Below are 114,252 nucleotides of genomic sequence, written 5' to 3'. Positions count from 1 at the left end.
CCGCATAGGCATCCTGCCCCACCTGGCCGTCGAACGCGGCGACCGACGCGGTGTTCACGATCACGCCGCGCGCGCCGTCTTCCAGCGGCTCCAGCCGGGCGGCGCGGGCTGCCATCAGGCGCACCATGTTGTAGGTGCCCACCAGGTTGACGCGCACCGTGCGCTCGAAGTCGGCCAGTGGCGCGGGCGCGCCGTCGCGCTGGATCACCCGCTTGGCGCCGCCGATGCCGGCGATGTTCATCAGGATGCGCGCCTCGCCGTGGGCAGCGGCAGCGGCCCCGATGGCGGCGCTGGCCGAAGCCTCGTCGCCGATGTCGCACTGCAGCGCCAGCGCCTGCCCGCCCTGGGCGCGGATGTCGGCCGCCACGCGCTCTGCGCCGGCCAGGTGGATGTCCAGCAGCGCCACCCGGGCGCCGGCCGCGGCCAGCGCGCGGGCCACGGCTTCGCCCAGGCCCGAGCCCGCGCCGGTGACCAGGGCGGCCTGGTCGTCGAAGTTCGTCTTCATGTGCGTCGTCTCCTTGTGCGTTCTTTCGTTCGGTCGTTCGGTCGTTCGGTGGGGCGTGCGTTCGTGCGTTCGCTCGGCGAGCGGGTCAGGCGGCCTTGACCACCTTGGCGGCGCGGCCCTGCAGGAAATCCGCCAGCCGCTGCTTGGCGGCGTCGTCGCCCTGGGCGATGGCCGCCATGAGCGACTCGACGAACAGGCCGTCGGACTGGGCCATGTCGGCGATGCGCGGCAGTGCCTGCACGATGGCGTAGTTGGACAGCGGCGCGTTGGTGGCGATGCGCTGCGCCAGCGCCACGGCCTTGGCGAGCGATTCGCCCTCCGGCACCACGTACTGCGCCAGGCCACGCTCGCGGCCCTCCTCGGCGTCCAGCACGCGGCCGGTGAGCATCATGTCGCTCATGCAGGCCACGCCCACCAGGCGCGGAATGCGGGCCGAGCCGCCGCCGCCCACGAAGATGCCGCGCTGGCCTTCGGGCAGGCCGAAATAGGTGCTGCTGTCGGCCACGCGGATATGGGAGGCCGCGGCCAGCTCCAGCCCGCCGCCCACCACTGCGCCGTGCAGCGCCGTCACCACCGGCATGCGGTAGTACTGCAGCGCGTCCATCACGGCATGCCAGCCGCGCGAGTGGTGGATGCCCTCGGCCACGGTGCGCTCGGACAGGTCGGACAAGTCGAGCCCGGCGCAGAAGTGCTGCCCTTCGCCGCTGATGACCAGCGCCTGCGCCGAGGACGGCAGGTGGATGAGGGCGGTGTGCAGTTGCTGCATCAGCGCCTCGTTGATGGCGTTGCGCTTGGCGGGCCGGTTCAGCCGGATGTGCGCGACCGCGCCGCTGAAGGCGACCTGCAGTTCGCTTAACTGGGCGAGCAGGCCGTCGGCCGGGGTGAAATGGGGAAGGGTCATGGCGCGTGTCGGGTTCAGTGAAAGGGGGGAAGAAAGTGACGCGGTTCAGCGGGCGCCCAAGGCCGCCCGCAGGCCGCCCCATTGCGCGCGGAAGAGTCCGGCATCCATCGTGCGCAGCTCACGGATCAGCGGGCGGAAACCCATGTGCGCGAGCACGTCGCGCTCCAGGTCGATGCCCGGGGCGATCTCGGTCAGCTCCAAGCCTTCGGGGCGCAGGCGCAGCACGGCGCGTTCGGTGATGAAGCTCACCTCCTGCTGGCGCAGCGCGGCGTCGCGGCCGTTGAAGGTGAGTTGCTCGACCTGTTCGACGAACTTGCGCGAGCGGCCCTCCAGCACGATGGCCAGGCGCCCGTCCGCCACCTGCAGCTGCAGGCCGCCGGCCGTGAATGTGCCGCAGAACACCAGGCGCGGCGTGGATCGGGTGATGTTGATGAATCCGCCGCAGCCCACGGGCCGGCCGTTGAACTTGCTCACGTTTACGTTGCCGGCGGCATCGGTCTGCGCCAGGCCCAGGAAGCTGCAGGCCAGGCCGCCGCCGTCGTAGAAATCGAACTGGGACGACTGCTCGATGATGGATTCGGCGTTGTAGGCCAGGCCGAAGTCGCCGCCATAGGCCGGCACGCCGCCGTTGGCGCCGCACTCCACCGAGAGGCTCAGCAGGTGGGCCGCACCTTCCTCGGCGGCCACGGCCGGAATGCCGGCCGGAATGCCCACGCCCAGGTTGGTGAGGGCGCCGGGCTGCAGTTCCAGCGCGGCCCGGCGCGCGATCACCTTGCGCTCGTCCAGCGGCAGCGAGGGCACCGAATGCATGGGCAGGCGCACGTCGCCCGCCAGCGCGGGGTTGAACGCGGTGGTGATGGTCTGTAGGTGGTTGCGTGGGTCGGCCACCACCACGTAGTCCACCAGAAAGCCCGGCACCTTGACCGACTTGGGGTGCAGGCTGCCGGCCTGCACCACGGCCTCGACCTGGGCGATGACGATGCCGCCCGAGGCGCGCGCGGCCTGGGCGATGGAGAGCTGCTCCAGCAAGAGCCCTTCCTTGTCCAGGCTCAGGTTGCCGTTCTCGTCGGCATAGGTGGCGCGGATCAGCGCCACGTCGATGCGCGGGCAGGGGTAGTAGAGGCATTCCTTGCCGCCGAATTCGACCAGCTTCACCAGGTCTTCGCTGCAGGCGCGGTTGAGCTTGCCGCCTTCGATGCGCGGATCGACGAAGGTACCCAGGCCCACCTGGGTGAGCAGGCCCGGCGTGCGCGCCGCGATGTGCCGCGTCAGGTGCGAGAGCGAGCCCTGCGGGAAGTTGTAGGCCTCCACCTCGCCGGCATGCACCAGCCCCATCATGCGCGGCCCCGTCTGGCCGAAGTGGCCTGCCACCACACGCTTGACCATGCCCGGGTGCGCCAGGTGCGCCATGCCGCCGTCGCCCCCATTGCCGATGGCGCCGCAGGCCCAGGTGGTCAGCTGCCGGGGGTGGCCGGTAGCGAGGAAGTGGCGCTCCAGCCCCTGCAGCACGTCTTCGGCCAGGCCCGTCATGGCGATGCCGCCCAGGAAGATGGTGGCGCCGTCGCCGATGAGCGGGCCGACCTGGTCGGAGGTGATGACTTTCATGCTTCGATCTTTCTCTTCGGGGTCCAAAGGGCAGTCGCTGTCGGCTGGGGCCTTCGCACTGCCGCGTTCTCTTTCGTCCGATGGCCGCGGAGCAGGCCAAGCCAGCGGACGCCGTGGAACTGGCTTTGCCAGGCCACCGGCGGCGTCCCCCCCGGGGGGAAGGCGCCGCAGGCGACTCAGGGGGGATTCACAAGCCCGTGTTTTCGATCAGCAGGGCCATGCCCTGGCCGCCGCCCACGCAGGCGGAAACGACGGCCCAGCGGCCGCCGCGCCGGCGCAGCTCGTGCGCGGCGGTGAGGGTCAGGCGCAGGCCGGTGGCGGCCAGCGGGTGGCCCATGGCGATGGAGCCGCCGTTCACGTTCAGCCGGTCCATGTCCAGCTGCAGTTCGCGGGCGCAGGCCAGCACCTGGGCGCCCTGGGCTTCGTTGATCTCGACCAGGTCGATGTCCGACAGTTGCAGGCCGCAGCGGTCCAGCAGCGCGCGGATCGCCGGCGCCGGGCCAATGCCCATGATCTCGGGCGGCACGCCGGCGGCAGCCGCGCCGGCCAGCCGCGCCAGGGGCTGCAGGCCTTCGGCGCGCAGCCGCGTGCCGGAGGTGACCACGGCGGCCGCGCCGCCATCGACCAGCGCGGCGGAATTGCCGGCGGTCTGCACGCCGCCCCCATAGACCGGGCGCAGCGTGGCCAGCACGTCGACCGGGGAAGGGCGCACGTGGGTGTCGCGCGCCTGCACGCCGGCCTTGCGCGGCAGGCGAATGCCGCGGGCCTCGTAGCCCTCCAGCTCGAAGCGCGCGTCCTGCACCGGGGCGATCTCCCCATCGAACAGGCCAGCCGCCTGCGCGGCCACGGCGCGCTCGAACGAGCGGGCGGCATAGGCGTCCACCTCGGCGCGGGTGATGCCGTACTGGACGGCCAGGTTCTCGGCGGTCTGGATCATGGACACGCGGGCCGCCGGGTCGTCCAGCGCCTCCCACAAGAAGTCCTTGAACTCCACCGGCGCACCCAGGCGGAAGCCGCTGCGGTGGGTGTAGGCGCAGATGGGGTTGCGGCTCATCGATTCGGCGGCCACGGCCAGCACCGTGTCGGCATAGCCCAGCGCGATCTGGTCGGCCGCCTGGCGCAGCACTTCGAACCCGCTGCCGCAGATGCGCTGCACGCCGATGGCGGGCGCCTGCAGGGGCACGCCGGCATACAGGCCCACATGGCGCGGCAGCACGAAGGCGTCGAAGTCGGCCTGCGCCATGGATGCCACCACGGTGGAGCCCACCGTGTCCGCCGCGATGCCGCTGCGCGCGAGCGCGGCGCGCGCCGCATGGATGCCCAGGTCGGTCGGCGACACCAGGGCCAGCGGGCCGCAGTAGTCCACCCAGGGGGTGCGGGCGCCCGAGAGCAGCCAGGTGTCGTCGATGCGGCGCGAGAAGGGGGTGAAGGTCATGGGCGGGCCGTGCGCCAGCCGATGGCTTCGGCGGGCGAATTGATTTTTTAGATATCAGTTAGTCTAGCTAACGATATGGAAAAAACAACGCCGCCAGCGGATTCGCTTGCTGGGGTTTACCCGGTCAGGCGGGCCGCAGGAGTGCGACCGGGCGAGGCCGGTGCTGGTGTGCGGCTCGCCTGCCGCTGGGTGGGGGAGGCGAGGGCCGCGCCCCGCGCCCAGGCCGGAGTGCGGGAGCGACGACCGGCTCCTGCGCTGGAGGCCGGTCGCCTTTCAAGAGTCAAATCAGGGTATTGCGCCCGTGGATGCTGGGTTTGTAGCTATAGAAAATATAGCAATCACATGCCCAGGGAACGCAGCAGCGCGTCGGTGTCGCTGTCTCCTCCCGGGGCTGCGGCCGGGCGGGCGCCCGGCGCGGCGGCGGTCTGGCCCTGGGCGGCGATGAGCGCGTCCGGGTCGGGGGTGTCCTGCGGCTCGAAGTCGACGACCTTCACGAATTCGGTTCGGTCGATGGCCAGTTCCAGATAGAAGATGTGGTTGCTGGCGGTGTAGAAGGTCACCCGGCGTGCCTCCGGCTTGTCGAGGTTGGCGTCCACGCTCAGCACCACCTGCTGGTTCAGCACCAGCATCTTGGGCTGGTTCTGGGTGATGTGGGTCTGCAGCTCGCGGCGCACCTTGCCGGTGAAGTCGCCCACGACCTGGTTCATCAGCTCGCCCATCACGTTGGAGACTTCGTCCGAGGTGTAGGACGCCGCCAGATCGGCCTGCGACATGCCCATGCTCAGCAGGTAGCTCTGGTAGATCTCCATCGCCGCCTCTTTCGAGAAGTTGATGATGACCAGGCCGGAGAAGCCGCCGTCGAACAGCACGAAGCAGCCGATGTCGGGCTTCAGGCAGGTCTTGCTGATGCGCTGCACCATGCCCGAATAATGGAACGGCTTCTGCGTGGCGACGCTCAGCACGCGCGTGACGGAGTTGCACAGGCTGACCAGGATGTCTTCGGTGCCGTACACGACGGTGTCTTCGTTGGATTGCATGGGGTCGCAGCGTAGGTGGGGCAGGGGAACCAGGGAAGGAGGGCGGCGAACAAGCCGCCGGGCGCCCAACGCCAGTGCGCTCACCCGGCCATCCTGGGCCTGTCGGAGGGCACGTCTGCTACGTACCCTGGCTTCGACAGGCTCAGCCCGAACGGACTTCGACTCACTGGCTGGCATGGGCCGGGCGCCCGGTCGCGGGCAGCCTGCCGCAGTGTATCGCCGGGCGGCGCGCCCGGCACGCCCGCCGGCGCAGTTTCGGCGCGGCGGCGGCCAGGCAGGGGCGGCGCCGCGAGGCCTCCCGCAGCCCGGCGGCCCTGCGTTCTCAGTGCGGCGAGATGCGGCGTGCGTACACCGCCAGCACGATGCGTTCGGAATGCACCAGGTATTCGCCGAGCGTGGCGGCGGCCTCGGGCAGCTTGCCGGCCTCGAACAGCTCGACGATCTTCAGGTTCATGTCCACATACGGCGCGTGCAGGAACTCGGGGTCGTTGAGCAGGCCGAAGGCCAGGCGCAGTTCGGCCAGCAGGTGCGAGAACATGACATTCAGCCGCTCGCTGTCGGCCAGCTCCACCACGGCCATGTGGAACTCCATGTTGGCCGTGCCCACGCCCTGCCAGTCGCCCGCGTCGCGGCAGCGCAGCGCGGTGTCCACCGCCGCGCGCAGGTGTTTCTTCGCCGGGTGGCGCGGATAGGCCTGGGCCAGCGCCTGGCATTCGATCAGCCGGCGCACGCGGTAGATGTCGATGATCGAGGCGATGCTCGGCGCCGCCACCGACACGCCGCGGTTGGGCTCGTGCGTCAGCAGCCCCTCCTTGGTCAGCGTGCGGAACACCTCCCGCAGGGTGTTGCGCGAAATCTCCAGGCTCTCGGCCAGGGCTGCTTCGGACAGGCGCTGGCCGGGGGCGATTTCGCCGTTCACGATCTTGCGGCGGATCTGTTCGCTCACGCGGTCGGTCAGGGTCTGGGCAGGTGGTTCGGTCATGGAAGGCAGGGGCGAAGAGCGAAGGCGGCAGGGCGTGCCGGCCGGTGGGCCGCCCGCCCGCCGCGCCGAAAAGCCATGCAGGGGCGTGCGCTGGCTTTGCAGCTGTGGGTCAGGGCGTACCGCACGGGCAGCCAGTGTATCGGCGGGGCGACGGCGCCCGCCCGCCGGGCAGGGCATCCGCACAGGCTTGGTGCGCCGCGGGCACCCTCCCATGCGGGTATTCCCCATCAACGATCAATTATTTGTTGTTCAACAATCCACCGAGTTAGTCAGGCAATCAATTGGCTATTGATGAGCTGCTGGCCCGGGAATTGCTCGGTGCCTCAGGTCTCCCCCTTCAAGAAACGGACACGCACCATGTGGATCAAGGAAACCAGCAAGGAAGAGCGCAAGACGCTCTTCGCCGCCTTCGTGGGCTATGGCGTCGATGCGTTCGACTACATGATCTACACGTTCATGATCCCGACCTTCATCCTGGTCTGGGGCATGACCAAGGCCGAGGCGGGCTACATCGCCACCGGCGCGCTCATCAGCTCGGCCTTCGGCGGCTGGCTGGCCGGCATCCTGGCGGACCGCTACGGCCGCGTTCGCATCCTGCAGCTGACGGTGCTGTGGTTCAGCTTCTTCACCTTCCTGAGCGGCTTCACCCAGTCGCCCGAGCAGCTCTTCGTCACCCGCATGCTGCAGGGCATCGGCTTCGGCGGCGAATGGTCGGTGGGCTCGGTGCTGATCGCGGAGATGATCCGCGCCCGCCACCGGGGCAAGGCCGTGGGCCTGGTGCAGAGCAGCTGGGCGGTGGGCTGGGGCCTGTCGGCCATCGCCTTCTGGGCGGTGTATGCGCTCTTCGATCAGCAATACGCCTGGCGCGTGCTGTTCTGGCTGGGCGCGCTGCCTGCGCTCTTCATCCTCTACATCCGCCGCAACATCAGCGAGCCGGCCGTGTACCGCGAAACCAAGGCCGAACTCGCCCGCACCGGCCAGAGCGCCAGCTTCTGGCTGATCTTCAAGCCGGGCATTCTGCGCACCACGGTGTTCGCCAGCCTGCTGGCCACCGGCATGCAGGGCGCCTACTACGCCGTGACCACCTGGCTGCCCACCTATCTGAAGATGGAGCGCAATCTCTCGGTACTGGGCACCAGCGGCTACCTGATGGTACTGATCGTCGGCTCGTTCGCCGGCTACCTGACCAGCGCCTGGCTGTCCGACCGCCTGGGCCGGCGCCGCTGCTTCATCCTGTTCGCGGTCTGTGCCGGCGTGCTGGTCACCTGCTACACGCAGCTGCCCATCACCGACGCGGCCATGATGGTGCTGGGCTTCCCGCTGGGCTTTTTCCTCTCGGGCATCTTCTCGGGCATGGGTGCCTACCTGTCGGAGCTGTTTCCCAGCCACATCCGCGGATCGGGCCAGGGCTTCTGCTACAACTTCGGCCGCGCCGTGGGCTCGGTGTTTCCCGCCCTGATCGGCCACATGAGTGCCAGCATGTCGCTCGGCGTTGCCATCGGCTACATGGCGGCTGGCGCCTACCTGATCGTCATCGTCGCCTGCCTCATGCTTCCCGAAACCCAGGGGCGCGAGCTCACGGCCAGCGCGGGCGACTGACCGGCCCCTCCTGGTTCCCCTTCATCAGCACCTTTTTTTTCACATGCATATCGATCTGAACAGCGACCTGGGCGAAAGCCTGGGCGCATGGAGCATGGGTGACGACACCGCCATGCTCGGCATCGTCACCAGCGCCAACGTGGCCTGCGGCTTCCATGCGGGCGATGCGGCGGGCATTCTGGCCACGCTGCGCGCCGCCCAGGCGCGCGGCGTGGCGGTGGGCGCGCACGTCGCCTACCCCGACCTGGCCGGCTTCGGCCGCCGCAACATGGACGTGGCGAGCGCCGACCTGGTGGCCGACGTCATCTACCAGATCGGCGCGCTGCAGGGCCTGGCCAAGGCCGCGGGCACGCGCGTCACCTACGTCAAGCCGCACGGCGCGCTCTACAACACCATCGCGCACGACCAGCGCCAGGCGCGCGACGTGATCGCCGCCATCCGCGCCATCGACCCGTCGCTGGCGCTGGTGGTGCTGGCCGGCTCGCCGCTGGAAGGCTGGGCCGAAGAGGCCGGCCTGCGCGTGGTGGCCGAAGCCTTCGCCGACCGGGCCTACACGCCGCAGGGCACGCTGGTGTCGCGGCGCGAGCCCGGCGCCGTGCTGCACGACGCCGATGCGGTCGCGCGCCGCATGCTGCAGCTGGTGCGCGAAGGCACGGTGCAGGCCATCGACGGCAGCACCACCCGCGTGCGCGCCGACTCCATCTGCGTGCACGGCGACAGCCCCGGCGCCGTGGCCATGGCGCGTGCGGTGCGCGAGGCGCTGGAGCGCGAAGGCGTCACGCTGCGCGCCTTTGCCTGACAACGATGACGCCCAGCAAAGGCCGCAGATGACATCGCCCCTCGAAACCGCCCGCAAGGCTGCCATCCAGGCCGCGCGCGCAGCCCGCGCCCGTTATCGCGCCGGCCTGGTGGAGCCCACCGCCGGCCGCGCCCCGGGCATGACGCAGGCCAACATGATCGCCCTGCCGCGCGAATGGGCCTGGGACTTCCTGCTCTACGCCCAGCGCAATCCCAAGCCCTGCCCGGTGCTCGACGTCATCGAGGCCGGCCACCACGCCACCGTGCTGGCCGAAGGGGCCGATCTGCGCACCGACATTCCGCTCTACCGCGTCTGGCGCAACGGCCGGCTGGCCGAGGAAGTGGCCGACGCCACCGCCCTCTGGGCCGGGCATCCGGACTTGGTCACCTTCCTGATCGGCTGCAGCTTCACCTTCGAAACGCCCTTGCAGGAGGCCGGCATCGAGGTGCGCCACATCGCCCAGGGCTGCAACGTGCCCATGTACCGCACGCAGCGCCAGTGCCGCCCGGCCGGGCGCCTGCACGGCGAGCTGGTGGTGTCGATGCGCCCCATCCCGGCAGGCCGCGTGGCCGACGCGGTTTCCATCTCGGGCCGTTTTCCGTCGGTGCACGGCGCGCCGGTGCATGTGGGCGACCCGGCGGCGCTGGGCATCGCCGACCTGGCGCGGCCCGACTTCGGCGACCCGGTGGAGATCCGCCCCGGCGAGGTGCCCGTGTTCTGGGCCTGCGGCGTCACGCCCCAGGCGGCGGTGATGGCATCGAGCGTGCCCTTCGCCGTCACGCATGCGCCGGGCCATATGTTCATCACCGACGTGCCCGACAGCACGTACCACGTTTGATCTGACGGAGTCCCGATTGCGCTTCCTCCCCGTCAACCTGAATGCCCTGCTCGTCGAGCTGGACGACCTGGACCAGACGCTGGCGCTGCTGGCATCGCTGCGGCGCGACCCCATCGCCGGCATCGAGGAGCTGGTGCCCGCCGCGCGCACGCTGCTCGTGCAGTTCCGCCCGAGCGCGCAGCGTTTCGCCACGCTGGTCGAGGCCATCGCGCAGCGCGACGTGAGCGCGGCCGCCGAGCGCAGCGACACGCTGGTCGAGATCCCCGTGCAGTACGACGGCGAGGACCTGGCCGAGGTGGCGCAGCTGCTGGGCATCACGCCCGAAGAGGTCGTGCGCCGCCATACGGGCAGCGACTACACCGTGGCCTTCACCGGCTTCGCGCCCGGCTTCGGCTACCTCGTCGGGGGGCATCCCAGCCTGAACGTGCCCCGCCGCGCCACGCCGCGCACACGCATCCCGGCAGGCTCGGTGGCGCTGGCCGGCACCTTCAGCGGCGTCTACCCGCAGGCCAGCCCCGGCGGCTGGCAGATCATCGGCACCACGCCGTTGGCGATGTGGGACATCGACCGCGAACCGCCCGCGCTGCTGCAGCCGGGCTTTCGGGTGCGTTTCGTCGATGTTGCTACTAAAAACATAGCAATAGACCCAGGCAGATCAAGCGCCGGAGGCAGAAAAGGCTTGAATTTGCCGATGGCCCGGCCCCACCCGGAAGGCCCGGCGTTGCAGGTGTTGTCGCCCGGCCTGCAGACACTGTTCCAGGACCTGGGCCGCCCGGGCCAGGCGGGGCAGGGCGTGTCGGCCTCCGGCGCCATGGACCGGGCCGCCTGCCGCGCTGCCAACCGTCTGGCCGGCAATGCGGCGGGCGACGCCTGCCTGGAGACGGTGAACGGCGGCCTGCGCCTGCAAAGCCGTGGCGACACGGTGGTGGCCGTGACCGGTGCGGACGGCCCGCTCACCCTGACCAGTGCAGCGGGCCGCAGCTGGCCGGTGCCGCGCTGGCAGCCGCTCGCGCTGGCCGACGGCGACGTGCTGGCCTTGGGCGAGCCGGTGGCCGGCACGCGCAGCTACATCGCTGCGCGCGGCGGCTTTGCCGTGCAGCCGGTGCTGGGCAGCTGCGCCACCGACACCCTGGCCCGCGTCGGCCCGCCGGCGGTCGCGCCCGGCGACGTGGTGGCCGTGCGCCCGGCGCCGCGCGGCGCCGTCGTCGGCCCGGCCGAATCGCAGCCCGGCGACCTGCCCACCCTGCAGGCCGACGTGGTGCTGGACGTGGTGCCCGGCCCCCGCACCGACTGGTTCACGCCCGAGGCCGTGGACCTGCTGGCCCGCCAGCGCTGGCAGGTCACGCCGCAGTCCAACCGCGTCGGCATTCGCCTGGCGGGCGAGACGCCGCTGGCCCGTGCCGTCGCGGGCGAACTGCCCAGCGAGGGCACCGCCACCGGCGCCATCCAGGTGCCCCCCAGCGGGCAGCCGGTGCTGTTCCTGGCCGACCACCCGCTGACGGGCGGCTACCCCGTCATCGGCTGCGTCGCCCCGCATCACCTGGATCGCGCGGGACAGATTCCGGTGGGCGCATGGGTGCGCTTCCACCCCCTTCGAGCGTTTGAACCCGTCGAGGCGGCGTCATGAACAAGGCCCCGTCAGCCGGCCGCGGCGAAAACGTCTGCGAAGCGGGCGTTCCTGCACCGCGCCTCCCCATCGTCCGCCAGTGCCAGAGAGTTGATCCGATGAAGAAAATCCTGATAGCCAATCGCGGAGAGATCGCCGTCCGCATCGCCCGCGCCTGCGCCGACTACGGCGTCGGCTCCGTCGCCGTCTATGCCGACGCCGACATCGACGCCCTGCATGTGCGCATGGCCGACGAGGCCTGGGGCCTGGGCGGCGACCGGCCGGCCGACACCTACCTGCACATCGACAAGCTGCTGGATGCGGCCCGCAAGAGCGGTGCCGACGCCGTGCACCCCGGCTACGGCTTCCTGTCCGAGAACGCGGGCTTCGCGCGGGCGGTGATCGGCGCGGGCCTGACCTGGATCGGCCCGCCGCCCGAGGCCATCGAGCGCCTGGGCGACAAGGTCGAGGCGCGCCGGCTGGCGCTGCAGGTGGGGGCGCCGCTCGTGCAGGGCACGGCCGGCCCGGTGCAGGACGTCTCCGAGGTGCTCGCCTTCGCCGAGCAGCACGGCCTGCCGATCATCATCAAGGCGGCTTTCGGCGGCGGCGGGCGCGGCATGAAGATCGCGTGGCGCATGGACGAAGTGGAAGACCTCTACGCCTCCGCCGTGCGCGAGGCGACGGCCGCCTTCGGCCGCGGCGAGTGCTTCGTGGAACAGTTCCTGGACCGCCCCCGCCACATCGAGGCCCAGGTGCTCGCCGACGCGCACGGCAACGTGGTGGTGCTGGGCACGCGCGACTGCTCCCTGCAGCGCCGCAACCAGAAGCTGGTGGAAGAGGCGCCCGCGCCCTTCCTCACGCCCCAGCAGCGCGAGCGCATCCACACCGCCGCGCGCGACATCTGCGCCGCCGCCGGCTACACCAGCGCTGGCACCGTGGAATTCCTGCTCTCGGGCACGGGCGCGATCTCGTTCCTGGAAGTGAACACGCGCCTGCAGGTGGAGCACCCCGTCACCGAGCAGACGACCGGCATCGACCTCGTCGTGGAGCAGTTCCGCATCGCCGAGGGCCTGCCGCTGGGCATCACGCAGACGCCCGAGCCACTGGGCCACGCGATCGAGTTCCGCATCAACGCGGAAGACGTGGGCCGGGGTTTTCTGCCCACACCGGGCGGCGTGACCGAATTCGATCCGCCCTCGGGCCCCGGCGTGCGGCTGGACACCGGCGTGCAGGCCGGCTCCATCGTGCCGGGTACGTTCGATTCGCTCATGGCCAAGCTCATCGTGTCGGGTGCCACGCGCGAGCAGGCCATCGCCCGGGCGCGCCGCGCGCTGCGCGAGTTCCGCTTCGGCGGCGTGGCCTCGGTGCTGCCTTTCCACCGTGCGGTGATGGAGCATGACGACTTCACCAACGGCGAAACCCTGCGCGTGCACACCCGCTGGATCGAGACCGATTTCGCCGCGCCCCTGGCCGCCGCCGCGCGCGCCGAGCCGCCCGCGGATACCTCGCTCGTGCGCACGGCCATCGAGATCGACGGCCGCCGCGTGGCCCTGGGGCTGCCGGCGCTGCTGCTGCAGGGCCTGCAGGCCGGGCCGGGCGCGCAGCCTGCCGGCGCCCGCGCGCAGTCCGCTGATGCCGGGAGCGCGGCGCAGGAGGGCACGGTGCCCGCGCCCGTCGCCGGCACGGTGCAGGTCTGGAAGGTGGCGGAGGGCGACATCGTGGCCGAGGGCGACCTGGTCGCCGTCATGGAGGCGATGAAGATGGAAATGCAGGTGACGGCCCCGCGCGCCGGGCGCATCCAGGGGCTGGTTCCGGCAGGGAGTTACCAAGCTGCGGGAGCCTGCCTGGCGATCGTTGCCCTGACCTGAGGGGCGCCCGGCGCCCATTACCGTGGATGTACGGCAGACGGGGTTTCAGCCGCCGTTCGCCGTTCTTCCACCGCCTTCCGTTGGGCGCCGCCCCCAATGGCATCGGCGGCATCAGTCCAGCACGCCACCACCCAGGACGCGATACAGCGTGACCCGATTGTCCAGCGCGCTGAGCTGCACGGTGAGCAGCGTCTGCTGCGCGGTGTACAGCGTGCGCTGCGCATCGAGCGCATTGAGGAAGGTGTCCACACCGCTGGTGTAGCGGGCCTGGGCCAGCCGATGGCTGTCGGCCGCCGCATCGACCAGGGCTGCCTGCGCAGACAACTGCTCGGCCACGGTGCCGCGGCGCGCCAGCGCGTCGGCCACTTCGCGGAATGCCGTCTGCACCGCCAGTTCGTAGGTGGACACATACAGCGACTGCTGCGCCTGCGTATAGGCCAGGTTGGCCTGGTTGGCGCCGCCGTCGAAGATCGGCAGCGTGACGGCAGGCGCCAATGACCACACCGTCGCCGCACCGCCGCTGAACAGCGAAGCCATGGCGGTGCTGGCAACGCCGCCCGCAGCGGTCAGCGACAGCTTCGGGAAGAAAGCGGCCCGCGCCGCGCCGATGTTGGCGGTGGCCGATTTCAGCTGGTGCTCGGCCTGCAGCACATCCGGCCGTGACAGCAGCACATCGGACGACAGGCCCGTCGGCACGTCCGCCAGCGCCGCGCCGTCGGCCGCGGGCAGGGCGGTCGGCAGCAGGGCGTCGGCTACCGGCGAGCCGGCCAGCAGCTCCAGCGCATTGCGGTCCTGCGCGATGGCGGTGGTGGTGCTGGCCAGGTCGGCACGCGCCTGCTGGTAGACGGTTTCCGCCTGGCTCACATCCACCCTCGATGCAACCCCCGCATCCCGCCGCTTCTGCGTGAGGGCCATCGAGCGCTGGGCGCTCTCCAGCGTCTGCTGCGCCAGCGCGAGTTTGCTGCGGTCTGCGCCCAGTGCCAGCCAGGCGCTGGCGGTTTCGGCGATCAGGCTGATGCGGGCGGCGCGGCCGGCTTCCTCGGTGGCCAGGTAGGTTTCCAGCGCCGCGTCGGACAGGCTGCGGACCCGGCCGAACAGGTCGATCTCGTACGAGCTGACGCTGAGGTTGGCGCTGGTGGTCTGGGTCTGCACCGTGCCGCTGCCATTTTCGGTACCGGTACCGGTGCCGGTGGCGGCCACCGAGCGCGCGCGCGTTCCGCTGACGCCGGCATTGACCGTCGGCAGCAGTGCTGCGCGCTGCCCCCAGTACTGCGCGCGGGCCGACTCGATGTTGGCGACCGTCTTGCGCAAGTCACGGCTGTGGGCCAGCGCCTGTGCGATGACCTGGCGCAGGCGGTCGTCCCGCACGAACTGCTGCCACGGAATGTCGGCTGCGGCCGCCTTGGCCGCGTCCGCTTCCGCTGCGGCAGGCGCATAGGCTGCGCCGGTCGGCCAGGTGGCAGGCACCGGCGCGGCTGGCCGCTCATAGGTCGGCGCCATCGAGCTGCAGGCGCCGAGCAGCACGGCCAGCGAGGAGGCGATCAGGGGTCTTTTCATGGTTGTTCTGCCTCTTGACCTGGGTTGCCGGTCGCCGTGTGGCCCCTCGGCTTGCCGAACAGCTTGCGCACCAGCACGAAGAACAGGGGCACGAAAAAGATGGCCAGCACGGTGGCGGTGATGGTGCCGCCGACGATGCCTGTGCCGATGGAAATGCGGCTGTTGGCACCCGCGCCACTCGACAGCGCCAGCGGCATCACCCCGGCGACGAAGGCCAGTGACGTCATCAGGATGGGCCGCAGCCGCAGCCGTGCGCCTTCGACGGCCGAGGCCACCAGATCCTTGCCGCCCCGGTAGGCGGCATCGGCGAATTCCACGATCAGGATCGCGTTCTTGGCCGACAGCCCGATGGTGGTCAGCAGCGCCACCTGGAAGTACACGTCGTTCTCCAGCCCGCGCAGCGTGGCAGCCGCCACGGCGCCGATCACGCCGAGCGGGATCACCAGCAGCACCGACAGGGGCACCGACCAGCTTTCGTACAGCGCCGCCAGGCAGAGGAAAACCACCAGCACCGAGATGGCGTACAGCTTGGCGGTCTGGCCGCTGGCAAGCCGCTCCTGGTAGCTCAGGCCGCTCCAGGCGAAGGCGGTGCCGGCGGGCAGCGCCTTGGCCAGGGTTTCCATTTCGTCCATGGCCTTGCCGGAGCTCACGCCGTCTGCGGCCGAACCCTGCAATGTGTAGCTGGCCAGGCCGTTGTAGCGCGCCAGGCTTTCCGGACCATAGGTCCACCGGGTGGTGGCGAAGGCCGAGAACGGCGTCATGCGGTTCGAGTCGCCGCGCACCCGCCAGTCGTCGATGTCTTCGGGCCGCGAGCGGAACGGTGCGTCGGCCTGCATGTAGACCTTCTTCACCCGCGCCCGGTCGATGAAGTCGTTGACGTAGGTGCCGGCCCAGGCCGAGCTGAGCGTGGCGTTGATGTCGGCCAGCGACAGGCCGAAGGAAAACGCCTTGGCCTGGTCGACGTCGACCTTCAACTGCGGCGTGTCTTCCAGGGAGCCGCTGCGCACCGCGGTCAGCTGCTCGTCCTTGCCCGCGTTGGCCATCAACTGGTCGCGCAGGGTCTTGAGCGTGGCGCGGTCGGTGCCGGCCTTGGCCTGTAGCTGGAACTCGAAACCGCCGGACTGGCCCAGGCCCTGGATGGCCGGCGGGTTGAGCGCGAAGATCTGGGCGTCGCGCACCTTGGACAGGGCCGCGGTGGACCGTGCCGAGACGGCGTCGGCGCGGTTCTCGGCGCCCGGACGCTCCGACCAGTCCTTCAGGGCCACGAAAGCCATGCCCGAGTTCTGCCCGCTGCCGGCGAAGTTGAAGCCGGCGATGGTGAAGATGGCTTCGGTGTTGGCCTTTTCGTTGACGAGGAACTGGTTCTCCACCGCCTTGGCGACCTCCAGCGTGCGCGCCACCGAAGCGCCCACCGGCAGCGTGTACTGGACCATCGCCTCGCCCTGGTCTTCATTGGGCAAAAAGCCCGATGGCAGGCGCAGGAACAGCACCGCCAGTGCCGCCACGATCAGGCCGTAGAACAGCATCCAGCGCAGCGGCGTCTTCAGGATGCGGACGACCCGGCCTTCGTACCGGTGCAGCAGCCGGTCGAAGCTTCGGTTGAACCAGCCGGCCAGGCCGCGCTGGCCGGTGCCCTGCGCGTGCGGCCTGAGCAGCGTGGCGCACAGGGCCGGCGTCAGCGTCAGCGCGACGACGACCGACAGCGCCATCGAGGCCACGATGGTGATCGAGAACTGCCGGTAGATGACCCCGGTCGAGCCGGCGAAGAAGGCCATCGGCAGGAACACCGCCGACAGCACCGTGGCGATGCCGACCAGCGCGCCGGTGATTTCGCCCATCGACCGGATGGTGGCCTCGCGCGGCGACAGGTGTTCCTCCCGCATCAGGCGCTCGACGTTTTCCACCACCACGATGGCATCGTCCACCAGCAGGCCGATGGACAGCACCATGCCGAACATCGTCAGCGTATTGATGGAGTAGCCGAACAGGGACAGCACGCCGAACGTGCCGAGCAGCACGACCGGCACGGCGATCGCCGGGATCAGCGTGGCGCGCCAGTTCTGCAGGAAGACGAACATCACCAACACCACCAGCGCGATGGCTTCGAACAGGGTCTTGACCACTTCTTCGATGGAGATGCGGATGAACTGGGTGCTGTCCTTCGGGTAGGCGACCTGGTAGCCGTCCGGCATGCCGCGCTGGAGGTCGGAGATGACCGCCCTGACGCGGGTCGCGGTCGAGAGGGCGTTGGCGCCGGGTGCGAGTTGCACCGCCATGCCCGAGGCCGGGTGACCGTTCAGGCGGGTGACGTTGTCGTAACTTTCGCTGCCCAGCTCGACCCGGGCGACGTCGCGCAGCAGCACCGTCGCGCCGGCGGCGTTGTGCTTGACCACGACCTGCTCGAACTGCTCCGGCGTCTGCAGCTTGGATTGCGCGGTGACGGTGGCGTTGAGCTGCTGCGTGCCGGCCGTGGGCAGCCCGCCGATCCTGCCGGCCGACACCTGGGTGTTCTGTGCCGAGATGGCGGTCTGCACGTCGGAAGGCATCAGGCCGTACGCCGCCAGCTTGTTCGGGTCCAGCCAGATGCGCATGGCGTATTGCGAGCCGAAGACCTGCACGCCGCCCACGCCATCGACGCGCGCAATGGGATCCTGCAGGTTGCTGACCAGGTAGTCGGCGATGTCGGTGGCGCTGGCCTGGTCCTTGCTGTCGTAGAGCGCCGCGATCAGCAGGAAATCGCTCTGCGACTTGGTGACGGTGACACCCAGCGTCTGCACCGCCTGCGGCAGCCGGGTGAGCGCCTGCTGCACCTTGTTCTGCACCTGAACCTGGGCGGTGTCCGGGTTCGTGCCCTGCTGGAAGGTGACGCTGATGCTGGCGTTGCCCGCCGAACTGCTGGTCGAGGAGAAGTACAGCAGTCCGTCCAGCCCGGTGAGTTGCTGCTCCAGGATCTGGGTGACGCTGTTTTCCACCGTCTCGGCCGAGGCGCCGGTGTAGGTGGCCGATATCCGCACCGTCGGTGGTGCGACATCGGGGTACTGCGCCACGGGCAGCGAGAAGATGGACATCGCGCCGGCCAGCATGATGACGATGGCGATGACCCAGGCGAAGATGGGCCGGTTGACGAAGAAGCGGGCGAGCATGGATCAGCGCTCCTGGGCCGTCTTGGCTGGCGCCGTGGCGGCCACCGGGGCTTTGCTCGTGGTGACCTCCACCGGCTTGACCGTGTCGCCCGCTTTGACTTGCCGCTGCCCTCCACCACCAGGCGGTCGCCCGCAGACAGGCCGTCGCTGACCAGCCACTGGTCGCCGATGGAACGCTGGGTGGTCACCGCCACGCTGCGGACCTTGTCTCCGTCCCCCACGACCAGGGCCGTCGCCTGGCCCTTGGGGTCGCGGCTGATGCCCTGCTGCGGCGCCAGCAGGCCCTTCTGGTCGACGGCCTCGTCGAGCACGGCCCGCACGTACATGCCGGGCAGCAGGGTGCCGTCGGGGTTGGGAAACTCGGCCCGCAAGGTGACCGAGCCCGTCGCTTCGTCCACCGCCACTTCGCTGAACTTGAGTTTGCCGGTGCGCGCGTAGGACGAGCCGTCCTCCAGCTTCAGCTTGACCGCCGTGCTGCCCGGCAGGACGCCATCGGCCGACAGCAGCTGGCGCAGGCGCAGCAGCGAAGCGCTGGACTGGGTCAGATCGACATAGATCGGGTCCAGCGCGCGGATGGTGGCCAGCGCGTCGGTCTGGCTGGCGGTGACCAGCGCACCCGGCGTCACGCTGGACTTGCCGATGCGCCCGGAGATGGGAGCCCGGACCTGCGTGTATTCGAGGTTGATGCGGGCGCTGGCCAGCGCGGCCTTCTGCAGCGCGACGGCAGCCAGCGCCTGCTGGTAGGCGGCGCGGGCGTCGTCGGCGTCCTGGCGCGACACGCCCTCGATTTTCAGCAGGTCGGTGTAGCGCTCGTCCTTCAATCGTGCGGCCGACACCGCCGCCTGCGCATTGGCGAGCGATGCCGCCGCCTGGTCGGCCGCTGCCTGGTACGTGGCGGGATCAATGAGATACAGCACCTGGCCGGCGCGAACCAAGGCACCCTCTTCGAATTTGCGGGCCTTGACGATGCCCCCCACCTGCGGCCGCACGTCGCTCGACAGCGATGCGGCGGTGCGACCGGCCAGTTCCGTCGTCAGCGCGACCGGCTGCGTCTTGAGGGTGACCACGCCCACTTCGGCCGGGCCGCGCGCGGGCGGTGCGTCAGACTTGCTGCAGGCCGTGACCAGAAGGCCGGAGCAGGCAAGGGCCATCAGGAGACGGGAACCCCGCCGCGCATTGTTCTGTCTATGGTTCATACCAAGCTGTTTTTTGGGTGTGAACGTTCATTCTCATTTCTGTGAGAGCTACATACATTTCGCCAAGGTAAAGATCTTGAAAAAATCCGACCGCCGGACCACCGGCCAGCTGCCGGCAGCGCGGCCCACCAAAGCCGAGCGCGATGAATTGCGCCGCAACGAAATCGTGACCGCCGCGCGCGAGTGCGTCTTGCGGCGCGGGTTCCACGCCTCCAGCATGGCCGAGATCGCCGCGCGCGCGCAGATGAGCGTGGGGCAGGTCTACCGCTATTTCGCCAACAAGGAAGCCATCGTCCACGCCATCGTCGAACGGATCGTTTCGCAAAGACTGGAGTGGGTCGCCAGCACTGCGCGGCAGATCGACCGGCCCCGGATGCTGGCCCGCCGCCTTTTCTCCGACGAGCGCGCGGAAAAAGACGACCATGCGCTGCTGCTGGAAGTCACCGCGGAAGCCACCCGGAATCCGGCCGTGGCCGAGATCGTGCGTGCTGCCGACCGGAGACTGCACGCGCAGGGCGTGGAGGCCGTGCGGCAAGACCATCCGCACCTCAGTGATCGAGAGATCTCGGCCCGGGTGGAGTTCATGGCGGTCCTGGCGGAAGGCACGGCCTTTCGCAGGCTGACGGACCATCCTGCCGATCCGCAGTTGCTCGAAGCCATCTATAGCGAGGTCATCGGGCGCCTGCTGCCCGGTGACAGCGCATTACCGGGCCAGGTCACGCAAGACCGTGGCACGGCCGACAACGCCATGCTGGGGGTGCCGCAGGGTGGGAAGTCCAGGTAGTCCGCCCGTCGCGGTCGTCACGCTGCGGGCGGACTCGGGCAGCGGGATGGCAGGGGCACGGCGCTGGCTGTGAGGGGGCGCCGATGCGGCGAGGAGGCAAGGAGGCGGCGAGACCGCTCGCCCGTTGACGGAGGCCGCCGTTCAAGCCCCCGTCAAGCCTCCGACTAATTCATCTTTTTTGAATCGGTGGCTCAATTTCGTTGAAACTTGGCGCACGGCCTGGCCTCTAGACTGCCACGGCGCTCGCTGCCCGGCGGGCCGTTCCAGGCCCCCCTGTCTGCTTCCCCACGAAACCCATGTCTTCAGCCTTGCCCACTTCTGCCCCGGCGCGTTACAGCGCCACCGCCATCGCCCTGCACTGGGTGGTGGGACTCGCCATCGTGGCGGTGTTCTGCGTGGGCTGGTACATGACGGGGCTGCCGTTCTCGCCCCAGCGGCTGAAGCTCTACAACTGGCACAAGTGGGCCGGCGTCACCATCCTCACGCTGTCGGTGCTGCGCCTCGTCTGGCGCATCACGCACCGCCCGCCCGCGCTGCCGGCGGCGATCGAGCACGCCATGCCGCGCTGGCAGCAAGTGGCGCACCATGCCACCCATCATCTGCTCTACGCGCTCTTCTTCATCGTGCCGCTGGTGGGCTGGGCCTATAGCTCCGCGGCGGGCTTTCCCATCGTGTTCCTGGGCATCGTGCCGCTGCCGAGCTTCGTGCCCGTGAGCCCCGAACTGGCCGAGGCCATCAAGCCCTGGCACGAGATCACGGCCTACGCGCTGGCGGCGTTGGTGGTGCTACATGTGGCGGCTGCGCTCAAGCACCATGTCATCGACCGCGACGGCCTGCTCTCGCGCATGTTGCCGGGGCGGGGCTGAGCGCCTCGTTCCTCCCCCGCTTTTCCCTGTTTTCCCTTTCCCTTTTTTCCTGACGGAGTTTCTCCATGCGTGTTCTGACCACCTCCCTGGCCGGCCTGGCCTTCGCCTCCAGCGCATTGATGGCGGCAGCGCCCGCCTGGGCCCAGCAGGCCCTGGTGCCCGCGCAGAGCGAAATCCTCTTCGTGAGCAAGCAGATGGGCGTGCCGGTGGAAGGCCGCTTCAAGAAGTTCGACGCCCAGGTCGCCTTCGACCCGGCCAAGCCGGCCACCAGCAAGATCGCCTTCACGGTGGATACCGGCAGCGCCACGCTGGGCGTCAAGGAATCCGATGCCGAGCTGCCCAAGGCCGTCTGGTTCAACGTGCCGAAGTTTCCGCAGGCCACCTTCCAGTCCACCGCCATCAAGGCCACCGGCCCCGGCAAATACGACGTGGCCGGCAAGCTGAGCATCAAGGGCGCCACGCAGGACGTGACGGTGCCCGTGACCCTCACGCAGAGCGGCAACATCACCACCGCCACCGGTGCCTTCGGCATCAAGCGCCTGGCGTTCAAGATCGGCGAGAACGAATGGGCCGACACCTCGATGGTGGCCGACGACGTTCAGGTGAAGTTCAAGCTCGCGCTGACCGGCGTGGGCAAGCTCTGACACTGTTTTTCGCTTCTCCTTTTTTCTTCGTTCTTCCTTCAACCTGGAGCTATCGACATGCGCAAATCTCTTTTCGCCCTGGCCGCCGTGGCCGCCACCCTGGCTGCCGGCGCCGCGCGCGCCGAAACCGCCACCTACGCGGTGGAACCCACCCATACCTTCGCCACGTTCGAGATCAGCCACTTCGGCGCCGCCGTGAACCGCGGCCGTTTCGACAAGAAGGAAGGCACCGTGGAACTGGACAAGGCCGCCAAGACCGGCAAGGTGGACATCACCTTCCAGATCAATTCCATCAACACAGGCGTGGCTCCGTTCGACAAGCACCTGCAGAGCGCCGACATCTTCGACGCCGCGAAGTACCCCACGGCCAGGTTCGTGGGCGACAAGTTCGTCTTCGAGGGCGACAAGCTGGTGTCCGTCACGGGCGAGCTGACCATCAAGGGCAAGGCGCAACCGGCTACGTTCAAGGCCAACCAGTTCGCCTGCTACCAGAGCCCCATGCTCAAGCGTGAAGTCTGCGGCGGCGACTTCGAGACCACCATCGACCGCACCCAGTTCGGCGTGGACTACGGCGTGCAGTTCGGCATGCCGAAGAACGTGCGCATCGTGGCGCAGATCGAAGCCGTCAAGCAGTGATCGGCGGTTGAACCCGTGGGGCTGCCAGTTCGCTGGCGGCCGCGCGTGGAGGGCTGGCTGCGGGCGACCGGGCCGGCCCTTTTTCTTTGCGGTCAGGTCTGCGGACAGGCCAGAAAGGCCGGCAGCCGCTCCGCCGCTTCGGCGAAGGCCGCGATGCACGGATGCCCCTGCGCCTGCACCTGGCCCGGCAGGAGCAGCTGCGTGAAGCTCCAGGCCACGGCCGTGGCCACGCCGCCTTGCGTCAGGGCGGCCGTTTCGGGCGCCAGCGGGGCCTGCGCCAGCCCGGTCTCCAGCGCACCGAAGGCCGCGTGGAGCTGGCCCTGCACGCGGTCCAGCCACGGCTGGTGCTGCTTTTCGGCCGGCCGCAGATTGCGCTCATAGACGATCTGCACGGTCTTCTCGCACGCGGCCAGAGCCAGCCCGGCCAGACGCATGTCGCGGCGCAGTGCGGCGGGTTCGGGCGGCGCCAGCCGCCTGTCGCCCAGCGTGTCGGCCCACTGCAGGATCAGGCTCGAATCCATCAGCACCTCACCTGTTTCGCACACCAGCGTGGGCGCCTTGACCACCGGGTTGACGCGGCCAAAGGCTTCGAAGGTGCTGAACACCGACAGCGGCACGTGCTCGAACGGCAGGCCCAGCAGGTGCAGCGACACGCCAACGCGGCGCACATAGGGAGAATCAAACATTCCGATGAGTTGCATGGCGGACGGGGTCGATGGAGACAGAGGATGACAACGATAGCCCGCACCCGCCGCCGGCAGGAAGGGGCAGGCATCGGAAATGGCCGGCCTGTACCGATGACTCATCTGCCCACCGAGGAAGCGAAGCGATGGAACTGGACAAGAAAGACCGCCTGATCCTGCAGGCGCTGCAAGCCGATGCACGGCAGAGCCTGGCCGGGCTGGGCAAGCGCATCGGTCTGTCGCAACCTGCGATGAGCGAGCGGGTGCGCAAGCTGGAGGCGGCGGGCGTCATCGAGGGCTACGGCGCGCGGGTCAACCTGCGCGCCATCGGCGTGGGGCTGCAGGCGATCATCCGCATACAGACCACGCATGCGGGCATCGCGTCCTATGTGCAGATCTTCCAGCAGATGCCCGAGGTGTTGGAGGCCGATCGCGTGACCGGCGAGGACTGCTTCATCGTGCGCTGCGCCATCGCCCAGCCGGCGGATCTGGAGCGCGTGGTGGATGCATTGGCCGCGCACGGGGCGGTCACCACCTCGCTGGTGCTCTCCAGCCCGGTGCGCAAGGCGGTGACGGTACCGCTGTAGCCGCCACGCTGCCTCCTGCTGCATTCGTTCGATGCACGGGCGGCCGGGCGGGGCGGCGGCACTGCAGCCGGCAGAGATCTACAGTGCGCTCAGCACCTCATCCAGGCGCTCCACCAGCAGGTCTGCATGCTCGCGCTGGAACACCAGCGGGGGCCGGATCTTGAGCACGTTGCCGTCAGGGCCGGTCGCGCTCAGCAGTACCTGGCGCCGGCGCAGGCCGTTGACCACCCGGGCGGCCTGGGCCGTGGCCGGTGCGCGCGTGGTGCGATCGGCCAGCAGTTCCAGGCCCACGAACAGGCCGGCGCCGCGCGCCTCGCCGACGATGGCGTGGCGCTCGCCCAGCGCTGCGAGCCTTTCCCGCAGATAGGTGCCCACCTGCAGGGCGTTGGCCTGCAGGTCGTTCTGTTCGATCACGCCCAGCACGGCAGAGGCCGCTGCCATCGAGACGGGGTTGCCGCCGAAGGTGTTGAAGTAGCGGCTCGCCTGGCCGAAGGCCTTCATGACCTCCGGCCGCACCGCGAGGCCCGCGACCGGATGTCCGTTGCCCATGGGTTTGCCCATGGTGACGATGTCGGGCACCACGCCGTGCCGCAGAAACCCCCAGAAGGCCTCGCCCGTACGGCCGAAGCCAGGCTGCACCTCATCGGCGATGAACACGCCGCCGGCCGCGTGGATGGCATCCACGGCACCCTGCAGAAAGCCGGCCGGGCCCGTGAACACGCCGTCGCTGGAGAACACCGTGTCCACCAGCAGCGCGGCGGGTTTCAGGCCGTGGGCCTGCAGGTCGGCGATGGCCGCGCGCACGCCGTCGGCGAAGCGCTGTCCCGTCCCCGCGTCGCCGCCTTCGGGAGCATCGACCAGTCGCACATGGTCGCCGATGCGCACGTACTGTCCCAGCGAGGGCGAGGCGCAGGCCAGCGCCGAGGTCACGCCGTGGTAGGCGAAGCGCGTCACGATGAGGCCGGTGCCTCCGGTGTGGGCGGTGGCGATGCGCATCGCCAGGTCGTTGGCCTCGCTGCCGGTGCAGGTGAAGGTGGCGTGGCCGAGTTCGGGCGGCATGGTGGCCAGCAGCCGTTCTGCGTAGTCGAGGATGCCCTCGTGCAGGTAACGGGTGTGCGTGTTGAGCACCGAAGCCTGGCGCGCAATGGCTTCCACCACTTCGGGCCGCGCATGGCCCAGCGGCACGACGTTGTTGTAGGCATCCAGCCAAGGGGTGCCGGCGGCGTCGTAGAGCCACACGCCTTCGCCGCGCACGGGATGGAACGGCTCATCGTAGAACAGCCGGTAGGCCGGGCTCAGCAGGCGCGCGCGGCGTGCCAGCAGGCCGGCGGTGGAAGTGGTGTCAGGCATGGGTCGGCTCCTGGGTGCTGCGGGCGGCGTGTATGGCGTGCTGCACCTGTTCCGGGGTGAGGTCTGCGCAGGCGGCGAGGCGTGCCCACGAAATCGCGTTGTTGCGCAGGAGGTAGGGCGCGTTGTCCGGCTGTCTGGCGGCGCGCCAGCCGCTGATCGCCACCACCATCGCCAGGCGCGCCCGCACGAGGTCGAGCAGGGCGAAGGTTTCTGCTTCGGCCAGCGGCGAGACGGCGTGGTAGTCGGCCGCGAACCGCGCGATGGTGGCCAGCGCTTCGCCCGGGGCCTGGCTTTCCGCGTCGAGGTGGTACGAGGCCGCGACGGCGAGGTCGTCCACCAGCGGCGCGTGCACCATATCGCCGAAGTCCAGGATGCCGGCGACGCGGGAAGGCTCCGCCGGGTCGACGAGCAGGTTGTAGAGGTTGAAGTCGTTGTGGATCGGCTGGCGGCGCAGGCTGGCCAGCACCGGCTTCGTGCGCCGCGCGAATCCGTCGAGCGCGGCTTCGGCCAGGGCGCGGCGGGCCGGGTCGGCCACGTGCGCGAGCAGTGGGCGCACGCGGTCGGCGCGCTGGATGTCCCACGGCAGCTCGCGTGCGGCGGCGGGGTGATCCAGGCCGGCCAGGGCTCGGTCCAGCCGGGCCAGCATGCGGGCCACGCTGCTGCGCTGCGCCGAAGAGCGCGGTGCCTGCGGCATGGGCTGGCCTTCGAGATAGCTGAACACGCGGGCCACGCGCGTGCGGCCTTCGGCGTCCTCGATCTGCGCCGAGGGTGCGCCGTGCCGGTCGGGCAGCAGGCGCTGCACGGGCAGGCCGGGGTCGGTGCGGGCGATGTGCAGCAGGGCCTGTGTCTGGAAGTCCGCGACGATGGGGTCTTCGTCGGGGTGCGAGAGCTTGAGCATGCAGCGCGGGCCGCCGCCGTCCGGCTCCAGCAGGAAGTTGGCATCGCGTTCGCCCGTGAGCGGCTGGAGCCGGCCCTGCAGGCCATGCAGGCGCTGCAGCAGGGCGGCGGCCCAGTTGGTGTCGACGGGTGCGGGCGGTGCAGTGAGCACGGCTGCTTCGGGCAGGGCCGCGCGGATCGCTGTGTCCAGGTCGTGCATGTTCATGCCGCACCCTCGAATCCCGCCAGAGCGCTTTCCAGATTCGGCCCCAGGTCCTCGGACAGGTAGCCGCCTTCCTGCACCAGCACCGTGGGCAGGCCCAGCCGTGCGATCTCGCCCAGGATGCGGCCGAAGCCCGGCGTGCTGACGGCCAGCATCTGGTAGGGATCGTGTTCGTGCGCATCCAGGCCCAGCGCCACGACGAGCGCGCCGGGCGCATAGGCACGGACCGTGGCGGCGGCCGTGGCCAGCGCGGCCAGGAAGCCGTCGTCCCGGGTGCCCCGGGCCAGCGGCAGGTTCAGGTTGTAGCCCAGGCCTTCTCCTTCACCGACCTCGTGCGCATGGCCCGTGAAGAAGGGCGTGCAGAAGTGCGGGTCGGCATGCAGCGAGACGGTCAGCACGTCCCTGCGGCGCCAGAAGATGCCCTGCGTGCCGTTGCCGTGGTGCACGTCGATGTCGAGGATGGCCACCCGGTCGTGCCGCTGGCGCAGGTGCTGGGCGGCGATAGCGGCGTTGTTGAGGTAGGTGAAGCCGTTGGCACGATCGGCGTAGGCATGGTGGCCTGGTGGGCGGCACAGCGCATAGGCGGCATGCTCGCCCTCCAGCACGAGCTGGGCCGCGTGGGTGGCGACGTGCGCCGACCAGGTCGCGGCATGCCAGGTGTGCCGGCCGATGGAGCAGGCCATGTCGCCCATGTGGTAGCCGGCCTGGCCGACCAGGCTGTCGGGGTAGGTGAAGGGCTGGCCCGGGAACGGATGGACGTTGGGCAGGACCTCTTCGGATGCGCCTTCCAGCTGCTGCCAGCGTTCCCACGCGGTCTCCAGGAAGCGCAGGTACTGCGGCGTGTGGATCGCCGCGCGCGGGCCGGGGCCGAAGTCTTCGGGCGCCAGGATGTCATGGCCTTGCCGGCGCGCGGCCTGCAGCAGCAGCGTGCCGCGCTCGGGCTGCTCGTTGCTGCGCTTCATGCGACCGCGCACGATGAATTGCTGGGGATCGTGGCCGACGTGCTGGTCGCTGTAGATGACTTTCATGCAGGGCTTTCCGGGTCCGGTGAGGAGGATCTTTCTCAGGTCTTGAACAGGCTGGCTGCATGCGCCTTGGCGTCTTCCAGGTGAAAGCGCAGCGCGTGCTGCACGGCTTCCACGTCGCGCCGGGCCAGCGCGTGGGCGATGGGCCGGTGCGTCTCGGCCAGGGCCTTGAGGTCGCCGTAGCTGCCTTCGCTCAGGGCGAGGAACATGCGCACCTCGGTCTGCATGTTGTCGAACAGGCGGTGCAGATAGTGGTTGCCCGACAGCGCGCTGATCGCGAAGTGGAAGTCCAGGTCCAGCGCCACCCGCTCGGCCGAAGGCAGGACCTCGGCACGCGCGACCATGTCGTCCACCCGCGCATCGAGCCCGGCCAGCTCGGCATCGCTCGCATGCTGGCAGGCCAGCGCTGCGCCCAGCAGTTCGAGCTGGATGCGCACGTCGTACAGATCGCACACCTGCTTGGCCGAGACCGTGCGCACCGTGAAGCCGTGGCGGGGGCGCGAGACCAGCAGGCCCAGGCTTTCGAGCCGGCGCGCCGCCTCGCGCACGGGCGCGCGGCTCACGCCCATCTGGCGGGCGAGCTCGGCCTCGACGATGCGCTCGCCCGGCGCGATCCGGCCCGAGAGGATCGCGTCCTGCAGCTGGGTTTCGACCACGCCGACCAGGTCGGGCACCTGGATCGAGGAGAAGGCGGGTGCCGCGGCGCCGGAGGGGCTGATTCGGGTGCTCATGTCGTGTTTCCTGTCTTGCGTGTGCCCGGAATCATGCCGGACGGCGCCCGCGTGCGAGCGACACCCCGGCGATGGCGATCAGCGCCATGCCCAGCAGTGCCGGGGTGTCCGGCGGCCGCTCGAACCACAGCGTGCTGATCAAGACGGCCAGCAGCAATTGCACATAGTTGAGTGGCGCCAGCGTGGCCGCGCCCACGCGGCGGAACGCGGCCAGCAACAGCAGCTGAGCGCTGCCGCTGATCGCGCCGCCGGCCGCCAGCACGGCCGCCTCGGGCCAGGGCGGCAGCGCGGTGGAAGTGGTGAACAGCATCGGCAGGCTGGTGATCAGCAGGCAGGCCAGGGCCGTGTGCGCGAATTGCATGGGAGCGGGCACCAGGCCGGAGAGCTTGCGCGTGAGCACCTGGAACACGGCATAGCAGACGGCTGAGACGGCCATGAGCAGCGTGCCGGCAAGCGGCAGGCTGCCGCCGGGTCGCACGATGCACAGCATGCCCGCAAAGCCGAGCAGCACGGCTGTCCACTGCGTGCGGCCCACGCGTTCGCCGAGCAGCCAGGGTGAGAGCGCCACCATGATCAGCGGCGCCGTGAAATAGATGGCCGTGGCCTCCGCCAGCGGCATGGTGACCAGCGCCGCCATGAAGCAGGTGGCCACCACGGCCAGCGCCACGCTGCGCGCCGCCAGCAGCCGCTGGTGCGGCTGGCGCCAGATGCGCAGGTCGCCATGGCGCAGCAGGAGCGCGAAGGCCAGCAGGGCGATAGCGCTGTACCGCCCCAGGTTCACGACGGCCGGCGGGTAGTGCGCCACCATGTGCTTGGCGAACGCGTCGTAGGCCGCGAACAGCACCAGCGCGCAGAGGAACAGCGCGACGCCGGCGGCCGCGCTGTCTCCACGCGCGGCAGATGGCTGGGACGGGGCGGGCAGGGTGGTCATGCGCCGTGCCGTAGAGCGCACCAGGCCATCATGGCCGGAGCCCTTCGAGGAAAGCGTCGAGCGCCGCGCCGATTGCGCCCACCATGTAGCCGCCTTCCTGCACGACCACGGTAGGCAGGCCCAGCGCACGCACGCGCGCCCCGGCCAGGCGGAAGGCGTCCATGTCGAACTTCAGCACGCTGATCGGATCGTCCCGGTAGGTGTCGAAGCCCAGCGGCAGCACCAGGGCCTGGGGCGCGAAGCGCTCGATGGCGGCGGTGGCCGCGTCCAGGGCCTGCGCGAATTCGGCGTTGCCGCTGCCGTGCGCCAGCGGCAGGTTCAGGTTGCAGCCTTCGCCTTCTCCCGTGCCGCGCTCGTGCGCGTAGCCCGTGTACCAGGGGTAGTAGCTGGCGGGATCGGCGTGGGTGGAAATGGTGAGCACGTCGCCCCGTGCATAGAAGATCTGCTGCGTGCCGTCGCCGTGGTGCGCGTCGATGTCGAGCACGGCCACGCGTGCATGCGTCTGGCGCAGCGTGGCAGCGGCGATGGCGCTGTTGTTCACGTAGCAGAAGCCGGCCGCGCGCGCACGCTGCGCATGGTGCCCCGAAGGCCGGCACAGCGCATAGGCCACACCGCCCGCGTCGCGCACCGTCTCGGCTGCGGCCAGCGCCGCGTGGGCCGACCGCAGCACCGAGCGCCAGGTGTGCGGGCCGATCGGGCAGGACAGATCGCCCACGTACCAGCCTGTCTGCGCCAGCATGGCGGGCGAGGGGCAGGCGCCCTCGCGCGGGCCATGCGGCGACATGTTGGGCAGGACCTCGATGCCGGGCTGCAGGCCGAAGGACTCGATCTGCTGCCAGCGCTCGAACGCCGTCTCCAGATAGTCGAGGTAGTCGGGCGCGTGAACGAGTTCCAGCGCCTCGCGGCCGGCCTCGGGCGGCGCGGTGACGGTGATGCCGCGCGCGGCCAGCGTGCCCATCAGCGCCTCTGCGCGCGTGGGCAGATCGGCCGGCTTGCAGATGCGGCCCACGCGCATGTACTGCTGCGGGTCGTGCAGCAGTTGGTCGTCGGAGAAGAAGGCTTTCATGGCTGGACTTCCATTTCGGCGTCGAAGCGGTCCATCGCGCGCGTGAAGCGCGCGAACAGGTCGGCCATCTCTTCCGCGGTGATGATGAGCGGCGGGCACAGGCCGATGCTGTCGCCCATGGCGCGCACGATGAGGCCTTCTTCCAGCGCCAGCGCGGCGAAGCGGTAGCCGGCCTTGCGGTCGGCCGCGAACGGCGTGCGCGCGGCCTTGTCGGCCATCAGTTCGATGGCGCCGATCAGGCCCACGCCGCGCACGTTGCCGACCCAGGGCCGGCCCGCGAAGGAGCGGATGCCGGCCTGGAACGCCGGGGCCAGGTCCCGCACATGGTCGATCAACCTTTCGTCCTCGTACACCTGCAGCGTCTCCAGCGCGACGGCGCAGGCCACCGGGTGGCCCGAGTAGGTGTAGCCATGGCCGAAGCTGCCCAGCCTGCCGCTGTGTGCGGCGATGGCGCCGTGCACCTTGTCGTTCACCATCACGGCCGAGATCGGCACATAGCCCGAGGAGAGCGCCTTGGCGCAGCACAGGATGTCGGGCTGCAGGCCGAGGGTGGTGGATCCGAACATGTTGCCGGTGCGGCCGAAGCCGCAGATCACCTCGTCGGCGATCAGCAGCACGTCGTACTTGCGCAGCACTGCCTGCACCTTCTCGAAGTAGCCGGCCGGCGGCACCAGCACACCGCCGGCGCCCATCACCGGTTCGGCGATGAAGGCTGCCACGGTGTCTGGGCCTTCGGCCAGGATGCGCTCTTCGAGCTGGCGGGCCAGGCGGGTGGAGAAGTCCTGTTCGCATTCCCCATCGTGCGCGTAGCGGTAGTGGTGCGGGCAGTCCACGTGCAGAAAGCGCGCGGCCGGCGCGGTGGCGATGGGCAGGTCGAAGTCACGGTGGTTGCCGTCCAGCCCGCCCAGGCTGGCTGCGGCCACGGTCACGCCGTGGTAGGCGTTGCGCCGCGCGATGATCTTTTTCTTGGCCGGCTTGCCGATGGCGTTGTGGTAGTACCAGACCATCTTGACCGCGCTGTCGTTGGCCTCCGAACCCGAGTTGGCGAAGAACACGCGGGCCATGGGCACGGGTGCCAGCGCCAACAGCTTTTCGGCCAGGTCGGCCACGGCCACGTTGGTGCGCTGGTTGAACGTGTGGTAGTAGGGCAGGGTCTGCAGTGCCCTGGCGCCCGCGGCCGCCAGGCGCTGGTTGGAGAAGCCCAGCGAGGCGCACCACAGGCCGGACATGGCCTCGACGTAGCGCTTGCCCTGGTCGTCGACGACGTGGATGCCGTCGCCGCCCACGATCACGAGCGGCGGCGTCTGCGGCAGCGCGGCCAGGTTGGTGTAGGAGTGCAGGTGGGTGGCGACGTCTTTGGCGCCGGTGCTCATCGTGTCTTTGGCCATGGGGGCTCCTCGGTGGTTCGGACGCTCAGGCGATCGCGGAAAGCTGAGCCAGGTGGTCTTGCGTCAGCCGCGCGATGGTCTCGGGACCGGTGCGCGTGGCGATGTGCGGGGTGACGGTGATGCGCGGGTGGTGCCAGAAGGGGTGCGCGGCGGGCAGCGGCTCTTCGACGAAGGCGTCCAGTACGGCCGAGGCGATCTGCCCGCTCTCCAGCGCGGCGAGCAGGTCGTCCTGCACAAGGTGCGCGCCGCGCCCTGCGTTGACGAGGTGGGCGCCGCGCGGCAGCTGGGCGAACAGCCCGGCGTTCAGGATGCCGCGCGTGCCCTCGTTCAGCGGCAGCAGGCAGACCAGCGTGTCGCAACCCGCGAGGAACGCTTCGCGCCCCGCGTCGCCGTGGAAGACCTGCACCCCCTCGGGCAGCCCGCTTTTGGGGCTGCGGCTCCAGCCGCGCACCGCGTAGCCGATGGCCGCCAGGGCGCGTGCGGCCGACTGGCCCAGAACGCCCAGCCCGGCGATGCCCACGCGGTGGCGTCCCGGCGGCACCACGAGGGCTTCCTGCCAGGTGGCGCGGCGCTGGCTGTCCAGGTAGCCGGCCATGTGGCGCTGGCCATGGACCACGGCCCAGGCCACGTAGGCGTTCATGCCCGCCGCCATCTCGGCATCGACGATGCGGCAGATCGGCACGCCGGGCAGCTCCGGGTCGCGCGTGATGTGGTCGGTGCCCGCGCCCACCGACTGGATCAGCCGCAGCCGCGGCATGCGGGCGAGCAGGCCGAGCGGAGGCGACCAGCAGACCGCCACGTCTATGTCGGCGAGCGCATCGGGCGACTGCATCTCGGTGTCGAAGCGGTGCAGCGTGGCGTGCGGAAAGCGCTCGGAGAAGGCCGGGCACAGGTAGTCCATGGCAATCTGGTCGGAGACCAGGGCGATGTTCAGGCGCATGTCGTTCAGTCGCATGTGCGGGCCACCTCCGCTGCGGCCGACAGTCGGGGCTGCGCCTCGATCAGCGTGCGCGTGTAGGCATGCCGCGGATCGGCCAGCACCTTGGCCGTCTCGCCGTACTCGACGATCTCGCCGCGCTGCATCACGGCGAGGTGGTCGCACATCTCGCCGGCCACGCGCAGGTCGTGGGTGATGAAGACCATCGCCAGCTGGAAGCGCTCGCGCACCTCGGCGAACAGCTTGAGCACCTGGGCCTGCACCGATACGTCGAGCGCGGAAACGGGCTCGTCGGCCACGAGCAGCTGGGGCTCCATGGCCAGTGCCCGTGCGATGCCGATGCGCTGGCGCTGCCCGCCGGAGAATTCATGCGGGAAGCGGTCGGCCGCGTCGGCCTTGAGCCCCACGAGCTCCAGCAGCTGCATGGCGCGGGCCATGGCCTCTTGCTTGGAGAGGCCCTGGGCGATGGGGCCCTGCGCAATGGCCGCGCCGATGCGGTGGCGCGGGTTCAGCGAGGCATAGGGGTCCTGGAAGACCATCTGGATCTTGCCCTGCGTCTGCTGGCGGAACTGTGCGCCTGACTGCAGCGTGCGGCCCCGGAACAGGATGCGCCCGCTGTCGAACGGCGCCAGGCCGACGATGCAGCGGCCCACGGTGGACTTGCCCGAGCCGGATTCGCCCACCAGTCCCAGCGTCTCCCCGCGCCGCAGGTCGAACGACAGTCCCTTGGCCGCCTCCACGCGCCGGCCCTTCTTGAACAGCCCGCCCCCGGTCACGTAGGTCTTGCGCAGGTCCTGCACCTGCAATACGTGCTCGACCGCCCGCGCCTCGGACGGCTGGCGCACCTGTCCATTCGGGATGGCCGCAATCAGCTTGCGCGTGTAGGCGTGCTGCGGCCGGGCCAGCACGGCGGCGGCGGGGCCGGCCTCGACGACCTGGCCGGTCTGCATCACGACGACCTGGTCCGCGATCTCGGATACCACGCCGAAGTCGTGCGTGATGAACAGCACCGCCGTTCCTTTGCGCTGCTGGAGTTCGCGGATGAGCTTCAGGATCTGCGCCTGGGTAGTCACGTCCAGCGCGGTGGTGGGCTCGTCGCAGATCAGCAGGGCCGGCTCCAGCGCCAGCGCACAGGCGATCATCACCCGCTGGCGCTGGCCCCCCGAGAGGCGGAAGGGGTAGCTGTCGATCAGCACCTCGGGCTCGGGCAGGCCCACGTCGGCCAGCGCCGCGAGGATGCGCTGACGCTTCTCCGCCGCCGGCAGGCTCACGTGCGCATCGAACACCTCGGCGATCTGGTCGCCGATGCGCATGACCGGGTTCAGCGCCGTCATCGGCTCCTGGAAAACCATGCCCATGCGCCGGCCGCGCAGCGTGCGCAGCTGCGACTCTGTCAGCTGCAGCAGGTCGTGGCCGTCGAACAGGATCTTGCCGGCTACGGGCTCCACATGCGGCCGCGGCAGCAGGCCCATGATGGCGTTGGCGATCATGGATTTGCCCGAGCCCGATTCGCCGACCACGCAGAGCGTCTGGCCCGGCAGCAGCTGCAGCGAGGCGCCTTGCACGGCGAGCGGGCGGTCGGCGCCCCGGGGCAGGCGGATGTCCAGGCCCTGGATGTCCAGCACCGGCAGTTCGATCTTTTCCATCTTCATTTTCCTCTCCCGTCGGCGCGCGCGTTCAGGCCGTCGTTCAGGCCTTCGCCCACCAGGTTCAGTGCCAGCACCGTGAGCAGGATGGCGATGCCCGGAAACACGGCCATCCACCAGGCCTGGCGCAGCACCGTGCGTGCCGAGCCGACCATGTAGCCCCAGCTCATCTGGTTCGGGTCGCCCAGGCCCAGGAAGCTCAGGGACGATTCCAGCAGGATGGCCGTGGCCACCATCAGCGAGGCCATGACCACGATGGGCGAGGCCGCGTTCGGCAGGATCTGGGTGAGGATGATGCGCGGCGTCGACTGGCCCGCCAGCTGCGCGGCGGCCACGAAGTCGCGCTGGCGCAGCGTGAGGAATTCGCTGCGCACCAGCCGCGCCACCGGCGGCCACGAAACGACCGCGATGGCCGTGACGATGGAGGCCACCGAGGGCTCGAAGATGGCCACCAGCACGATGGCCAGTGCGAAGCTCGGCACGGCCTGGAACAGTTCGGTGAAGCGCATCAGCGTGGCGTCCACCCAGCCGCCGAAATAGCCTGCGATGGCGCCGATGGATACGCCAATCAGCAGCGACACCACGGTGGACACCACGCCGATCAGCAGCGACACGCGAGCCCCGGCGACGATGCCGGCGAAGATGTCGCGGCCCATGGTGTCGGTGCCCAGCGGCAGGCCCGCCTCGGTGCCCGGATGCGCGAACGGCATGCCGACCATGTCCCAGGGACTGTTCTGCGCGATGAAAGGCCCCAGCGCGGTGACCAGACCGACCAGCATCAGCACGACGAGGCCGAAGACGGCGCCCTTGTTGCGGCAAAAGCGCCGCCAGAAACTGCTTTTCATGGGGGTTGCTCCTCAGCCCAGTTCGATGCGGGGATCGACCAGCGTGTAGACGAAGTCGGTGATCAGGTTGAACAGCACGGCCATGGCCGCGGTGAACAGGAAGCAGCCCAGCAGCAGGTTGTAGTCGCGCTGCAGCAGGGCGTCGAACATGAGCCGGCCGATGCCGGGCCAGGCGAATACGGTCTCGGTCAGCACGGCGCCGCCGATCATTCCGCCGGCCTGGATGCCGGCCAGCGTGACCACGGGCAGCAGCGCATTGCGCAGGATGTGCTTGCGCTGGATCCGGCCCGGATGCACGCCCTTGGCACGCGCGGTCTTCACGAAGTCCATCTGCGCCACCTCCAGCATCGAGGCCCGCGTCATGCGGGCGTAGACTGCCATGTAGAACAGCGCCAGCGTCAGCGCGGGCAGCACCAGGTGCTTGGCGATGTCCAGCGCCTTGGCCATGCCCGAGAGGTTGGCGCCCACCGTGAAGAAGCCGAAGGCCGGCAGCAGGTCGAACTGGACGGTGAACAGCAGCACGGCCATCATCGCGAGCCAGTAGAGCGGCGTGGCGTAGAAGACCAGCGCCACGACGGTGATGACGCTGTCCTGCCATTGGCCCGCGTTGCGGCTGGCCAGCGCGCCCAGCACGATGCCGAACAGCAGCGACAGCCCGAAGGCGGTGCCGGTGAGCAGCAGCGTGGCGGGCAGGCGCTCCAGGATCAGGTCGGCTACCGGTTGCTGCTGGCGGTACGAGTAGCCCAGGTCCAGCTTCGCGATGTGGCCGAGGTAGCGGCCCAGTTGCACGGGCAGCGGCTGGTCCAGACCGAACTGCGTGCGCAGCTGGGCCACGAATTGCGGATCTGACGCGCCGGCCTCGCCCGCCATGATCGAGGCGGGGTCGCCCGGCGCAGCGCGGACCAGCAGAAAGTTGGCGGTGGCGATCACCAACAGGGCGAGGAGGCCCTGCAGGATGCGCGCGGACATGAACTGGAGTCGTTTCATCGCAAGCTCGGGTTCGGGCATGCGGCGGCCCGGGCTGGCGGCCCACCGCATGCGTTGAGGGGAGGGTCAGGCCGGCCGGTTCACACCACTTTGACGCGGCCCAGGCTGTCGTTCAGGCCGATGCCGGAACTCACGATGTTCTGGATCTTGTTGCGGTAGAGCGTGGGGAAGTTGATCTCGTGCAGCCAGGCCACGGGCACATCGTCGACGAGGAGTTTCTGCACCTCCAGGTAGATGGCGCGGCGTTTGGCCGGATCGCTTTCCGCGGCGCCGGCGGCGAACAGCTCGTCGGCCTTGGGGTTCGAGTAGCCGGCCACGTTGTTGTAGGGCGATCCCTTCGCGATGTTGCTGCTGGTGTAGTTGCGGGCCACGCCCAGGGCCGGGTCCCCGTACTGGTAGACGTAGGTGAAGGCCAGATCGAAGTCCCACTCGTTGCAGCGCTGGTTCCAGCCGGCTACGTCGGTGGCGACCATCTCGATCTTGACGCCTGCCTGCGTGAGGTTCTGCCGCACGATTTCCGCCTGGCGCTGCCAGGACTCCCCGTAGGGCAGGGGCAGCAGGCGGATGGTCTCGCCCTTGTAGCCGGCCTCGGCGAGCAGCTTCTTGGCACGGGCGATGTCGCGCGGGTACTTGGTGACGTCGTCGCTGGCGTAGGCGATGTGGCTGTTGAACGGGCCCGTCGCCGGCTTGGCGAAGCCGTACCAGGCGATCTTGGCCATGGCGTCGCGATCGATCGCGGTCCAGATGGCCTGGCGGAACTTCACGTTGTCCATCGGCTTGCTGCGGTTGTTCATCCACAGCCAGCTCTGCGGCGCGAAGAACTCCCAGCCCTTGGTGGTGACGGCCGCGCCGGGCAGCTTGGAGAGTCGTCCGACGTCGAAATATTCCACCGTGCCGCCCGGCGCGATGTCGACCTTGCCGGACTCGAAGGCCGCAGCGCGCGCGGCGGCGTCCGGGATCACGTGGAAGTACACGCTCTCGACGGTCACGACGCCGGGCTGGTGGTAGTTCTCGTTGGCCACCAGGTGGATGTAGGAGCCCTTGGCCCATTCCTTGAACTTGAGCGGCCCGGTGCCGATGGGGTTGGCGTTGGCCGGGTTGGTGAGGAAGTCCGTGCCTTCGTAGAGGTGCTTGGGCACCATCGGCATGGTGCCGTTCTCGAACAGGCCAAGGAAAGGGCCGAAGGGCTGCTTGAGCTTGAATTCCACCGTGAGCGGGTCCAGCGCCTTGACCGATTCCAGCTGCGACAGGTTGGCACGGAAGCGCGCATGCGTCTTGCGCAGGAACACGTCGCACGAGAACACCACGTCATCGGCCGTGAAGGGCTTGCCGTCGTGCCATTTCACCCCCGGCTTGAGCTTGAAGACGTAGGTCTTGCTGTCCGGGCTCACCGTCCAGGAGGTGGCCAGCTGCGGTTGGGGCTGCAGCTTCTCGTCGTAGCGCAGCAGGCCTTCGTAGATGTTGCCGGAAATCAGCTGCGTGGGCCCGTTCTGCACGATGCCGATCATGAGACCGGGCGGCTCGGGCTGCACCAGCACGTTGACCACGCCTTTCCTGGCCTGGGCCAGGCTGTGCAGGGGCACTCCGGCGATGGAGAGGCCGAGGGCTGCGGGAACTGCTTGGATCAGGTGGCGGCGTTTCATCGTGGCGGACCTTTCATGGGGGAAGTGGGGCGTTGGACTCAATCGCAGAAGGAGGCCGCGCTGGGCGGCTCCAGGCGCTGCAGCAGCGCGCGCCATTCGCGGGCGTACGGATCGGTGGGCTGGGCGGCGAGACGGTTGGTGTCGCCGCTTTCGTACTGGCGCGCTGTCAGTTCGCACACTGGCTCTGGCACGGGGTTCACGGCCTGCCCGGTGCTCTGGATGGCCACCTGCACGCGGCAGGCGCGCTCCAGGTTGTGCATGAGGATGAAGGCTTCGGCCACGCTGCGGCCCAGTGTCACCAGCCCGTGGTTGCGCAGGATCAGCGCGCGCGACGTGGGGCCGAGATCGGCGACCAGGCGCTCCCGCTCTTCCAGATCCAGCGCGATGCCCTCGAACGCGTGGTAGGTGACACGGTTGTGGAACTGCAGCGCCCACTGATTGCAGGGCTGCAGACCACCGGCCAGCGACGACACCGCCACCCCGGCCACGGTGTGGGTATGCAGCACGCAGGCCGCGTCGTGCCGTGCGGCGTGCACGGCGCTGTGGATGGTGAATCCGGCCGGGTTCACATCGTGTTCCCCGGGTTCGACGAGACGGCCTTCCAGATCGATCTTCACGAGCGAGGAGGCCGCGATGTCGCGGAACAACATGCCGAAGGGGTTGATCAGGAACTGGTCCTCGGTGCCCGGCACCCGCGCGGAAATGTGGGTGTAGATGCTGTCGTCCATGCCGTACAGGGCCACCAGACGGTAGGCCGCCGCCAGATCACGGCGCACCTGGCGCTCCGCGTGAGAGATGGGGGCGCAGTGCCGGTGTGCGGCCTGCGGGGTGCTGCGCTCTGCTGTTTCCAAGGGAACCTCCTGAAGGGGGTCGACATGACTGACGCATCGATCTGTCGTCTGTCGACAGGCGACATAATGCAACTCGCATGCCAACCCCTCCATGGGTAAAAACCCGGCAGCAGCGCTGGGCGAGGGGCGCGCAGCGGGCCGACTTGGTGCATGCGGTGTGTGGGAGGTGAATCACGCACGCCAAGTGGGTGCGGTACCCGGAAGCGTCAGGTTCTGAGCTGGTGGATGTCGGGACGTACGCCCTCCGGCGTATTTCGATAGTGACGGGCCATCCCTAGGATGCGTCCATGCGTCAGACGCCGCTCACGCCAAGCGCTCGACGGATGCCATCAACCACCCACTGGAGTACCTGCCCCATGCAACGTCGTTTCACCCTCAAGGCCCTCACCGCCGCCGTGGCGCTGGCCAGCGCCGGCATCACCGCCCAGGCGGCCGACACCATCAAGGTCGGCGTGCTGCACAGCCTGTCGGGCACCATGGCCATCTCCGAGACCGTGCTGAAAGACACGGTGCTGATGGCCATCGACGACATCAACGCCAAGGGCGGCGTGCTCGGCAAGAAGCTCGAACCCGTGGTGGTGGACCCGGCCTCCAACTGGCCGCTGTTCGCCGAGAAGACCAAGCAGCTGCTGGGCCAGGACAAGGTCTCGGTCATCTTCGGCTGCTGGACCAGCGTGAGCCGCAAGTCGGTGCTGCCGGTGGTCGAGGAAATGAATGGCCTCATGTTCTACCCCGTGCAGTACGAGGGCGAGGAGCTGTCCAAGAACGTGTTCTACACGGGCGCCGCGCCCAACCAGCAGGCCATTCCCGCCGTCGACTACCTGATGAGCAAGGACGGCGGCGGTGCCAAGCGCTGGGTGCTGCTGGGCACCGACTATGTCTACCCCCGCACCACCAACAAGATCCTGCGCGCCTACCTGAAATCGAAGGGCGTGAAGGATTCCGACATCGACGAGAAGTACACCCCGTTCGGCCACTCTGACTACCAGACCATCGTGGCCGACATCAAGAAGTTCAGCCAGGGCGGCAAGACGGCGGTGGTCTCCACCATCAACGGCGACTCCAACGTGCCCTTCTACAAGGAACTGGGCAACGCCGGCCTGAAGGCCAAGGATGTGCCGGTCGTCGCCTTCAGCGTGGGCGAGGAAGAGCTGCGCGGCGTGGACACCAAGCCCCTGGTCGGCCACCTGGCGGCATGGAACTACTTCATGTCGATCAAGAACCCCACCAACACGGCCTTCATCAAGCAGTGGAGCGACTACGCCAAGGCCAAGAACATTCCCGGCCACAAGGACAAGCCGCTGACCAACGACCCGATGGAGGCCACCTGGATCGGCGTGCACATGTGGGCGCAGGCTGTGGAGAAGGCCAAGACCACCGACGTGGACAAGGTGATCGCCGCCATGGCGGGCCAGACCTTCCAGGCGCCCAGCGGCATCGTCAGCAAGATGGACGAGAAGAACCACCACCTGCACAAGAGCGTGTTCATTGGCGAGATCAAGGCCGACGGCCAGTTCAACGTGGTGTGGAAGACGCCCGGCCCGGTCAAGGCCAAGCCGTGGAGCCCGTACATCGAGGGCAACGACAAGAAGAAAGACGAACCCGAAAAAAAGTGACACCCCCCTGAGGCGCTGCGCGCCTTCACCCCCTCTCTCACGCTTCGTGTGGGAGGGGGCGAGGGCTGCGGCTCCAGGCCCGCCTGCGCGGGCCTGGACAGCCCGAGCGCCTCGGGCCTCCGGCCCGGGGCTGCTCGACGCCAGCGGCCCGGCGAAGCCGGTTCCGCGGCGTCTGCTGGTCTGGGGTTAGGGCCAGTGCTCTGCTTCTTTCGACGTTCCGCTTTGGGTTCTTCTCCATGCTTTTCTCAAGCTTTCAACGCCTTGTCGCCTGCCTGCTGCTGTGCGCCGCAGCGCAGGCGCATGCGCTCACGGCTGAGGCTGCGCGGGCCATGGCTGCGGGCGATACCGATGAGCGCATCGCGGCGCTGCAGCAGGCCATCGCCACGCCGGACGAGGCCACGGTGGCGTTCATCCGCGCCATGGCGGACGACGCGGTCAAGATTGCGGGCGGCAAGGCCATCGTCGTCAAGGACGACAAGGGGCTGGACCCCGTGACGGGCTCGGAAGTGCCCGTGCCGGCCGACGCCGAGGACATCGTCAACAACAACCGCATGCGGGGTGAATTCGACGCGGCGCTGGCTTCGCTGCAGCTGCTGTCTGCCGACGTGGCCGAGCGCCGCGCGGCCATCGACGCGCTGAAGGAAGAGACCGACGAGGCCCGCCTGCCGCTCATCGAGAAGGCGCTGGCGGCCGAGCAGGACCCCGGTTTGAAGCGGCGGCTGGAAGCCATCCGCGCGCGCATGCAGATCGGCAGCGGCGATCCCGCCCGCCGGCTGGAGGCGGCGAACCAGCTGGCCGAAAGCGGCAACCCCGCCACGCGCACCGTGCTGCTGGAGCAGCTGCGCAACGAACAAGATCCCCAGGCCCGGGCCGCCATGCAGGCCGCACTCAAGCGCGTGGAAGACCGCCTGCAGTGGGGCGAGCGCCTGGCCGCGCTGTTTTCGGGCATCAGCCTGGGCTCCATCCTGCTGCTGGTGGCGCTGGGCCTGGCCATTACCTACGGGCTGATGGGCGTGATCAACATGGCGCATGGCGAGCTGATGATGATCGGCGCCTATGCCACCTATGTGATGCAGGGTCTGTTCCAGAAGTACCTGCCGGGCGCGTTCGACTGGTACCTGGTCGCGGCCGTGCCGGTGGCCTTCTGCGCATCGGCGCTGATGGGTGCGGTGCTGGAGCGCGGCGTGATCCGCTTCCTCTACGGCCGGCCGCTGGAAACCCTGCTGGCCACCTGGGGCATCAGCCTGATGCTGCAGCAGCTGGTGCGCACCGTGTTCGGTGCGCAGAACGTGGGCGTGGAAAACCCCGCCTGGATGAGCGGCGGCGTGCAGCTGATGGACAACCTGCAGCTGCCCTGGAACCGCCTGGTCATCGTCGCCTTCGCTTTCGCCGTGCTGGCGGGCGTGGCGTTCCTCATCAGCAAGACGCGCCTGGGCCTCTTCGTGCGCGGCGTTACGCAGAACCGGCCCATCGCCTCATGCATGGGCGTGAACACGGCGCGTGTCGATACCTACGCCTTCGCGCTGGGCTCGGGCATCGCGGGCCTGGCCGGCTGCGCGCTGAGCCAGGTCGGCAACGTGGGGCCGGACCTGGGCCAGAGCTACATCGTGGACGCCTTCATGGTGGTGGTGCTGGGCGGCGTGGGCCAGCTGGCCGGCACCGTGTATGCGGCGCTGGGCCTGGGCGTGCTGAACAAGTTCCTGGAAGGCTGGACGGGCGCCGTGCTAGCCAAGATCGCCGTGCTGGTGTTCATCATCATCTTCATCCAGAAGCGGCCGCAGGGCATCTTCGCGGTCAAGGGGCGTGCTGCTGATTGAGCGGATCGAGACAGAACATGACGACGACTACGCCTTCCTCCTCCATCCAACTGCCTGCACCTGCACCGCTGCTCACTTGCGGCGGCTGGTCGGCTTTCATCGTGGCGCTCATCGTGGTGTGCGCCGTGGCCCCGGTCCTCAATCTGTGGGTGCCCGCCGGCAGCCCGCTGCACCTCTCCGACTACGCCGTGGCGCTGCTCGGCAAGATCATGTGCTATGCCATCTGCGCGCTGGCCATGGATCTGATCTGGGGCTACACCGGCATCCTGAGCCTGGGCCACGGCCTCTTTTTCGCACTGGGCGGCTATGTGATGGGCATGTACCTCATGCGCCAGATCGGCCGCGACGGCAACTACCAGAGCGAGCTGCCCGACTTCATGGTGTTCCTGGACTGGAAGGAGCTGCCCTGGCACTGGGCGCTGTCGGACAGCTTCTTCGCCACGCTCATCCTCGTCGTGGCGGTGCCGGGCATCGTGGCCTTCGTGTTCGGCTACTTCGCCTTCCGCTCGCGCATCAAGGGCGTGTACTTCTCCATCATCACGCAGGCCATGACGTATGCGGCCATGCTGCTTTTCTTCCGCAACGAGACGGGCTTTGGCGGCAACAACGGCTTCACCGACTTCAAGCGCATCCTGGGCCAACCGATTGCCACTCCGACCATGCGCATGCTGCTCTTCGTGCTGACCGGGCTGGCGCTGCTGGGCTTCTTCCTGCTGGGCCGCTGGCTGGTGCGCAGCAAGTTCGGCCGCGTGCTGCAGGCCGTGCGCGACGCGGAAACGCGCGTCATGTTCTCGGGCTATTCGCCGCTGCCCTACAAGCTCACCATCTGGACCATCAGCGCCATGATGTGCGGCGTGGCCGGCGCGCTCTACGTGCCGCAGGTGGGCATCATCAACCCGGGCGAGATGAGCGCGGCCAACTCCATCGAGATCGCGGTCTGGGCCGCGGTGGGCGGGCGTGCCACGCTGATCGGGCCCATCGTGGGCGCCTTCATCGTCAACGGCGCCAAGAGCTGGCTCACCGTGACGGCGCCGGAGTTCTGGCTGTACTTCCTGGGCGCGCTGTTCATCGCCGTGACCCTGTTCCTGCCCAACGGCGTGGTCGGCCTGCTGCGCCGGCCCAGGAAGGCCGCGACCGCCGCAGCCGCCGCCCAACACGCCACTACCGCCAACACCGCCGGCCTGCGCAAAGAGGAGGGCGCGGCACCATGACCCCCGACCTGATGGAAGAAGGCGTGCGCCGCGTGGGCGGCGCAGAGGCCCCGGCCCCGCAGGGCCAGACCGCATCCGGCGGCCGCGCGGCGGGCTTCTCGCGCGTGGCGGTGCCCGGCGAGGTGGACGTGACGCACGGCCGCATCCTGTACCTGGAAGACGTGCATGTGAGCTTCGACGGCTTCAAGGCCATCAACGGCCTGAACCTCGACATCGCGCCCGGCGAGCTGCGCTGCATCATTGGCCCGAACGGCGCGGGCAAGACCACGATGATGGACATCATCACCGGCAAGACCCGGCCCGACCGGGGCACGGTGTTCTTCGGCAGCACCATCGACCTGCTGCGCCACAACGAGCCGCAGATCGCCGCCCTGGGCATCGGCCGCAAGTTCCAGAAGCCCACGGTGTTCGAGCAGCTGACGGTGTTCGAGAACCTCGAACTCGCATTGAAGACGCACAAGGGCGTGGCCTCGTCGATGTTCTTCAGGCTCGACTCGGCGCAGTCGGACCGCCTGGCCGAGGTATTGCGCACGATCCACCTGGCGCACCAGCCCGCGCGGCCGGCGGGCGAGCTGAGCCACGGCCAGAAGCAGTGGCTGGAGATCGGCATGCTGCTGATGCAGGACCCGAAGCTGCTGCTCCTCGATGAGCCGGTGGCGGGCATGACCGATGACGAGACGGCCCGCACGGCCGAGCTGTTCCTTTCCCTGAAGGGCCAGCATTCGCTGATGGTGGTGGAGCACGACATGTCGTTCATCCGGACGATTTCGGAGAAGGTGACGGTGCTGTGTGATGGGGCGGTGTTGGCGGAGGGGACGTTGGATGAGGTGCAGGGGGATGAACGGGTGATTGAGGTTTATCTGGGGCGGTGATGTATTTCGGGGCGCTCTTTGGGGTTCTCGCTGCGTCTTTCCTTCCCGGGGCCGGGATTTCGTCTTGGCGGGCGAATGACCTTCTTGCGCGTTGCGCAGGAATGTGGGGTCAACCAGAACCGTTCGGGCTGAGCTTGTCTAAACCTTGGCGTGTTGCGGAGGCGGTGCTGGCGGGTGCTGGGCCTTTGCTTTCCGGGGCCGGGATTTCGCCCCGGCGGGCGAGTAACTTTCTTTCGTYTCGCCGAAAGAAAGTCACCAAAGAAAGGGCGACCCTGCTGTGCGTGTCCCTTCGCTGCGCTACGGGCAACCTGCGATGCTCGCGCGTGAAGGGCTGCCNTCGCCGAAAGAAAGTCACCAAAGAAAGGGCGACCCTGCTGTGCGTGTCCCTTCGCTGCGCTACGGGCAACCTGCGATGCTCGCGCGTGAAGGGCTGCCGCAGAACTCACTACGCGCTTTCAGCGCTCCGTTCAGACAACTGCGGCAAGTCAGAGCTTGMAGCATGCGTGTCCTKCGGCACGCATGCGCCCTTCACGCGCTGCGCTTCTCGGCACGCACAGAAGGGAACCCGAACGCCCCGATCCGGGCCGTCGCTGCGCTCGGCCTGGAGCGCAGCGCGCAGCGCGCGCGTTGGGGGCCGAGCGCAGCGATGGCCCGAGTCGTCCCCCACTCCCTTCTGTGCGTGCCGAGAAGCRCAGGGCGGCGGGTGCGTGCGTGTGCCGAAGGACACACGCACTTCGTGCTCTGACTTGCCGCAGTTGTCTGAACGGAGCGCACGCAGTGCGCGCAGTGAGTTCTGCGGCAGCACCCGCCGACCGAGCATCRCAGGTTGCCCCGCAGCGCAGCGGAGGGGACGCGCACAGCAGGGTCGCCCTTTCTTTGGTGACYTTCTTTCGGCGAGACGAAAGAAAGTTACTCGCCCGCCGGGGCGAAATCCCGGCCCCGGGAAGCAAAGACTCAGCACCCGCCAGCACCGCCGCGAACAGCGCGCCAAGACTTTGACAAGCTCCGCCCGACCGTTCGGAGCTGAACCCACCGCCCTGCCAGTACTACTAATTCAATAGCAACCAGCCCAGGCAGCTCAAGCGCTACAGGCCAAAAAGACTTCAAGCCCATGCTCACCGTCCAAAACCTCCACCAGTACTACGGCGGCTCCCACATCCTCCGCGACGTGAGCCTCACCGCCGCCCCCGGCAAGGTCACCGTCCTGCTCGGCCGCAACGGCGTCGGCAAGACCACGCTGCTCAAGAGCCTGATGGGCCTGGTGCCCATCAAGAGCGGCGCCATCACCTTCGATGGCCAGCCCATCCAGGGCAAGACACCCTACGAACGGGCCCGCGCCGGCATCGGCTTCGTGCCGCAGGGCCGCGAGATCTTCGGCCGGCTCACGGTGGAGGAGAACCTGCGCATGGGCCTGGCCTACAAGAGCGCGTCCACCCCCGTGCCGGAGCACCTCTACGCCCTGTTCCCCGTGCTCAAGCAGATGCTGGGCCGCCGGGGCGGCGACCTGTCGGGCGGGCAGCAGCAGCAGCTGGCCATCGCCCGGGCGCTGGCGCCCAGCCCGCGCGTGCTGATCCTGGACGAGCCCACGGAAGGCATCCAGCCCAGCATCATCAAGGACATCGGCCGCGTCATCCGCAAGCTCGCGGACGACGGACTGGATGGCCATCCGGTCGCCGTGCTGCTGTGCGAGCAGTACTACGACTTCGCCGAGGAGCTGGCCGACGAATACCTGGTGATGGAGCGGGGGGAAGTGATCGCGCGCGGGCCGGGCAGCGAGATGCAGGAAAAGGGCATCCAGCGGCTCGTCGCGATCTGAGGGAGCGGCCGCCTTCGCGCCGCCGATGCCTGCGGCTGCGGCTGCGGCACCGGTGCACGAAGTGCGGCGTCCGTGGCAGACTGCGGGCCATGTCCGAGCCCACCCTGCTGGTCGCAGATGACCACCCCCTGTTCCGTGCCGCCATGCTGCATGTGTTGCGCCAGCGGCTGCCGCAGATGCGCGCGCTGGAAGCCGCTAGCGCGGCCACGCTGGGCACCGCGCTGCAGGAGCACCCCGAGGTGGAGCTGGTGCTGCTGGATCTGAGCATGCCGGGCACGCGCGGGTTCTCGGCGCTGCTGCACGTGCGGGGCGAATACCCGCAGCTGCCGGTGGTGGTGATCTCGTCCAATGACCATCCGAAGGTGATCCGCCGTGCGCAGCAGTTCGGCGCGGCGGGCTTCATTCCGAAATCGGCCCCGGCCGAGGCGATGGGCGATGCGATCGTGACGGTGCTCGATGGCGGCAGCTGGTTTCCGCCTATGGCCGAGGAGCGTTCCGAGGCCGACGCCCAACTGGCAGCCCGCCTCGCGCAGCTGACGCCGCAGCAGTTCCGCGTGCTGCTGTGCCTGGCCGACGGCCTGCTCAACAAACAGATCGCCCACGAACTGGGCCTGGCTGAAAACACCGTGAAGGTGCATGTCACCGCCATCCTCAAGAAGCTGGAGTGCTACAGCCGAACCCAGGCGGCGGTGCTGGTCAAGAGCCTGGATGCGGAAACGAGCCCCGAGCCCTGACCCGCCCGCGCTGGGTGAAATGCCGACGTATTTCCGCATCTAATGGGCTTGCGGCGCCCGTGGCGCCTGCCTCGGTAGCTATCATTTTGAATGATCCGCGCCGTCCCCCCAACGGGCCGGAAGGAGCTTGCGGCGCTGGAGTCCCGGCTCACGTCCGCTGGCTCTCCTGCAGCCGCAGCAGCGTCTGGCTGATGAGCGCGCGCAGCGCCGGGGCGCGCACCGGCCTCGCGAGAAAGCCCCAGCCGCGTTCGGCGGCCTGGCGGCGCAGCGTGGCGTCGCCCTCCGCCGTCACCAGGATCACGGCAGGGGTCTGGCCCCAGCGCTGGCAGAGTTCGGCGTAGACCTCCGGGCCGTGGCGGCCTGCCTCCAGATGCACCTCCAGCAGCACCAGCTGCGGCGCCTGGCCCGGCCGGGCCTGGGCCAGGGCCTGCGCGGCGCCTGCGGCCAGCGGCACTTCGCAGCCCCACCGCTGCAGCAGCGCCTGGGTGGCGGCGCGGGCCGGGCCGTCGTCTTCGATCACCCAGGCGCTGCTGCCGTGCAGCGGCGCGTCGGCGGGCTGCCCGGTGGCGGCGGGTGGCGGGGCGATGCGCCGCAGGGCGGTGGGGTCGCCCAGCGGCACGCGCACCCAGAACACGCTGCCGCGCCCCAGCTGCGAGCGCAGCCCGATCTCGTGGCCCAGCAGCCGGCCCAGCCGCTCGACGATGGCCAGGCCCAGGCCGGCGCCCCGGTCGTCGGCGTGGCCCTCGTCCAGGCGGCGGAATTCCTCGAAGATCTCGCGCTGCAGCGATTCGGCAATGCCCGGGCCCTGGTCGTGCACCTCGATGCGCACATGGCTGTCGCCCTCGCGGCGGCAGCCCACGACGATGCGCCCGCGCCGGCTGTAGCGGATGGCGTTGGAGACGAAGTTCTGCACGATGCGGCGCAGCAGGTTTTCGTCGGTGCGCACCACCGCCCGCGTGGGCATGCAGCTGAGCTGGAGGCCGCGCTGCTCGGCCAGCACGCCGAAGTTGTGGCCCATCACCTGCAGCAGCGGCCCCAGCGCCACGTCGCGCACATGCACCTCCAGCTGGCCGGACTCCATGCGGGCGATGTCCAGCAGGCTGCTCAGGATGGCGTCCTGCGAGGCCAGCGCGCCGTCGATGCTGTCCACCGCGTGCCGCTCCGCCTCGCCCAGCGTGTGGCCGCGCAGCAGCGACGTGAACATGCGTGCGGCATTCAGCGGCTGCAGCAGGTCGTGCACGGCGGCCGCGACGAAGCGGCTCTTGGAGCGGTTGGCGCGCACCGCCTCCTGCCGGGCGGCCTCCAGGTCGCGCGTGCGGTCGGCCACGCGCTGCTCCAGGGCGTCGGCCAGCGAGCGCAGCTCGCGCGCGGCGTTCTTGTAGCTGGTGATGTCCGCATAGCTGGTGACGAATCCGCCCTCGGGCAGCGGGTTGCCGCGAATCTCCAGCACCGTGCCGTCGTCCTTGGCGCTTTCGTGCAGGTGCGGCGTGCCGCTGCGCAGGTGCGCCAGCCGGCGCTCGATGGCCTCCTGCATCGGCCCCGGGCCGAGCAGCCCGCGCCGGGCGTTGTGGCGCAGCAGCGCCTCGATGGGCTGGCCCACGCGCATCAGGTAGGCGGGGTAGCGGAACAGCTGCACGTAGCGTGAATTCCAGGCCACCAGCTTCAGGTCGGCGTCGATGATCACCACGCCCTGCGGCAGGTGTTCCAGGCTGCGCGACAGGCCCATGTCGGTCTGCTGGGCCGCCTGCTGGGCCGCCTGCACGATGCCGTCCTGCGCGGTGCGCAGCTCCTGGGCGTGCTGCTGCAGCACGGTTTCCAGCTCCTGCCGGCTGCGCAGCCGCAGGCGGGCCAGGCGCTGGCGCTGGCGCACGAACAGCACCAGCAGCCCCAGGGCCAGCCAGCCCCCGGCGCCGGCCGCGGCGGCCCACCGGCTGTCTGCCACGGTGCTGTGCATTTCGTGCAGCAGGTGCAGCTGCCACGGCGTGCCCGGCAGCGGCCGGGTGTGCCACAGCCTGCGGCCCGGCAGGTCGGGTGCCTGCATGCGGACCACCTGGCCGCCGCCGTCCAGCCGCTCGATGACGCGGTAGTCCAGCGGACGCAGCGGCTGGTCGGCGTACTGGCGCGTGGCGTTCAGCTCGGCGCGGGCGTCGTCGTCCAGCGGGTGCAGCAGGCGGTAGCGCCAGGCGTCCTGGCTGGCCAGGAACAGCACGCCATGCGCGTCGGAGGCGAGCACGACGTCCGGTGTCTGCAGCCATTCCCGCTCCAGCTCCTGCAGGGCGATCTTGATCGCCACCAGGCCGATGGTGCGACCCTGCTCGTCGCGGATGGACTGCGAGAGGAAATAGCCCGGCTCGCCGGTGGTCACGCCGATGCCGTAGAAGCTGCCGCTGCCCTGCGCCAGCGCCTGCTGCACGTAGGGCCGGAAGCTGTAGTCCACGCCCACGTTGCTGGTGCGGGTGCGCCAGTTGCTGGCGGCGATGGCCCGGCCCTGCGCGTTCAGCAGCGTCAGGGTGGACGACTGGCTCGCGCCGTTGGCCCGCTCCAGCTTGTGGTTGAGCCGCTCCACCTCCTGCCGCGCCAGCGGCCGGGTGAGGGCGGAGCGCAGCTGGTCGTCCAGCGCCAGCACCTCGGGCAGCGTGCGGTAGCGGTCGATGCGCTGCTCCAGCGTCTGCCCGTAGAGCGCCAGCTGCCGTTCCACCGTGTCGCTCTCTTCCCGCAGCGAGTGCCGCCAGGCCAGCTGGCCGGCCAGGAACATGCTGGCGGCCATGCCGCCGAAGAGGACCAGCAGCGTCCAGAGGACGGATCGGGAGGGGTAGGGCAGGCGCACGCAGCGATTGTCCCCTGCCGGCTCGCCCGCGACCGTTGCCGTGACTTCCTAGGGATTTCCCTATGTTGGTGCGTCCGTCCAGAGGGGCGCGGCGCCCCGTAATACCAATAGGTTATCGGCCGCCAGGGGGGGCGGCGGTACAACCGGCACCCTTGACTGCACCTGCGCGGTGCACCGCCCCAGCGTCTGGAGACCTCACCATGCAACCCATTCCCACCGCCGACATCCGCCATCCGCGGCTGCCCCTGCCGTTCTACCGCCAGCTGTACTTCCAGGTGGTGGTCGCCATCATCCTCGGCGTGCTGCTGGGCCATTTCGAGCCCGCCTGGGGCGCGGCGCTGAAGCCGCTGGGCGATGCCTTCATCAAGCTCATCAAGATGATCATCGCGCCGGTCATCTTCCTGACCATCGTCACCGGCATCGCCGGCATGACGCAGCTCAGCAGCGTGGGCCGCGTGTTCGGCAAGGCCATGGCGTATTTCCTGACCTTCTCCACGCTGGCCCTGGTGGTCGGCCTGGTGGTCGCCAACGTGATGCAGCCCGGCGCCGGCATGCACATCAATCCGGCCGACCTGGACCAGAAGGAAGTCACGTCCTACGTCGCCAAGTCGCACGATATGACCCTGGTCGGCTTCGTGATGGACATCATCCCCAAGACGCTGGTCAGCCCGTTCGTGGGCGACAACATCCTGCAGGTGCTGCTGGTGGCCGTGCTGTTCGGCGTGGCGCTGGCGCTGTCGGGCGAAACCGGCCGTCCGGTGCACAACTTCCTGGAATCGCTCACCGTGCCGGTGTTCAAGGTCGTGCACATCGTGATGAAGGCCGCTCCCATCGGCGCGTTCGGCGCCATGGCCTTCACCATCGGCAAGTTCGGCGTGGGTTCGCTGCTGAACCTGGCCGGGCTGGTCGCCACGTTCTACATCACCTCGCTGCTGTTCGTCGTGGTCATCCTGGGCGCCGTCGCCCGCGCCTGCGGCTTCTCGGTGTTCAAGCTCATCAAGTACCTGAAGGCCGAGCTGCTGCTGGTGCTGGGCACCTCGTCGTCCGAATCGGCCCTGCCGTCGCTGATGGAGAAGATGGAGCGCGCCGGCTGCAAGAAGTCCGTGGTCGGCCTGGTCGTGCCCACCGGCTATTCGTTCAACCTGGACGGCACCAACATCTACATGACGCTGGCGGCGCTGTTCATCGCGCAGGCCACCGACACCCACCTGACGCTGGGCCACCAGATCGCGCTGCTGCTGGTGGCGATGCTGTCGTCCAAGGGCGCTGCCGGCGTGACCGGCGCCGGCTTCATCACCCTGGCCGCCACCCTGGCCGTGGTGCCCGAAGTGCCGGTGGCCGGCATGGCGCTGATCCTGGGCGTGGACCGCTTCATGAGCGAATGCCGCTCGCTCACCAACTTCATCGGCAACGCGGTGGCCACCGTGGTCGTGTCGCGCTGGGAAAACGCCCTCGACCACGACCGCCTGGACGCGGCCCTGGAAGGCAACCCGCTGCCCTTGCCCGCACCCGACCTGCCGGTCGCCGTGGGGGCCCGCCCCGCCGTCTGATAGCGCCCTTCGGCTCCGGCTCCAGAGGCCGGAGGCGGACAGGCTCCAGGAACGCCCGCAGTACCCGTACTGCGGGCGTTTTGCATTTCTCGCCCCAGGGTGTCACCGCCATCGGCCGTCGAGTCGGCGAACCGCCTCGCGATTGCTGGCCCCCAGGTGGGCCGACACGGCGCGCAAGGGCGTCCCCGGCCAGCGCCGGGCGACGCTCGCTCGGCCGATCAGGCGGCAGTGCCGGGGGCCCAGCCCAGCACGGCTTTGGTTTCCAGGTATTCCTGCAGCCCTTCGACGCCGTACTCGCGCCCGTTGCCAGAACGCTTGTAGCCGCCGAACGGGGCATGCGGGCTCCAGGCCGGGTTGTTGATGTGCACCTGGCCGGCCCGGATGCGCAAGGCCACGGCGCGGGCCTGCTCCAAGTCGGTGCCCTGCACGTGGGCGCCCAGGCCGTAGATCGTGTCGTTGGCGATATCGACGGCCTCGTCCACGGTGTCGTAGGGCACGATGACGATCACCGGGCCGAAGATCTCCTCCTGCGCCACCTGCATGGAGGAGCGGACGTCGGAGAACACGGTGGGGCGTGCATAGAGGCCGCGCTCCAGCCCCTCGGGCCGGCCCGGGCCGCCGCAGACCAGGCGCGCACCCTCGGCCAGGCCGACACCGATCATCTCCTGCACGCGGCGGAACTGCGCCTGGTTGGCCACCGGGCCGTGCGTGGTGGCGTCGGCGCGCGGATCACCCACCACCATGGCGGCGACGGCATCGGCGGCGAGCCGCTCGACCTCGGCCAGCCGCGCGCGCGGCACCACCATGCGCGTGGGCGCGCTGCACGACTGCCCCACGTTGCGCATGCCCGCCGCGACGGCGGCCGGCACCGCCACGGCCAGGTCGGCGTCCGGCAGGATGACGTTGGGCGACTTGCCGCCCAGTTCCTGCGCCACCCGCTTGACGGTAGGCGCGGCGGCCTGCGCCACCAGCACGCCGGCGCGGGTCGATCCGGTGATGGAGACCATGTCCACATCGGGGTGCGAAGCCAGCGCCGCGCCCACCTCGGGGCCTTCGCCGTTCACCAGGTTGAAGACGCCCGGCGGCAAGCCTGCGTCGTGCAGCGCCTCCGCAAAAAGCAGGGCGCTGAAGGGCGACAGCTCGCTGGGCTTGAGCACCACGGTACAGCCCGCCGCCAGCGCCGGCCCCACCTTGGCGGTGATCTGGTAGAGCGGCCAGTTCCAGGGGGTGATCAGGCCGCAGACGCCGATGGGCTCGCGCACGATGGCCATCCCCTCCCGCTGGCTGACGAAGGCATAGCTGCCGGCCAATTCGCAGGCCACGCGGATGTGCTCGGCCGCGATCGGCACCTGCGCTTTGCGGGCGACGGTGATGGCCGAGCCCATCTCCAGCGAGATCGCCTGGGCGAAGTCTTCCGCCCGCTCCAGCAGCAGGCGGTGCAGCTGGCCCAGCAGGCTGGCGCGCGCAGCGGGGGCGGTGGCCGACCAGCCGGCGAACGCCCGCCGGGCCGCCGCCACGGCGGTCGCCACGTCCTGCGCGCTGCCCAGCGCGATCTCCGCCACGGGCAGCTCGGTGGAAGGATCGGTGACGGTGGCGCGGGCCTGCCCCTGGGGCGGCAGCCATTCACCGTTCACGAACATGCAGTCGAGGCGGCCATCGCGGGCCAGGCGTTCGATGAGGGGGGAGGTCATGGAAGGAGAGGGGTCGGCAAGTGGGCAGGCTCCGCGCCGATGGCCACGCGCCAGGCGCCGTGTCGGGCACGGTGCCGGCGGGCGGTCTGCAGGGGCGCAGGAACGGACTTCAGGAGCGGCCATTGCACCATGCAGCCCCGTGCGGCCGGTGGTGAAAAACCGCGCCCGGCGCGGCAAAGCTGCGGTTTTGCCGGGCCCTCGCGGCATGCCGTGCCATGCCCCGTGCGGAGGTCACGCAGGCGGCCCGTTCGGAAGGCCGGCCGGTGCCGATGAGGGGCTCGCCGGGCTGGCCGCGGGGTCAGCCGGTCGGGTTCAGCCCGTGCGGTTCAGCCCGGCAGCCCCGGCGTGCCTGCCACACCGAGTTGCCGCGCCAGCGCCAGCAGGCTGTCGGCGTGCAGGTCGTTGTCCGCGCGGGGCGACACGTCCTTGCGGTGGGCCGCGCCGTATTCCAGCGGCCGCTCCACGTAGGCCGTGCGCAGCCCGCAGGCGCGAGCCGCTTCCAGGTCGTCATGATGCGCCGCCACCAGCATCACTTCGCCTGGCGAAAGGTCGAAGGTGCGGGCCACGCCCAGGTAGGTGGCCGGGTCGGGCTTGTAGGCGCGGAACACCTCCGCGCTCAGGATGCAGTCCCAGGGCAGGCCGGCGCGCTTGGCCATGTCGGTGAGCAGGCCGATGTTGCCGTTGGAGAGCGTGGTGAGGGTGTAGCGGGTTTTGAGCTGGTGCAGGCCCGCCGCGCTGTCGGGCCAGGGATCGAGGCGGTGCCACACCCGGTTGAGGTGCTGGCGCTCGGCTTCGGTCAGATGCTGCAGGCCGAAGCGGGGCAGCATGTCGTCGAGGATGAGGCGATGCAGCTCGTCGATGCGCGTCCAGCCCAGTTCCCCGCTGCGCACCCGCTGCATGGCCGGCTGGTAGCCCGCGCGCCATGCCAGCGCGAAGGCGTCGGCATCCACCCGGGGATGCAGCGCCTGCATCTCGCGCACGATGCTGCCGTGCCAGTCCACGACGGTGCCGAAGATGTCGAAGGCCAGAACCTTCACGCCGTGCCATGCGGTGTTGCTCATGCTGTGCGGTTTCCTATGGAGTGGTGCGGGCCCCGCATGATCGCACCGCCCCGTCCTTGGTGCCGGCAGGGGCGCAGAAGGGCGGCTGCGGACGCGTCCGGAGGGCCATGCTATCGTTCCCGTCTTTCAGGGTTTACCCTGGGTCGCACGCGCCGAAGCGCCTGCTCTTCGCGGCCCTCTCCGCAACCCGTCTCCGCGGCCCCTCCTCACTATTTCTTCCCCCCCTTGGCCTTCTCCTTCCATGACCACGCCCTCTCGTCCCCCTGAGGTTCCACCCGCGCCGGCATCCGCGCCGGACAGCCGCACGCTGCTGCGCGCCGTGCTGGCGCTGGGCGTCGGCGGCTTTTCCATCGGCACGGGTGAGTTCGTCATCATGGGCCTGCTGCCCGAGGTGGCGCGCGACATCGGGGTGTCGATCCCCGAGGCCGGCCACGTGATCAGCGCCTACGCGCTGGGCGTGGTGGTCGGCGCGCCCGTGCTGGCGGTGCTTTCGGCCGGCTGGGGTCGCCGCGCCTTGCTGATGGCGCTGATGGCGGTGTATGCGCTCGGCAACTTCGCCTCCGCGCTGGCGCCCGGCTATCTGTCGCTGGCGGGCATGCGGCTGCTGACGGGGCTGCCCCACGGCACCTACTTCGGCGTGGCGGCGCTGGTGGCTGCATCGCTCGCGCCGCCCGGGCAGCGTGCACGGGCCGTCGGCCTGGTCATGCTGGGGCTGACCAGCGCCACGCTGGTGGGCGTGCCCATCGCCGCGACCCTGGGCCAGGTGTTCGGCTGGCGCGCGGCTTTCGTCTTCGTGGGCGTGGTGGCGCTGGCAGCCGTGGTGCTGGTGCGCTTCGGCGTGCCCGCCATTGCGGCAGAGCAGGGCGCCAGTCCGCTGCGGGAACTGGGGGCGCTCAGGCGCAAGCAGGTGTGGCTGACGCTGGGCATCGGTGCCATCGGCTTCGGCGGCATGTTCTCGGTGTTCAGCTACATCAAGCCCACGCTGACCGAGGTGGCCGGCCTGCCGCTGGCCGGCGTGCCCTTCGTGCTCGCCCTGTTCGGACTGGGCATGGTGGCCGGCAATCTGGTGGGCTCGCGCATGGCCGACAAGGCGCTGATGCGCACCATCGGCCAGCTGCTGGCGTGGTCGGTCGTGGTGCTGGTGTTCTTCGTGTTCGCGGCCCACCATGTGGCGACCGCGGCCCTGGCGACCTTCCTGCTGGGCACGGTGGTCGCCATCGGCCCGGCGCTGCAGATCCGGCTGATGGACGTGGCCGGCGATGCGCAGACGCTGGCCGCCGCGCTCAACCATTCCGCCTTCAACGCGGCCAACGCGCTCGGTGCCTGGCTGGGCGGCGTGGCCATCGCGGCCGGGCTGGGCTGGACCTCCACCGGATGGGTGGGCGCCGTGCTGGCCTTGGCGGGCATCGGCATCTTCGTGTGGTCGCTGACCAGCGACCGCGCCTTGCGTCGTACGGCCGACCCGGCGCCAGGCATGCCCACCCGCTGAGCGGTCAGCGGTCAGCGGTGGGCCGAGGAACTGCTGGCGCTACGCCCCGCGGGCGCCCGGGGCCACCGCCGCCACGCGCAGCCGGTGCCAGCGCGTTGCGCCGTGCAGCAGCAGCAGGCAGCAGGTGACCCACACGCCCCCGGTGATCCAGCCGCCCAGCACATCGCTGGCGAAATGCACCTGCAGCACCACACGGCTCCAGCCCACGGTGACGATCACCGCCGCCGCCGCCAGCATCGAGGGCAGGTGCCAGCGCGCTGGCAGCAGCCGGATCGCCAAGTAGGCCAGCATGGTGTAGGCCACGAGGGACGAGCTGCTGTGGCCGCTCGGGAAGCTGAAGCCGTTGGCCGCGGCGATCTCGTGCGTGTGCACCGGCCGGATCCGCTCGAAGCTGTGCTTGAAGGCGCGGGTCAGCAGGCCGTTGCCGGCCAGTGCCACGGCCCAGCCGGTCGCCAGCATGCGATGGCCGCGCCACAGCAAGGCCAGGCCCACGCCTGCGGCCACCACGAACAGCACGGCCGTGTCGCCGAAGTGGGTGAGCCAGGCGAACAGGGTCAGCGTGCCGACCGAGGCCGTGGCCCGCAGGGTGCCCGCCAGCCCGTCGTCCATCACAGCCCAGGCGGTGGTGGGCTGGCCCCATGCGTCGGCGATCACCGCCAGCGTGTGCGCGCAGGCCCACACCAGCGCGGCGGTCAGCACCATGGCGGCCGCCAGGCCGGCCGGGCCCGAAGGGCGCGGCAGCCGGCCGGCCCAGGCCGGGCGCAGCGGCGCGCCCCGCACGACGCCTGCGTACAGCCCGCCGGCCAGGCCCGTCGCCAGCGCCAGCCCGCAGAGCCACACCGCGAACGGGTGCGTGCCCGCCCAGCCCACCCAGGCCTCCACGCCGCTCATGGCTGGCCTCCGGTCAGGGCGGCGGGGTGGCCGCCGGCAGGGCGAGGGCGTGCGAAGGGCTGGGATACGGCAATGAGCGGCATGATGGGGAGTCTGCAAGGTAAAGGGAAGTTGCGGGAGCGCCCATTGTCGCGATGCGCCCGGGGCGCCGCGGCGGAAACAGGGCATTTATCGGCATTGGATGACATCGCCCGGCGCTGGGTTCCGGCCTTCTATGCGGGCGCTGGTGTCAACAATCCGGCCCATCGCACCGCTCACGCCGGTCAGTCAGGTTGCCTGTCGGCAGCCCGCCGCGCGGGTGTTCCAACATGACGCAACCTCAGCCCTACCTGCCACCCCGGCCCGACGCCCAGAGCACGATCCACATCGTCGTGCCGCTGCGCCCCGGTGCCGACCTGGACCAGCTGCGCGGCAAGCTGGAGGCGGTACCCCATCTGCAGGATCGCGCGGTGAAGTGGCATGTTCCCAAGGCGCGCGCCGACATCGTGCAGCTGTCGCAGGAAGCCGCCCGCGCCGCGAAGGCGGACGCCGGCCTGGTGGTGGCCGCCGGGGGCGACGGCACCATCAACGCCGTCGCCACGGCCGCCTGGGCCGAGGGTGTGCCGATGGGCGTGCTGCCCATGGGCACCTTCAACTATTTCGCCCGCGACCAGTCGCTGTCGCTGGACCCGCAGGAAGCCGTGCAGGACGTGCTCACGGCCCTGGATGGCGGCGACATGCGCCCCGTGAGCGTGGGCTTCGTCAACGACCGCATGTTCCTGGTGAATGCCAGCGTGGGTTTGTACCCGCGCCTGCTGGACGACCGCGAGCGTGCGTCCAAGCGCTTCGGCCGCACCCGCTGGGTGGCCATCCTCTCGTCGGTCTGGAGCGTGCTGCGCGGCACCGCCTCGCGCCGCTGGCGCGTGTCGGTGCGTCCGGACGAAGGGGCTGCGGTGCAGCAGCAGGAGCATCTGGTCTCCACCCTGTTCGTGGGCAACAACCACCTGCAGCTCGAACGCGTGGGCATTCCCGAGGCCCGCGACGTGGCCGATGGCGACCGCCTGGCCGTGGTGATGCTCAAGCCGCAGCCGGGCGACGCGTCGATGGCGCGCACCGTGTGGAATGCCGTGCGCGGCAAGCTGGGGCAGGACGAAGCCGTGACGAGCGTCGCCTGTACCGACATGGTGGTGGAGCCCGCCAGCTGGAAGCCGCATCGCGTGAAGGTGGCCTTCGACGGCGAGCGCGAATGGATGGCCCCGCCGATCAACTTCCGTGTGGGCGAGCGGCCGTTGTGGCTGGTCGCCCCGGCCGCCACGGTGAAGAGCGACGACCCCGAGCCGGCTACACAGCCGGCGGCGGCAGCGCCGGCTGTGCCTGCGGCGGGACTGGCGCCGGCATGACGATGCCCGCACCGTCCCGCAGGCGTGCGAAGCGCGGCCCTTTCTGGAGTCACCGCACCGCATGAGCGTCCTGCTGCACCTGTCCGACCTGCATTTCGGCGCCCATGATCCGGCCGTGTGCGAGGCCGTGGCCCGCCTCGCGGCGCGGCTCGGGGTGCGGGTGCTGGTCGTGTCGGGCGATCTGACGCAGCGCGCCACGGCCGAGGAATTCGAGCTGTCGCACCGCTTTCTTTCCGCGCTGCCCACCGAACACTGCCTGGTGCTGCCCGGCAACCACGACGTGCCGCTCTATGCCTGGTGGGAGCGGCTGGGCGGGCGTGCCTACGACCGCTATGCCCGGTGGTGGGGCGACGTGCTGGAACCCACCTGCAGCGCCGACGGTTTCCTGGTGGTGGGCGTGAACACCACCCGCTGGTGGCGGCACCAGCGCGGCAGCCTGTCGGTGCGGCAGATCGACGCCGTGGCGGAGCGGCTGTCGGCCGCCCGCCCGGATGCCTGGCGCATTGTCGTCAGCCACCATCCGCTGGTGGCGGCCCACCCGCAGGACCGAAGCCACCGGCCGCACCGCTCCGAGCGTGCGCTGACCCGCTGGAGCGCCGCCGGCGCGCAGCTGCTGCTGTCGGGCCACGCGCACGAGCCCGGGCTGGTCGAGCCCATCACCGGCCTCTGGTCGGCGCAGGCCGGCACGGCCGTGTCGGTGCGGCTGCGGGCGGATGCGCCCAACAGCCTCATCACGCTGGAGCGGCTGCCATCGCCCTCGGGCACCGGCGACCAGCGCTGGCTGACGCGCTGGGACTATGTGCGCGAGGCGGGCGAATTCCTGCCGGTGCAGCGGCATGACCTGACCAGCCCCTCGCCGTTGGCGCCCGGTGCCTTGCAGGACCCGGGCCCGCCGCGCGGCTAGGCCGCATCGCCAGAGCCGCGCAGCGTGGCGCGGCTTACATCGACCAGATGCGCGGACGCTGCGCCGGCAGCTGCCATAGCGCCGCCCGCCAGGCGGCCCACACGCGTTGCAGCAAGCCCATGGCCGGCTCCACGACCGGCGCCAGCACCCGCACCAGCACCACGCGGTCGTTGGGGCAGGTGGCCCCGGCGGTGGCGGCCAGCGCGTCGGCGTCCAGCACGGCGCGGGCGCTGTCGAGCGCGGTTTCCCGGCGTTCGCGGCTCAGCGCGCTGCCGGTGACGAAGAACAGCGACGCCATGCAGCGGTGGCCCGCCAGGCCGAGCGGCCCGTCCATCAGCAGCGCGTCGGCGGCATCGACGCGGCCACGCTCCAGCCAGAGGCCCGGCACCTCGATGTGCTGCTGGAAGCGCCCCTGGGTGAAGGGCTTGTCCGCATGCGGCAGGCCGAAGGCGGCCACGTCGAGGCCGATCAGTTCGGCGCCGGGCGCCACCTCCATCGTGAGCCGGTTCTCGGCCTGGCAGGCGTCGAAGCACAGCGCTTCGAGCGGCAGCCATTCCAGCCGCGCGCCGGGAGCCAGCACCGCATGCGTGCGCTGCAGCGCCAGCGGCCCGAGGGAGCGGTAGAAACGCGTGGCGCCGGGCGTGGTGACCAGGCCGTGCGCGCCCTCGCCCACGGTGAGGGCGATGTCCAGCGTGTCGCCGCCCACCAGCCCGCCGGGCGGGTGCACCAGCACGTTGTGGCAGACCGTGTCGCCTTCGGGGTAGAGGCTCTGCAGCACGCGCAGCGGCCCGCTGTGCTCGAAGCGGGCGACGGTGCGGGCGTGTTCGCGGCGGTAGTCCAGTTGCAGGCGGGCGTGCCAGGTCATGCGGTGATTGCTATCGAATGAAGAGCGGAAGGCGCATGATATACGCGCGCTGCAGCCCGTTCGGGCTTGAGAAGCCGATGCGCTTCAGGCCTTCCACGCCCCGACGTGCGCGGCGGAGGCTGCTTCGATCAACGCCGGGCCGATGCAGTCGATGGGGTGCGGCGAGGCGGCAAACACGTCGCGGCACGACAGCTCGGCATCGCGCTGGTCCTGCCGTTCGCCGCGGAAAGACCGCAGCCGTTCGGCGTCGATGCCATAGACCACCCGGCCGATGTTGGCCCAGAAGATGGCACCCGCGCACATCACGCAGGGCTCGCCCGACGAATACAGCGTGGCCGCGGCCAGCGTGTCGCGCCCGTACGCCGGGCTGGCGATGCGGATGGCCGATGTCTCGGCATGCGCGGTGCAGTCGCCGGTCTCGCCGTTGGCGTTCCAGGCTTCGGCCAGCAGCGAACCGTCGGCTGCGACGATCACGGCGCCGAATGGCCGGTTGCCGCGCTCGCGGGCCGTGTGGGCCAAGGCGATGGCCTGGCGCAGGTAGCGGCCGTCGCGCTCGTCGAGCGGCACTTCGGCCGCCAGGGTGCGGGCTGCGGTCGCGTTCATGCCGCCACCTTGCGGTCGGCCGCTGGCGGCAGGAAGGCGGCGTTGAAGATGCGCTCGGGCGCGGGCCGGGCGGGCAGGTTGAAGACGGTGGCGACTTCCTCCACCTGGCGCGCCAGCACGGCGGGTTGCACGGCGCCCAGGCCACTGGCCTGGGTTTCGGCCGTCAGCAGGTACTGGCGGGTGATGGCCCAGCGTTCGCGCTCCACGTCCAGGTTCAGGATGGGCTCGCGGGCCTTGACCGCGCCGAGCGCGGCCTCCGGGTTGGCGAGCGTCTCGCGCAGCGCACGGTTGCTGGCGCGCAGGAAGGCGCGGGCGGCGTCGGGCTTGTCCTGCAGCAGCTTGCCCGCCACCAGCGCGTTGCCGTAGAGGTGCAGGCCGGCGCTGCCATAGTCCAGCACGGCCAGGTCCTTGCGCGGAATGCGGGCGAAGAGCGACACGGCCGAGTCGTGGAAGTAGGTGGCGGCATCCACGTCGCCGCGCACCATGACGTTGTCGCGCGCGCTGAAATCGGTGGTCACCCACTCGAACAGGTCGGCTCCGCCGGGCAGCGAGCGCGCCACCATGGGCCAGCAGCGGCGGGTCGACTCCACCGCAGCGGCGGCCACCTTCTTGCCCTTGAGGGACTGGAAGTCTTCGGTGATGCCCCGGTCGCGCCGGCCGATGATGACGAAGGGCGCGCGGTTGTAGTACTGGTAGATGGCCTGCACGGGCGTGGCGGGGTTCTGGGCATGGAATTCGGCCAGCGCGCTGAGGTCGCCCAACCCCAGGTCGTAGGCGCCGCTGGCCACACGGGTGATGGATGCCACCGAGCCCGAACCTACGTCGATGGAGACGTCCAGTCCCTCGTCGCGGTAGTAGCCCTTGGCCAGGGCCAGGAAGAAGGGCGCGGTCTGGCTGGTCACGCGGAAGTCGAGCGTGAACTTGATCGGCACCAGGCTGCGCTGCGCGTGGACGGCGGGCGACAGCGCCAGGCCCAGGGGTGCGCCCACGGCGGCGGCGACGGTGGACAGGGCGGTGGCGGAAAGGCTGGACGAGAGAAAGTGGCGGCGTTGCATGGCGGAGGCTCCTCGCAAGGGTGGAGGTCAGTCGGATGTCCGGCGCGCAGCGGCCGTGGTGCCACCTGCGCGATCGGTGCGAACTGAGCAATTTCCGGGCGCTGCCGGGCGGTGGATGGCCGGCTGCGCTGAACGCTTCTACTCGGCAGAGGCCTTTGCATGAAGCGTGCCGGGCCGAAAGCCGCCGGCCTGCGCCGGCTTGGTGCACGCGCCTTGGCCCGTGAATTGCATGCCGCATCGGCGAGAGTAGAAGCGTTCAGTTCGGCCCCAAGGCACGGCGACCCCGCCCGGCCGGCGGGGCCGGCGGGTCATTGCTCTTGAAGCCGGTGCCAGCCGGCTGGGGGTGCCGTGCGCCGTTGCAAGCGCCCGGCCCGCGCCCGGCTGGTGCCTCGTGCCTTCAAGAGCCGCTGGTGCCGCGTGGGTTCTGCCCTCCCGCATGCGCTGCCGGCTTCCTGGAGGTTTCGTCACCGCCCTAGGAGCCTTCCCCATGACCGACCGAACGCTGACTGCCCCCGCTGCCGCCACCACCGACACCACCACGGCCACCACCGCCACGCCTCTCCACGACCCCACCCACGCCCGGAGCGTGATCGCCGAACTGGAAAAGGAATCCCGCATGGGCGGCCTGGGGCGGGAAACCACGGCCCGCGAGGTGCGCTGCATCGATATGTCCGACTTCGAGGCGCGCAAGGAAGAGATCGCCGAGGCGCTCTGGAGCGCATCGGTGGAGATCGGCTTCTTCCAGGTGACTGGCCACGGCATTCCGCTGGACGACATCCGCGCCGCCTTCGCGCGGGCCGAGCGCCTCTTCGCGCTACCCGCCGAAACCAAGGCGCAATGGCCGCTGGCGCGCAACGCGGGCTGGGAGCACAAGGCGCAGATCCGCCCCTCCACCCGCACGCCGGACCAGAAGGAGTCCTACCAGGTCACGCGCCCGCGCATGGCGGGCCTGTGGCCCACCGAAGAAGAGCTGCCCGGCTTCCAGGAAGCCACGCTGCGCTTCGAGGCCCAGTGCTGGCGGGTGGCGATGCAGCTGCTCTCGTGCTTCGCCTGGAAGCTGGGCTTCGCGCCCGACTTCTTCACCCGCGCCCACGACCCCTCGGTGCCCGCCTACCAGAGCACGCTGCGCATGCTGCATTACTTCGCCGTCGATCCGGCATTGAAGGACGAACTGGGCCTGTGGCGCGCCGGCGCACATACCGATTTCGACTGCCTCACGCTGCTCTTCCAGCGCGCGGGCCAGGGCGGGCTGCAGGTGCTGCCGGGCAAGGAGATGGAGGGCCGTGCCTGGACGCCGGTCGATCCGGTCGAGGGCGTCATCACCTGCAACATCGGCGACATGCTGACGCGCTGGAGCGACGATGCGCTGCCCAGCAACTTTCACCGCGTGCGCAACCCGCTGCCGCACGAATACCAGGGCGCGCGCTACAGCCTGGCGTTCTTCGCCCAGGCGAATGAAGACGCGGTGATCGCAGGGCCGGCGCAGCGGCACCCGCCGATCAGCGCGGGCGACTACCTGCGCCAGCGCATCAGCGCCAATTTCTCCCATCGATATTAGGCAAATCGGGCTGTAGCGCCTGATGGATAATCGCTGATAGCTATCAATATGAGAGCAATCAGGCGCGCGTGGGCAGCCAGGGGCGCAGCCAGCCCAGGCCGTCGCGCGTGGCATGGGGCGCCGCGCCGCGCGCGGGCCGGTATTCGCAGCCGATCCAGCCGTCGTAGCCCATGCTGTCGAGCAGACGGAACAGGTAGGGGTAGTTCACCTCGCCCACGTCGGGCTCGTGGCGCTCGGGCACGCCCGCGATCTGCACATGCCCGACGCGGCCGGTGGGCAGGTACTGGCGGATCTTCATCGCCAGGTCGCCCTCGACGATCTGGCAGTGGTAGAGGTCCATCTGCACCTGCACGTTGGCCGCGCCGATCTCGCCGGCGAGCGCGTGGGCCTGGTCCTGCCGGCGGAGGAAGAACCCCGGCATGTCGCGCCCGTTGATCGGCTCCAGCAGGATGCGGATGCCGTGCGGCGCGGCCTGCTCGGCCGCATGGCGCACGTTGGCGATGTAGGTGGCGCGCACGGTGGCCGGGTCGGCGCCCTGCGGCACCAGGCCGGCCATCACATGGATGCGCGGGCACTGCAGGACCTGCGCATATTCGATGGCCTGGACGATGCCGGCGCGGAACTCCGCCTCGCGTCCGGGCAGACAGGCGATGCCGCGTTCGCCCGCGTCCCAGTGGCCGGGCGGCGCGTTGAACAGCACCTGCTGCAGGCCCAGCGTGCGCAGGCGATCGGCCAGTTGCTGCGCAGGCCAGGCGTAGGGAAACAGGTATTCGACGGCCTCGAACCCGTCGCGGGCGGCGGCGGCGAAGCGGTCGAGAAAGTCCACGTCGTTGTAGAGCATGGACAGGTTGGCGGCGAAGCGGGGCATGGGCAGAGTCCTTGGAGATGCGGATGAGGGGCGGTTCAGAGGCGCGGCGCGGTGGCCAGCAGATCGGCCAGCCGGTCGCGGTAGAAGCGCGCCTGCAGGGCGGTGGCGTGGCCGGTGGTGTCGGCCGCCGTGGGGATCAGCAGCGCCTGGGCGTGCGGTATGCGGGCGAGGGCCGCTTCCAGCAGTTGCAGCTCGGGCGGGTTGCGCTCGTCGTCGGCGGAGTTGATGGCCAGCACGCGGGCGGTGATGCGTTCCAGGTCGGCGGTGGGGTCGTAGTCGCGGGAGGCTTCCCACTGGTAGAGATGGTCGTTCGCGTCGCCCGCGAAGGCGGCCTTCAAGCGCTGCTCCAGCAGCGCGTCGGCTGCGGCGCGCGTGGGCGCGAGCTGGTGCAGGCCCAGGTGCCCGCCGTTGGTGGCGATGCCGTAGAACACCGAGGCGAACTGCAGGCTGCGCGGCTGCTGCGTGTAGTGGCCGCGCTGCCAGTCCGGGTCGTTGCGGATGGAGTCCGTCACCAGGCGCCGCAGCATCCAGTTGCGCCCCGCCATCGGCGTGGGCAGCGCGGCCAGGGGCACGGCAACGTCCATGAACCCGGGGTGGCCCCGTGCCCAGAGCCAGGTGTGCATGCCGCCCATCGAATAGCCGATGACGGCGCGCAGATGGGCCAGGCCCAGGTGCTCGGTCAGCAGGCGGTGCTGGGCCGCCACCATGTCGCCGTAGCCGTAGGCCGGAAACGCCGTGCGCAGGCCGTCCGAAGGCTTGCTGGAGCGGCCGGTGCCGATGGCATCGGGCAGCACGATGAAGTAGCGGCGGGCATCCAGCGGCTGGCCCGGGCCGAACAGCTGGCCGGCGAAGCCCGGCCCGAGCAGCGACTCGGCCGAGCCGTTGGTGCCGTGCAGCACCAGCACCGGCTCGCCGCCGGGGTCGCCCACCGTGGTGTAGGCGAGCTTCAGCGAAGGCAGCACCTCGCCGGTATGGAAGCGGAAGTCCGGCACCGCCCATTCGCCGCGCTGCGGCGCCGGATGGGTGGACGTGGCCGGCGGGGGAGGCGGTAGCGAGGTCATGGCGGCAAGGCGATTGTCGGGGCCTGGCTACCAGCTGGCCCCGAAGCGAAGGCGCAGCTCGTCGATCTGCGCTTCGGACAGCGGCCGGGCATCGGGCACCAGGCGGTGCAGGCGGGCGGTTTCCTCCAGCTCCTCCAGCACGGCCATGGCTTCGGCCGGGCTGCCGTGCCACACATTGGGCCCCAGGCGCGCCAGCATCACCGCCTGCAGGCGACGGCCTTGCGCGGCGTGGTGAGCGATGGCGCGGGCCACGGCCTCGGCCGCCGCCGCGTCGCCCGGGCGGTGGTACGCGATGTGCGGCACGCGCCCCACCTTCATCACGAAGTAGGGCGTGATGGGCGGCAGCAGTTCCGCGTCGTCCGCCAGCCGCCCGCCGGCCGCGGCACTGCCGCTGGCCGCGCTGTCGGCCGCCAGCGAGCAGGCCACCAGCTGCGTGCTGTGCGTGTGGATCACGCAGCGCGCCGGCTGGCCGGCCTCGGACGTGGCGGCGTAGATGTGGCGGTGCAGCGCGATGGTCTTGCTGGCGCGGTCGCCCGACAGCTGCCGGCCTTCGGCATCCAGGCGCGCCAGCCGTTCGGGCTGCAGCGTGCCCAGGCAGGCGTCGGTGGGCGTGATGAGGTAGCCATCGGCCAGCCGCACGCTGATGTTGCCGGCGGTGGCGTGCACGTAGCCGCGCTCGAAGAGGCTTCGGCCCACGCGGCAGATCTCGGCGCGGGCCGTGTCTTCCGGCAGGAATTCGGCGGCGCTGGTGCTCATGGCTGCAGCCGGGCGAATGCCTGGGTAAAGAAATCGGGGCTGCCGAAGTTGCCCGACTTCAGCGCGATGTGCAGGCCGCCGGGCGCGTCGGCGGCATGGGCGTGGCACCACGGCACGCCGGGGTCGATCTGCGCGCCAATGCGCATCTGCGCGATGCCCAGGGCCTGCACGCAGGCGCCCGAGGTCTCGCCGCCGGCCACGATGAGCTGGCGCACGCCGCGCTGCACCAGCCCGCGCGCGATGGCGGCGATGGCGGCCTCCACCATGGCGCCGGCCGCGCCGGAACCCAGCTGGCCCTGCACCGCGCGCACGGCCGAGGGCTCGGCCGTCGAATACACCAGCACCGGGCCGCGGGCCAGGTGCGCGTCGGCCCAGGCCAGGGCCTCGGCCGCCACGTCCACGCCGGCGGCGATGCGCAGCGGGTCGATGGCCAGGGCCGGCCGGCCGGACTGGATGAATTCCCGCACCTGCCGCTGGGTCGCCACCGAGCAGCTGCCCGAGACGACCGCCTGCAGCCCCTGCGGCGCGGGCAGGCGCGCGGCTTCGTCGCCCGGCGCGATGCCGAAGTTGCCCGGCAGGCCGATCGCCACCCCCGAACCGGCGGTGACCAGCGGCATGCCTTTGAGCGCAGGGCCCAGGCGCAGCAGGTCGGCGTTGGAGACGGCATCGACCACGGCCATGCGCACGCCCTCGGCCCGCAGCTGCCCGATGCGCGCGCGGATGGCGGCCTCGCCCTGCGCCACCACGGCGTGGTCGATCAGGCCCACGCGGCTTGGCGTCTGCCCCTGCAGCACGCGCACCAAGTTCGGGTCGGTCATGGGCGTGAGCGGATGGTTCTGCATGCCGCTTTCGCTGAGCAGCACGTCGCCCACGAACAGGTAGCCCTGGAAGACGGTGCGGCGGTTGTCCGGGAATGCGGGCGTGGCGATGGTGAAGTCGCATCCCAGCGCCTCCATCAGCGCGTCGGTGACCGGGCCGATGTTGCCCTCGGCCGTGCTGTCGAAGGTGGAGCAGTACTTGAAGTAGATCTGCTCGGCGCCCTGCGCCTGCAGCCACCGCAGCGCGGCCAGCGACTGGGCGATGGCCTCGTCCTTGGGCGTGGTGCGCGACTTGAGCGCGACCACCACGGCATCGGCATCGGCGCCGAGCGGGGCCGTGGGTACCCCCATGACCTGCACCACGCGCATGCCGGCGCGCACCAGGTTGTTGGCGAGGTCGGTGGCGCCGGTGAAGTCGTCGGCGATGCAGCCCAGCAGCGCGCGCGTCATGCCTGCGGCTCCTGGCCGGCGGGCAGCGTGATGCCCGGGAAGATCTTGATCACGGCGCTGTCGTCCTCCTTCGCGAAGCCGGCGGTCGAGGCCTGCATGAACATCTGGTGCGCGGTGGCGGCCAGCGGCAGCGGGAATTTGCTGGCGCGCGCGGTGTCCAGCACCAGGCCCAAGTCCTTCACGAAGATGTCCACGGCCGACAGTGGGCGATAGTCGCCCGCCAGCACGTGGGCCATGCGGTTCTCGAACATCCAGCTGTTGCCTGCGCTGTGGGTGATGACCTCGTACAGCGCCGCCGCGTCCACCCCTTCGCGCAGGCCCAGCGCCATGGCTTCCGCCGCCACGGCGATGTGCACGCCCGCCAGCAGCTGGTTGATGATCTTCACCTTGCTGCCCGCGCCGGCCCGGTCGCCCAGGCGATACACCTTGCCGGCCATGCCGTCCAGCACGGCGCCGGCCGCGGCATAGGCTTCGGGCCGGGCGGAGGTCATCATGGTCATCTGGCCCGATGCCGCCTTGGCCGCGCCGCCGGAGATGGGGGCATCGACATAGTGCAGGCCCAGCGCGTTCAGCCGCGCCTCCAGCGCCATGGACCAGTTCGGGTCCACCGTGGAGCACATCACGAAGGTGCTGCCCGGGCGCATGGCCGCCGCGGCGCCGCCCGCGCCGAACAGCACGCTCTCGGTCTGCGCGGCGTTGACCACCACCGACACCACCACGTCGCTCACGGCCGCGAGAGAGGCCGCCGTGGCGTGCGCCGTGCCGCCCTCGGCCGCGAAGGCCTCGGCTGCGCCGGGACGCACGTCGCAGACGTGGATGGCGAAGCCGTTGCCGCGCAGAGTCTTGGCAATGCCGGCGCCCATGGCGCCCAGGCCGATGATGCCCACGGTGGGAAGGTTCATGGTGTCAGTCCTCGAAGAAAGAGAAGCCGTAGAAGAAGGGGGCATTCAGGCCACCAGGGCCCAGATCAGCGCGGTGAGCGCGAAGCCTGCCAGGCCCAGCAGGGTGGTCAGCACCGTCCAGGTGCGCAGGCCGTCACCCACGCTGAGGCCCAGGTAGCGTGTGACGATCCAGAAGCCGGAGTCGTTGACGTGCGACAGGCCCAGGCTGCCGAAGCCGATGGCCACCGTGAGCAAGGCCACCTGCAGCGGCGAATACCCGCCGCCGGCCATGGCGTCGGCCAGCAGGCCGCAGGTGGTGATGATGGCCACCGTGGCCGAGCCCTGCGCCGCGCGCAGCGCCAGCGAGATCACGAAGGCCAGCAGGATCAGGGGCAGGCTGGTGGCGGTGAGACTTTGCGACAGCGCGGCGCCGATGCCGCTGGCTGTGAGCACCTTGGCGAACACGCCGCCTGCGCCGGTCACCAGAATCACGGTAGCGGCCGGCGGCAGCGCTGATTCCATGATGGCGTTGGTGCGTTCGCGGTTCCAGCCCTGGCTGCGGCCGAGCAGCAACATCGCCAGGCCCACGGCCACCATCAGCGCGAAGATGGGTGAGCCGAGAAAGGCCAGCACCGCGCGCAGCCCGTCGCCCTGGGGCAGCAGGGTGGCGCCGGTGGTGCCGGCCATGATGAACGCCAGCGGAACCAGGATCAGCGCCATGATGGTGCCCACGCCGGGGGCGCGGTGGTTGGATTCGGATGGCGCCGCGCTGTCCTTTGCGGTGCCGAAGGCGGCGAACTGCTCGGCCGTGGCGGGCAGCATGGGATATCCCTTGCGGTTGAGCCAGCCCGAGACGTACTGCGACAGTGCCGCCAGCGGAATGCAGATGGCCAGGCCGATGAGGGTGATCCAGCCAATATCAGCCTTCACGATGGCCGCGCCGCCCACGATGCCGGGGTGCGGCGGCACCACCACGTGCGCGGCCAGCATGATGCCCGCCACGGGCAGCCCGAACTGGACCGGGTTGACGCCCGCTGCCTTGCAGAAGCCATAGACGATGGGCACCAGGATGATGAACCCCACGTCGAAAAACACCGGGACGGCCAGCACCAGCGCCGCGGCGGTGAGCGCTATGGGCACGCGCGTGGGCCCCAGCAGCTGGGTGAAGCGGTTGGCCAAGGTGGCTGCGCCGCCGGACACCTCGATCATGCGCCCCAGCATGGAGCCCAGCGCCACGAGGATGGCCACCGAGCCCAGCGTTCCGCCCATGCCCGCGATCAACGTGCCGATGATGTCGCCGATGGGCATGCCGGTGGCGAAGGCCACCAGAAAGCTGACCAGCATCATGGCCACGAAGGCATGGACCTGCCAGCGGATGATGAGCAGAAGCAGCAGTGCGATGCTGCCAGCGCCGATGGCGAGAAGTGCGACGGTTGACACGACGGGATGCCTCCAGAAGTCGACCGCGACATACATGCGCCGCAGCCTGAATTGTTGGTATTGTCAGGTCATCATACAAATCTGTATTGAGGCGTGTCTTGGGGTAAACCCATGCCGGGGTGGCATCCAGGCGAGGGTGCCGGGGGCTGGCAGGCACGATCCTGCCGTCCGGGGAAGAGGCGTGCCCATTGGCGCAGGACCGATCCGGAGCCTGCGGCGCCCGCTTGTGGGTGGATCTATTTCACGCCGGGCGGAACGGCTGCCACCAGCGGCTCCGCCAGCCTGTCGCCGGACTGGGTCCAGAAGCTGGGGTCCGCCTGGGCGATGCGGGCCAGGGCGTTGTGCATGTGCCCGGCCGCGGCGGTGCGGGCGGCCACCGGGTCGCCCGCCTCGATCGCCTGCACGATGCGGTCGTGCTCATGCGTCACGGCCTGCGAGAAATCGCTGCGGCGTGCCTCGTTGGCGCGTGTCACGCGCGTCGCGCCCTGGAGGAACTGGGCCAGGTAGTCCAGCGTGTTGATGAGAAACGGGTTCCCCGCCGCCCGGGCGATGGCGCGGTGGAACTGCACGTCTTCCTCCACCCCGTCACGGCCGGCGGCCACGGCGTCGTGGATGGCCTGCACGGCCTGGCGGATGGCGATCAGGTCCTGCGGACTGCGGCGCTGCGCGGCCAGCTCCGCCACCTCCGATTCGAGCGCGCGGCGCACTTCCACGATCTGCATCACCGCCTCGCGCGAAGCCGCATGCGGCAGCCCGAACTGCAGCGGCTCGATGCCCGGGGCCTGCACGTACACGCCGCTGCCCTGGCGCGAATCGACCAGGCCGCGCGATTTCAGGCGCGAGATGGCCTCGCGCACCACCGTGCGGCTGACCTGGAACTGCTGGGCCAGCGCGGTCTCGGTCGGCAGCTTCTCGGCCGCCTGGATGCGCCCCGCGCGGATCTCCGCCTCCAGCGCGCTGGCGACCTGGTCGGCCAGCTTGATGGTGGGTTTGATGGCGGCGAAGGACGAGGACATGGGGCAGCGGACGGGCGTGGGGCTGAGAAGATAGCAGTGCGGGACTGCCGGACGACTGTACTCCAAGCCCTGCAGATGCTCTGCGTGCATCGCCGCACCGTGCGCCCCGGCAGAACCGGGGCTTCAGCGGCGTTGCGCATCCTCGCCCGGGTGGGCCGTGACTGCGGCCCAGCGCGCCCGCGGCCGCCTCGCGCGGGCGCGGAGGTCTGGGCACCCTGCGGCCCGCAGCCCGCGCCGAGGCCCACGGTGCGCGGGAGTCAGTCGAGCTGGATCTTGGCGAAGGCCGCGACCTGCTTCCACTGAGCGGCATCGCTGGCCATGGCGGCTGCGGCGGCGGGCGCATCCATGAAGGCAGGCTCGGCGCCCTGGCGCTGGATGGCGGCGACCGTGTCGGGCTCCTGCACGACCTTTTGCAGGGCCTGGGAGAGCCGGGCCACCACGGGCGCCGGCAGGCCTGCGGGTGCGGCCACGCCGAACCAAGCGCTGACGTTGAAACCGTCCAGCCCCGACTCGGCCAGGGTGGGCACCTGCGGCAGCGCAGCGCTGCGCTGCGGCGTGGTGACGGCCAGCGCCCGCAGCTTGCCGGCCTGGATCTGGCCGATGGACGAAGGCAGGTTGTCGAACATCATGTCCACCTCACCCGCGAGCAGCGCCGTGACGGCGGCGGCCGAGCCCCGATAGGGCACATGGGTGATGAAGGCACCGGTCTGCCGCTTGAACAGTTCGGCGCTTAGGTGCAGCGAGGTGCCATTGCCATTGGAGGCATAGTTCATGCGCCCGGGCGCTGCCTTGGCCCGGGCGACCAGATCCGACACCCGGGTGATGCCCGACGCCGGATGGACCAGCAGCACGTTGGGTACGCGCCCGAGCAGCGCCACCGGGGCCAGCTGCGAGGGCTGGTAGGGCAGGTTCTTGTAGAGGGCGGGGCTGATCGTGAGTGCCGGCGACGCCATCAGCAGGGTGTAGCCATCGGCAGGCGCGCGTGCCGCCTCGACCGCGCCCAGGTTGCCGCCGGCGCCGGGTTTGTTGTCCACCACCACCGGCTGGCCAAGCTCCTGCGCCAGCCTGGCGCTCACCAGCCGGGCCATGTTGTCGATGAGCCCGCCGGGCGGGAAGGGCACCACCAGGCGGATGGGGCGGGCGGGCCAGCCTGCTTGTGCCTGCGCCAGCGCCAGCGGCGGGAACACGGTGCATGAGGCGAGCGCCACCGTGGCGCGAAGCAAGCTGCGTTTGGTCAGGGCGGGGGCCATGAGTGTCTCCTGATACGGCTGATGTGCCGATTATTGGTCATGTAGTAGGGTCATCATACAAATCTGCTTGAGGAACAAGACGTGGGGTTAACCCGGCTACGGATTGCCGGCCATTGCGCTGGCTACAGAGCTGCGCCCGCGTTAAAAGGATCGTGAGCGCGTTGGCTTGCAGGCGTGGAAGGAAGGCGTGGCCGGCAATCCCTCGGTCTGCCCGAGTCGGCCGCTAAAGCTGCAGACGTCGTAGCAGCTGCAGGGACCATTGCTGCTGTCGCTGCTGTCGCTGCTGTCGCTGCTGCTGATGTTGCTGCTGTTGCTGCTGCAGTGGGTGCAGCTACGAGAGAAGGTGCCGGGTTGGCGCCGCGGGGCAGGCGTTCAAGGGATGACCCAGCGGTCCGCGGCTGCGCGGATGTGCGAGCGCATGGCGGCTTCGGCCAGCAAGGGGTCGCGCAGGGCCAGGCAGCGGTAGACCTGCTCGTGCTCCGCCAGGGCCTCATGCCAGGTGGGCTGGCCTTCCAGTCGCTTGCGCATGTGGGTGGCCAGCGGCCCGCGTCGCTCGTCGAACAGGGTGGCGACGAGGCTGACCAGCACCGAGTTGCCGGTCATCTCGGCAATGCGCACGTGGAATTCCCGGTCGTGCTCCAGCACGTCCCGGCCGGCCGCAATGTCGGCGCGCATGGCCTCCACGCTGGCATGCACGCGTGCCAGGCCTTCGGGCGTGGCGTGCACGCAGGCCAGCACGATCACGCCGCCCTCCAGCACGCCACGGGCCTGCATCAGCTCCTGCGGGCTCTCGCCCATCGACACGGGCATGCCCGGCCGCCTCAGCGCGCGGCTGCAGACGTAGACGCCCGAGCCCATGCGGATCTCGACGCTGCCCTCGATCTCCAGCGCGATGAGCGCTTCCCGCAGCGACGGCCGCGACACACCCAGCTGCTGGGCCAGGTCGCGCTCGGGGGGCAGGCGGGCGCCGACCGCGTAGTCGCCCTGCTGGATCAGGCTGCGGACCTTGTCGGCGATCTGCTGGTACAGGCGACGGGTTTCAAAGCCCTTGGAGGTGTCTGACATGGGTGGGTCCTGAATTGGTCAGACCATCGTGGCCTGACCGTGCGGTATGGATCGCAGTGTAAGCAGGGAATTTCGTTCGTACCCGCCGCAAAATGGCCTGTACACCCGGATTTGGGGAAAACCCGGTAAGGCCAATTTTGTTTTGCCGGTAAATTGGCCTGACCAAGAAAACCCACGATGCGGCTGCCCTCCGAGCGGCCGCCCCAACCGCCTTGAACTACGCCTTCGACTTTTCCGCGCCCCTGGCTTATTGGCCCGATCTGCTGAACGGCGCATGGACCACGCTGGCCCTGTCGGTGTCGGCCACGTTCTTCGGCTTTCTGCTGGGTGTGTTCTGCGCCCTGGCCAACACCGGGCGCACGCGGTGGCTGGCCCAGGTGTCGGGCCTCTACATCGAGGTGATCCGCAACACGCCGCTGCTGGTGCAGGTGTTCATCGTCTACTTCGGCCTCGCGTCGATGGGCCTGCAGGTCGGGGCGTTCACGGCGGCCACCGTGGCGCTGGTGGTGAACGTGGGGGCCTACACCAGCGAGATCGTGCGCGCCGGCATCGAATCCATTCCCCGCAGCCAGCTGGAGGCCGCCGAATGCATGGGCCTGTCGCGCTGGCAGACGCTGCGGCACGTGGTGCTGCCGCCGGCCATCGAGCGGGTGTATCCCGCGCTGTCCAGCCAGTACGTGCTGTTGATGCTGGCCTCGTCGATCTGCTCGCAGATCTCCGCCGAGGAACTCACCGCCGTCGCCAACCGCGTGCAGTCCGACACCTATCGCTCCGTGGAGACCTACCTCATCGTCGCGGCCGGCTACCTGCTGATGTCGCTGCTGATGCGCGGGCTGCTGTGGGCCGTTGCCATGGTGGCCTTTCCCCGGCGCCGGCGCCTGGGCACCCCACTGTAGAAGAACCACGAGAAGGAACGCACGCCATGGGTTTTCTCACCACCGCCCACCTGCTCTTCCTGTGGAATGGGCTGCTGTGGACGATCGGGCTGTCGCTGCTCGCCTTCGCAGGGGGCGGGCTGCTGGGCTTCCTCGTCGCGCTGGGCAGCTCCTACGGGCCGCGCTGGTCGCGCCTGGCCGTCTCCGTCTACATCAAGCTGATCCAGGGCACGCCGTTGCTGGTGCTGCTGCCGCTGGCGTATTTCGGCCTGCCGTCGCTGGGCTTGAACGTGGCCCCGCTCACGGCGGCGGCACTGGCGCTGTCCATTTACGTCTCGGCCTACCTGGGCGAGATCTGGCGTGGCTGCATCGAGTCGGTGCCGCGCACGCAAGCCGAGGCGGCCGAGTGCCTGGCGCTGCGCTGGCACCAACGGGTGTGGCACGTGATCCTGCCGCAGGCCGTGAAGATCGCGACGCCGCCCACCGTGGGCTTCATGGTGCAGATCGTCAAGAACACCTCGCTGGCGTCGGCCATCGGCTTCGTCGAGCTGGCGCGCGCCGGCCAGATCATCAACAACTCCACGTTCGAGCCCTTCGTCATCTTCATGGTCGTCGCGGCCCTGTACTTCGCCCTGTGTTATCCGCTGTCGGTGCTGAGCCGCCGCCTTGAGAGGAGCTTCCATGTCGCCCATCGTTGAGATCGAGAACATCTCCAAGTGCTTCGGCGCCACGCGTGTGCTGGAGGGGGTGTCGTTCACCGTCAGGAAGGGCTCGGTGGTTGCCATCATCGGCCAGAGCGGCTCGGGCAAGAGCACGGCGCTGCGCTGCATCGACCGGCTGGAGACGGTGGATGCCGGCCGCATCCGCGTCTGCGGCCATGAAGTGACCGCGCCGGGGCTGGATCTGAACCAGCTGCGCCGCGACGTGGGCATCGTCTTCCAGAGCTACAACCTGTTCCCGCACCTCACGGCGCTGGAGAACATCATCCTGGCGCCGCGCCTGGTGCAGAAGGTGAGCAAGGCCGAGGCGCGCGAGCGCGGCCACGCCGTGCTGGCCCAGGTGGGCCTGGCAGAGAAGGCCGACTGCTATCCGTCGCAGCTGTCGGGCGGCCAGCAGCAGCGCGTGGCCATCGCCCGCTCGCTGGCCATGCAGCCGCAGCTCATGCTGTTCGACGAAGTCACTTCCGCGCTCGACCCTCAGCTCACCGGCGAAGTGCTGCGCGTGATGGAGAAGCTCGCCGAGGGCGGCATGACCATGATCCTCGTGACCCACGAAATGGCTTTCGCCCGCAAGGTGGCCGACGAGGTCATCTTCATGCACAAGGGCCGCGTGTGGGAGCACGGGCTGGCGTCGCTGCTCGATGCGCCAGCCACCACCGAGCTGCGCGACTTCGTGGGCAACGGACTCTGAGAGCCCCTTTGCGCAAGGCGCGCCCAACGCGCCGCCACGGATCCATCCCCAAGATTCAACACCAGGAGACAACCACCATGATCCGCCGTTCCCACCTCGTTCGCAGCCTCGTCGCCGCTGCCGCCTTGCTGACCCTCGGTGCCGGCGCCGCGCACGCCGACCTGCTCAAGGACATCCGCGAAGCGAAGAAGATCCGCATCGCGCTCGACACCGGCTCGCCCCCCTACGGCTTCGTCGACGGCGCCATGAAGCCGGTCGGCTCCGACGTGGAAACCGCCCAGCTGCTCGCCAGCGACCTCGGCGTGGCCCTGGAAATGGTGCAGACCACCAGCCCCAACCGCATCCCGTTCCTGCAGACCGGCAAGGCCGACATCGTGGTGGCGTCGCTGTCGGTGACCCCCGACCGCGAGAAGGTCATCGACTTCTCGGTGCCCTATGCGCAGATCCTCGCCGTCGTCGCCGGGCCGAAGGCCGCGCAGGTCAAGGGCTTCGACGACCTCAAGGGCAAGCGCGTGGCGACCACCCGCGGCTCCAACAACGACAAGGTCGTGACGGCGGGTGCGAAAGATGCGCAGATCGTGCGCTTCGACGACGACGCCACGCTGGTCACCGCCGCCGTCAGCGGCCAGGCCGACTTCATCGCCACCTCGCCGGCCATCGTCAACACCGTGCGGGCCAAGGTGCCGCAGAAAGACCTGGAGCAGAAGTTCGTCATGTCCACCGTGCCGCTGGGCATCGGCCTGCGCAAGAACGAGCCCGAGCTGAAGGCCTGGATCAACGACTGGATCGCCAAGAACACCGAGAACGGCAAGCTCACCGCGATCTACAAGAAATACCACGGCAACTGAGCAGCCGATCCGTTTGCACCTTCATCCCCTTCCTTGCGAGCCCTTCCCATGCTGACCGTCATCTGCGAAACCCCTGGCACCCTGCGCGCCGAGCAACGAGAACGCCCCGTGCGCGGCGAGGGCGAGGTGCTGCTGCGCGTCAGGCGCGTGGGCGTGTGCGGAACCGACCTGCACATCTTCACCGGCAACCAGCCCTTCCTGCAGTACCCCCGCGTGATGGGGCATGAGCTGTCGGGCGTGGTGGAGGAGGGCGTGCCGGGCGGGCGGCTGGTGGCGGGCGATGCGGCCTACGTCATGCCCTATCTGTCGTGCGGCACCTGTGTGGCGTGCCGGCAGGGCAAGACGAACTGCTGCGTGAACATCCAGGTGCTGGGCGTGCACCGCGATGGCGCCTTCACCGAATACCTGTCGCTGCCCGAGGCCTTCGTGCACAAGGCGGACGGGGTCACGCTGGACCAGGCGGCGATGATCGAATTCCTCGCCATCGGCGCGCACGCCGTGCGCCGGGGCAACGTGCAGCGCGGCCAGCGCGTGCTGGTCGTGGGCGCCGGCCCCATCGGCATGGCGGCCATGATTTTCGCGCGGCTGCGCGGCGCCGAGGTGACGGCCATCGACGGCCGCCAGGACCGCGTGGACTTCTGCCGGCGCGAACTGGTCGTGGCCCACGCAGTCACGCTGGGCGAGGGCGACGTCGAGCAGCTCTCGTCCGCCACCCAGGGCGAATTCTTCGACCAGGTGTTCGACGCCACGGGCAATGCCAAGGCCATCGAACGAGGCTTCGGCTTCGTGGCGCATGGCGGCACCTACGTGCTGATCTCGGTGGTGCGCGACACCATCACCTTCTCCGACCCCGAGTTCCACAAGCGCGAAACCACGCTGCTGGGCAGCCGCAACGCGACGGCCGAAGACTTCGAGGCGGTGCTGGCGGCCATGCGCGCGGGACAGGTTCCCACCGCCGCCCTGAACACCCACCGCATGGCGCTGGCCGACGTGCCCGCCGAGTTCGCGCAACTGCTCGACCCGGCGCGCGGCGTGGTCAAGGCCATCGTCGAGGTCTGACCCGCCATGGCACGGCCGATTCTTCAGCTGGGCACCAGCCGCTTCCTGCTGGCGCACGTCGATCTCTTCGTCTCCGAGGCGCTGGCCGGAACCGGCGGCGCCAGCGATGCGCTGGGAGCGATCACCGTGGTGCAGACCACCGAGCGCCCCGAAGGCGCCGCCCGCGTGGCCGCGCTGGCCCATGGCGGCGGCTACCCGGTGCGGGTGCGCGGACTGGCCGGCGGCGAGGTGGTGGACCGCACGGTGCAGTGCACGGCGGTGCAGGCCGCCTGCTCCGCGTCCAGCCACTGGCCGCAGCTGCGGGCGCAGGTGGCGAGCGAGGTGCGCGTGATCGTGTCGAACACGGCGGACACGGGCTACCTGCTCGACGAGCGCGACGGCCCCGAGTCGCTGGCACCCGGCAGCGCGCCGCCGCGCAGCTTCCCTGCCAAGCTGCTGGTGCTGCTGCACGGCCGCTGGCAGGCGGCGCCCCGGCTGCCGCTCACCTTGCTCCCGTGCGAGCTGGTCGAGCGCAACGGCGATGTGCTCTGCGGCCTGGTGACCGGGCTGGCGCGGCAGTGGCAGCTGCCCGCCGAGTGCATCGGCTGGCTCGGCACGCACTGCGTCTGGGCCAACTCGCTGGTGGACCGCATCGTGTCCGAGGCCATCGAGCCGGTCGGCGCCGTGGCCGAGCCCTATGCGCTCTGGGCCATCGAGCGCCGCCCGGGCCTGCAACTGCCCTGCCAGCACCCCGCCATCGTGCTCACCGACGACCTGGCATTCCACGAGCGGCTCAAGCTCTTCCTGCTCAATGGCGGCCACACCTTCCTGGCCGAGCAGTGGCTGCGCGGCGGCAGCGACCCGGCAGCCACCGTCAGGCAGGCCATGGCCGACCGCGAGCAGCGGGCGGCGCTGGAGGCGCTCTGGAGCGAGGAAATCCTGCCCGTCTTCGACAGCCTGGGCGCTGCCGCGCGGGCCCAGGCGGATGCCTACCTGGCCGACGTGCGCGAGCGCTTCGCCAACCCGTTCCTCGACCACCGCATCGCTGACATCGCGCAGAACCACGCGCAAAAGAAGCTGCGGCGGTTCGGCCCCATCCTGGCCCTGGCGGCCGAGCGGGCGCCGCAGCTGGCCCAGCCCCGTCTTCGGGCGGCGATGGCGCACGGTGCCTGACAGGGCCATTCGCCCCTCATCCTTTTCCACACAGCGACGATGACCTCTCCGCACAACGCATCGACCCCCGCAGGCGGCGCGCCCGCAGCACCTGCGGTGCTGCAACTGGCCGCCACCGACAACGTGGCGGTGGCCCGCCGCGACCTGCAGGCCCAGGAGGCCGTGACCGTCGGCACGCGCACCGTGGTGGTTCGCCAGCCGATCCCCTCGGGCCACAAGCTGGCGCTCGAACCCATTGCCATGGGCGATGTGGTGCGCAAGTACGGCCAGAGCATCGGCGTGGCGACCGCGCCGGTCGCCGAGGGCGAGCACGTGCATGTGCACAACGTCGGCATGACGGCCTCCAGCCACGGGCACGCCGCGGGTGCGGGCTTTCGGCCGACCGAGCGCGCGCCGGCACCGCTCAGCTTCGACGGCTTCGTGCGGCCCGACGGCCGCGTCGGCACGCGCAACTACCTGGGCGTGATCGCCAGCGTCAACTGCTCGGCCACCGTGTGCCGGCACATCGCTGACGCGTTCCGCGGCCCGGCGCTGGCGGCGTGGCCGCAGGTGGACGGCGTGGTGGCCATCACCCACGGCAGCGGCTGCGGCATGGGCGGCGACGGCGAAGGGCTGGCGCTGCTGCAGCGCACGTTGCGCGGCTATGCCAACCACCCCAACTTCGCCGGCGTGCTGGTCATCGGGCTGGGTTGCGAGGTCAACCAGATTGCGCCGCTGGTCGAGACGCTGACCGCCCGCGCGCCGGGCATGTTCGCCACGCTCACCATCCAGGACGAGGGCGGCACGCGGGAGACCATCGCGGCGGGCCAGCAGCTCCTGCGCCAGATGCTGGAGCAGGCCAACCAGGCGCGGCGCCAGCCGGTGCCCCTGTCGCACCTGACGGTGGGGCTGCAGTGCGGCGGCTCCGACGGCTATTCCGGCATCAGCGCCAACCCCGCGCTGGGGGCTGCGGTCGACCGGGTGGTGCGCCACGGCGGCACCGCCATCCTGTCGGAAACACCCGAGATCTACGGCGCGGAACACCTGCTGACCCACCGCGCCGCCACGCCCGCCGTGGCCGACAAGCTGATGCAACGGCTGGCCTGGTGGGAGCGCTATGCCGCGCTGCACGGCGGCGACCTGAACAACAACCCGTCGCCCGGCAACAAGGCCGGCGGCATCACCACCATTCTGGAGAAGTCGCTCGGCGCCGTCGCCAAGGCGGGCTCCACCGGCCTGATGGAGGTGCTGGAGTACGCCGAGCCGGTGCGCACGCACGGCCTGGTGTTCATGGACACGCCGGGCTACGACCCCGTCTCCGCCACGGGCCAGGTGGCGGGCGGCGCCAACCTGATCTGCTTTACCACCGGGCGCGGCTCCACCTACGGGTGCAAGCCCACGCCCTCGCTCAAGCTGGCCACCAACACCCCGATGTTCCAGCGCATGTCGCTCGACATGGACTTCGACTGCGGCGGCATCGTGGACGGCCGGCAGACCATCGACGAGGCCGGCGAGGCGCTGTTCCGCCTGATGGTCGCCACCGCCTCCGGCCAGCGCAGCAAGAGCGAAGAGAACGGGCTGGGCGACAATGAATTCCTGCCCTGGCAACTGGGAGCCGTGATGTGATGGAAGGCCGCAATCCGCAACCCTCTGGCCCCGGCCTGCTGGACGCCCTGACCGTGGGCGAGCCCATGGCGCTTTTCATGGCGACCCAGCCGGGCGAACTGCATGCGGTGGCCGACTTCCGCCGCGTGCCGGCGGGCGCCGAGCTGAACGTGGCGACGGGCCTGGCCCGGCTCGGCCTGCGCACCGGCTACATCACGCGGCTGGGGCGCGATTCGTTCGGCCGGTTCCTGCAAGGCGTGCTGGCGAGTGAAGGCATCGACGCGCGCTTCGTCGCCCAGGACGACGCCCACCCCACCGGGTTCATGCTCAAGACGCGGGCCGACGACGGCAGCGACCCGCAGATCGAGTACTTCCGCAAGGGCTCGGCCGCCAGCCGCCTGGGTCTGGCGGACGCACCCGCAGGCGCCTTTCCTGCACGCCATCTGCACCTGACCGGCATCACGCCGGCGCTGTCGCCCAGCACCCGCGAGCTCGCCTTCCATCTCGCACGCCAGGCCCGCGCGGCCGGCGCCACGGTGTCCTTCGACCCGAATCTGCGTCCACGGCTGTGGCCTTCGCCCGAGGCCATGGCCGACTGCGTCAACGCGCTGGCATCGCTCAGCGACCTGGTGCTGCCGGGCCTGGCCGAAGGCCGCCTGCTGACGGGCCAAGACACGGCCGAGGACATCGCCGCTTTCTACCTGGAGCGCGGTGCAAGGCAGGTCGTCGTGAAGCTGGGGCCCGAGGGGGCCTACTACGCAGAGCGCGGCGGGCCCGCTGGCCATTCGCCGGGCATTGCCGTGGCGCAGGTGGTGGATACCGTCGGCGCGGGGGACGGCTTCGCGGTCGGCGTGGTCAGCGGCCTGCTCGAAGGGCTTTCGCTGGCGCAGGCCGCGGCCCGCGGCAACGCCATCGGTGCGCGGGTGGTGGGTTTTCCCGGGGATTCCGACGGTCTGCCCAACCGTGCGGAACTGCTCGACGCCGACGCAGGGGGCGCAGGGGCGGCAGGGGCTGCAGCGCCGTAGTCACGCCGGGTCAAGCCTGCTCTGCCGCTGGCCGCGGCGGCTCCTGCAGGGCCGCTGGCAGCGCCGTCGGCTCCAGCACCGGCGTGCCGTTGTGTTCCGCCCGGAACCGGGCCGATCTTTCATAGGCCAGCTTGCGCACGCGCATCACGTTCCCGAGCGGCTGGTGGTCGGCCAGGCCGCGCCAGGGGCTGAAGAACAGGCCGTCCTCGGAGACGGCGGCGATGGCGTCGCTCCAGGCGCTTTGCGGCGGCGCCGTCAGCCGGGCGACGGTGACGTAGGGGCTCTCGTCCTGCGGCCACTCGACCGACGCGTCCTCGACGGGCATCCTTTCCCGATCGGTGCAGAGCTGCACGCGCAGCTCCCATTCGGCGCCGTGCGCGGCCATGAAGCGCACCACCTCCTCGCGCAGGCCGTTCGGGCGGCCGTCCAGATCCACCTTCTGGTCGACCAGGGCCTGCAGCTCCGCCGAGGCCGGCGCGAGCGACAGCTTGGCGATGTAGCGGCCGTGCCGCAGCGCTGCGGCGGTGAAGAAGGTGGCGCCCAGCACATGGGTGGGCGCGTGGCCGCCCAGGCCGATCAACTTGCCGCTTTGGCCGCCGAAGGCCTCGACGACGCGCTCGGCCAGCTGCAGGGTGGCCGACAGGGCCTTCTTCGCGCCTTCGGCCACATCGGTGGTGGCGGCCAGCGGCTTGAGGTTGCCGAGAAACTTCTTGGCCGTGGGCGCGGCGAACACCGGGCTGTCGACGAAGAGGAAGTTCTGCGTGGTGTCGCCTTCGGACCCTGGCAGCCGCGCACCGGGCACGCCCAGGATCTTCAGGCCGAGGCCGCGCGGCAGCGACACCTTGTCGTCCAGCACGTCGCCCGGGTTGGTGGAGAAACGCATGATCGCGTCGTACGTACCGGGTTGGGCGAAGAGGCCCTGCGCCAACGGCTCCGGCAGGCCGGGCAGCACGGTCAGCTGCGCACGCAGCACGCCGTGGGCCTTGGCGTGCACGCTGCGCCGCGCGTGGCCGCTGTTCTCGAAGGTCTTCTCGCGGATCTTGCCCAGCGTCTGGTCCAGCTCCTCGGTCACCTGGGGTTCATCGGGCTCCATCTGTTCGACGGCGGCGTGGTAGGGGACGGGCGAAGCCGGGGCGGTGTCTGGAGGCATGGGAGGTCTCGGGCTGAAGCGGTGGAGAGAAAAGAGTGAAAGGGCTTGGAAGGGCAGAGCCGGCGGGCGGAGCGCCCCCGCATCAGCCTGCCGTCACGCGGATCGGAATGGACTTGGCCGCGGGCACGTGGCTTTCCTTGGCGTGGTGGTTCAGCGGCATCAGGGAATTGAGTTCCGGGTAGTACCCGGCGACCGATCCCTGCGGCAGGTCGTAGGCCACCACGGTGAGGCCGGCCACCTCGCGGCGCACGTCGTCCTGGTGCCACTCGGTGCGGGCAGTGACCAGCGCGCCGGCCTGCAGGCCCAGCCGGTCGATGTCATGGGCGTTCATGAGCAGCACGCGCCGGTTGCCCTCGATGCGGCGGAAGCGGTCGTCCAGGCTGTAGATGGTGGTGTTGAACTGGTCGTCGCTGCGGATGGTGAAGAGGCGCAGCACCTCGCCCTGCACGGGCGTGGGCACTTCGTCCGGGTCGGCGTTCATGCCGTGCGGCGCCGTGAAGACGGCCTTTCCGCTCTCCGTCTCCCAGACGCGCTCGCGTGCCGCGTTGGGCCGCGCGAAGCCGCCCGGCGTGGCCAGCCGTTCGTTGAAGTCATGGAAGATATGGGGGAAGGTCTCTGCGATGGCGCGGCGCACGCGGGCATAGTCGGCCGTCCACGCCTGCCAGGGCACGGTGCCGTCCGGGGGCAGCGTGGCCTGCGCGATGCCTGCGACGATCGCCAGCTCGGACCTGAGCGTTGGCGCCGCCGGCTCGGCGACGCCGCGCGAAGGGTGCATGACGCCCGTGGAGTCCTCGGTGGACACCGTCTGCTCGCCGGTGGCTTGCCGGTCGATCTCCACCCGGCCCAGGCAGGGCAGCAGGTAGGCGACCTCGCCACGCGTGACGTGGCTGCGGTTGAGCTTGGTGGCGATCTGCACGGTCAGCCGCAGGCGCTGCCAGGCCGCTTCCACCAGCGCGGTCTCGGGCACGGCGCGCACGAAGTTGCCGCCCAATCCCAGGAACGCCCGCACCGAGCCGTCCAGCACGCCCTGGCAGGCGCCCACGGTGTCCAGGCCCTTGTGGCGCGGCGGCTCGAACTGGAACTGCCGGGCGAGCTGGTCCAGCGGTGCCAGTTCCGGCTTCTCGGTGATGCCGACCGTGCGCTGGCCCTGCACGTTGGAATGGCCGCGCACCGGGCAGAGCCCCGCGCCGGGCTTGCCCACGTTGCCGCGCAGCAGCAGCCAGTTGGCCAGCATCTGCACGTTGAGCACGCCCTCCCGGTGCTGGGTCAGGCCCATGCCGTACACCCCGATCACGCGCTGGGCACCCATGTAGGTCTGGGCGGCCTGCTCCAGGCTGGCGCGCGACAGGCCCGATTCGCGTTCGATGTCGTCCCACGACGCCGCGCGCATCGCCTGCGCCAGTGCGTCATAGCCCTGCGTGTGTTCGGCCACGAACTGAGCGTCGATGACCCGCGCGCCGCCTGCCGCCTGAGCGGCGTCGTCGGCCTCGATGACGCATTTGCACAGGCCGGTCAGGGCCGCCACGTCGCCGCCCGGGCGCACCTGCAGGTACTGCGTGCTGATGTCGGTGCTGCCGGGTGTGAGCATCTCCACCGGCGACTGGGGGTTGCTGAAGGCCACCAGCCCGCTCTCCCGCAGCGGGTTGAAGGTGACGATGGGCACGCCGCGCTGGCGGGCCTCCTGCAGCGGGTGCAGCATGCGCGGGCTGGAGACACCGACGTTCTGGCCGAAGAAGAAGATCGCGTCGCAGTGCTCGAAGTCGTCCAGGTCCACCGTGCCGACCGGCGAGCCGATGGATTTCTTCAGGCCGACCGAGGTGCTCTCGTGGCACATGTTGGAGCTGTCGGGCAGGTTGTTGGTGCCGTAGAGCCGGGCGAACAACTGCCAGAGGTAGGAGGTTTCCAGCGACGCGCGGCCGGAGGCGTAGAACACTACCGAATCGGGCTCCAGAGCCCGCAGTTCGCGGCCGATGCCGTCGAAGGCTTCTTCCCACGATATCTCGCGGTAGCGGTCGAGGCAGGCGTCGTAGCGCAGCGGCACCGTCAGCCGGCCGGCCGCCTCCAGCGCGTGGTCGGACCAGCCGGCCAGATCGGCCAGCGTGTGCCGCTCGAAGAAGTCGGCGCCGGCCCGCTTGCCGGTCAGCTCCCAGGTCGTGGCCTTGGCGCCGGCTTCGCAGAATTCGGCCGCATGCGGATGCGCAGGCTTGGCCCAGGCGCAGCTGGAGCAGGTGAACCCCTCGTGCTTGTTCTGCAGCGCCAGCGCCTTCACGACGGCGATGCCGGGCCGGTCGCGCAGCAGGCTGCCGGCGACCGCCTTGATGGAGCCCCAGCCGCCAGCGCTGGGTGGTCCGCTGTCTGCGGCGGCGTCGGCCGCGCCGTGGCCCGGGGCGGGCAGGTTATCGGTCATGGGACGCTCTCGATGCGTCGCCGCGCTGGTGCATGGGGTTCTCCTGAACGTCCCCGCAGGGACCGGTCAGGTCAGGTTACCCGCCAAATGGCGCGTCCACGCCTGTCTGACAGGCAGCCTGATGGCAAGACGCGGCGGCGGCCGACACGGTGGCTGCGTGCGTCTCGGGTTTGCGCCGGGCCGGGGTGGCCCGGAGGTTCGCACTGGCCGCGTGGCGCCCTGTGCTGCCCCGTGCCGCCAGGGCGTGGGGCCGGTGGGCGGGGCGGCGCGCAGTGCCCCACCGCATGATTTGCTCGGGCTTTCAGCCGCCCTGCGAACCCCGGTGCGCCCAGCCGGTGGTGTGCTTTTCCAGCACGCTGAAGAGCTCGTACATCACCATCGCCATCGCACCCACCACCATCAGGCCGGCAAAGGCCAGGCCCATCTGCATGGACGATCCGGCGGAGATCAGCAGGTAGCCGATGCCCTCGTTGGCGGCGGTCATCTCGCTCACCGTGGTGCCGACGAAGGCCAGGGTGATGGCCACCTTGAGCGAGCCGTAGAAGTAGGGCAGGGAACGCGGCATGCCCACCTTCACCAGCACGTCCCAGCGCTTGGCGCCCAGCACGCGCAGCACGTCTTCCAGCTCGGGCTCCAGCGTCGCCAGGCCGGTGGCGATGTTCACCATGATCGGGAAGAAGCTGATGAGGAACGCCGTCAGGATGGCCGGCCCCACGCCGATGCCGAACCACACCACCAGGATGGGCACGAAGGCGGCCTTCGGCAAGGCGTTGAAGGCGGTCATCAGCGGATAGACGGCGGCATACGCCAGGCGTGAAGAGCCGATCAGAAAGCCCAGCAGCACCCCCACGACGATGGCGATGCCAAAGCCCGCCATCGTCACCCAGAAGGTGCGCCAGGCATGGCCGGCGATGATCCACTTGAATTCGACGAACTGGTTCCAGATGGCCAGCGGACTCGGGAAGATGAATTCGGAGACGTCGAAGGCCGAGCAGATGACCTGCCACAGCACGATGACGGTGAACAGCAGCACCCACGGCGACCAGCGCTCGACCTGCTTTCGGTGTTGGACGGTCATGCTCACTGGGTAATCTCCCCGCCGGTCTTGCGCAGCGCACCGATGTGGCCGCGCAGCTCCAGCACGATGTCGGTGAATTCCTTGGTGTAGGTCAGTTCCAGCTCGCGCGGGCGCGGCAGCTCGATGTCGCGCCTGACGACGAAGCGGCCGGGGCTCTTGCTCATCACATACACGGTGTCGGCCAGGAACACGCTCTCGCGCAGGTCGTGCGTGACGAGGATGACGTTGAACTGCTGCTCGGCCTGCAGGTCGCGCAGGATGCACCAGAGCTCCTCGCGGGTGAACGCGTCGAGCGCGCCGAAGGGCTCGTCCAGCAGCAGCATCTTGGGCTCGTGGATGAGGGCGCGGCAGATGCTGGCCCGCTGCTGCATGCCGCCCGAGAGCTGCCACGGGAACTTGTCTTCATAGCCGCCCAGGCCCACCTTCTGCAGCAGGGCGCGGGCGCGGGCCACGTATTCCTTGCGGCGGGCCTTGAACTGGCTGCGGTGGGGCTCGACGATCTCGAGCGGCAGCAGCACGTTGTCGACCGTGGTGCGCCAGGGCAGCAGCGAAGGCGCCTGGAACGCCATGCCGGAGATCTTCAGCGGGCCCGTTACCGGCTGCCCGTCGATGCGGATCTTGCCCATCGAGGGCATCTTGAGGCCGGTGGCCAGCTTCATGAAGGTGGACTTGCCGCAGCCCGAGGGCCCGACGATGGCGATGAATTCACCCCGCCGCACCTGCAGGTCGATGGCTTCCACGGCGAAGTGGTTCTGTGCGAGCAGCTCGTCGTTGTAGGCGAGCCAGACGTCACGGAAGTCCACGAAATAGGAGTCTTCAGCCAGCATGATATGAATGAAAATGGCTTCCCGCGCTTGATGTACAAGGGCGTTTAGCTATTAAAATAATAGCAAAATAAGCGCAGCACGGTGCGGCGAGCACGATGGCCGGCAGACCGTGCCCGCGCATCCGGCCGGTGCCGTGCCCGCTGCGGGCGGCAGGCCCGCCCGCGCCGTGCACGCAGGCCGTGCCGCTCGCCCGGCTCACTTGCGCGGCAGGATGTTCAGGTCGGCCGCCGGGGGCAGGAAGCTGCCGTTCCACACTGCGTCAGCATTCACGCGCGACTTGGTGGCGAAGGTGTCGGACACCTGCGAGGCCATCAGCGCCAGCCGCTGCGGCTTGGTCTGGCCGAAGCCTTCGGCGCGTGCGTCGGGGCTGTTGATGACGGTGTCGATGGCCAGCTGCAGGCGGCGCGTTTCCAGCTGTGTGTTGACGATGCCGTCGCGCTCCTTCACGTGGGCGATGGCGGCGCCCGGGTTGGCGATGACTTCCTTGGCGCCCTTGGTGAAAGCCTTCAGGAACGCCTTGATGGCTTCGGGGTTCTCCTTGACCAGCTTGGGGCTGGCGATGATCACGTTGCCGTAGAGCTTCACGCCGTAGTCGGGGTAGGGCAGCACGACCACGTCGCTGGCCTTGGCGCCGCGTGCTTCCAGGTTCAGCAGCGAGGTGAAGGTGAAGCCGGTGATCGCGTCCACGTCGCCGCGCACCAGCATGGTTTCGCGCAGCGGCGGGTCCATGGCGATCCACTGCACGTTGCCCACGCCGTTGGCCTTGGCGAAGATCGGGAAGGCGCGGCGGCCGGCGTCGAACACCGGCGCGCCCATCTTCTTGCCGGCCAGGTCGGCGGGCTTGGCGATGCCGCTTTTCTTCAGCGCCATCACCGACGCGGGCGTGTTGTTGTAGACCATCATCACCGCCACGGGCTTGTTCTGCGCGTCGGGGTTGTTGGCGTGGAATTCCATCACCGCCGCCAGATCGGCGAAGCCCATGTCATAGGCGCCGGAGGCCACGCGCTGCACCGCGCCGCCCGAGCCGTTGCCCGCATCCACCGTCACGTTGAGGCCGGCGTCCTTGAAGTAGCCCTTGGCCGTGGGCAGCAGGAAGAAGGCCGAAGGGCCCTCGAAACGCCAGTCGAGCTGGAACTTGATCGGCGTAGGCGTCTGCGCGTGGGCCAGGGAGAAGGCGCCGGAGCAGGCGAGGGCCAGGGCGGCTTGCAGCAGGGATCGTTTGTTCATGCGGGAACTCCGTTCAGTCGTGAGCGTGGGAGGAGCGCGGCCGCAGCGGGGCGCGCCATCCCATGGGGGTTCGCAAGATCGATGCCCGTTTTTGTATACAGAAGGGGCCATCTCCTTGTGGCAAGGATGATGGTGCGCTCACCAAACTGGTGCAAGCGGGCTTACGCCATGAAAAACGCCGCGATGACGCGGCGTGGGAGTGGGTCGGCCGGGGCTAGGCACCCGGCGGGCAGGCAAGCGGCGGGACCTGCCCGCCATCCGGCGATCGGCCAGCGATCAGCCGGCGCGCCGCAGCTTGTCCGCCGCGGCGTTGGCTGCGGCCAGGGCCGTCATGTTGACCACCCGGCGCACGGTGGAAGAAGGCGTCAGCACATGCGCGGAGGCGGCGGCGCCCAGCAGGATCGGGCCGATGGTGGTGCCGTGGCTGCCGGTGGTCTTCAGCACGTTGAACAGAATGTTCGCGGCGTCCAGGTTGGGGCAGATCAGCACGTTGGCCGCGCCTTCCAGCGTGGTTTCGATCAGCGACTTCTGGCGCACGCTTTCCGACAGCGCCGCATCGCCGTGCATTTCGCCGTCGCATTCGATGTCCGGCGTGGCGGCCTTGAACAGGTCGCGCGCGGCACGCATCTTGCGCGCCGAGGGGCGCGTGGAAGAGCCGTAGTTGGAGTGCGACAGGAAGGCCACCTTGGGCGGCAGGCCGAAGCGCTGCACCTCTTCGGCCGCCAGCTGCGCGATGCCGGCCAGCTGTTCGGCCGTGGGGTCCTCGTTGATGTAGGTGTCGGCGATGAACAGCGTGTGCTGGTCGAGCATCAGCGCGTTCACGGTGGCGAAGCCGGGCGTGCCGTCCTTCAGGCCGATGACGTGGCGGATGTGGTCCAGGTGGTTGTCGAAGCGGCCCACCAGCCCGCACAGCAGCGCGTCGGCGTCGCCCAGGTGCACCATCAGCGCGCCGATCAGCGTGTTGGAGCGGCGCACGGCCGCCTTCGCGGTGTCGGGCGTGATGCCGTCGCGGCCCATGAGGGCGTGATACGCCTCCCAGTACTGGCGGAAGCGCGGGTCGTCCTCAGGGTCGCAGATCTCCACGTCGCGGCCCGGCTGGATGCGCAGGCCGGCCTTCTTGATGCGCATCTCGATCACGGCGGGGCGGCCGATCAGGATGGGCTTGGCCAGGCCGTCATCGACCGCCACCTGGGCGGCGCGCAGCACGCGGTCGTCCTCGCCCTCGGCATAGGCCACGCGCTGGGGCGCGGCCTTGGCGGCGGCGAACACGGGGCGCATGAACATGCTGGTCTGGTAGACGAAGCGGGTCAGGCTTTCGCGGTAGGCGGCGTAGTCCTCGATGGGGCGCGTGGCCACGCCCGACTCCTGCGCGGCCTTGGCCACGGCCGGGGCGATGCGCAGGATCAGGCGCGCATCGAAGGGCGTGGGGATCAGGTAGTCGGGGCCGAAGGACAGTTCCTGGCCCGCATAGGCCGCAGCCACCTCGTCGCTCATCTCGGCCTTGGCCAGGTCGGCGATCTCGCGCACGCAGGCGAGCTTCATGGCTTCGGTGATCTTCGTCGCGCCGCAGTCGAGCGCGCCGCGGAAGATGTAGGGGAAGCACAGCACGTTGTTCACCTGGTTCGGATAGTCCGAACGGCCGGTGGCGATGATGCAGTCGGGGCGGATGGCCTTGGCGAGTTCCGGGCGGATCTCGGGCTCGGGGTTGGCCAGCGCCAGGATGATCGGCTTGTCCGCCATGGTCTTGACCATCTCGGCCGTCAGCACGCCAGGGGCCGAGCAGCCCAGGAACACGTCGGCGCCGTTCACCACGTCGGCCAGGGTGCGGGCGTCGGTCTGCTGCGCGTAGCGGGCCTTGGATTCGTCCAGCGGGCCGCGGCCCTCGTGGATCACGCCCTTGGAATCGACCACGTAGATGTTCTCGCGCTTCACGCCCAGGCCCACCATCACGTCCAGGCAGGCGATGGCGGCGGCACCGGCGCCGGAGACGGCGACCTTGACGGCGCCGATGTCCTTGCCCACCAGTTCCAGGCCGTTGAGCAGCGCGGCGCTGGAGATGATGGCCGTGCCGTGCTGGTCGTCATGGAACACCGGGATGTTCATGCGCTTGGACAGCTCGCGCTCGATGTAGAAGCACTCGGGCGCCTTGATGTCTTCCAGGTTGATGCCGCCCAGCGTGGGCTCCAGGGCGGCCACGATGTCGATGATCTTGTCCGGGTCGCGCTCGGCCAGCTCGATGTCGAACACATCGACGCCCGCGAACTTCTTGAACAGGCACCCCTTGCCTTCCATCACCGGCTTGCCGGCCAGCGGGCCGATGTCGCCCAGGCCCAGCACGGCCGTGCCGTTGGTGATCACGCCGACCAGGTTGCCGCGGGAGGTGTAGTCGAAAGCCAGCGAGGGGTCGGCCTGGATGTCCAGGCACGGGTAGGCCACGCCGGGGGAGTAGGCCAGCGACAGGTCGCGCTGGTTGGACAGGGGCTTGGTGGGGGTGACGGAGATCTTGCCGCGCACGGGGCTGCGGTGGTATTCGAGTGCGGCTTCGCGCAGGGCCGCTTCGGCGGCGGACAGTTGCTGGGTCATACGGATTCCCGAGAAGGTGCTGGGTGCAAGGTGCAGAGAACGAAAAGGCGGTGCCGGTCGAGCTTAACGCCGTGCCTGGGCGGTGCCACCCTCGGCCCATGCGTTGTGCGCATGACCTGCGGCCGCCCGGTGCACGGGGCGGCGCGGGGGCGGCCGGGATGCGGCGAACCCCGGTGCGGGGCTCGTCCTGCGGCGCGGGCCGGCGTCAGTGCGCGTCGGCCTGCCGGGCAGCGTCCACGGCCGCGGAGGTGTCGCGGCTGGCGCCATTGAAGAAGACATTCAGGAGCACGGCGGTGATCGAGGCCAGCAGAATACCGGATTCGATGAGCGGGTGAATAGAGTGCGGCATCCATTGGCGGAAGTTGGGCGCCACCAGCGGCACCATGCCGACGCCGATGGAGACCGCCACGATCATCGCGTTGAAGCGGTTGCCTTTGAAGTCCACCGCGCCCAGGATGCGGATGCCGGTGGCCGCCACCATGCCGAACATCACCAGCCCCGCGCCGCCCAGCACCACGGTGGGCAGCGATTCGACCAGCGCCGCCATCTTGGGCAGCAGGCCCAGCAGGATCAGGATGAGCCCGCCCGCCACGCAGACGAAGCGGCTCTTGACGCCCGTCACCGCCACCAGCCCGACATTCTGGGAGAAGCTCGTGTACGGAAAGGTGTTGAAGATGCCGCCGATCAGCGTGCCCAGCCCATCGGTGCGCAGCCCGCGCGTCAGCGCCGCCTGGTCGATCTTGCGGTCGGTCATCTCGCCCAGGGCCAGGAACATGCCGGTGGATTCGATCATCACCACGACCATCACCAGCGTCATGGTGAGGATCAGCACCGGGTCGAAGATCGGCAGGGCGATCTCGAAGGGCAGCACCAGGTCGAACCACTGCGCCCTGGCCACCTTCTCGAAGCTCATCAGGCCCATGGCGGTGGCGGCTACGCCGCCGATGCAGATACCGAGCAGCACCGAGATGTTGGCCACGAAACCCCGGGCGAACTTGGAGATCAGCAGGATGGACAGCAGCACCAGCGCCGAGATGCCCACGCCCGTCAGGTCGCCGTAGCGGGGGTTGGGCACGGTGGGCACCACCGCGAAGCCTTTCGGCACCGGCGGCAGCGAAGACCCCGGCGCGCCGGCCGCGGCCTGCGCTTCGGCCAGCCACTTCACATGGTCGGGGTTGACCACGGCCGGCGCCGTGGGCCCCACCGGGTTGCCGAAGATCCAGTTGATGCCCACGCGCATCAGGCTGATGCCGATCACCGCGATGATGGTGCCCGTGACCACCGGCGGGAAGAAGCGCAGCATGCGGCTGATGAGCGGCGCGATCAGGATGGACACCACCCCCGCGCCGATCACCGAGCCGAAGATCAGCCCCGCGCCGGCCGGCCCGGCGGTGGACTGCGCCATCGACACCATGGGCGCCACCGCCGCGAAGGTCACGCCCATCATCACGGGCAGCTGCACGCCGAACCAGCGCGTGGCGCCCAGCGCCTGGATCAGTGTGACGAGCCCGCAGCAGAACAGGTCGGCCGAGATGAGCTTGGCCACCAGGTCGGGCGTGAGATTGAGCGCGCGGCCGATGATGAGCGGCACGGCCACCGCGCCTGCATACATCACCAGCACATGCTGCAGGCCCAGGGCGGTGAGCTGGCCGGCGGGCAGGTGCTGATCGACCGGGTGGACGGCGGGGGAAGCGGTGGACATGGGGCGGATTCCTTCGGGCGCGATGCCTTTTTGCACACATCGATGTATGGAAAAAGTGTATGCAAAATAGGTGCCAAGACCACGGTGAAAACCCGCGACGATCGGCACCCCGGCCGCCCCTGCCGCCCCTGGCACCCGCTGAGCCCCGCTGAGCCCCGCTGAGGCCCGCCGGCGTGGGGCCGGGTGCGGGTGCCGGAGGGAATCAGGCCAGCAGCGCCTTGACCAGGTCGTGCTGGCGGTCGGCGCGTTCGGAGTCGAGCGCCAGGCTGGCCTCGATGCGGGCCAGGTGCTCGACCATGCAGGCCACAGCCGCGTCGGCGTCGCCGCTCTTGCAGATGCGCAGGAACTCCGCATGTTCGCCCGACGAGCAGTGCGGGTCGTTCGACGAGTGGTAGAGCATGGCGATCAGCGAGCAGCGCGCCACCAGGTCGCTCACCAGTTGCGCCAGGGTCTGGTTGCCGGTGGCTTCGGCCAGCGCGACGTGGAAGTCGCCCAGCAGCTTTTCCTGCACGTGGCCGGCGGTGGTGCTGGTCTTGAGCGTGCTGCGCTCGAAGCGGATGTGCTGCTCGAGCAGCTGGTAGTCGGCGCGGCTGGCCTGCGCCACGAAGAGGCGCACGACTTCGCTTTCGAGGATGCGGCGCACGGCGAACACCTCGCGCGCCTCCTGCACGCTCGGGCGGCTGACGAACGAGCCCTTGTCGGGAACGGTCTCGATCAGCCGGTCCTTGGCCAGCATCACCAGGGCCGCGCGGATCTTGGTGCGGCTGACCGAATAGACGCGGCCCAGCGCCTCCTCGCGCAGCCAGGTGCCGGGCGGCAGGCGCTTCTCGACGATGGCGGTGGCCAGGTCGCGGGCGATGCTTTCGATGGAAGCCTGGGCGGCTTCGCCCTCGGCGCGCGGCGCGACGGGCGCGGAGGGCGCAGAGGGCGCGGTGGGGGGCTCGCCCGTCACCGGCTTCGGCGCCCGCGCGCGCCGGGCGGCGGGCCGGGCCTGGGGCGCGTTCGCCTTGGCAGGCGCGGTCGGGTCACTGGGAGCAGGGGCGGGGGAGGGGGCGGCGCGGGACATGGAGCGATTGTGGCGCGGACGGCGGGCGGAAGGTTTCAAGAAAGATAGCGGCAGGCCCAGGCGGCGTCAGGGTTTTCCGAACGAATGGGCTCGAAAGGATTGCGGTGCCAGAACATGTTGCTATGAAGAAAATAGCAGATGCCCCCCGCGTCACCGCACCCACGGGCGTGGGGTGGGCGCGGGGTGGGCGCGTACGGGGCCCTAAGCCCCGCCCCGCACCCCGCTATGCGCGTGCGGGCGCCGCCGCGGCCAGCGCGAAGCCGGCCAGCGCGCCGGCCATCGCCTTGGGCAGCGGGCGCGCCAGTTCGCCGTGCTTGCTGGTCGCCAGCCGCAGCGTCACCAGCGACTCGACCAGCGTGGTGGCGGCCGCCACGCCGTCGATCACCGGCACGCCCAGCGTCTGGCCGACGTGTTCGCACAGGTCGGCCATGCCGGCGCAGCCCAGCACGATGGTGTCGCAGCCGTCCTCGGCCAGCGCGCGGCGGCATTCCTCCACGATGCGTTCGCGCGCGTTGGAGCCGGGCACTTCCAGCTCCAGCACCGGCAGTTCGCAGGCGCGCACGTTGGCGCAGAAGCGTTCCATGCCGTAGATCTCGGCCAGGTGCCAGGCTTGGCCCATGGTGCGGCCGAGCGTGGTCACCACCGAAAAGCGCGTCCCCACCATGCTGGCCAGGTGCATGGCCGCTTCGGCGATGCCCAGCACCGGGCCGCGCGCCAGCTCGCGGGCGGCCTTCAGGCCCGGGTCGCCGAAGCAGGCGATCACATAGCCATCGACACCGGCCGCCTCGCCCAGGGCGATCTCCTGCAGCAGGCCGGGCACGGCCAGGGCCTCGTCGTAATGGCTTTCGATGGACGCAGGGCCCATGGCGGGGCTGACGGCGATCACCTCGGTGCCCGGCCGCGCCACGGCGCGTGCGCAGTCGCCGATCTTGTCGGTCATGCTCCAGGTGGTGTTGGGGTTGATGATCTTGATGCGCACGATGAGAGTCAGTTCTTTCCGGGGTGGGTGGTGGTCTTGTCGCGGTTCAGGGCCATGTAGATGACGAAGCCCAGGCCCATGCCGATGAACCAGGCGTAGTTCGCCGCGCCGCGCCAGCTGGGCACGATCACGCAGAGGATGGGCACCAGCGCGGCGGGCACCATGGTCATCACGGCGCGGGGGTTGTAGCCGTTCTGGTACCAGTAGCGGCCCTCGGGCTTCATGCTGTAGAGGTCGTCCACCACCACCTGCTGGCGTCGAACGAAGTAGTAGTCGGCGATCAGAATGCCGAACAGCGGGCCGATGAACGAGCCCAGGATGTCCAGCGTGTAGTGGATGACCTGCGGGTTGTTGTAGAGGTTCCAGGGCGTGATGAAGATCGAGCCGACGGCGGCGATCATGCCGCCCGTGCGCCAGCTGATGTGCTGCGGCGCCACGTTGGAGAAGTCGAACGCGGGCGACACGAAGTTGGCCACGATGTTGATGCCGACGGTGGCGATCATGAAGGTGAGCGCGCCCAGCACCACGGCGGTGGTCGAATCGATGCGGCCCACGGTGTGCACCGGGTCGGTGATGAGCTCGCCGAACACGGGCAGCGTGGCGGCGGTGGTGATGACGGTGAGCAGCGAGAAGAAGACGAAGTTGACCGGCAGGCCCCAGAAGTTGCCCTTCTTGACCGCATCGAAGCTCTTGCCGTAACGGGAGAAGTCGCCGAAGTTGAGCATGGGGCCGCTGAAATAGCTCACCACCAGCGCGATGGCCGAAAGCATCACCGGCACTGCGTCCCAGCCCTGGAAGCGCACGCCGCCCAGGTTCAGGTCGATGTTCTTCCAGCCGGCCTTCCAGACCAGCCAGCCGCAGAGGATGCCCATCACCACGTAGACGCCCGGGCCGGCCCAGTCGATGAAGCGGCGGATCGCCTCCATGCCGTGCCAGAACACCAGCGCCTGCAGTACCCACATCACCATGAACGACACCCAGCCCAGGGTCGACAGACCGGCGAAGCCGTGCTGCGCCACGTCGGCATAGGCGTCCAGCGAGGGGTAGAAATGCAGCGCCAGGATCATGAAGGCGCTGGAGGCCAGGTAGGTCTGGATGCCGTACCAGGCCACCGCGATCAGCCCGCGGATGATGGCGGGAATGTTGGCGCCCAGCACGCCGAACGACGCGCGGCAGATCACCGGATAGGGCACGCCCGTCACCTGGCTGGGCTTGGCCACCAGGTTGCAGAAGAACTGCACGATGACGATGCCGATGAGAAGCGCCGCCAGCACGTGCCAGCTGGACAGGCCCAGCGCGAACAGGCTGCCGGCGGTGACGTAGCCGCCCACGCTGTGCACGTCCGACATCCAGAACGCGAAGATGTTGTATTGGCCCCAGGTCTGCTTTTTCAGCGGAGCGAGGTCTTCGTTGGTCAGGCGCGGGTGGTAGTCCGGCTTGATGAGCGCGTTGCCGCCGTGCGGCGAGCTGGTGGACAGGGCTGAAGGGGCTGCGGTCGCTGGCGTGCCTGCGGCGCCGGCAGGACTAATCACAGTGGGCATGGTCTCTCCTGGTGCATGGTGGTGGGGCGGCGGTTGAGTTTTTGCACGCTTTTAATGCATCCATCTTTGTATACAACTCGGGGCGGCATTCCAAGGCCCTGGTGTGGTGCAAAGCATGGGACTTACCCGCTTGCCGCTGGGCTGAGCAAGATGCATGCGCGGCCTGCGGCGGGGCGGGCGCGTGGAGGAGGCCGGGGCAGCAGCCGGCAAACGGCTCGTCGGTGCCCGGTCGTGGATGGGGCGTGGATCGGGAACGCCGGGCGGCAAGGCGGCGCGCAGGCTGGCCGGTCCGCGCGCGGGTGGCGCATTCCGCACCGCCCGAGGCTGTGGGCTAGCCCGGGCCCGGTGGCCCGGCGCTTTCAGTTGCCGGCGCGCACCGCCGCCGGCAGCGGCGTGAGCGACTCCCGCAGCCGGTCGCGCACCACGGGCTGGCTGGGGTCGAGCGCATCTTCCACATGGCCGATGTGGCTCAGCATGCGGTCGCGCGCCAGGGCGACGTCGCCTGCCTCCAGGGCCTCGACGATGGCGGCATGCTCGGCGCACGACTGGCTGGCCTCGTGGCGCGACTGGTAGAGCGATGCCGCCAGCGTGGTGCGCGCCGTCAGGTCGCGCAGGATGTCGCTGAGCGTGCGGTGGCCCATGGCCTCGGCCAGGCAGACGTGGAAGTCCGCCAGCAGGAAGGCGCGGGTGGCGGCGTCGGCCCCCTCGATGGCCTGGCGCTCCTCGGCGATGTGGGCGCGCAGCCGCGGCACCACCGCCTGCTGCAGCGGGCGCCCGGCGTCGGCCAGGATGCCCGACTCGATGATGCGGCGGGCCGAGAAGGCATCGCGCGCGTCTTCCACCGAAGGCTCCACCACGTACCAGCCGCGCCGGGGCCGCACTTCGATGAAGCCGCGCGCCTGCAACTGCATCAGTGCCTCGCGCACCATGGTGCGGCTGACGCCGAAGAGATCGGCCAGTTCCTGCTCGCCCAGCCGCTCGCCGGGAGAGAGCTTCTGGGCCAGGATGGATTCCACCACCTGCTGCGCGATCTGGGTCTGGCTGATGCTCATCGGGAACGGGGCGCGCAGGGCGGCAGTGGTGGATCAGGCCCGCATCATCGCAGCCGCAGGGACCCTGGAGCGCCGGCTCCGCCGGAGCGCTCCAGCGTGAAGCCCGCCACGGTGCGCGAAAGGTGGTGCGCCTGCTCGTTCAGCACCGACGACGCGGCGGTGGATTCCTCCACCAGCGCTGCGTTCTGCTGCGTGGCGCGGTCCATCTCGGCCACCGCCTGGTTGATCTGCCCGATGCCCAGGCTCTGCTCGGTCATCGAGCTGTTGATCTCGCCGATGATCTGCGCCACGCGGCGGATGCCCTCGACGATCTCGCCCATCGTCTCGCCTGCGGCCCGCACCCGCTGCGTGCCGGTGACCACGCTGGCGCCGGAGGCATCGATCAGCGTCTTGATCTCCTTGGCGGCGGTCGCGCTGCGGTGCGCCAGGCTGCGCACTTCGGCGGCCACCACGGCGAAGCCGCGGCCCTGCTCGCCCGCGCGGGCCGCCTCGACCGCGGCGTTCAGCGCCAGGATGTTGGTCTGGAAGGCGATCGAATCGATCACCCCGATGATCTCGCCGATCTTGGACGAAGCGCCCGAGATGTCGTCCATGGTGCTGACCGCGCTGCCCACCACCTCACCGCCCCGGGCGGCCGAGGCGCTGGCCTCGTTGGCCAGGCGCGTGGCCAGGGCTGCGGCCTCGGCCGACTGCTTCACGTTCACGGTGAGCTGCGACAGCGAGGCCGAGGTTTGCTGGATGGCGCTGGCCGAGCCCTCGGTGCGGTTGGACAGGTCCTGGTTGCCGGCCTTGATCTCGTCGGTGGCGGTCTTCATCGACTCGACGCCGCCTTGCACGTCCTTGAGCACGGTGCCGATCTGCTCGACGAACTGGTTGAACGAGCGGGCGATCTGCGCCACCTCGTCATGGCCATGCACGGGCAGGCGCTGCGTCAGGTCGCCGCCGCCCGAGCCCACGGTGTCCATGGCGTCGCGCACCTGCGACAGGCGGCGGAAGGAGGTGGCCGTCAGCGCTGCCGACACGGCGGCGGCGATCAGCGCCAGCAGCACGATGGCCACGGCCAGCGTGCCCAGCACGCTGCGCAGGCCGGCGGTGGCCTCGGCCTTGTCCAGCGCCACCACCAGCAGCCAGTCCGTGCCCTGCACGGCGCGGGCCTTGAGCAGCTTCGCGCGGCCGTCCAGCTCCACCTCCAGCGGCTGCCTGGCCGTGGCCAGGGCGGCCAGGGCCGCCGGGGTCAGCATGGGGGAGATCTCGGCGGCGGGCTTCAGGATGATCTTGGCGTCGGCATGGGCCAGCACCTGGCCGTCGGTGCTGACGACGAAGCCCAGGCTGCTGGGCGTCGGGCGAATGGCCGCCACCACGTCGCGCACTCCGGTCAGCGGCACCGCGCCGCTGATGACGCCCTGCAGCGCCCCGCTGCGCAGCATGGGCGCCACGAAAGCGACGAAGGAGACCCCGGTGCTGGAGTCTCCGTAGGGCTTGGTCACGGTGAGCTTGCCGGCCTGGACGGCGGCCTTGTACCAGGGGCGTGCCGTGGGGTCGTAGCCTGCGGCCGTCTGCGTGGTGGATTTGAAGCTCTTGTCTTCCCAGCCCACGGTGGTGATGGGAAAGCCGCTCGCCTTGCCCATGTAGGCGGCGTAGTCGTGCGGGTCGCCTGGTTCGATGGCGGCGGCGGCGGCCGTCACCGCCAGCGCCTTGGATGCCACCCACTGGTCGATCGCCATGGTGTTGCCGGCGGTGATGGCGTCCAGGTCCTGCTCGATGGTCTGGAAGGTGCTGTCCCGGGTGATGGTGTAGGTGGCAGCACCGGTGATGGCGAGGGCACAGACCACGGTAGCGGTGCTGATGGCCAGGATTTTGGAGCGAAGGGTCTGGAGCATGGGTCTGCACAATGGGTGGAGCCCACGGTCCTCCAGGGAGGACCGCGTCGGCGGGGGGACTTGAGGGGTATAGCCCAAACCCGGTTGCTTTTGTTTACATTCTCTTAACCGGCCTGGCCCTGCCGATCAAGAATTACAACCTGGCCGGGGCCCCGGGCACCGCGCCAGCCGCGCCGCCCGCACTGCCCGCCACGGCCGCCACACCCGCCGCTGCAGCCGCCGGATCGATCGGCGGAACGGGTTGCCGGTCCAGCACCGCACGGGCCCGCTCGCGGTCGATATCGCCTTCCCAGGCCGCGACGGCCACCGTGGCCACGCAGTTGCCGATCAGGTTGCCCAGGGCGCGGGCGATGCCCATGAACCAGTCCACCGACAGCACCAGCACCAGCCCGATGGCAGGGATGGCCGGCACCGCATGCAGCGTGGCTGCCAGCACCACGATGGCCGAGCCCGGCACCCCGTGCGCGCCCTTGGACGTGACCAGCGAGATCGCCAGGATGGTCAGCAGGTCGGTCATCGTGATCGGCGTGTTGGTCGCCTGGGCGATGAACACGGCGGCAAGCGTGATGTAGATGGAAAACGCGTCCAGGTTGAACGAATAGCCCGTGGGAATGACCAGGCCGACGGTCGAGTCGCGGATGCCCAGGTGCTTGAGCTTGGCCATGATCTGCGGCAGCACGCTGTCGGAAGAGGTGGTGGCGAACACCACGGCCAGTTCCTCGCGCAGGTAGCGCAGCAGCTTGAACAGGCTGAAGCCCGAGAACCGCATGATCAGCCCCAGCACCACGGTCACGAAGAGGAACACGGCCAGGTAGAACAGGGCCACCAGCTGCCCCAGCTGCTTGAGCGAGCCCACGCCGTACTTGCCCACGGTGAAGGCGATGGCGCCCAGCACGCCGAGCGGCGCGAGCTTGATCAGCATGCCCATGATCTTGAACAGCACCAGCGACAGATCTTCCACCAGCCCGGCCACGCGCGCGCCGCGTTCGCCCAGCAGCGCCAGGGCGATGCCGAAGACGATGGAGAACAGCAGCACCTGCAGCACGTCGCCGCTGGCGAAGGCGCTCACCGCCGTGGTGGGGATGAGCTTCAGCAGAAAGTCGCTGAAGCCGCCGCTCGCCAGCTTGTCGGCGTTGGTGGTGTAGGCGCTCATGGCCGCCGCGTCCAGCGTGCGCGGGTCCACGTTCATGCCGGTGCCGGGCTCGAACACGAAGGCCAGCACCAGGCCCAGCAGCAGCGCGATGGTGGTCACCACCTCGAAGTAGATCAGCGACTTGACGCCCACGCGGCCCACCCGCTTCAGGTCGCCCGTGCCCGCGATGCCGTGCACCACCACGCAGAACACGATCAGCGGGATCAGCATCTTGATCAGCTTGATGAAGCCGTCGCCCAGGGGCTTGAGCGCGATGGCCGTGCCAGGCCAGAAGAGGCCGATCACGACGCCGGCGATCAGGGCCAGGATCACCCGGCCGAAGAGTGAGTTGAGGAAACGCAACATCGAGAACCTCTGTGGTTGAGACCGAAAAGCAGCGCGCAGCCCCGCGTACGGGTCTTGCATACAAGAACTGTAGACATCTGTGGGGCGGACGCGCCCTGGGGTTATCCCGCGCTGTGTCGCGCCGGCAGCAGCGCGGGCAGGGCCTCAGAATGCACGGCGGAGACCCCTCATGACAGACACCGCTTGCGCCCCCATTTCTTCTCGCGACTCTGCCGCCGGCCACCCTGCGGCCCCCGACCCCGCCGCCGAGCCGGCGCGCTTCCTGGAGTACCTGCTCGGCGTGGCCGTGCGCCGCGCGCTGCCGCTGCACAACACTGCGGCCTTCCTGCCGGCCCCCCCGCCGGCAGCGGGCGGCGGCCGCACCCTGGTGCTCGGCGCGGGCAAGGCCGCCGGAGCGATGGCGCAGGCGGTGGAGGCGCTCTGGCCGGCCGATGCGCCTCTGAGCGGCCTGGTCGTCACGCGCTACGGCCACACGCCGCCCCGGCCCGCCGGACCGGCCCCGCGCATCGAGGTGGTGGAGGCAGCCCACCCGGTGCCCGATGCGGCGGGGATGGAGGCGGCCCAGCGCATGCTCGCGCTCACGCACGGGCTGACGCAGGACGACCTGGTGCTGTGCCTGATCTCCGGCGGCGGCTCGGCCCTGCTCACCCTGCCTGCGCAGGGCCTGGCGCTGGAAGACAAGCAGCGCATCAACCGCGCGCTGCTGGACAGCGGCGCCGCCATCGACGAGATGAACTGCGTGCGCAAGCACCTCTCGCGCATCAAGGGCGGGCGGCTGGCAGCGGCCTGCGCGCCGGCCCGGGTGGTCACGCTCACCATCAGCGACGTGCCGGGCGACGACCCGTCGATCATCGCCAGCGGACCGACGGTGGCGGATGCGACCACCTGCGCGGACGCGCTGGACATCCTGGAGCGCTACCGCATCGAGGTTCCGCCCGCCGTCCACGCAGCCCTGCAGTCGGGCGCGCTGGAAACGCCCAAGCCGGGCGACCCACTCTTCGGCGGCCATGCGGTGCACCTGACGGCCACGCCCCGCGAGTCGCTGGAGGCCGCGGCCGAGGCGGCGCGGGCGGCGGGCGTGCCGGCGTACGTCCTGTCGGACGAGATGGAGGGCGAATCGCGCGAGGTGGGCAAGGTGCATGCCGCGCTGGCCCGGGCGGTGGCGCGCCACGGGCAGCCGTTCGCACGCCCTTGCGTGATCCTCTCGGGCGGCGAGACCACCGTGACGGTGCGCCCGCAGGCACCGGGCACGCCGCGCGGCCGGGGCGGCCGGGCGGGGGAGTTCTGCATGGGCCTGGCCCAGGCGCTGCAGGGTCAGCCGGGCGTGTGGGCGCTGGCGGCCGATACCGATGGCATCGACGGGGTGGAGGACAACGCCGGCGCGCGCGTCGCCCCCGATACCCTGGCCCGGGCCGAGGCGGCCGGCCTGCGCATCGCGGTGTACCTGGACCGCAACGATGCCTATGGCTACTTCGGCGCCTTGGGCGATTTGGTGGTGACGGGGCCGACGCACACCAATGTCAATGACTTCCGCGCGCTATTGATCTTGTAGCTGCATGCGCCCGTGCCACCGGCGCCGGCGGTCTTTTTTCCATGAAAAAACCCGCTGGCCTGGCAGCCAGCGGGTCGTTTGAGGTGAGGCCGGGCACTCGCCGTGCCCGGCGTGGCGGTCAATAACCGAACGTCTTGCCGTCGGGGTTGCGCGGGTCCGAATAGCCATACATCGCATCGCCGCGCAGCTGGATGGTCTGCGTGCGGCCCATCGACGCCTTCAGCTGCACGTTGTGGCCGCGCGCCTTCAGCAGTGCGATGGTGTCGGGCGAGAGGCCCTTTTCGATGCGCAGCTCGTCCGGCGTCCACTGGTGGTGCACCCGCGGCGTGCTGGCGGCCTCGGCCGGGTTCATGCCGAAGTCGATCACGTTCACCACGGTCTGCAGCACCGTGGTGATGATGCGCGCGCCGCCCGGGCTGCCGGTCACCAGCACGGGCTTGCCGTCCTTGAGCACCATGGTGGGCGTCATCGACGACAGGGGCCGCTTGCCTGCGGCCACCGCGTTGGCATCGCCACCCACCAGGCCGTAGGCGTTGGCCACGCCGGGCTTGGCGGAGAAGTCGTCCATCTCGTTGTTGAGCAGGATGCCCGTGCCCTGGGCGACGATGCCGCTGCCGAAGTTGGTGTTCAGCGTGTAGGTCACCGCCACGGCGTTGCCGGCCTTGTCCACCACCGAGTAGTGCGTGGTCTGGTCGCTTTCATACGGTTGCGGCTTGCCCGGCTTGATGCTCTTGCCCGAGCGCGCCGCGTTCGGGTCGATGGTGTTGAGCAGCTCGTTCGCGTAGGCCTTGGAGGTCAGGCCTTTGAGGGGAATCTTCACGAAGGCCGGGTCGCCCAGGTATTCGGACCGATCGGCGTAGGCCAGCTTCATGCTTTCGGCCAGGTAGTGGATGGTCTGCGCGCTGTTGGGGCCCCACTGCGCCAGCGGCAGGGGCTCCAGCATGTTCAGGATCTGCACCAGGTGCGGACCGCCCGACGAGGGTGGCGGCATGGTGACGACCTGGTAGCCGCGGTAGGTGCCGGTGGTCGGGGCGCGCTCGACGACCTGGTAGTCGCGCAGGTCGGCCAGCGTGACGGCGCCGGCATGGGGCGCCGTCTCGGCAGCGATCTTCTGGGCGATGGAGCCTTGGTAGAAAGCGCGCGCGCCCTGCTGGCCGATCAGGCGCAGGGAGGCCGCCAGGTCTTTCTGCACCAGGGCGTCGCCCGCCTTCAGCGGCTCGCCGTTCTTCCAGAAGATGGCGCGGGTGGCAGGCCACTGGCCCATGTTCTTCTTTTCCTGGTCCAGGATCTTGGCCAGCGTCTCGCTGACCGGGAAGCCCTTGTCCGCCAGCGCCGCCGCCGGAGCGATCACCTTGCCGAGCGGCATCGTGCCCCACTGCTTCAAGGCGTGTTCCATGCCCGCCACGGTGCCGGGCACGCCAATGGCGTAGTGGGTGTAGAGCGACTTGCCGTCCACCACCTTGCCGCCCGCATCCAGGTACATGTCGCGGGAGGCGCCCTTGGGCGCGACCTCGCGGAAGTCGAGCGCGATGTTCTTGCCGGTCTTGGCGTCATGCACCACCATGAAGCCGCCACCGCCCAGGTTGCCCGCATTGGGCAGCGCCACGGCCAGCGCGAAGCCGATGCCCACGGCCGCGTCCACCGCGTTGCCGCCGGCCTTGAGGATGTCGAGCCCGATCTTCGAGGCCAGTTCCTGCTCGGTCGCCACCATGCCGTTGCGGGCGACGACCGGGTGGAAGACGTCCATGTCGAAGTCGTAGGCCGCGCTGGCCGCCTGGGCCGCCGCAGTCTGCTGCACGGCGGCCGGGGCCGCTGCCACCGCTGGTGCGGAAGCCGCGGGCGCTGCGGCGGACCGCTGTTCTGCGGCTGGCTGCACCACCGCAGTCTGGGGCGCGGCAGGGGCCTGTGCGGACGTGCCGCAGGCGGTCAGGCTGGCAAGGGCCAGCGCAAGGCTGCTGGCCAGCAGCGTTTGGCGAAGTCGCATGGAAAGATCCTCCTCGTTGATCGGGTCGTCGTTGAATGCGGGGCGGGCCGCCATGAAGACCGCCGCCCCGAAACCCGCGAGGAGTTTAGGCCGGGCTTTACAAACCCCGGCCGATTACTGCACTTGGTTACGTCGCCGTGCGCAGCGCCGCAAGCACTGCGGCGCGCCACGGCGCGGCTGGGTGCATCACGCCGCCAGCAGGTCGCTCAGCGCCCGCGCGATCACCTTGGTCGCGCGGCGCAGGTCTTCCAGGTCCAGCCGTTCGTCGGCGCGCTTGGCGTGCGACTCCAGCACGGTGCGCGGGCCGGCACCGTAGATCACGCCGGGAACGCCGGCCTCGCCATAGAGGCGCACGTCGGTATAGAGCGGCGTGCCCATGGCCGGCACGGGCGCACCGAACAGGGCTTCGCCGTGGCGCTGGAGGGCGCCCACCAGCGGCGCGTTGCCGGCCAGCGGCTTCATCGAATGGGCCAGCAGCAGGCGCTTGATCTCCACGGTGATGCCGGGCTTGCCCGCAGCCGCCTCGGCGATCACGCGGCGGATGTCGGCTTCCACGTCGACCGGGTTCTCTTCCGGGATCATGCGGCGGTCGAGCTTGAACGCCACCTTGCCGGGCACGACGTTGGTGTTGGTGCCGCCTTCGATGCGGCCCACGTTCAGGTACGGGTGCTTGATGCCCTCGACCTTGGAGGTGATCTGCTGGTAGGCCGTGTTCTGCTTGTAGAGCGCGTTCAGGATGTGCACGGCGCCCTGCAGCGCGTCCACGCCCGTGTGCGGCACGGCGGCATGGGCCATCTTGCCGTGCACGGTCACTTCCATTTGCAGGCAGCCGTTGTGCGCGGTGACCACCTCGTAGCTGAAGCCGGCGGCGATCATCAGGTCGGGCTTCGTCAGCCCCTTCTTCAGCAGCCAGCCCGGGCCCAGTTCGCCGCCGAATTCCTCGTCGTAGGTGAAGTGCAGCTCCACCGCGCCCTGCGTTGGCTGGGCGACGGCTTCGAGCGCCCGCACGGCGAAGGTGAAGGAGGCGAAGTCGCTCTTGCTGACGGCGGTGGCGCGGCCGTACATCTTTCCATCAACGATTTCCGCGCCGTAGGGGTCGTGCGTCCAGCCTTCGCCGGGCGGCACCACGTCGCCGTGGGCATTGAGGGCGATGGTCTTGCCGCCGCTGCCGTAGGGGCGGCGCACGATCAGGTTGGTGATCGACTCCATGCCGTAGTCGCGCACCTCGGCTTCGGGCACGGCGTGCTTCTCGGCCTCGAAGCCGAAGCCCTTGAGCAGTTCGGCCGTGCGCTCGGCATGGGGCGCGTTGTTGCCGGGGGGCGTGTCGGTGGGCACCTGCACGAGGGCTTGCAGGAAGCGCACTTCCTCGTCGAAATGCTGGTCGATCCAGGCGTCGAGTGACTGGTAGTTGCTCATCGGGTTTCCGTGGCGAGTTGGTTCAATACGTGGGTGAAGGCATCGACGGCCAGCTGCATGTCGTCGGCGGTCGTGCTCTCCAGCGGGTTGTGGCTGATGCCGCCGTTCAGGCCGCGCGTGAACAGCATGGCCTGCGGCATGATTTCGTGCAGTTTCATCGCATCGTGGCCGGCGCCGCTGGGCATGCGGAAGACGGGCACGCCCAGCGCTTCCACCGCGCGCTCCCAGCGCTGCTGCCAGGCCGGCGCGCTGGGCGCTGCCGCTGCCTTCATGGCCTGCTCGGCCTGGTAGCTCAGGCCCCGGCGCTGGGCGATGGCGGCCAGTTCGGCCAGCACGTCGCGCTCCAGCGCATCGCGTTGCGCATCGGTGGGCGCACGCAGGTCCAGGCTGAAGAGGCAACGGCCCGGCACCACGTTGATGGACCCGCTGGGCACCTGCAGCTGGCCGATGGTGCCGACGGAGTCGCCATCCTGCGCGGCGCGCGCCTCCACATAGAGCGCCAGTTCGGCCACGCCCACGGCGGCGTCGCGCCGGCGGCCCATGGGCGTGGTGCCGGCGTGGCTGGCCATGCCGGTCATCTCGCAGACATAGCGCACGCCGCCGTTGATGGAGGTGACCACGCCGAGCGGAATGTCCAGCTCGTTCAGCACCGGGCCCTGCTCGATGTGCACTTCGATGAAGCCCAGGTAGCGCGCGGCATCGCGCTGCAGCTTGGGGATGTCGTCCACGCACAGGCCCGCATGCTGCATGGCCTCGCGCATGGTGATGCCGTCCGCGTCCTGCTGGTCGAGCCAGGCGTGGTTGAAGTGGCCGATGAGCGCGCCCGAGCCCAGGAAGGTGGCCTTGTAGCGCTGGCCTTCCTCCTCGGCGAAGCCCACCACCTCGATGCCGAAGGGCAGGCGGCGGCCGGCGCGGTGCAGCTCGCGCACGCAGGCCATGGGCACGAAGATGCCCAGGCGCCCGTCGTATTTGCCGCCATTGCGCACCGTGTCGTAGTGCGACCCTGTCATGAGCATCTTGGCGTCGGGCGTCTCGCCGTGATAGCGCCCCACCACGTTGCCCACCGCATCCACCTCGACCTCGTCGAAGCCGCAGTCGCGCATCCAGTGGCTGATGCGCTGCGCGCAGGCGCGGTGCGCGTCGGTCAGGTAGGTGACGGTGAGCTGGCCCAGCTCGGCGAAGCCGGGGTCGCTGTGCGTGGCCAGCTTTTCCTGCCAGTCCCACACGTCGTTGCCGAGCGTGGGCTGGTAGCCGAACTTGTCGTTCAGGCGGATCTCGGCGATGCGGTGGATGTTGCGCAGCGCCTCGGCCATCTCGAAGTCCACCGGGTGGCTCAGGCGGCGGGCGAAGGTCTCGATGATTTCCTGCTTGGGCAGGCCCGTGCCGCGCGGCCCCCGCACGGCCAGGATGAACGGGAAGCCGAAGCGCGCGTTGTAGTCGGCGTTGAGCTGCTGGATGCGCGCGAATTCCTCGGGCGTGCATTGCGTCAGGCCTGCCTTGTTCTGCTCGTTGGTGGACTCGGCCGTCAGCGACTTCGCCACCATCGCCTTGCCGGCCAGCTCGGGGTGGGCGCGGATCAGCGCGAGCTTGGCTTCGTGCGGCGCCTGCGCCAGCGCGCGCACCATGGCGCACTTGAGCTGCGCGAGCGAACGGAAGGGCCGCTCGGCCAGCGCCGCTTCGGCGATCCAGGGCGAGTGCTCGTAGAGCCCGTCCAGCAGCGCCAGGGCTTCGGCGGCCGGCGCGGCATTGAGTTGTTCCAGCGTCAGTGGCATGGGTGCATTGCTCCTGAAAAGTGAGCTATAGGCGCAGAATTTGCGGGCGCCAGAGGCCGTTTTGGCATGAATCAGAGGGCCGGCGCAGGGTGCTGCTGCGCCCAGTGTTGCGCCAGGTCGATGCGGCGGCACACCCACACCTTGTCGTGCTGCTGGATGTGGTCGAGGAAGCGCTGCAGCGCGGTGATGCGGCCGGGCCGGCCCAGCAGGCGGCAGTGCATGCCGATGCTCATCATCTTCGGGCGGTCGTCGCCGGCCGGGTCGCCCTCGGCGTACAGCGCATCGAACGTGTCGCGCATGTACTGGAAGAACGGGTCGGCATGCGAATAGCCCTGCGGCAGCGCGAAGCGCATGTCGTTGCAGTCCAGCGTGTAGGGCACGATCAGCTGCGACACGGCGCTGCCATCGGTCTTCTGCACCTTCATCCAGAAGGGCAGGTCGTCGCCGTAGTAGTCGCTGTCGTAGGCGAAGCCGCCGTAGTCGGCCACCAGGCGGCGCGTGCGCGGGCTGTCGCGGCCGGTGTACCAGCCCAGGGGGCGCTGGCCGGTCAGGCGCTGGATGATCTCCATCGCCTCGGCCATGTGGGCGCGCTCCACGTCTTCCGGAATGTTCTGGTAGTGGATCCACTTCAGGCCGTGGCAGGCGATGTCGTGGCCCAGCTCGCCGAAGGCGGCCGTCACGTCGGGGTGGCGCTGCAGTGCGGTGGCCACGCCGAACACGGTGAGCGGCAGGCCGCGGCGCTCGAATTCGCGCAGCAGCCGCCACACGCCGGCCCGGGAGCCGTATTCGTAGATGCCTTCCATGCTGATGTGGCGCTCGGGGTAGGCCGCGGGGTTGAACATTTCCGAGAGGAACTGCTCGCTGCCCGCGTCGCCATGCAGCACGCTGTTCTCGCCGCCCTCTTCGTAGTTCAGCACGAACTGCACGGCGATGCGCGCGCCGCCGGGCCAGCGGGCGTGCGGCGGGTTGCGGCCGTAGCCGGCCAGGTCGCGCGGGTAGGGCAGGGTGGAGTCGTAGAGCGTCATGATGGGCGGTCAGGGTTGCAGCGGCGACAGGGCCACGGACAGATCGTTCAGGGGGCGCTTCTGGTCGAAGGCCAGGCTTTGTTCCACATGCAGCAAATGGGCCTGCATCAACTGCACGGCCAGCGCCTCGTCGCGCCGGGCCAGCGCATCGACGATGGCGCCGTGCTCTTCGTGCGAATGGGCGGCGGCGCTGGCGGACTGGTACATCAGCGTGATGAGGGCGCAGCGCGAGATCAGGTCGCCCAGCAGCTGCGCCAGCACTTCGTTGCCCATCAGCTCGGCCATGCGCACGTGGAAGTCACCCAGCAGCTCGGTGCGGCTGGTGGCGTCGGTGCCTTCGACGGCCGTCTGCTCGCGCCGCACGTGGTCGCGCAGCGCACGGATCTTGGCCGGCGTGCTGCTCTGCACGAAGGCGCGCGTCATCTCGGCCTCCAGCATGCGGCGCACGGCGAAGACCTGGCGGGCCTCGTCTTCCGACGGGGTGGAGACGAAGGCCCCGCGCGCAGGCTCCAGCGTGACCAGCCGGTTCTGCGCCAGCTGGAAGAGTGCCTGCCGCACCAGGGTGCGCGACACGCCGAAGTGATCGGCCAGCTTCTGCTCGGCCAGCTTGGTGCCGGGCTGCAGCCGGTGCGTGGCGATCGCCCGGGTGAGCGATTCGACGATGGCGCTGGTGGAGGAGGGTTCCATGGAAGATAGGCAGGCGCGGGCTGGCTAAAAGTGTATACACTTTTGGTCCACACGGCGATCCGCCCGGTGCCCGAAATCACAGGAGATTCCCTATGGGCCTCAGCACCCACGTCCTCGACACCATGCACGGCTGCCCGGCCGCCGGCATGGTCGTGTCCCTGTATTCGACCGCTGGCGGGCAGGTGACGCTGATCCGCCGGCTGGTGCTCAACTACGACGGCCGCACCGACGCGCCGCTGTTCGACAACGCCAGCCTGCGCGCCGGCACCTACCGCCTGAGCTTCGAGGTGGCGGGGTACTTCCAGGCGCGCGGCGTGGAATTGCCCGAACCCAATTTCCTCGACGTGGTGCACCTGGACTTCGGCGTTGCGCATGCCGACCAGCACTACCACGTGCCGTTGTTGGTGAGCCCCTGGAGCTATTCCACCTATCGCGGCTCCTGACGCGCCGCGCCGGGCCGGCGCCGCACGCCGTCAGGGCGCGGGATGGAGCCGCCGTGCTGCGCGCTTGCCGGGCCGGCCATCCACTGCTTTTTTCAGAGCTGCCCCTCGGTCTTGGTGTCGAGCTGGAAGCGGCCCGATTTGTCCCACAGCCAGGTGTCGGTGTAGGTGACCTTTCCCATGCGCGCCGGCGCCGGGAAGGGCGCGGCTTCGCGCACCATGCGCTCGATCTCCTTCATCACCTCCGGCGCGTGGCGCGGCGCGCGCAGCCAGCGCACGGCGGTCACCCGGCCGGCCTTGTCGATGTCCACTTCCAGCACGCCGATGGCGTAGAGCAGCGGGGGCAGCTTGCCCTTGTGGATGCGGTCGGCATTCAGGCCGTACAGGTGCGTGGCGGCGTCCTGGCGATAGGCGCGCGGCGTGGCGGCGGCGGACGTGCGGGCCGAGCCTGTTTCGGACGGCACCGGACCGACGACGGCCGGGGTCTCGCTGCTGGCGGGGAGCGCTTCCTCGGGGCGCGTGGGCGCGGTGGGCGGGCGGCAGGCGCTCATCAGCGCGGCGACGGCCGCCATCACGCTGGCCGGCAACCAGAAGGGGCGCTTGCGGCGCGAGGGCTTGGGAGGCGAGGGCGGCTGGGTCATGGTGGGGAATCGCTCGCTATGCTGTGCTGCTGGCGCCATCCCGGCGCGCCAGGCCGCAGGCCAGGCGACTCGGCATGGGGCGGGCGGCTTGGCACATGGAAGGACTTGAATGGGTGGCGATAAGACGGCGTGGCAGCGTCTGCAGGAAAACCTGGCCGGCGCACCGGCCTGCCTGGTGACGGTGGAGTCTACCCAAGGCTCGGCCCCGCGGGAGGCCGGCGCCTGGATGGCCGTGTTCGGCGGTGGCGGGCCAGTCATCGGCACCATCGGCGGCGGCCATCTCGAATGGCAGTCGATCGCCGATGCGCGCGACTGGCTGGCCACGGCCCGGCCCGCCGGCGCTCCCGCCAGCCTGCTGGTGCGCCACGCGCTGGGCCCCAGCCTGGGGCAGTGCTGCGGCGGCGTGGTGCGGGTGCGGCTCGAGTGCATCACGGCGGCCGAGCTGCCGGCGCTGCGCGAGCGCCTCGCGCCCCACGGCTGTCCGGTGGCGCTCTTCGGCGGCGGCCATGTCGGCCATGCGCTGGCGCGGGTGCTGGCGCCGCTGCCTTTCGCGCTGCACTGGATAGACAGCCGCGACGGCATCTTCCCGGACGACGCGCCGCCCGGCACCGTCTGCGAGCACTCCGAACCCGTGCAGGGCGCGGTGCCCACGCTGGCGCCGGGGTCCCTGGTGCTGGTGATGAGCTTCAGCCACGCCGAAGACCTGGACGTGGTCGCCGCCTGCCTGCAGCGCCGCCGCACGCGCGGCGACCTGCCCTTCATCGGCCTGATCGGCAGCCGCACCAAATGGGCGACCTTTCGCCGGCGCCTGGGGGAGCGCGGTTTCACCGAAGCCGAGCTGGCCGGCATCACCTGCCCGATCGGACAGCCGGGCATCACCGGCAAGGCGCCGGAAGTGATCGCCGTCGCCGTGGCGGCGCAGCTGCTGCAGGTCGCCGAAGGCCTGGGGTAGGCACGCCGCAGCCAACCGCGGCGCGTGAGAGGGCTGGGCGTGCTGGCCGTGGGAACAATTCCTGCATACACTTCGTGTCACAAAAATCAGGTCGCAGCGGTGCCCCGGCGAATCGTCCCCCAGACAATCCGCCAAGGTGCGCGGCCCCATTCGACTGCTCAGAGCGCCCGCAGTGGTGAGCAGGTTGCACCGGGCGGCGCCCCACGCGCCGCCGGAAAGTTGAGAACCTATGGAAAGCTACCTTCTCGACTGGGCCAACCTGCTCTTGCGCTGGGTCCACGTCATCACCGCCATCGCCTGGGTCGGCTCGTCGTTCTATTTCGTCTTCCTCGACTCCAGCCTCACCCCGCCGGTCGATGACGACCTGAAGAAGCAGGGCGTCAGCGGCGAACTCTGGGCCGTGCACGGCGGCGGCTTCTACCACCCGGTCAAGTTCGCGGGCGCGCCGCCCCAACTGCCGAAGCACCTGCACTGGTTCTTCTGGGAGAGCTACAGCACCTGGATCAGCGGCTTCGCGCTCTTCACCGTGTCGTACCTCTGGAGCGCCAGCACCTACCTCATCGACAAGTCGCGCATGGACTGGGCGCCCGCCACCGCCATCGTGGTGGCGCTGGGCTTCCTGGTCGTTTTCTGGTTGCTGTACGACGCGATCTGCCGCGTGTTCGGGCAGCGCAAGAAGGGCGACGCCATCGTCGGAGCGCTGGTCTTCGTGCTGGTGTGCGTGGCCTCGTGGCTGGCCTGCCACTGGTTCGCCGGGCGCGCCGCCTTTTTGCTGGTGGGCGCCATGATCGCCACCGCCATGAGCGCCAACGTGTTCTTCTGGATCATCCCCGGCCAGCGCAAGGTCATCGCGCAGATGAAGGCCGGCCAGCCGGTGGACCCGATCCACGGCAAGCGCGGCAAGCAGCGCAGCGTGCACAACACCTACTTCACGCTGCCGGTGCTGTTCTGCATGCTGTCCAACCACTACAGCTTCACCTGGAGCCATCCGCAGAACTGGCTCATCCTCATCCTGATGATGTTCGCGGGCGCGTCCATCCGCCAGTTCTTCGTGATGCGCCACGGCTGGAAGCTGGGCCGCAATGCGCATCCGCTGCCGTACGCGCTGGTGGGGCTGGCGGTGATCATCGGCACCATCGTCGGCTTGAAGCCTTCCGTGGTGCCTGCCACGCCTGCCGCCTCCACGGCCGCGGGCGCCCCTGCGCCGGCGGCACAGCCCGTGGGCTACGACCAGTTGCAGCCGGTGCTGGCGCAGCGCTGCTACCTCTGCCATGGCGAGCAGGTGCAGATGAAGAACCTGCGGGTGGATTCGCCGGCGGCAGTGCAGCAGCACGCGCAGGCCATCTACCAGCAGGTGGTGGTGCAAAAGCTCATGCCCATGAACAACGCCACCGGCATCACCGATGGCGAGCGCGCGCTGGTCAAGCGCTGGTTCGAGGACGGCGCGAAGGCGCAGTGACCGGCCACGGCAGCCCGCCTGCCCCGCGTGACCGGCCGGCTGCCACAAAAGCGCTGCGGTACATTACCGCGCTGCTTTTTTGAAAGGAACCGGCTTGGAACTCGTGAGCTTTCTGATCGACTTCATCGTGCATGTCGACAAGCATCTGGCGGCCTTCGTGGCCAGCTACGGCCCATGGGTCTACGCGCTGCTGTTCATCATCGTTTTCGTGGAAACCGGCGTGGTGGTGATGCCCTTCCTGCCCGGCGATTCGCTGCTGTTCATCGTCGGCGCGCTCGCCGGCGCGGGCCTCATGAACTTCTCCATCGCCTGCGTGGTGCTGATCGCTGCCGCCATCCTGGGCGACCAGTGCAACTACATGATCGGCCGCAAGGTGGGCCCCAAGGTGTTTCAGTGGGAAGACTCGCGCTGGTTCAACCGCCGGGCGTTCGACCAGGCGCACAACTTCTACGAGAAGTACGGCGGCATCACCATCGTGATCGCCCGCTTCATGCCTTTCATCCGCACGTTCGCGCCGTTCGTGGCCGGCGTGGCCGCCATGGGCCGGGCCAAGTTCACCGCGTTCAACGTGGGGGGCGCCTTGCTCTGGGTGCTGGGCATCTGCACGGCGGGCTATTTCTTCGGCAACTTCCCCTGGGTGCAGCGGCATCTGGACAAGATCATCTGGGCAATGATTTTCATCCCCGGCTTGATCGCCATCTTCGGTGCATGGCGCGCCGGGCGCAGCAAGGCCGCAGCCGCTTAAGAGGTTGAGCCGCCTCTCCGGCGGACAAAACGAAAAACCGCCCGCAGGCTTGACACCTGCGGGCGGTTTTTTCATGGGCGGCCCCAAGGGGCCCCGGCTCAACGGCGACGTTGGTCGCGGTCTTCGCCGAGTTCGTGGCCGATCAGCGCGCCGGCTGCGGCGCCGCCGACGGTGGCGGCGGTACCGCCCAGTGCGCTACCGACCACGCCGCCGGCGACTGCGCCGACACCGGTGCCGACTTGGGCGCTGGTGGGGTTGGTCGAGCAGCCGGCCAGGCCCAGGGCGGCGACGCAGACGGTGGCGGACAGAAGATGGCGGTAGTTCATGGTGTGCTCCTATGTGCGTGTCCTGAAGACGGGGGGTGAGGTGCGGAGGCCTGCGCAAGGCGGTGATCCATCCAGCACGTGAATGAACTATCGCGCCGCTCCGTCCGGCAGGGTGTCAGCAGAAGAGGCTGCCCCCTGTAGGACTCATCCCGCCGGGCAGGCGGGCCCCCGGCGGAGCGGGCTCAGCTTGGCGCCAGGCAGATGGTGACCAGGAGAGAGGCGTCGGTCAGCGCCCGCAGCGAGTGGGGAGCCTTGGGCGCCAGATGCAGGAAGTCGCCCGCCGCCAGCAGGTGGGCCGCGCTGCCGGTGTGGAATTCCACCTCGCCCTCCAGGCACTGCACGGTGATCTCCCCGGGCGTGTCGTGCTGGCGCATTTCCTTGCCGGCCGGCAGCACCACCCGGATAACTTCCAGCTGGGCAGCCTTGATGATCGCGGCGGTGGCCGTGCTGGCGATCTTCTCGCGCAGCGGCAGGAGGCTGACGACGTCTCCCGAGCGGGCATGTTGCAGGGCCATGGTGCTTCCTCGTGGACGGTGACGGTGGATCGCCACCGCGCGGCGCAACCTCCGGGACTACACGGACCGACTGCGCGCGAGCGGCGGATTCTTGGCGAAGTATCGCGTGATGCCGCGCATCAGCGCGTCAGCCAACTGCTGCTGGTAGCTGGCCGTGCGCAGCTTCGCTTCTTCCTCGGGGTTGCTGATGAAGGCGGTCTCCACCAGCACGCTGGGAATGTCCGGCGCCTTCAGCACGGCGAAGCCGGCCTGTTCGACGCGCGGCTTGTGCAGGCGGGCCATGCCCCCGATCTCGCCCAGCAGCACACTGCCGAGCTTCAGGCTGTCGTTGATCTGCGCGGTGGTGCTCATGTCCAGCAGCATGCGCTGCACATGCTGGTCCTGCGCCTTCACGTTCAAGCCGCCCACCAAGTCGGCCTGGTTTTCCTTGTTGGCCAGCCATCGCGCGGCGGTGCTGGAGGCGCCGCCCTGGCTCAGCGCGAACACGCTGGCGCCGCGCGCGGCGGGCGTGGTGAAGGCGTCGGCATGGATCGACACGAACAGGTCGGCCTGCACGCGCCGGGCTTTTTCCACGCGCACGCCCAGCGGCACGAAGAAGTCGGCGTCGCGGGTGAGGAAGGCGCGCATGGGGTTGCCGCCCACCGTGGTGGCGTTGATGCGGTCGCGCAGCAGATGGGCCACCCTCAGCACCACGTCCTTTTCGCGCGTGCCGCCCGGGCCGATGGCGCCCGGGTCTTCCCCGCCGTGGCCGGGATCCAGCGCCACGATGATGAGCCGGTCGGTCGCCCGGGCGATGGCCGGTGCCGCAGGCGGGGCCGGCTCCTGCCGCAGCGGAGGCGGGGGCGGAGGCGGCAGCGCGGCGGGGGCCGCAGCCACCAGCGGCGGGGCCGCGGGTGCCACGCCGGGCACGGGGGCCGGTGCCGGTGCGCCCGGACGCTGCCCGGTCTGGGCGATCAGGTCGCCCAGGGGGTCGGTCGGCGAACCCGGCTTGGCGGCGATGTGCGGCAGGGGCGCCGGCGTCGGGGCCTCCCGCAGGCGCTCGGCGATCAGCGCCTCCAGCGGATCTTCCGCCACGGCCGGATAAAGGTCGAATACCAGCCGGTGCTGGTAGGCGGCCACGGGCTGCAGCGAGAACACCTGGGGCCGCGCCGCGCGCTTGAGATCGACCACCAGGCGCACCACGCCCGGTGCGTTCTGCCCGACGCGGATGCCGGCGATGTTCGGGTCGTCGGGCTTGACCTTCGCCACCAGCTCGCGCAGCTCCGGATTCAGGTCGATGCCTTCGATGTCCACCGCCAGGCGCGGGGGCGTGGCGACGAAGAATTGCTTGGCCACCAGCGGGCGGTCGGATTCGATGGTGACGCGGGAGTAGTCCTGCGCCGGCCACACGCGCACCGCCACGATGCCGGCGCCGCGGGCGATCTGCTGGGCCCCCAGCAGCAGCACCAGCGAGCCGGCCTGCATCAGCAGCCGGCGGCGGGACGGTGCCGCAGTGCCGGGGGCGGCGGGGTGTTCGGGCACGGCGGTCATGGCGTGAGTCCTTGCAGCAGCGCGCGGCCGCGCGGGGTGCCGGCATGCAGGGTGACCCGGCGGTGCACGTCGTCCACCGCGTCGATGTGGATGGCCAGATCGGCCGGCGGCAGCAGCGCGGCGGCCTTGTCCGGCCACTCGGCCAGCTTCAGGCCGGGGCTGGCGAAGATGTCGCGGAACCCCGCGTCTTCCCATTCGCGCGGGTCGCTGAAGCGGTAGAAGTCGAAGTGGGAGATGGCGAGGCCCTGCGCCTCGTGCGGTTCCACGACGGCATAGGTCGGGCTCTTGATGCGGCCCTGCACACCCAGGGCCCGCAGCAGGTGCCGCACCAGCGTGGTCTTGCCCGCGCCCAGGTCGCCGTGCAGGGTGACGAAGGCGTCGCGCACCGCGCTGCAGGCGGCCAGGCGCGCGGCGAAGGCCGCGGTGTCGTCTTCGCCATGCCAGTCGAGGTGCATGCGGTCGGCGGGGGGCTCCGCGCCGGCGTGCGCGGGCAGGGGGCTTTCTACAATCTGGCCGTGATGTCGTTCAGCAGTCAACTCGTTCCTCAAATGCAAGGCTGGGCCCGCGAGCTGGGATTCTCCCAAATCGGCGTGGCGGGCGTGGATTTGTCCTCGGCCGAACCCGGGTTGATGCAGTGGCTGGGCCAAGGGTTCCATGGAGACATGCAATACATGCAGGCCCACGGGCTCAAGCGCGCCCGGCCGGCCGAACTCGTGCCCGGCACGGTGAGCGTCATCACCGCGCGCATGGACTACCTGCCGGCCGCGACTTTCGCGGATTCCACCGCGCGGCAAGGCTGGCAGGCGATCGAGTTCGCGCGGCTGCAGCGCCCCGAGGAGGGCATCGTATCGGTCTATGCCCGGGGGCGTGACTATCACAAGGTGCTGCGGGCCCGGCTGCAGAAGCTGGCCGACCGCATCGCCCAGGCGGTGGGGCCCTTCGGCCACCGCG

At 69.8% G+C, this 114,252-nt stretch carries 96 protein-coding genes and 1 pseudogene (2 of these 97 only partly in view); 35 read left to right on the top strand and 62 right to left on the bottom strand.

The genetic code is table 11. The features are described from left to right. From ASF94_RS12080 to ASF94_RS12055, 6 genes are all read right to left on the bottom strand, one after another. Positions 1–505: the 5' portion of an SDR family NAD(P)-dependent oxidoreductase gene (locus tag ASF94_RS12080; protein WP_056666391.1), read on the bottom strand. It extends 281 nt beyond the left edge of the window; only the first 505 of its 786 coding nucleotides appear in the window; its start codon is at positions 503–505; its stop codon lies beyond the left edge, outside the window. Between the two features lie 85 nt (positions 506–590). Continuing rightward, positions 591–1,406 carry a crotonase/enoyl-CoA hydratase family protein gene (locus ASF94_RS12075; protein WP_082493213.1) on the bottom strand — a complete coding sequence of 272 codons (816 nt, stop codon included), beginning with the start codon at positions 1,404–1,406 and terminating at the stop codon, positions 591–593. A gap of 45 nt (positions 1,407–1,451) precedes the next feature. Then, positions 1,452–3,011: an acyl CoA:acetate/3-ketoacid CoA transferase gene (locus tag ASF94_RS12070; protein ID WP_056666388.1), complete on the bottom strand. Its 1,560-nt coding sequence runs from the start codon at positions 3,009–3,011 to the stop codon at positions 1,452–1,454. A 187-nt stretch (positions 3,012–3,198) separates the two neighbouring features. Continuing rightward, positions 3,199–4,446: a thiolase family protein gene (locus ASF94_RS12065; protein WP_056666385.1), complete on the bottom strand. Its 1,248-nt coding sequence runs from the start codon at positions 4,444–4,446 to the stop codon at positions 3,199–3,201. 338 nt (positions 4,447–4,784) lie between these two features. Then, entirely contained in the window at positions 4,785–5,483 is a 699-nt protein-coding gene (locus ASF94_RS12060) for a DUF3334 family protein (protein ID WP_056666382.1), read from the bottom strand. A gap of 322 nt (positions 5,484–5,805) precedes the next feature. Further along, positions 5,806–6,465 carry a GntR family transcriptional regulator gene (locus ASF94_RS12055; protein WP_056666380.1) on the bottom strand — a complete coding sequence of 220 codons (660 nt, stop codon included), beginning with the start codon at positions 6,463–6,465 and terminating at the stop codon, positions 5,806–5,808. Between the two features lie 357 nt (positions 6,466–6,822). On the opposite strand from ASF94_RS12055, the gene ASF94_RS12050 reads away from it, so the two are divergent. The 5 genes from ASF94_RS12050 to ASF94_RS12030 all read left to right on the top strand — a co-directional run bounded on the left by ASF94_RS12050 (position 6,823) and on the right by ASF94_RS12030 (position 13,175). Further along, the gene (locus ASF94_RS12050; RefSeq protein ID WP_056666376.1) at positions 6,823–8,064 is read left to right on the top strand and encodes an MFS transporter; all 1,242 of its coding nucleotides are present in this window, start codon (positions 6,823–6,825) and stop codon (positions 8,062–8,064) included. A gap of 43 nt (positions 8,065–8,107) precedes the next feature. After that, entirely contained in the window at positions 8,108–8,863 is a 756-nt protein-coding gene (locus tag ASF94_RS12045) for a LamB/YcsF family protein (RefSeq protein ID WP_056666373.1), read from the top strand. A 28-nt stretch (positions 8,864–8,891) separates the two neighbouring features. Then, a complete protein-coding gene (locus tag ASF94_RS12040) occupies positions 8,892–9,701 on the top strand; it encodes a putative hydro-lyase (RefSeq protein ID WP_056666371.1) in 810 nt (269 codons plus the stop codon). 16 nt (positions 9,702–9,717) lie between these two features. Further along, on the top strand, positions 9,718–11,328 hold the full coding sequence (gene pxpB, locus ASF94_RS12035; protein WP_056666366.1) for a 5-oxoprolinase subunit PxpB: 1,611 nt from the start codon (positions 9,718–9,720) through the stop codon (positions 11,326–11,328). Between the two features lie 98 nt (positions 11,329–11,426). Then, on the top strand, positions 11,427–13,175 hold the full coding sequence (locus tag ASF94_RS12030) for a biotin carboxylase N-terminal domain-containing protein (protein WP_056666364.1): 1,749 nt from the start codon (positions 11,427–11,429) through the stop codon (positions 13,173–13,175). Positions 13,176–13,286: 111 nt separating this feature from the next. Here the strand turns inward: ASF94_RS12030 and ASF94_RS12025 are convergent, their stop codons facing one another. The 3 genes and pseudogenes from ASF94_RS12025 to ASF94_RS20860 all read right to left on the bottom strand — a co-directional run. Continuing rightward, positions 13,287–14,732 carry an efflux transporter outer membrane subunit gene (locus tag ASF94_RS12025; RefSeq protein ID WP_056666363.1) on the bottom strand — a complete coding sequence of 482 codons (1,446 nt, stop codon included), beginning with the start codon at positions 14,730–14,732 and terminating at the stop codon, positions 13,287–13,289. Further along, a complete protein-coding gene (locus ASF94_RS12020; RefSeq protein WP_056666360.1) occupies positions 14,729–17,875 on the bottom strand; it encodes an efflux RND transporter permease subunit in 3,147 nt (1,048 codons plus the stop codon). The genes ASF94_RS12025 and ASF94_RS12020 overlap by 4 nt, the downstream gene beginning before the upstream one ends. Before the next feature lie 161 nt (positions 17,876–18,036). Next, positions 18,037–19,026 (bottom strand): annotated as a pseudogene (locus ASF94_RS20860) (efflux RND transporter periplasmic adaptor subunit); the annotation flags it as partial. Between the two features lie 64 nt (positions 19,027–19,090). On the opposite strand from ASF94_RS20860, the gene ASF94_RS21300 reads away from it, so the two are divergent. The 4 genes from ASF94_RS21300 (at position 19,091) to ASF94_RS11995 (ending at position 22,001) form a co-directional block, all read left to right on the top strand. Beyond that, positions 19,091–19,855, top strand: a complete 765-nt coding sequence (locus ASF94_RS21300; protein WP_235505365.1) for a TetR/AcrR family transcriptional regulator — start codon at positions 19,091–19,093, stop codon at positions 19,853–19,855. A gap of 296 nt (positions 19,856–20,151) precedes the next feature. Next, complete coding sequence (locus ASF94_RS12005) at positions 20,152–20,721, top strand: cytochrome b (RefSeq protein ID WP_056666355.1); 570 nt, start codon at positions 20,152–20,154, stop codon at positions 20,719–20,721. A gap of 65 nt (positions 20,722–20,786) precedes the next feature. Next, positions 20,787–21,365 (top strand): YceI family protein, encoded by a 579-nt coding sequence (locus tag ASF94_RS12000; protein WP_056666352.1) that lies wholly within the window; start codon positions 20,787–20,789, stop codon positions 21,363–21,365. Between the two features lie 57 nt (positions 21,366–21,422). Beyond that, a complete protein-coding gene (locus ASF94_RS11995; RefSeq protein ID WP_056666347.1) occupies positions 21,423–22,001 on the top strand; it encodes a YceI family protein in 579 nt (192 codons plus the stop codon). A 92-nt stretch (positions 22,002–22,093) separates the two neighbouring features. Here the strand turns inward: ASF94_RS11995 and ASF94_RS11990 are convergent, their stop codons facing one another. Beyond that, positions 22,094–22,702, bottom strand: coding sequence for a glutathione S-transferase N-terminal domain-containing protein (locus ASF94_RS11990; protein WP_056666345.1), 609 nt, complete (start codon positions 22,700–22,702; stop codon positions 22,094–22,096). Positions 22,703–22,830: 128 nt separating this feature from the next. Between ASF94_RS11990 and ASF94_RS11985 the strand changes: the two genes are divergently transcribed. Beyond that, the gene (locus tag ASF94_RS11985; RefSeq protein WP_056666343.1) at positions 22,831–23,271 is read left to right on the top strand and encodes an Lrp/AsnC family transcriptional regulator; all 441 of its coding nucleotides are present in this window, start codon (positions 22,831–22,833) and stop codon (positions 23,269–23,271) included. Positions 23,272–23,349: 78 nt separating this feature from the next. Here ASF94_RS11985 and ASF94_RS11980 read toward each other — a convergent pair whose 3' ends face one another. The 13 genes from ASF94_RS11980 to ASF94_RS11920 form a co-directional block, all read right to left on the bottom strand. Next, positions 23,350–24,621: an aspartate aminotransferase family protein gene (locus ASF94_RS11980; protein ID WP_056666340.1), complete on the bottom strand. Its 1,272-nt coding sequence runs from the start codon at positions 24,619–24,621 to the stop codon at positions 23,350–23,352. Next, complete coding sequence (locus ASF94_RS11975) at positions 24,614–25,723, bottom strand: phosphotransferase (RefSeq protein ID WP_056666339.1); 1,110 nt, start codon at positions 25,721–25,723, stop codon at positions 24,614–24,616. Before ASF94_RS11975 ends, ASF94_RS11980 begins: the two co-directional genes overlap by 8 nt. Continuing rightward, a complete protein-coding gene (locus ASF94_RS11970) occupies positions 25,720–26,748 on the bottom strand; it encodes a histone deacetylase family protein (RefSeq protein ID WP_056666335.1) in 1,029 nt (342 codons plus the stop codon). The genes ASF94_RS11975 and ASF94_RS11970 overlap by 4 nt, the downstream gene beginning before the upstream one ends. A gap of 35 nt (positions 26,749–26,783) precedes the next feature. After that, a complete protein-coding gene (locus tag ASF94_RS11965; RefSeq protein WP_056666333.1) occupies positions 26,784–27,476 on the bottom strand; it encodes a GntR family transcriptional regulator in 693 nt (230 codons plus the stop codon). A gap of 31 nt (positions 27,477–27,507) precedes the next feature. Next, positions 27,508–28,407 carry a DMT family transporter gene (locus ASF94_RS11960; RefSeq protein WP_056666329.1) on the bottom strand — a complete coding sequence of 300 codons (900 nt, stop codon included), beginning with the start codon at positions 28,405–28,407 and terminating at the stop codon, positions 27,508–27,510. A gap of 28 nt (positions 28,408–28,435) precedes the next feature. Further along, a complete protein-coding gene (locus ASF94_RS11955; protein WP_056666327.1) occupies positions 28,436–29,473 on the bottom strand; it encodes a histone deacetylase family protein in 1,038 nt (345 codons plus the stop codon). Beyond that, positions 29,470–30,861: an aminotransferase gene (locus ASF94_RS11950; RefSeq protein WP_056666326.1), complete on the bottom strand. Its 1,392-nt coding sequence runs from the start codon at positions 30,859–30,861 to the stop codon at positions 29,470–29,472. Before ASF94_RS11950 ends, ASF94_RS11955 begins: the two co-directional genes overlap by 4 nt. A gap of 25 nt (positions 30,862–30,886) precedes the next feature. Beyond that, positions 30,887–31,816, bottom strand: coding sequence for a glyoxylate/hydroxypyruvate reductase A (locus tag ASF94_RS11945; RefSeq protein WP_056666323.1), 930 nt, complete (start codon positions 31,814–31,816; stop codon positions 30,887–30,889). After that, a complete protein-coding gene (locus ASF94_RS11940; protein WP_056666320.1) occupies positions 31,807–33,444 on the bottom strand; it encodes an ABC transporter ATP-binding protein in 1,638 nt (545 codons plus the stop codon). Before ASF94_RS11940 ends, ASF94_RS11945 begins: the two co-directional genes overlap by 10 nt. 2 nt (positions 33,445–33,446) lie before the next feature. Continuing rightward, positions 33,447–34,289 carry an ABC transporter permease gene (locus ASF94_RS11935; RefSeq protein WP_056666318.1) on the bottom strand — a complete coding sequence of 281 codons (843 nt, stop codon included), beginning with the start codon at positions 34,287–34,289 and terminating at the stop codon, positions 33,447–33,449. 12 nt (positions 34,290–34,301) lie between these two features. Next, on the bottom strand, positions 34,302–35,276 hold the full coding sequence (locus tag ASF94_RS11930; protein WP_056667207.1) for an ABC transporter permease: 975 nt from the start codon (positions 35,274–35,276) through the stop codon (positions 34,302–34,304). A gap of 80 nt (positions 35,277–35,356) precedes the next feature. Then, entirely contained in the window at positions 35,357–36,919 is a 1,563-nt protein-coding gene (locus ASF94_RS11925; RefSeq protein WP_056666317.1) for an ABC transporter substrate-binding protein, read from the bottom strand. A gap of 38 nt (positions 36,920–36,957) precedes the next feature. Continuing rightward, complete coding sequence (locus ASF94_RS11920; protein ID WP_056666314.1) at positions 36,958–37,770, bottom strand: class II aldolase/adducin family protein; 813 nt, start codon at positions 37,768–37,770, stop codon at positions 36,958–36,960. Positions 37,771–38,126: 356 nt separating this feature from the next. Here ASF94_RS11920 and urtA point away from each other — a divergent pair, with 356 nt between their 5' ends. The 6 genes from urtA (at position 38,127) to ASF94_RS11890 (ending at position 45,836) form a co-directional block, all read left to right on the top strand. Continuing rightward, positions 38,127–39,386: an urea ABC transporter substrate-binding protein gene (gene urtA, locus ASF94_RS11915; RefSeq protein WP_056666311.1), complete on the top strand. Its 1,260-nt coding sequence runs from the start codon at positions 38,127–38,129 to the stop codon at positions 39,384–39,386. 236 nt (positions 39,387–39,622) lie between these two features. Beyond that, on the top strand, positions 39,623–41,203 hold the full coding sequence (gene urtB / locus ASF94_RS11910; protein WP_056666309.1) for an urea ABC transporter permease subunit UrtB: 1,581 nt from the start codon (positions 39,623–39,625) through the stop codon (positions 41,201–41,203). 17 nt (positions 41,204–41,220) lie between these two features. Further along, a complete protein-coding gene (gene urtC / locus ASF94_RS11905; RefSeq protein WP_056666306.1) occupies positions 41,221–42,414 on the top strand; it encodes an urea ABC transporter permease subunit UrtC in 1,194 nt (397 codons plus the stop codon). Further along, positions 42,411–43,286, top strand: coding sequence for an urea ABC transporter ATP-binding protein UrtD (gene urtD, locus ASF94_RS11900; RefSeq protein WP_056666303.1), 876 nt, complete (start codon positions 42,411–42,413; stop codon positions 43,284–43,286). The genes urtC and urtD overlap by 4 nt, the downstream gene beginning before the upstream one ends. Positions 43,287–44,397: 1,111 nt before the next feature. After that, entirely contained in the window at positions 44,398–45,102 is a 705-nt protein-coding gene (gene urtE / locus ASF94_RS11895; RefSeq protein WP_056666300.1) for an urea ABC transporter ATP-binding subunit UrtE, read from the top strand. 89 nt (positions 45,103–45,191) lie between these two features. Beyond that, positions 45,192–45,836 carry a response regulator transcription factor gene (locus ASF94_RS11890; RefSeq protein ID WP_056666297.1) on the top strand — a complete coding sequence of 215 codons (645 nt, stop codon included), beginning with the start codon at positions 45,192–45,194 and terminating at the stop codon, positions 45,834–45,836. 148 nt (positions 45,837–45,984) lie between these two features. On the opposite strand, the gene ASF94_RS11885 is transcribed toward ASF94_RS11890, so the two are convergent. Then, the gene (locus ASF94_RS11885) at positions 45,985–48,603 is read right to left on the bottom strand and encodes a PAS-domain containing protein (RefSeq protein WP_082493270.1); all 2,619 of its coding nucleotides are present in this window, start codon (positions 48,601–48,603) and stop codon (positions 45,985–45,987) included. Positions 48,604–48,863: 260 nt separating this feature from the next. Between ASF94_RS11885 and ASF94_RS11880 the strand changes: the two genes are divergently transcribed. Next, a complete protein-coding gene (locus tag ASF94_RS11880) occupies positions 48,864–50,213 on the top strand; it encodes a dicarboxylate/amino acid:cation symporter (protein ID WP_056666294.1) in 1,350 nt (449 codons plus the stop codon). 218 nt (positions 50,214–50,431) lie between these two features. On the opposite strand, the gene ASF94_RS11875 is transcribed toward ASF94_RS11880, so the two are convergent. Together ASF94_RS11875 and ASF94_RS11870 are read right to left on the bottom strand one after the other, a co-directional pair. After that, on the bottom strand, positions 50,432–51,904 hold the full coding sequence (locus ASF94_RS11875; RefSeq protein ID WP_056666291.1) for an aldehyde dehydrogenase family protein: 1,473 nt from the start codon (positions 51,902–51,904) through the stop codon (positions 50,432–50,434). 326 nt (positions 51,905–52,230) lie between these two features. After that, positions 52,231–52,965, bottom strand: coding sequence for a haloacid dehalogenase type II (locus tag ASF94_RS11870; protein ID WP_056666288.1), 735 nt, complete (start codon positions 52,963–52,965; stop codon positions 52,231–52,233). Positions 52,966–53,206: 241 nt separating this feature from the next. Between ASF94_RS11870 and ASF94_RS11865 the strand changes: the two genes are divergently transcribed. Next, on the top strand, positions 53,207–54,454 hold the full coding sequence (locus tag ASF94_RS11865; RefSeq protein WP_056666284.1) for an MFS transporter: 1,248 nt from the start codon (positions 53,207–53,209) through the stop codon (positions 54,452–54,454). Between the two features lie 39 nt (positions 54,455–54,493). On the opposite strand, the gene ASF94_RS11860 is transcribed toward ASF94_RS11865, so the two are convergent. Further along, positions 54,494–55,345 (bottom strand): phosphatase PAP2 family protein, encoded by an 852-nt coding sequence (locus ASF94_RS11860; protein WP_056666281.1) that lies wholly within the window; start codon positions 55,343–55,345, stop codon positions 54,494–54,496. Positions 55,346–55,653: 308 nt separating this feature from the next. Between ASF94_RS11860 and ASF94_RS11855 the strand changes: the two genes are divergently transcribed. Together ASF94_RS11855 and ASF94_RS11850 are read left to right on the top strand one after the other, a co-directional pair. After that, positions 55,654–56,724 carry a diacylglycerol kinase family protein gene (locus ASF94_RS11855; RefSeq protein WP_056666278.1) on the top strand — a complete coding sequence of 357 codons (1,071 nt, stop codon included), beginning with the start codon at positions 55,654–55,656 and terminating at the stop codon, positions 56,722–56,724. Between the two features lie 61 nt (positions 56,725–56,785). Then, positions 56,786–57,628 carry a metallophosphoesterase gene (locus ASF94_RS11850; RefSeq protein WP_056666275.1) on the top strand — a complete coding sequence of 281 codons (843 nt, stop codon included), beginning with the start codon at positions 56,786–56,788 and terminating at the stop codon, positions 57,626–57,628. 34 nt (positions 57,629–57,662) lie between these two features. On the opposite strand, the gene ASF94_RS11845 is transcribed toward ASF94_RS11850, so the two are convergent. The 3 genes from ASF94_RS11845 to ASF94_RS11835 form a co-directional block, all read right to left on the bottom strand. Further along, on the bottom strand, positions 57,663–58,493 hold the full coding sequence (locus ASF94_RS11845; RefSeq protein WP_056666272.1) for an urease accessory protein UreD: 831 nt from the start codon (positions 58,491–58,493) through the stop codon (positions 57,663–57,665). Between the two features lie 84 nt (positions 58,494–58,577). After that, positions 58,578–59,096 (bottom strand): nucleoside deaminase, encoded by a 519-nt coding sequence (locus ASF94_RS11840; protein WP_056666269.1) that lies wholly within the window; start codon positions 59,094–59,096, stop codon positions 58,578–58,580. After that, positions 59,093–60,151 (bottom strand): ABC transporter substrate-binding protein, encoded by a 1,059-nt coding sequence (locus tag ASF94_RS11835; RefSeq protein WP_056666267.1) that lies wholly within the window; start codon positions 60,149–60,151, stop codon positions 59,093–59,095. Before ASF94_RS11835 ends, ASF94_RS11840 begins: the two co-directional genes overlap by 4 nt. Before the next feature lie 616 nt (positions 60,152–60,767). Here ASF94_RS11835 and ASF94_RS11830 point away from each other — a divergent pair. After that, the gene (locus tag ASF94_RS11830; RefSeq protein WP_235505363.1) at positions 60,768–61,709 is read left to right on the top strand and encodes an isopenicillin N synthase family oxygenase; all 942 of its coding nucleotides are present in this window, start codon (positions 60,768–60,770) and stop codon (positions 61,707–61,709) included. 58 nt (positions 61,710–61,767) lie between these two features. Here ASF94_RS11830 and otnI read toward each other — a convergent pair whose 3' ends face one another. From otnI to ASF94_RS11785, 9 genes are all read right to left on the bottom strand, one after another. After that, the gene (gene otnI / locus ASF94_RS11825; protein ID WP_056666263.1) at positions 61,768–62,577 is read right to left on the bottom strand and encodes a 2-oxo-tetronate isomerase; all 810 of its coding nucleotides are present in this window, start codon (positions 62,575–62,577) and stop codon (positions 61,768–61,770) included. A gap of 35 nt (positions 62,578–62,612) precedes the next feature. Further along, positions 62,613–63,638, bottom strand: coding sequence for an alpha/beta fold hydrolase (locus ASF94_RS11820; protein ID WP_056666260.1), 1,026 nt, complete (start codon positions 63,636–63,638; stop codon positions 62,613–62,615). A 27-nt stretch (positions 63,639–63,665) separates the two neighbouring features. Continuing rightward, the gene (locus ASF94_RS11815; protein WP_235505343.1) at positions 63,666–64,394 is read right to left on the bottom strand and encodes an aldolase; all 729 of its coding nucleotides are present in this window, start codon (positions 64,392–64,394) and stop codon (positions 63,666–63,668) included. Further along, on the bottom strand, positions 64,391–65,662 hold the full coding sequence (gene otnK, locus ASF94_RS11810; protein ID WP_056666257.1) for a 3-oxo-tetronate kinase: 1,272 nt from the start codon (positions 65,660–65,662) through the stop codon (positions 64,391–64,393). The genes ASF94_RS11815 and otnK overlap by 4 nt, the downstream gene beginning before the upstream one ends. Further along, entirely contained in the window at positions 65,659–66,564 is a 906-nt protein-coding gene (ltnD, locus tag ASF94_RS11805; protein ID WP_056666256.1) for an L-threonate dehydrogenase, read from the bottom strand. Before ltnD ends, otnK begins: the two co-directional genes overlap by 4 nt. 45 nt (positions 66,565–66,609) lie before the next feature. Then, entirely contained in the window at positions 66,610–67,983 is a 1,374-nt protein-coding gene (locus ASF94_RS11800) for a GntP family transporter (RefSeq protein ID WP_056667199.1), read from the bottom strand. Between the two features lie 236 nt (positions 67,984–68,219). Continuing rightward, positions 68,220–68,999, bottom strand: coding sequence for a FadR/GntR family transcriptional regulator (locus tag ASF94_RS11795; RefSeq protein ID WP_056666253.1), 780 nt, complete (start codon positions 68,997–68,999; stop codon positions 68,220–68,222). A 257-nt stretch (positions 69,000–69,256) separates the two neighbouring features. Beyond that, on the bottom strand, positions 69,257–70,249 hold the full coding sequence (locus ASF94_RS11790) for a tripartite tricarboxylate transporter substrate binding protein (protein WP_082493208.1): 993 nt from the start codon (positions 70,247–70,249) through the stop codon (positions 69,257–69,259). Positions 70,250–70,621: 372 nt separating this feature from the next. After that, positions 70,622–71,314 carry a FadR/GntR family transcriptional regulator gene (locus ASF94_RS11785; RefSeq protein WP_056666250.1) on the bottom strand — a complete coding sequence of 231 codons (693 nt, stop codon included), beginning with the start codon at positions 71,312–71,314 and terminating at the stop codon, positions 70,622–70,624. Positions 71,315–71,526: 212 nt separating this feature from the next. On the opposite strand from ASF94_RS11785, the gene ASF94_RS11780 reads away from it, so the two are divergent. From ASF94_RS11780 to ASF94_RS11745, 8 genes are all read left to right on the top strand, one after another. Beyond that, positions 71,527–72,210: an amino acid ABC transporter permease gene (locus ASF94_RS11780; RefSeq protein WP_056666247.1), complete on the top strand. Its 684-nt coding sequence runs from the start codon at positions 71,527–71,529 to the stop codon at positions 72,208–72,210. Between the two features lie 26 nt (positions 72,211–72,236). Next, entirely contained in the window at positions 72,237–72,887 is a 651-nt protein-coding gene (locus tag ASF94_RS11775) for an amino acid ABC transporter permease (protein WP_056666245.1), read from the top strand. Further along, positions 72,871–73,599, top strand: a complete 729-nt coding sequence (locus tag ASF94_RS11770; protein WP_056666242.1) for an amino acid ABC transporter ATP-binding protein — start codon at positions 72,871–72,873, stop codon at positions 73,597–73,599. The genes ASF94_RS11775 and ASF94_RS11770 overlap by 17 nt, the downstream gene beginning before the upstream one ends. Before the next feature lie 77 nt (positions 73,600–73,676). Then, positions 73,677–74,447, top strand: a complete 771-nt coding sequence (locus ASF94_RS11765) for a transporter substrate-binding domain-containing protein (protein WP_056666240.1) — start codon at positions 73,677–73,679, stop codon at positions 74,445–74,447. 48 nt (positions 74,448–74,495) lie between these two features. Continuing rightward, on the top strand, positions 74,496–75,506 hold the full coding sequence (locus ASF94_RS11760) for a zinc-binding alcohol dehydrogenase family protein (RefSeq protein ID WP_056666237.1): 1,011 nt from the start codon (positions 74,496–74,498) through the stop codon (positions 75,504–75,506). 6 nt (positions 75,507–75,512) lie between these two features. Next, positions 75,513–76,658 (top strand): D-mannonate oxidoreductase, encoded by a 1,146-nt coding sequence (locus ASF94_RS11755; RefSeq protein ID WP_056666234.1) that lies wholly within the window; start codon positions 75,513–75,515, stop codon positions 76,656–76,658. 39 nt (positions 76,659–76,697) lie between these two features. Further along, positions 76,698–78,263, top strand: a complete 1,566-nt coding sequence (locus tag ASF94_RS11750) for a UxaA family hydrolase (protein ID WP_056666231.1) — start codon at positions 76,698–76,700, stop codon at positions 78,261–78,263. Further along, positions 78,263–79,267: a sugar kinase gene (locus tag ASF94_RS11745; RefSeq protein ID WP_056666229.1), complete on the top strand. Its 1,005-nt coding sequence runs from the start codon at positions 78,263–78,265 to the stop codon at positions 79,265–79,267. The genes ASF94_RS11750 and ASF94_RS11745 overlap by 1 nt, the downstream gene beginning before the upstream one ends. Positions 79,268–79,277: 10 nt before the next feature. On the opposite strand, the gene ASF94_RS11740 is transcribed toward ASF94_RS11745, so the two are convergent. From ASF94_RS11740 to ASF94_RS11680, 13 genes are all read right to left on the bottom strand, one after another. Next, a complete protein-coding gene (locus tag ASF94_RS11740) occupies positions 79,278–80,417 on the bottom strand; it encodes a catalase family protein (RefSeq protein WP_056666226.1) in 1,140 nt (379 codons plus the stop codon). Between the two features lie 82 nt (positions 80,418–80,499). Further along, positions 80,500–82,824, bottom strand: coding sequence for an FdhF/YdeP family oxidoreductase (locus ASF94_RS11735; RefSeq protein WP_056666223.1), 2,325 nt, complete (start codon positions 82,822–82,824; stop codon positions 80,500–80,502). A gap of 301 nt (positions 82,825–83,125) precedes the next feature. After that, positions 83,126–83,902, bottom strand: a complete 777-nt coding sequence (locus tag ASF94_RS11730) for an ABC transporter permease (protein ID WP_056666220.1) — start codon at positions 83,900–83,902, stop codon at positions 83,126–83,128. 2 nt (positions 83,903–83,904) lie between these two features. Beyond that, positions 83,905–84,729 carry an ABC transporter ATP-binding protein gene (locus ASF94_RS11725; RefSeq protein ID WP_056666217.1) on the bottom strand — a complete coding sequence of 275 codons (825 nt, stop codon included), beginning with the start codon at positions 84,727–84,729 and terminating at the stop codon, positions 83,905–83,907. A 195-nt stretch (positions 84,730–84,924) separates the two neighbouring features. Continuing rightward, positions 84,925–85,956 carry an ABC transporter substrate-binding protein gene (locus tag ASF94_RS11720; protein ID WP_056666214.1) on the bottom strand — a complete coding sequence of 344 codons (1,032 nt, stop codon included), beginning with the start codon at positions 85,954–85,956 and terminating at the stop codon, positions 84,925–84,927. 276 nt (positions 85,957–86,232) lie between these two features. After that, positions 86,233–88,539 (bottom strand): NADP-dependent malic enzyme, encoded by a 2,307-nt coding sequence (locus ASF94_RS11715; RefSeq protein WP_056666211.1) that lies wholly within the window; start codon positions 88,537–88,539, stop codon positions 86,233–86,235. Between the two features lie 205 nt (positions 88,540–88,744). Further along, positions 88,745–90,241: a nucleobase:cation symporter-2 family protein gene (locus ASF94_RS11710; protein WP_056666208.1), complete on the bottom strand. Its 1,497-nt coding sequence runs from the start codon at positions 90,239–90,241 to the stop codon at positions 88,745–88,747. A 202-nt stretch (positions 90,242–90,443) separates the two neighbouring features. Then, positions 90,444–91,307 (bottom strand): GntR family transcriptional regulator, encoded by an 864-nt coding sequence (locus tag ASF94_RS11705; protein ID WP_056666205.1) that lies wholly within the window; start codon positions 91,305–91,307, stop codon positions 90,444–90,446. A 223-nt stretch (positions 91,308–91,530) separates the two neighbouring features. Then, positions 91,531–92,286 (bottom strand): aspartate/glutamate racemase family protein, encoded by a 756-nt coding sequence (locus ASF94_RS11700; protein WP_056666202.1) that lies wholly within the window; start codon positions 92,284–92,286, stop codon positions 91,531–91,533. A gap of 8 nt (positions 92,287–92,294) precedes the next feature. Continuing rightward, positions 92,295–93,827 (bottom strand): NCS1 family nucleobase:cation symporter-1, encoded by a 1,533-nt coding sequence (locus ASF94_RS11695; RefSeq protein WP_056666199.1) that lies wholly within the window; start codon positions 93,825–93,827, stop codon positions 92,295–92,297. 359 nt (positions 93,828–94,186) lie between these two features. After that, positions 94,187–94,879 (bottom strand): GntR family transcriptional regulator, encoded by a 693-nt coding sequence (locus tag ASF94_RS11690; RefSeq protein ID WP_056666196.1) that lies wholly within the window; start codon positions 94,877–94,879, stop codon positions 94,187–94,189. Between the two features lie 44 nt (positions 94,880–94,923). After that, the gene (locus ASF94_RS11685; RefSeq protein ID WP_056666193.1) at positions 94,924–96,759 is read right to left on the bottom strand and encodes a methyl-accepting chemotaxis protein; all 1,836 of its coding nucleotides are present in this window, start codon (positions 96,757–96,759) and stop codon (positions 94,924–94,926) included. 133 nt (positions 96,760–96,892) lie between these two features. Continuing rightward, the gene (locus ASF94_RS11680) at positions 96,893–98,257 is read right to left on the bottom strand and encodes a C4-dicarboxylate transporter DctA (RefSeq protein ID WP_056666190.1); all 1,365 of its coding nucleotides are present in this window, start codon (positions 98,255–98,257) and stop codon (positions 96,893–96,895) included. A 169-nt stretch (positions 98,258–98,426) separates the two neighbouring features. Between ASF94_RS11680 and ASF94_RS11675 the strand changes: the two genes are divergently transcribed. Beyond that, positions 98,427–99,809 (top strand): glycerate kinase, encoded by a 1,383-nt coding sequence (locus ASF94_RS11675; protein ID WP_056666187.1) that lies wholly within the window; start codon positions 98,427–98,429, stop codon positions 99,807–99,809. 118 nt (positions 99,810–99,927) lie between these two features. Here the strand turns inward: ASF94_RS11675 and ggt are convergent, their stop codons facing one another. The 5 genes from ggt to ASF94_RS11650 all read right to left on the bottom strand — a co-directional run bounded on the left by ggt (position 99,928) and on the right by ASF94_RS11650 (position 106,693). Further along, the gene (ggt, locus tag ASF94_RS11670; protein ID WP_056667192.1) at positions 99,928–101,793 is read right to left on the bottom strand and encodes a gamma-glutamyltransferase; all 1,866 of its coding nucleotides are present in this window, start codon (positions 101,791–101,793) and stop codon (positions 99,928–99,930) included. A 186-nt stretch (positions 101,794–101,979) separates the two neighbouring features. Further along, complete coding sequence (locus tag ASF94_RS11665; RefSeq protein WP_056666184.1) at positions 101,980–103,209, bottom strand: ArgE/DapE family deacylase; 1,230 nt, start codon at positions 103,207–103,209, stop codon at positions 101,980–101,982. Beyond that, positions 103,206–104,981: a 2-oxo-4-hydroxy-4-carboxy-5-ureidoimidazoline decarboxylase gene (gene uraD / locus ASF94_RS11660; RefSeq protein WP_056666181.1), complete on the bottom strand. Its 1,776-nt coding sequence runs from the start codon at positions 104,979–104,981 to the stop codon at positions 103,206–103,208. Before uraD ends, ASF94_RS11665 begins: the two co-directional genes overlap by 4 nt. A gap of 71 nt (positions 104,982–105,052) precedes the next feature. After that, positions 105,053–106,006 carry an allantoinase PuuE gene (gene puuE, locus ASF94_RS11655; RefSeq protein ID WP_056666179.1) on the bottom strand — a complete coding sequence of 318 codons (954 nt, stop codon included), beginning with the start codon at positions 106,004–106,006 and terminating at the stop codon, positions 105,053–105,055. Positions 106,007–106,015: 9 nt separating this feature from the next. Continuing rightward, the gene (locus tag ASF94_RS11650) at positions 106,016–106,693 is read right to left on the bottom strand and encodes a GntR family transcriptional regulator (RefSeq protein WP_056666177.1); all 678 of its coding nucleotides are present in this window, start codon (positions 106,691–106,693) and stop codon (positions 106,016–106,018) included. Between the two features lie 92 nt (positions 106,694–106,785). On the opposite strand from ASF94_RS11650, the gene uraH reads away from it, so the two are divergent. Further along, complete coding sequence (gene uraH, locus ASF94_RS11645) at positions 106,786–107,136, top strand: hydroxyisourate hydrolase (RefSeq protein ID WP_056666175.1); 351 nt, start codon at positions 106,786–106,788, stop codon at positions 107,134–107,136. A gap of 92 nt (positions 107,137–107,228) precedes the next feature. Here the strand turns inward: uraH and ASF94_RS11640 are convergent, their stop codons facing one another. Continuing rightward, a complete protein-coding gene (locus ASF94_RS11640) occupies positions 107,229–107,774 on the bottom strand; it encodes an energy transducer TonB (RefSeq protein WP_369818665.1) in 546 nt (181 codons plus the stop codon). Between the two features lie 109 nt (positions 107,775–107,883). On the opposite strand from ASF94_RS11640, the gene xdhC reads away from it, so the two are divergent. The 3 genes from xdhC (at position 107,884) to ASF94_RS11625 (ending at position 110,930) form a co-directional block, all read left to right on the top strand. Then, entirely contained in the window at positions 107,884–108,726 is an 843-nt protein-coding gene (gene xdhC, locus ASF94_RS11635; RefSeq protein WP_056666172.1) for a xanthine dehydrogenase accessory protein XdhC, read from the top strand. 229 nt (positions 108,727–108,955) lie between these two features. Then, positions 108,956–110,185, top strand: coding sequence for a urate hydroxylase PuuD (locus tag ASF94_RS11630; protein ID WP_056666169.1), 1,230 nt, complete (start codon positions 108,956–108,958; stop codon positions 110,183–110,185). A 94-nt stretch (positions 110,186–110,279) separates the two neighbouring features. Next, complete coding sequence (locus ASF94_RS11625) at positions 110,280–110,930, top strand: DedA family protein (protein WP_056666167.1); 651 nt, start codon at positions 110,280–110,282, stop codon at positions 110,928–110,930. Positions 110,931–111,028: 98 nt separating this feature from the next. Here ASF94_RS11625 and ASF94_RS11620 read toward each other — a convergent pair whose 3' ends face one another. The 4 genes from ASF94_RS11620 to tsaE form a co-directional block, all read right to left on the bottom strand. Beyond that, positions 111,029–111,256: a glycine zipper 2TM domain-containing protein gene (locus ASF94_RS11620; RefSeq protein WP_056666165.1), complete on the bottom strand. Its 228-nt coding sequence runs from the start codon at positions 111,254–111,256 to the stop codon at positions 111,029–111,031. 182 nt (positions 111,257–111,438) lie between these two features. Beyond that, a complete protein-coding gene (locus ASF94_RS11615; RefSeq protein WP_056666162.1) occupies positions 111,439–111,771 on the bottom strand; it encodes a cupin domain-containing protein in 333 nt (110 codons plus the stop codon). A gap of 57 nt (positions 111,772–111,828) precedes the next feature. Then, positions 111,829–113,301 carry an N-acetylmuramoyl-L-alanine amidase gene (locus ASF94_RS11610; RefSeq protein ID WP_056666159.1) on the bottom strand — a complete coding sequence of 491 codons (1,473 nt, stop codon included), beginning with the start codon at positions 113,299–113,301 and terminating at the stop codon, positions 111,829–111,831. After that, complete coding sequence (gene tsaE, locus ASF94_RS11605) at positions 113,298–113,837, bottom strand: tRNA (adenosine(37)-N6)-threonylcarbamoyltransferase complex ATPase subunit type 1 TsaE (RefSeq protein WP_056666154.1); 540 nt, start codon at positions 113,835–113,837, stop codon at positions 113,298–113,300. The genes ASF94_RS11610 and tsaE overlap by 4 nt, the downstream gene beginning before the upstream one ends. A gap of 12 nt (positions 113,838–113,849) precedes the next feature. Here tsaE and queG point away from each other — a divergent pair, with 12 nt between their 5' ends. Next, positions 113,850–114,252, top strand: the beginning of a protein-coding gene (gene queG / locus ASF94_RS11600) for a tRNA epoxyqueuosine(34) reductase QueG (RefSeq protein ID WP_056666151.1). The gene runs 659 nt beyond the window's last position; only the first 403 of its 1,062 coding nucleotides appear in the window; it begins with the start codon at positions 113,850–113,852; its stop codon lies beyond the right edge, outside the window.

It is taken from the genome of Acidovorax sp. Leaf160 (assembly GCF_001424265.1).
In the GTDB taxonomy this organism is placed as follows: Bacteria; Pseudomonadota; Gammaproteobacteria; order Burkholderiales; family Burkholderiaceae_C; genus Paracidovorax.
Note: the sequence above shows the minus strand (reverse complement) of the source record. Positions and strands in the feature narration are given on the sequence as shown.

Coding starts and splice junctions, on each gene's coding strand:
- otnI (WP_056666263.1), bottom strand. CDS start 62,577: ATGCCCCGCTTCGCCGCCAACCTGTCCATGCTCTACAACGACGTGGAC.
- ASF94_RS11970 (WP_056666335.1), bottom strand. CDS start 26,748: ATGAAAGTCATCTACAGCGACCAGCACGTCGGCCACGATCCCCAGCAA.
- ASF94_RS11860 (WP_056666281.1), bottom strand. CDS start 55,345: ATGAGCGGCGTGGAGGCCTGGGTGGGCTGGGCGGGCACGCACCCGTTC.
- ASF94_RS11855 (WP_056666278.1), top strand. CDS start 55,654: ATGACGCAACCTCAGCCCTACCTGCCACCCCGGCCCGACGCCCAGAGC.
- puuE (WP_056666179.1), bottom strand. CDS start 106,006: ATGACGCTCTACGACTCCACCCTGCCCTACCCGCGCGACCTGGCCGGC.
- ASF94_RS12055 (WP_056666380.1), bottom strand. CDS start 6,465: ATGACCGAACCACCTGCCCAGACCCTGACCGACCGCGTGAGCGAACAG.
- ASF94_RS11870 (WP_056666288.1), bottom strand. CDS start 52,965: ATGAGCAACACCGCATGGCACGGCGTGAAGGTTCTGGCCTTCGACATC.
- ASF94_RS12005 (WP_056666355.1), top strand. CDS start 20,152: ATGTCTTCAGCCTTGCCCACTTCTGCCCCGGCGCGTTACAGCGCCACC.
- ASF94_RS11795 (WP_056666253.1), bottom strand. CDS start 68,999: ATGTCCTCGTCCTTCGCCGCCATCAAACCCACCATCAAGCTGGCCGAC.
- ASF94_RS11990 (WP_056666345.1), bottom strand. CDS start 22,702: ATGCAACTCATCGGAATGTTTGATTCTCCCTATGTGCGCCGCGTTGGC.
- ASF94_RS12050 (WP_056666376.1), top strand. CDS start 6,823: ATGTGGATCAAGGAAACCAGCAAGGAAGAGCGCAAGACGCTCTTCGCC.
- ASF94_RS11830 (WP_235505363.1), top strand. CDS start 60,768: ATGGGCGGCCTGGGGCGGGAAACCACGGCCCGCGAGGTGCGCTGCATC.
- ASF94_RS12060 (WP_056666382.1), bottom strand. CDS start 5,483: ATGCAATCCAACGAAGACACCGTCGTGTACGGCACCGAAGACATCCTG.
- ASF94_RS11785 (WP_056666250.1), bottom strand. CDS start 71,314: ATGTCAGACACCTCCAAGGGCTTTGAAACCCGTCGCCTGTACCAGCAG.
- ASF94_RS11840 (WP_056666269.1), bottom strand. CDS start 59,096: ATGAACGCGACCGCAGCCCGCACCCTGGCGGCCGAAGTGCCGCTCGAC.
- ASF94_RS11890 (WP_056666297.1), top strand. CDS start 45,192: ATGTCCGAGCCCACCCTGCTGGTCGCAGATGACCACCCCCTGTTCCGT.
- ASF94_RS11755 (WP_056666234.1), top strand. CDS start 75,513: ATGGCACGGCCGATTCTTCAGCTGGGCACCAGCCGCTTCCTGCTGGCG.
- ggt (WP_056667192.1), bottom strand. CDS start 101,793: ATGCGACTTCGCCAAACGCTGCTGGCCAGCAGCCTTGCGCTGGCCCTT.
- ASF94_RS11675 (WP_056666187.1), top strand. CDS start 98,427: ATGACAGACACCGCTTGCGCCCCCATTTCTTCTCGCGACTCTGCCGCC.
- xdhC (WP_056666172.1), top strand. CDS start 107,884: ATGGGTGGCGATAAGACGGCGTGGCAGCGTCTGCAGGAAAACCTGGCC.
- urtC (WP_056666306.1), top strand. CDS start 41,221: ATGACGACGACTACGCCTTCCTCCTCCATCCAACTGCCTGCACCTGCA.
- ASF94_RS11740 (WP_056666226.1), bottom strand. CDS start 80,417: ATGCCTCCAGACACCGCCCCGGCTTCGCCCGTCCCCTACCACGCCGCC.
- ASF94_RS11925 (WP_056666317.1), bottom strand. CDS start 36,919: ATGAAACGCCGCCACCTGATCCAAGCAGTTCCCGCAGCCCTCGGCCTC.
- ASF94_RS11745 (WP_056666229.1), top strand. CDS start 78,263: ATGGAAGGCCGCAATCCGCAACCCTCTGGCCCCGGCCTGCTGGACGCC.
- urtD (WP_056666303.1), top strand. CDS start 42,411: ATGACCCCCGACCTGATGGAAGAAGGCGTGCGCCGCGTGGGCGGCGCA.
- ASF94_RS11710 (WP_056666208.1), bottom strand. CDS start 90,241: ATGTCCACCGCTTCCCCCGCCGTCCACCCGGTCGATCAGCACCTGCCC.
- ASF94_RS11770 (WP_056666242.1), top strand. CDS start 72,871: ATGTCGCCCATCGTTGAGATCGAGAACATCTCCAAGTGCTTCGGCGCC.
- ASF94_RS11995 (WP_056666347.1), top strand. CDS start 21,423: ATGCGCAAATCTCTTTTCGCCCTGGCCGCCGTGGCCGCCACCCTGGCT.
- ASF94_RS11820 (WP_056666260.1), bottom strand. CDS start 63,638: ATGACCTCGCTACCGCCTCCCCCGCCGGCCACGTCCACCCATCCGGCG.
- urtB (WP_056666309.1), top strand. CDS start 39,623: ATGCTTTTCTCAAGCTTTCAACGCCTTGTCGCCTGCCTGCTGCTGTGC.
- ASF94_RS11630 (WP_056666169.1), top strand. CDS start 108,956: ATGGAAAGCTACCTTCTCGACTGGGCCAACCTGCTCTTGCGCTGGGTC.
- urtE (WP_056666300.1), top strand. CDS start 44,398: ATGCTCACCGTCCAAAACCTCCACCAGTACTACGGCGGCTCCCACATC.
- ASF94_RS11620 (WP_056666165.1), bottom strand. CDS start 111,256: ATGAACTACCGCCATCTTCTGTCCGCCACCGTCTGCGTCGCCGCCCTG.
- ASF94_RS11735 (WP_056666223.1), bottom strand. CDS start 82,824: ATGACCGATAACCTGCCCGCCCCGGGCCACGGCGCGGCCGACGCCGCC.
- ASF94_RS12000 (WP_056666352.1), top strand. CDS start 20,787: ATGCGTGTTCTGACCACCTCCCTGGCCGGCCTGGCCTTCGCCTCCAGC.
- ASF94_RS11695 (WP_056666199.1), bottom strand. CDS start 93,827: ATGCCCACTGTGATTAGTCCTGCCGGCGCCGCAGGCACGCCAGCGACC.
- ASF94_RS11765 (WP_056666240.1), top strand. CDS start 73,677: ATGATCCGCCGTTCCCACCTCGTTCGCAGCCTCGTCGCCGCTGCCGCC.
- ASF94_RS11610 (WP_056666159.1), bottom strand. CDS start 113,301: ATGACCGCCGTGCCCGAACACCCCGCCGCCCCCGGCACTGCGGCACCG.
- ASF94_RS11930 (WP_056667207.1), bottom strand. CDS start 35,276: ATGAAACGACTCCAGTTCATGTCCGCGCGCATCCTGCAGGGCCTCCTC.
- ASF94_RS11875 (WP_056666291.1), bottom strand. CDS start 51,904: ATGACCTCCCCCCTCATCGAACGCCTGGCCCGCGATGGCCGCCTCGAC.
- ASF94_RS11760 (WP_056666237.1), top strand. CDS start 74,496: ATGCTGACCGTCATCTGCGAAACCCCTGGCACCCTGCGCGCCGAGCAA.
- ASF94_RS12020 (WP_056666360.1), bottom strand. CDS start 17,875: ATGCTCGCCCGCTTCTTCGTCAACCGGCCCATCTTCGCCTGGGTCATC.
- ASF94_RS11880 (WP_056666294.1), top strand. CDS start 48,864: ATGCAACCCATTCCCACCGCCGACATCCGCCATCCGCGGCTGCCCCTG.
- ASF94_RS12040 (WP_056666371.1), top strand. CDS start 8,892: ATGACATCGCCCCTCGAAACCGCCCGCAAGGCTGCCATCCAGGCCGCG.
- ASF94_RS11950 (WP_056666326.1), bottom strand. CDS start 30,861: ATGGCCAAAGACACGATGAGCACCGGCGCCAAAGACGTCGCCACCCAC.
- ASF94_RS12025 (WP_056666363.1), bottom strand. CDS start 14,732: ATGAAAAGACCCCTGATCGCCTCCTCGCTGGCCGTGCTGCTCGGCGCC.
- ASF94_RS11845 (WP_056666272.1), bottom strand. CDS start 58,493: ATGACCTGGCACGCCCGCCTGCAACTGGACTACCGCCGCGAACACGCC.
- ASF94_RS11775 (WP_056666245.1), top strand. CDS start 72,237: ATGGGTTTTCTCACCACCGCCCACCTGCTCTTCCTGTGGAATGGGCTG.
- ASF94_RS11945 (WP_056666323.1), bottom strand. CDS start 31,816: ATGCGACTGAACGACATGCGCCTGAACATCGCCCTGGTCTCCGACCAG.
- ASF94_RS11835 (WP_056666267.1), bottom strand. CDS start 60,151: ATGCAACGCCGCCACTTTCTCTCGTCCAGCCTTTCCGCCACCGCCCTG.
- ASF94_RS11680 (WP_056666190.1), bottom strand. CDS start 98,257: ATGTTGCGTTTCCTCAACTCACTCTTCGGCCGGGTGATCCTGGCCCTG.
- ASF94_RS11985 (WP_056666343.1), top strand. CDS start 22,831: ATGGAACTGGACAAGAAAGACCGCCTGATCCTGCAGGCGCTGCAAGCC.
- ASF94_RS11935 (WP_056666318.1), bottom strand. CDS start 34,289: ATGAAAAGCAGTTTCTGGCGGCGCTTTTGCCGCAACAAGGGCGCCGTC.
- ASF94_RS11850 (WP_056666275.1), top strand. CDS start 56,786: ATGAGCGTCCTGCTGCACCTGTCCGACCTGCATTTCGGCGCCCATGAT.
- ASF94_RS11750 (WP_056666231.1), top strand. CDS start 76,698: ATGACCTCTCCGCACAACGCATCGACCCCCGCAGGCGGCGCGCCCGCA.
- ASF94_RS11790 (WP_082493208.1), bottom strand. CDS start 70,249: ATGGCCCCCGCCCTGACCAAACGCAGCTTGCTTCGCGCCACGGTGGCG.
- ASF94_RS11960 (WP_056666329.1), bottom strand. CDS start 28,407: ATGACCACCCTGCCCGCCCCGTCCCAGCCATCTGCCGCGCGTGGAGAC.
- ASF94_RS12065 (WP_056666385.1), bottom strand. CDS start 4,446: ATGACCTTCACCCCCTTCTCGCGCCGCATCGACGACACCTGGCTGCTC.
- ASF94_RS11980 (WP_056666340.1), bottom strand. CDS start 24,621: ATGCCTGACACCACTTCCACCGCCGGCCTGCTGGCACGCCGCGCGCGC.
- ASF94_RS11955 (WP_056666327.1), bottom strand. CDS start 29,473: ATGAAAGCCTTCTTCTCCGACGACCAACTGCTGCACGACCCGCAGCAG.
- ASF94_RS12070 (WP_056666388.1), bottom strand. CDS start 3,011: ATGAAAGTCATCACCTCCGACCAGGTCGGCCCGCTCATCGGCGACGGC.
- ASF94_RS12075 (WP_082493213.1), bottom strand. CDS start 1,406: ATGACCCTTCCCCATTTCACCCCGGCCGACGGCCTGCTCGCCCAGTTA.
- ASF94_RS11640 (WP_369818665.1), bottom strand. CDS start 107,774: ATGACCCAGCCGCCCTCGCCTCCCAAGCCCTCGCGCCGCAAGCGCCCC.
- urtA (WP_056666311.1), top strand. CDS start 38,127: ATGCAACGTCGTTTCACCCTCAAGGCCCTCACCGCCGCCGTGGCGCTG.
- ASF94_RS11965 (WP_056666333.1), bottom strand. CDS start 27,476: ATGAGCACCCGAATCAGCCCCTCCGGCGCCGCGGCACCCGCCTTCTCC.
- ASF94_RS12030 (WP_056666364.1), top strand. CDS start 11,427: ATGAAGAAAATCCTGATAGCCAATCGCGGAGAGATCGCCGTCCGCATC.
- ASF94_RS11665 (WP_056666184.1), bottom strand. CDS start 103,209: ATGAGCAACTACCAGTCACTCGACGCCTGGATCGACCAGCATTTCGAC.
- ASF94_RS11815 (WP_235505343.1), bottom strand. CDS start 64,394: ATGAGCACCAGCGCCGCCGAATTCCTGCCGGAAGACACGGCCCGCGCC.
- ASF94_RS11865 (WP_056666284.1), top strand. CDS start 53,207: ATGACCACGCCCTCTCGTCCCCCTGAGGTTCCACCCGCGCCGGCATCC.
- ASF94_RS11885 (WP_082493270.1), bottom strand. CDS start 48,603: ATGGCCGCCAGCATGTTCCTGGCCGGCCAGCTGGCCTGGCGGCACTCG.
- ASF94_RS11650 (WP_056666177.1), bottom strand. CDS start 106,693: ATGGAACCCTCCTCCACCAGCGCCATCGTCGAATCGCTCACCCGGGCG.
- ASF94_RS11690 (WP_056666196.1), bottom strand. CDS start 94,879: ATGAGCATCAGCCAGACCCAGATCGCGCAGCAGGTGGTGGAATCCATC.
- ASF94_RS11615 (WP_056666162.1), bottom strand. CDS start 111,771: ATGGCCCTGCAACATGCCCGCTCGGGAGACGTCGTCAGCCTCCTGCCG.
- ASF94_RS11975 (WP_056666339.1), bottom strand. CDS start 25,723: ATGAACATGCACGACCTGGACACAGCGATCCGCGCGGCCCTGCCCGAA.
- ASF94_RS11720 (WP_056666214.1), bottom strand. CDS start 85,956: ATGAACAAACGATCCCTGCTGCAAGCCGCCCTGGCCCTCGCCTGCTCC.
- ltnD (WP_056666256.1), bottom strand. CDS start 66,564: ATGAACCTTCCCACCGTGGGCATCATCGGCCTGGGCGCCATGGGCGCC.
- uraH (WP_056666175.1), top strand. CDS start 106,786: ATGGGCCTCAGCACCCACGTCCTCGACACCATGCACGGCTGCCCGGCC.
- ASF94_RS11685 (WP_056666193.1), bottom strand. CDS start 96,759: ATGCTCCAGACCCTTCGCTCCAAAATCCTGGCCATCAGCACCGCTACC.
- ASF94_RS11725 (WP_056666217.1), bottom strand. CDS start 84,729: ATGCTGGCTGAAGACTCCTATTTCGTGGACTTCCGTGACGTCTGGCTC.
- ASF94_RS11730 (WP_056666220.1), bottom strand. CDS start 83,902: ATGACCGTCCAACACCGAAAGCAGGTCGAGCGCTGGTCGCCGTGGGTG.
- ASF94_RS12045 (WP_056666373.1), top strand. CDS start 8,108: ATGCATATCGATCTGAACAGCGACCTGGGCGAAAGCCTGGGCGCATGG.
- ASF94_RS11715 (WP_056666211.1), bottom strand. CDS start 88,539: ATGACCCAGCAACTGTCCGCCGCCGAAGCGGCCCTGCGCGAAGCCGCA.
- otnK (WP_056666257.1), bottom strand. CDS start 65,662: ATGACGCGCGCGCTGCTGGGCTGCATCGCCGACGACTTCACCGGCGCC.
- uraD (WP_056666181.1), bottom strand. CDS start 104,981: ATGCCACTGACGCTGGAACAACTCAATGCCGCGCCGGCCGCCGAAGCC.
- ASF94_RS11940 (WP_056666320.1), bottom strand. CDS start 33,444: ATGGAAAAGATCGAACTGCCGGTGCTGGACATCCAGGGCCTGGACATC.
- ASF94_RS11705 (WP_056666205.1), bottom strand. CDS start 91,307: ATGTCCCGCGCCGCCCCCTCCCCCGCCCCTGCTCCCAGTGACCCGACC.